Source organism: Alistipes sp. cv1 (assembly GCF_900240235.1).
Classification (GTDB): domain Bacteria; phylum Bacteroidota; class Bacteroidia; order Bacteroidales; family Rikenellaceae; genus Alistipes_A; species Alistipes_A hominis.
This window is the reverse complement of record NZ_OEPW01000006.1, coordinates 1-115,343: the sequence shown is the minus strand read 5'-3', so window position 1 is coordinate 115,343 and position 115,343 is coordinate 1. Positions and strand designations below refer to the sequence as shown.

General features: G+C 55.0%; 88 protein-coding genes and 3 tRNA genes (1 of these 91 running past the window's edge). 42 read left to right on the top strand and 49 right to left on the bottom strand.

Annotated features, from left to right (window positions below):
- From C1A08_RS10365 to C1A08_RS10355, 3 genes are all read left to right on the top strand, one after another.
- Window positions 1-1,412, top strand: the 3' portion of a protein-coding gene (locus tag C1A08_RS10365; protein WP_101573303.1) for a glutamine synthetase III family protein. The gene continues 781 nt to the left of window position 1, outside the view; the window shows 1,412 of its 2,193 coding nt (coding positions 782-2,193); its start codon lies off the left edge, out of view; the stop codon is at window positions 1,410-1,412.
- 64 nt (window positions 1,413-1,476) lie between these two features.
- Window positions 1,477-6,003: a glutamate synthase large subunit gene (gene gltB / locus C1A08_RS10360; protein ID WP_101573302.1), complete on the top strand. Its 4,527-nt coding sequence runs from the start codon at window positions 1,477-1,479 to the stop codon at window positions 6,001-6,003.
- Between the two features lie 21 nt (window positions 6,004-6,024).
- Window positions 6,025-7,446: a glutamate synthase subunit beta gene (locus tag C1A08_RS10355; protein WP_055205976.1), complete on the top strand. Its 1,422-nt coding sequence runs from the start codon at window positions 6,025-6,027 to the stop codon at window positions 7,444-7,446.
- Between the two features lie 116 nt (window positions 7,447-7,562).
- Here C1A08_RS10355 and C1A08_RS10350 read toward each other — a convergent pair whose 3' ends face one another.
- The 11 genes from C1A08_RS10350 to C1A08_RS10300 form a co-directional block, all read right to left on the bottom strand.
- Window positions 7,563-9,458: a glycoside hydrolase family 127 protein gene (locus tag C1A08_RS10350; protein WP_101573300.1), complete on the bottom strand. Its 1,896-nt coding sequence runs from the start codon at window positions 9,456-9,458 to the stop codon at window positions 7,563-7,565.
- A 108-nt stretch (window positions 9,459-9,566) separates the two neighbouring features.
- Complete coding sequence (locus tag C1A08_RS10345; RefSeq protein ID WP_101573298.1) at window positions 9,567-10,568, bottom strand: malate dehydrogenase; 1,002 nt, start codon at window positions 10,566-10,568, stop codon at window positions 9,567-9,569.
- A 209-nt stretch (window positions 10,569-10,777) separates the two neighbouring features.
- Entirely contained in the window at window positions 10,778-11,458 is a 681-nt protein-coding gene (locus tag C1A08_RS10340; RefSeq protein ID WP_101573296.1) for an ABC transporter ATP-binding protein, read from the bottom strand.
- 49 nt (window positions 11,459-11,507) lie between these two features.
- The gene (locus C1A08_RS10335) at window positions 11,508-13,865 is read right to left on the bottom strand and encodes an ABC transporter permease (protein ID WP_101573294.1); all 2,358 of its coding nucleotides are present in this window, start codon (window positions 13,863-13,865) and stop codon (window positions 11,508-11,510) included.
- A gap of 24 nt (window positions 13,866-13,889) precedes the next feature.
- A complete protein-coding gene (locus tag C1A08_RS10330) occupies window positions 13,890-16,241 on the bottom strand; it encodes an ABC transporter permease (protein WP_101573292.1) in 2,352 nt (783 codons plus the stop codon).
- 17 nt (window positions 16,242-16,258) lie between these two features.
- Entirely contained in the window at window positions 16,259-18,613 is a 2,355-nt protein-coding gene (locus tag C1A08_RS10325) for an ABC transporter permease (RefSeq protein ID WP_101573290.1), read from the bottom strand.
- A gap of 23 nt (window positions 18,614-18,636) precedes the next feature.
- Entirely contained in the window at window positions 18,637-20,961 is a 2,325-nt protein-coding gene (locus C1A08_RS10320) for an FtsX-like permease family protein (RefSeq protein WP_101573288.1), read from the bottom strand.
- 22 nt (window positions 20,962-20,983) lie between these two features.
- The gene (locus C1A08_RS10315; RefSeq protein WP_101573285.1) at window positions 20,984-23,326 is read right to left on the bottom strand and encodes an ABC transporter permease; all 2,343 of its coding nucleotides are present in this window, start codon (window positions 23,324-23,326) and stop codon (window positions 20,984-20,986) included.
- 14 nt (window positions 23,327-23,340) lie between these two features.
- A complete protein-coding gene (locus C1A08_RS10310; protein ID WP_101573283.1) occupies window positions 23,341-25,668 on the bottom strand; it encodes an ABC transporter permease in 2,328 nt (775 codons plus the stop codon).
- Window positions 25,669-25,710: 42 nt separating this feature from the next.
- Complete coding sequence (locus C1A08_RS10305) at window positions 25,711-26,958, bottom strand: efflux RND transporter periplasmic adaptor subunit (protein WP_101573281.1); 1,248 nt, start codon at window positions 26,956-26,958, stop codon at window positions 25,711-25,713.
- A gap of 42 nt (window positions 26,959-27,000) precedes the next feature.
- Window positions 27,001-28,326, bottom strand: a complete 1,326-nt coding sequence (locus C1A08_RS10300; RefSeq protein ID WP_101573279.1) for a TolC family protein — start codon at window positions 28,324-28,326, stop codon at window positions 27,001-27,003.
- A 211-nt stretch (window positions 28,327-28,537) separates the two neighbouring features.
- Between C1A08_RS10300 and C1A08_RS10295 the strand changes: the two genes are divergently transcribed.
- Window positions 28,538-29,893 carry a sigma-54-dependent transcriptional regulator gene (locus C1A08_RS10295; RefSeq protein WP_101573277.1) on the top strand — a complete coding sequence of 452 codons (1,356 nt, stop codon included), beginning with the start codon at window positions 28,538-28,540 and terminating at the stop codon, window positions 29,891-29,893.
- A gap of 4 nt (window positions 29,894-29,897) precedes the next feature.
- Complete coding sequence (locus C1A08_RS10290; RefSeq protein ID WP_101573275.1) at window positions 29,898-31,208, top strand: sensor histidine kinase; 1,311 nt, start codon at window positions 29,898-29,900, stop codon at window positions 31,206-31,208.
- Between the two features lie 2 nt (window positions 31,209-31,210).
- Here C1A08_RS10290 and C1A08_RS10285 read toward each other — a convergent pair whose 3' ends face one another.
- The 3 genes from C1A08_RS10285 to C1A08_RS10275 all read right to left on the bottom strand — a co-directional run bounded on the left by C1A08_RS10285 (window position 31,211) and on the right by C1A08_RS10275 (window position 33,680).
- Window positions 31,211-31,726: a DUF4251 domain-containing protein gene (locus C1A08_RS10285; RefSeq protein WP_101573273.1), complete on the bottom strand. Its 516-nt coding sequence runs from the start codon at window positions 31,724-31,726 to the stop codon at window positions 31,211-31,213.
- A gap of 246 nt (window positions 31,727-31,972) precedes the next feature.
- Window positions 31,973-32,467: a DUF4251 domain-containing protein gene (locus C1A08_RS10280; protein WP_101573271.1), complete on the bottom strand. Its 495-nt coding sequence runs from the start codon at window positions 32,465-32,467 to the stop codon at window positions 31,973-31,975.
- Window positions 32,468-32,597: 130 nt separating this feature from the next.
- Window positions 32,598-33,680: a Wzz/FepE/Etk N-terminal domain-containing protein gene (locus tag C1A08_RS10275; protein ID WP_101573269.1), complete on the bottom strand. Its 1,083-nt coding sequence runs from the start codon at window positions 33,678-33,680 to the stop codon at window positions 32,598-32,600.
- Between the two features lie 111 nt (window positions 33,681-33,791).
- Between C1A08_RS10275 and purT the strand changes: the two genes are divergently transcribed.
- Window positions 33,792-34,985 (top strand): formate-dependent phosphoribosylglycinamide formyltransferase, encoded by a 1,194-nt coding sequence (purT, locus tag C1A08_RS10270; protein WP_101573267.1) that lies wholly within the window; start codon window positions 33,792-33,794, stop codon window positions 34,983-34,985.
- Window positions 34,986-35,054: 69 nt separating this feature from the next.
- On the opposite strand, the gene purU is transcribed toward purT, so the two are convergent.
- Entirely contained in the window at window positions 35,055-35,915 is an 861-nt protein-coding gene (purU, locus tag C1A08_RS10265; protein ID WP_055205943.1) for a formyltetrahydrofolate deformylase, read from the bottom strand.
- 174 nt (window positions 35,916-36,089) lie between these two features.
- Between purU and C1A08_RS10260 the strand changes: the two genes are divergently transcribed.
- The 3 genes from C1A08_RS10260 (at window position 36,090) to C1A08_RS10250 (ending at window position 43,860) form a co-directional block, all read left to right on the top strand.
- Window positions 36,090-40,835, top strand: coding sequence for a translocation/assembly module TamB domain-containing protein (locus tag C1A08_RS10260; protein WP_101573265.1), 4,746 nt, complete (start codon window positions 36,090-36,092; stop codon window positions 40,833-40,835).
- The gene (gene tamL / locus C1A08_RS10255; protein WP_101573263.1) at window positions 40,828-43,131 is read left to right on the top strand and encodes a translocation and assembly module lipoprotein TamL; all 2,304 of its coding nucleotides are present in this window, start codon (window positions 40,828-40,830) and stop codon (window positions 43,129-43,131) included. Before C1A08_RS10260 ends, tamL begins: the two co-directional genes overlap by 8 nt.
- A 78-nt stretch (window positions 43,132-43,209) precedes the next feature.
- Entirely contained in the window at window positions 43,210-43,860 is a 651-nt protein-coding gene (locus C1A08_RS10250) for an HAD family hydrolase (RefSeq protein WP_055205939.1), read from the top strand.
- Between the two features lie 182 nt (window positions 43,861-44,042).
- Here the strand turns inward: C1A08_RS10250 and trpA are convergent, their stop codons facing one another.
- From trpA to trpB, 7 genes are read right to left on the bottom strand one after another with little or no spacing between them, the layout of a single operon-like run.
- Window positions 44,043-44,816 carry a tryptophan synthase subunit alpha gene (gene trpA / locus C1A08_RS10245; protein WP_055205937.1) on the bottom strand — a complete coding sequence of 258 codons (774 nt, stop codon included), beginning with the start codon at window positions 44,814-44,816 and terminating at the stop codon, window positions 44,043-44,045.
- 6 nt (window positions 44,817-44,822) lie between these two features.
- Window positions 44,823-45,437, bottom strand: coding sequence for a phosphoribosylanthranilate isomerase (locus C1A08_RS10240; RefSeq protein ID WP_101573261.1), 615 nt, complete (start codon window positions 45,435-45,437; stop codon window positions 44,823-44,825).
- 4 nt (window positions 45,438-45,441) lie between these two features.
- Window positions 45,442-46,227, bottom strand: a complete 786-nt coding sequence (trpC, locus tag C1A08_RS10235) for an indole-3-glycerol phosphate synthase TrpC (RefSeq protein ID WP_101573259.1) — start codon at window positions 46,225-46,227, stop codon at window positions 45,442-45,444.
- Between the two features lie 4 nt (window positions 46,228-46,231).
- Window positions 46,232-47,227, bottom strand: a complete 996-nt coding sequence (gene trpD, locus C1A08_RS10230; protein ID WP_055205930.1) for an anthranilate phosphoribosyltransferase — start codon at window positions 47,225-47,227, stop codon at window positions 46,232-46,234.
- A 17-nt stretch (window positions 47,228-47,244) separates the two neighbouring features.
- Window positions 47,245-47,808 carry an anthranilate synthase component II gene (locus C1A08_RS10225; protein ID WP_055205929.1) on the bottom strand — a complete coding sequence of 188 codons (564 nt, stop codon included), beginning with the start codon at window positions 47,806-47,808 and terminating at the stop codon, window positions 47,245-47,247.
- 4 nt (window positions 47,809-47,812) lie between these two features.
- Window positions 47,813-49,219: an anthranilate synthase component I family protein gene (locus C1A08_RS10220; protein WP_101573257.1), complete on the bottom strand. Its 1,407-nt coding sequence runs from the start codon at window positions 49,217-49,219 to the stop codon at window positions 47,813-47,815.
- Window positions 49,200-50,402 (bottom strand): tryptophan synthase subunit beta, encoded by a 1,203-nt coding sequence (trpB, locus tag C1A08_RS10215; RefSeq protein ID WP_101573255.1) that lies wholly within the window; start codon window positions 50,400-50,402, stop codon window positions 49,200-49,202. Before trpB ends, C1A08_RS10220 begins: the two co-directional genes overlap by 20 nt.
- A 338-nt stretch (window positions 50,403-50,740) precedes the next feature.
- Here trpB and C1A08_RS10210 point away from each other — a divergent pair, with 338 nt between their 5' ends.
- Window positions 50,741-51,265 (top strand): HdeD family acid-resistance protein, encoded by a 525-nt coding sequence (locus tag C1A08_RS10210; protein ID WP_101573253.1) that lies wholly within the window; start codon window positions 50,741-50,743, stop codon window positions 51,263-51,265.
- Here the strand turns inward: C1A08_RS10210 and C1A08_RS10205 are convergent, their stop codons facing one another.
- From C1A08_RS10205 to C1A08_RS10190, 4 genes are all read right to left on the bottom strand, one after another.
- On the bottom strand, window positions 51,266-51,925 hold the full coding sequence (locus tag C1A08_RS10205) for a DUF3575 domain-containing protein (RefSeq protein ID WP_101573251.1): 660 nt from the start codon (window positions 51,923-51,925) through the stop codon (window positions 51,266-51,268). It lies immediately after the preceding gene.
- A 156-nt stretch (window positions 51,926-52,081) separates the two neighbouring features.
- Entirely contained in the window at window positions 52,082-52,618 is a 537-nt protein-coding gene (locus C1A08_RS10200) for a D-glycero-alpha-D-manno-heptose-1,7-bisphosphate 7-phosphatase (RefSeq protein WP_055205918.1), read from the bottom strand.
- A complete protein-coding gene (locus tag C1A08_RS10195; RefSeq protein ID WP_228385777.1) occupies window positions 52,615-53,340 on the bottom strand; it encodes a nucleotidyltransferase family protein in 726 nt (241 codons plus the stop codon). The genes C1A08_RS10200 and C1A08_RS10195 overlap by 4 nt, the downstream gene beginning before the upstream one ends.
- Entirely contained in the window at window positions 53,328-54,347 is a 1,020-nt protein-coding gene (locus tag C1A08_RS10190) for a GHMP family kinase ATP-binding protein (protein ID WP_101573249.1), read from the bottom strand. Before C1A08_RS10190 ends, C1A08_RS10195 begins: the two co-directional genes overlap by 13 nt.
- A 296-nt stretch (window positions 54,348-54,643) precedes the next feature.
- On the opposite strand from C1A08_RS10190, the gene C1A08_RS10185 reads away from it, so the two are divergent.
- The 5 genes from C1A08_RS10185 to C1A08_RS10165 all read left to right on the top strand — a co-directional run bounded on the left by C1A08_RS10185 (window position 54,644) and on the right by C1A08_RS10165 (window position 58,211).
- Window positions 54,644-54,726: transfer RNA gene (locus tag C1A08_RS10185), tRNA-Tyr, on the top strand.
- Between the two features lie 31 nt (window positions 54,727-54,757).
- Window positions 54,758-54,830 (top strand) — tRNA-Gly (locus tag C1A08_RS10180).
- A gap of 68 nt (window positions 54,831-54,898) precedes the next feature.
- A complete protein-coding gene (locus C1A08_RS10175; protein ID WP_101573247.1) occupies window positions 54,899-56,599 on the top strand; it encodes a DUF4621 domain-containing protein in 1,701 nt (566 codons plus the stop codon).
- A 36-nt stretch (window positions 56,600-56,635) separates the two neighbouring features.
- Window positions 56,636-58,027, top strand: coding sequence for a DUF5723 family protein (locus C1A08_RS10170; RefSeq protein ID WP_257937104.1), 1,392 nt, complete (start codon window positions 56,636-56,638; stop codon window positions 58,025-58,027).
- Between the two features lie 112 nt (window positions 58,028-58,139).
- Window positions 58,140-58,211, top strand: a tRNA-Thr gene (locus tag C1A08_RS10165).
- A 100-nt stretch (window positions 58,212-58,311) separates the two neighbouring features.
- Here C1A08_RS10165 and C1A08_RS13275 read toward each other — a convergent pair.
- The gene (locus tag C1A08_RS13275) at window positions 58,312-58,464 is read right to left on the bottom strand and encodes a hypothetical protein (protein ID WP_180951570.1); all 153 of its coding nucleotides are present in this window, start codon (window positions 58,462-58,464) and stop codon (window positions 58,312-58,314) included.
- Window positions 58,465-58,887: 423 nt separating this feature from the next.
- On the opposite strand from C1A08_RS13275, the gene C1A08_RS10155 reads away from it, so the two are divergent.
- On the top strand, window positions 58,888-61,209 hold the full coding sequence (locus tag C1A08_RS10155; protein ID WP_101573243.1) for a GH92 family glycosyl hydrolase: 2,322 nt from the start codon (window positions 58,888-58,890) through the stop codon (window positions 61,207-61,209).
- A 473-nt stretch (window positions 61,210-61,682) separates the two neighbouring features.
- Window positions 61,683-61,955: a hypothetical protein gene (locus tag C1A08_RS13270; protein WP_101573241.1), complete on the top strand. Its 273-nt coding sequence runs from the start codon at window positions 61,683-61,685 to the stop codon at window positions 61,953-61,955.
- Between the two features lie 25 nt (window positions 61,956-61,980).
- On the opposite strand, the gene C1A08_RS10145 is transcribed toward C1A08_RS13270, so the two are convergent.
- Complete coding sequence (locus C1A08_RS10145) at window positions 61,981-62,823, bottom strand: CvfB family protein (RefSeq protein ID WP_101573239.1); 843 nt, start codon at window positions 62,821-62,823, stop codon at window positions 61,981-61,983.
- 167 nt (window positions 62,824-62,990) lie between these two features.
- Here C1A08_RS10145 and C1A08_RS10140 point away from each other — a divergent pair, with 167 nt between their 5' ends.
- Entirely contained in the window at window positions 62,991-63,893 is a 903-nt protein-coding gene (locus tag C1A08_RS10140) for a lytic transglycosylase domain-containing protein (protein ID WP_101573237.1), read from the top strand.
- Window positions 63,894-63,921: 28 nt separating this feature from the next.
- Window positions 63,922-66,747: an excinuclease ABC subunit UvrA gene (gene uvrA / locus C1A08_RS10135; RefSeq protein WP_101573235.1), complete on the top strand. Its 2,826-nt coding sequence runs from the start codon at window positions 63,922-63,924 to the stop codon at window positions 66,745-66,747.
- Window positions 66,748-66,931: 184 nt separating this feature from the next.
- Here uvrA and C1A08_RS10130 read toward each other — a convergent pair whose 3' ends face one another.
- The 5 genes from C1A08_RS10130 to C1A08_RS10110 form a co-directional block, all read right to left on the bottom strand.
- On the bottom strand, window positions 66,932-67,744 hold the full coding sequence (locus C1A08_RS10130; RefSeq protein ID WP_101573233.1) for an SDR family oxidoreductase: 813 nt from the start codon (window positions 67,742-67,744) through the stop codon (window positions 66,932-66,934).
- A gap of 57 nt (window positions 67,745-67,801) precedes the next feature.
- Window positions 67,802-69,913: a B12-binding domain-containing radical SAM protein gene (locus C1A08_RS10125; RefSeq protein WP_101573231.1), complete on the bottom strand. Its 2,112-nt coding sequence runs from the start codon at window positions 69,911-69,913 to the stop codon at window positions 67,802-67,804.
- A gap of 4 nt (window positions 69,914-69,917) precedes the next feature.
- Window positions 69,918-70,691, bottom strand: a complete 774-nt coding sequence (locus tag C1A08_RS10120) for an MBL fold metallo-hydrolase (RefSeq protein WP_153498401.1) — start codon at window positions 70,689-70,691, stop codon at window positions 69,918-69,920.
- A gap of 127 nt (window positions 70,692-70,818) precedes the next feature.
- Complete coding sequence (locus tag C1A08_RS10115) at window positions 70,819-72,129, bottom strand: acetylxylan esterase (protein WP_180951569.1); 1,311 nt, start codon at window positions 72,127-72,129, stop codon at window positions 70,819-70,821.
- A 43-nt stretch (window positions 72,130-72,172) separates the two neighbouring features.
- Window positions 72,173-73,696, bottom strand: coding sequence for a peptide MFS transporter (locus C1A08_RS10110; protein WP_055206335.1), 1,524 nt, complete (start codon window positions 73,694-73,696; stop codon window positions 72,173-72,175).
- Window positions 73,697-73,842: 146 nt separating this feature from the next.
- Here C1A08_RS10110 and C1A08_RS10105 point away from each other — a divergent pair, with 146 nt between their 5' ends.
- The 3 genes from C1A08_RS10105 to C1A08_RS10095 are packed head-to-tail and all read left to right on the top strand — an operon-like array spanning window position 73,843 to window position 76,693.
- Window positions 73,843-75,885, top strand: coding sequence for an alpha-amylase family glycosyl hydrolase (locus tag C1A08_RS10105; RefSeq protein ID WP_101573227.1), 2,043 nt, complete (start codon window positions 73,843-73,845; stop codon window positions 75,883-75,885).
- 13 nt (window positions 75,886-75,898) lie between these two features.
- Window positions 75,899-76,222, top strand: coding sequence for a cupin domain-containing protein (locus tag C1A08_RS10100; RefSeq protein WP_101573225.1), 324 nt, complete (start codon window positions 75,899-75,901; stop codon window positions 76,220-76,222).
- 18 nt (window positions 76,223-76,240) lie between these two features.
- The gene (locus C1A08_RS10095) at window positions 76,241-76,693 is read left to right on the top strand and encodes a GNAT family N-acetyltransferase (RefSeq protein ID WP_101573223.1); all 453 of its coding nucleotides are present in this window, start codon (window positions 76,241-76,243) and stop codon (window positions 76,691-76,693) included.
- Between the two features lie 59 nt (window positions 76,694-76,752).
- Here C1A08_RS10095 and C1A08_RS10090 read toward each other — a convergent pair whose 3' ends face one another.
- The 3 genes from C1A08_RS10090 to C1A08_RS10080 all read right to left on the bottom strand — a co-directional run bounded on the left by C1A08_RS10090 (window position 76,753) and on the right by C1A08_RS10080 (window position 80,438).
- A complete protein-coding gene (locus tag C1A08_RS10090) occupies window positions 76,753-78,609 on the bottom strand; it encodes a heparinase II/III domain-containing protein (protein ID WP_101573221.1) in 1,857 nt (618 codons plus the stop codon).
- A gap of 18 nt (window positions 78,610-78,627) precedes the next feature.
- On the bottom strand, window positions 78,628-79,059 hold the full coding sequence (locus C1A08_RS10085; protein WP_101573219.1) for a hypothetical protein: 432 nt from the start codon (window positions 79,057-79,059) through the stop codon (window positions 78,628-78,630).
- 149 nt (window positions 79,060-79,208) lie between these two features.
- Window positions 79,209-80,438, bottom strand: coding sequence for a glycoside hydrolase family 88 protein (locus C1A08_RS10080; RefSeq protein WP_101573217.1), 1,230 nt, complete (start codon window positions 80,436-80,438; stop codon window positions 79,209-79,211).
- Window positions 80,439-80,618: 180 nt separating this feature from the next.
- Here C1A08_RS10080 and C1A08_RS10075 point away from each other — a divergent pair, with 180 nt between their 5' ends.
- The 5 genes from C1A08_RS10075 to C1A08_RS10055 all read left to right on the top strand — a co-directional run bounded on the left by C1A08_RS10075 (window position 80,619) and on the right by C1A08_RS10055 (window position 85,834).
- Window positions 80,619-81,689: a LacI family DNA-binding transcriptional regulator gene (locus tag C1A08_RS10075; RefSeq protein WP_228385776.1), complete on the top strand. Its 1,071-nt coding sequence runs from the start codon at window positions 80,619-80,621 to the stop codon at window positions 81,687-81,689.
- A gap of 24 nt (window positions 81,690-81,713) precedes the next feature.
- Window positions 81,714-82,550, top strand: coding sequence for a 5-dehydro-4-deoxy-D-glucuronate isomerase (kduI, locus tag C1A08_RS10070; RefSeq protein ID WP_055206364.1), 837 nt, complete (start codon window positions 81,714-81,716; stop codon window positions 82,548-82,550).
- A 7-nt stretch (window positions 82,551-82,557) separates the two neighbouring features.
- Window positions 82,558-83,352: a gluconate 5-dehydrogenase gene (locus C1A08_RS10065; RefSeq protein WP_101573215.1), complete on the top strand. Its 795-nt coding sequence runs from the start codon at window positions 82,558-82,560 to the stop codon at window positions 83,350-83,352.
- Between the two features lie 13 nt (window positions 83,353-83,365).
- Window positions 83,366-84,463: a DUF4861 family protein gene (locus tag C1A08_RS10060; RefSeq protein ID WP_172970814.1), complete on the top strand. Its 1,098-nt coding sequence runs from the start codon at window positions 83,366-83,368 to the stop codon at window positions 84,461-84,463.
- Window positions 84,464-84,598: 135 nt separating this feature from the next.
- Window positions 84,599-85,834 carry a cellulase family glycosylhydrolase gene (locus C1A08_RS10055; protein ID WP_101573210.1) on the top strand — a complete coding sequence of 412 codons (1,236 nt, stop codon included), beginning with the start codon at window positions 84,599-84,601 and terminating at the stop codon, window positions 85,832-85,834.
- 71 nt (window positions 85,835-85,905) lie between these two features.
- Here C1A08_RS10055 and C1A08_RS10050 read toward each other — a convergent pair whose 3' ends face one another.
- Window positions 85,906-86,343, bottom strand: a complete 438-nt coding sequence (locus C1A08_RS10050; protein ID WP_101573208.1) for a DUF5606 family protein — start codon at window positions 86,341-86,343, stop codon at window positions 85,906-85,908.
- 406 nt (window positions 86,344-86,749) lie between these two features.
- On the opposite strand from C1A08_RS10050, the gene thrA reads away from it, so the two are divergent.
- Genes thrA through thrC form a run of 6 tightly spaced genes read left to right on the top strand, consistent with a single transcriptional unit; the run spans window position 86,750 to window position 95,212 of the window.
- On the top strand, window positions 86,750-89,185 hold the full coding sequence (gene thrA, locus C1A08_RS10045; RefSeq protein ID WP_055206317.1) for a bifunctional aspartate kinase/homoserine dehydrogenase I: 2,436 nt from the start codon (window positions 86,750-86,752) through the stop codon (window positions 89,183-89,185).
- A 12-nt stretch (window positions 89,186-89,197) separates the two neighbouring features.
- The gene (locus C1A08_RS10040; protein ID WP_101573206.1) at window positions 89,198-90,493 is read left to right on the top strand and encodes a hypothetical protein; all 1,296 of its coding nucleotides are present in this window, start codon (window positions 89,198-89,200) and stop codon (window positions 90,491-90,493) included.
- 16 nt (window positions 90,494-90,509) lie between these two features.
- A complete protein-coding gene (rhaD, locus tag C1A08_RS10035; protein WP_101573204.1) occupies window positions 90,510-91,358 on the top strand; it encodes a rhamnulose-1-phosphate aldolase in 849 nt (282 codons plus the stop codon).
- A gap of 26 nt (window positions 91,359-91,384) precedes the next feature.
- The gene (locus tag C1A08_RS10030; protein ID WP_101573202.1) at window positions 91,385-92,632 is read left to right on the top strand and encodes an alpha/beta hydrolase family protein; all 1,248 of its coding nucleotides are present in this window, start codon (window positions 91,385-91,387) and stop codon (window positions 92,630-92,632) included.
- 23 nt (window positions 92,633-92,655) lie between these two features.
- Window positions 92,656-93,867, top strand: a complete 1,212-nt coding sequence (locus C1A08_RS10025; RefSeq protein WP_101573200.1) for a cofactor-independent phosphoglycerate mutase — start codon at window positions 92,656-92,658, stop codon at window positions 93,865-93,867.
- Window positions 93,868-93,910: 43 nt separating this feature from the next.
- Entirely contained in the window at window positions 93,911-95,212 is a 1,302-nt protein-coding gene (gene thrC / locus C1A08_RS10020; protein WP_101573198.1) for a threonine synthase, read from the top strand.
- A 135-nt stretch (window positions 95,213-95,347) separates the two neighbouring features.
- On the opposite strand, the gene secA is transcribed toward thrC, so the two are convergent.
- From secA to C1A08_RS09985, 7 genes are all read right to left on the bottom strand, one after another.
- Window positions 95,348-98,644, bottom strand: a complete 3,297-nt coding sequence (gene secA / locus C1A08_RS10015; RefSeq protein ID WP_055206305.1) for a preprotein translocase subunit SecA — start codon at window positions 98,642-98,644, stop codon at window positions 95,348-95,350.
- A gap of 54 nt (window positions 98,645-98,698) precedes the next feature.
- The gene (locus tag C1A08_RS10010; protein ID WP_101573196.1) at window positions 98,699-99,973 is read right to left on the bottom strand and encodes a DUF2851 family protein; all 1,275 of its coding nucleotides are present in this window, start codon (window positions 99,971-99,973) and stop codon (window positions 98,699-98,701) included.
- A gap of 9 nt (window positions 99,974-99,982) precedes the next feature.
- Window positions 99,983-100,306: an iron-sulfur cluster assembly protein gene (locus C1A08_RS10005; RefSeq protein WP_055206301.1), complete on the bottom strand. Its 324-nt coding sequence runs from the start codon at window positions 100,304-100,306 to the stop codon at window positions 99,983-99,985.
- 10 nt (window positions 100,307-100,316) lie between these two features.
- Window positions 100,317-100,739 carry a SufE family protein gene (locus tag C1A08_RS10000; protein ID WP_101573194.1) on the bottom strand — a complete coding sequence of 141 codons (423 nt, stop codon included), beginning with the start codon at window positions 100,737-100,739 and terminating at the stop codon, window positions 100,317-100,319.
- A gap of 9 nt (window positions 100,740-100,748) precedes the next feature.
- On the bottom strand, window positions 100,749-102,377 hold the full coding sequence (locus tag C1A08_RS09995) for an alkaline phosphatase family protein (RefSeq protein WP_101573192.1): 1,629 nt from the start codon (window positions 102,375-102,377) through the stop codon (window positions 100,749-100,751).
- A gap of 79 nt (window positions 102,378-102,456) precedes the next feature.
- Window positions 102,457-102,816, bottom strand: a complete 360-nt coding sequence (locus C1A08_RS09990; RefSeq protein WP_055206295.1) for a hypothetical protein — start codon at window positions 102,814-102,816, stop codon at window positions 102,457-102,459.
- Entirely contained in the window at window positions 102,813-103,778 is a 966-nt protein-coding gene (locus C1A08_RS09985; RefSeq protein WP_101573190.1) for a GSCFA domain-containing protein, read from the bottom strand. Before C1A08_RS09985 ends, C1A08_RS09990 begins: the two co-directional genes overlap by 4 nt.
- A 107-nt stretch (window positions 103,779-103,885) precedes the next feature.
- Here C1A08_RS09985 and ispE point away from each other — a divergent pair, with 107 nt between their 5' ends.
- The 3 genes from ispE to C1A08_RS09970 all read left to right on the top strand — a co-directional run bounded on the left by ispE (window position 103,886) and on the right by C1A08_RS09970 (window position 106,704).
- A complete protein-coding gene (gene ispE, locus C1A08_RS09980) occupies window positions 103,886-104,704 on the top strand; it encodes a 4-(cytidine 5'-diphospho)-2-C-methyl-D-erythritol kinase (RefSeq protein WP_101573188.1) in 819 nt (272 codons plus the stop codon).
- A gap of 125 nt (window positions 104,705-104,829) precedes the next feature.
- Window positions 104,830-106,377 (top strand): acyl-CoA carboxylase subunit beta, encoded by a 1,548-nt coding sequence (locus C1A08_RS09975; RefSeq protein WP_055206289.1) that lies wholly within the window; start codon window positions 104,830-104,832, stop codon window positions 106,375-106,377.
- Window positions 106,378-106,389: 12 nt separating this feature from the next.
- The gene (locus C1A08_RS09970) at window positions 106,390-106,704 is read left to right on the top strand and encodes a biotin/lipoyl-containing protein (RefSeq protein ID WP_055206287.1); all 315 of its coding nucleotides are present in this window, start codon (window positions 106,390-106,392) and stop codon (window positions 106,702-106,704) included.
- A gap of 178 nt (window positions 106,705-106,882) precedes the next feature.
- Here C1A08_RS09970 and yajC read toward each other — a convergent pair whose 3' ends face one another.
- From yajC to C1A08_RS09955, 3 genes are all read right to left on the bottom strand, one after another.
- A complete protein-coding gene (gene yajC, locus C1A08_RS09965; RefSeq protein ID WP_055206285.1) occupies window positions 106,883-107,203 on the bottom strand; it encodes a preprotein translocase subunit YajC in 321 nt (106 codons plus the stop codon).
- Window positions 107,204-107,298: 95 nt separating this feature from the next.
- Window positions 107,299-107,727 carry a DUF1573 domain-containing protein gene (locus C1A08_RS09960; RefSeq protein WP_055206283.1) on the bottom strand — a complete coding sequence of 143 codons (429 nt, stop codon included), beginning with the start codon at window positions 107,725-107,727 and terminating at the stop codon, window positions 107,299-107,301.
- 32 nt (window positions 107,728-107,759) lie between these two features.
- A complete protein-coding gene (locus C1A08_RS09955) occupies window positions 107,760-108,704 on the bottom strand; it encodes a transcription antitermination protein NusB (RefSeq protein ID WP_101573186.1) in 945 nt (314 codons plus the stop codon).
- 80 nt (window positions 108,705-108,784) lie between these two features.
- Here C1A08_RS09955 and C1A08_RS09950 point away from each other — a divergent pair, with 80 nt between their 5' ends.
- The 4 genes from C1A08_RS09950 to C1A08_RS09935 are packed head-to-tail and all read left to right on the top strand — an operon-like array spanning window position 108,785 to window position 111,456.
- Window positions 108,785-110,059 (top strand): NAD(P)/FAD-dependent oxidoreductase, encoded by a 1,275-nt coding sequence (locus tag C1A08_RS09950; RefSeq protein ID WP_101573429.1) that lies wholly within the window; start codon window positions 108,785-108,787, stop codon window positions 110,057-110,059.
- A gap of 5 nt (window positions 110,060-110,064) precedes the next feature.
- Window positions 110,065-110,598 carry a histidine kinase gene (locus C1A08_RS09945; RefSeq protein ID WP_101573184.1) on the top strand — a complete coding sequence of 178 codons (534 nt, stop codon included), beginning with the start codon at window positions 110,065-110,067 and terminating at the stop codon, window positions 110,596-110,598.
- 20 nt (window positions 110,599-110,618) lie between these two features.
- Window positions 110,619-111,176 carry a cob(I)yrinic acid a,c-diamide adenosyltransferase gene (locus C1A08_RS09940; RefSeq protein ID WP_101573182.1) on the top strand — a complete coding sequence of 186 codons (558 nt, stop codon included), beginning with the start codon at window positions 110,619-110,621 and terminating at the stop codon, window positions 111,174-111,176.
- A 58-nt stretch (window positions 111,177-111,234) separates the two neighbouring features.
- Window positions 111,235-111,456, top strand: a complete 222-nt coding sequence (locus C1A08_RS09935) for a DUF2795 domain-containing protein (RefSeq protein WP_055206276.1) — start codon at window positions 111,235-111,237, stop codon at window positions 111,454-111,456.
- Window positions 111,457-111,531: 75 nt separating this feature from the next.
- Here the strand turns inward: C1A08_RS09935 and C1A08_RS09930 are convergent, their stop codons facing one another.
- On the bottom strand, window positions 111,532-112,266 hold the full coding sequence (locus tag C1A08_RS09930) for a response regulator transcription factor (protein WP_101573180.1): 735 nt from the start codon (window positions 112,264-112,266) through the stop codon (window positions 111,532-111,534).
- 5 nt (window positions 112,267-112,271) lie between these two features.
- On the bottom strand, window positions 112,272-113,213 hold the full coding sequence (locus C1A08_RS09925) for a sensor histidine kinase (protein WP_180951568.1): 942 nt from the start codon (window positions 113,211-113,213) through the stop codon (window positions 112,272-112,274).
- A gap of 536 nt (window positions 113,214-113,749) precedes the next feature.
- On the opposite strand from C1A08_RS09925, the gene C1A08_RS09920 reads away from it, so the two are divergent.
- Together C1A08_RS09920 and C1A08_RS09915 are read left to right on the top strand one after the other, a co-directional pair.
- Entirely contained in the window at window positions 113,750-113,992 is a 243-nt protein-coding gene (locus C1A08_RS09920; protein ID WP_101573176.1) for an NVEALA domain-containing protein, read from the top strand.
- A gap of 107 nt (window positions 113,993-114,099) precedes the next feature.
- Window positions 114,100-115,032 carry a BF3164 family lipoprotein gene (locus tag C1A08_RS09915; RefSeq protein ID WP_180951567.1) on the top strand — a complete coding sequence of 311 codons (933 nt, stop codon included), beginning with the start codon at window positions 114,100-114,102 and terminating at the stop codon, window positions 115,030-115,032.
- Window positions 115,033-115,343 lie beyond the last annotated feature (311 nt).

Genomic DNA, 115,343 nt, shown 5'->3' with positions numbered 1-115,343 from the left:
GGGTGATGGCGTTTATGAAAGATCTCGAATACGAGTGCTGGAAACTCGGCATTCCGGCCAAAACGCGTCACAACGAGGTGGCTCCGAACCAGTTCGAGCTTGCCCCGATTTTCGAAGAGACCAACCTGGCCAACGACCATAACCTGCTGCTGATGTCGATTATGAAAAAGGTGGCGCGCCGCCACTGTTTCCGGGTGATCCTGCACGAAAAGCCGTTTAAAGGAATCAACGGTTCGGGCAAACACAACAACTGGTCGCTCGGAACCGATACCGGCGTCAACCTGCTCTCCCCGGGCAAAACGCCGCAGGATAACCTGCAGTTCATCACGTTTCTGGTCAATGTGATGATGGCCGTTTACAAGCGGAACGGATTACTGAAGGCCAGTATCGCGAGCGCGACGAATGCCCACCGGCTGGGTGCGAACGAAGCGCCCCCGGCGATCATTTCGGTGTTCCTCGGCCGCCAGATTTCGGCGGTGCTTGACAAACTGGCCTCCAGTTCGTGCGACGATACGATCGAATTCGACGACAAGTGCGGTTTCCGGATGGGAGGAATCGATCATATTCCGGAATTGCTGATCGACAATACCGACCGCAACCGGACGTCTCCGTTCGCCTTTACGGGCAACCGTTTCGAGTTCCGCGCCGTAGGCTCTTCGGATAACTGCGGCGGCGCGATGACCGTATTGAATACCGCCGTAGCCGATCAGTTGGCCGAATTCAAGGAGGCCGTCGACACCCGTGTCGGCAAAGGCGAACCCAAAGAGCAGGCGATTCTGTCCGTGCTGAAGGCTTACGTCAGGGAGTCCGCCGCGGTTCATTTCGACGGCAACGGTTATACCGACGAGTGGAAAGAGGAAGCTCTGAGGCGCGGTCTGGACTGCGCGGTTTCCGTTCCGGAGATCATCGACCAGTTCGTTGCGCCGACCCATGCCGAGATGTTCGTTCGGATGGGGGTGCTTTCGTCGAAAGAGTTGCATGCGCGCGCCGAGGTGAAGTGGGAGACCTATACGAAAAAGATCCAGATCGAAGCCCGCGTGTTGGGCGATCTGGTGATGAATCATATTCTGCCGGTCGCTTCGCGCTACCAGGGAATGCTGCTGGACAAGGCTTTTAAAATGAAAGAGTTGTTCGGCGCCGATAAATTCGGAAGCGTGGCCGGCCAGGACATGGCGCTGATCGAGAAGATCTCCGTTCACATGGAGAAGATCCAGACGTTGACCGAAAAGATGATCGAAGCTCGCAAAGTGGCCAACAAAATCGCCAGCGAACGGAAAAAGGCGATTGCCTATCACGATACGGTGGCTGTGGCATTCGATGAGATCCGTTACCACGCCGACAAACTCGAAGAGGTGGTCGACAACGAAATGTGGCCGCTGCCGAAATACAGGGAGTTGCTATTCGTACGCTAGTGGTTTTTAATCCGCGCTGCGGTGGTTGCGAAAAAACGCTGCGGCGCAATTACAGACAAAAGGCATGAAACAGAATCGAAAAATAAACGTTGCGCCCCGCCGACAGGGGTTATACGATCCCGATAACGAACGCGACGCGTGCGGCGTCGGACTGGTTGTCAATATCAAGGGGAATAAGACCCACGACATTGTCGAAAACGGTCTCCAGGTACTCGAACACATGATGCACCGCGGAGCCGAAGGGGCCGATAACAAAACCGGCGACGGAGCCGGCATCCTGGTGCAGATTCCCCATGAATTTATTCTCTTGCAGGGCATTCCGGTTCCCGAAAAGGGGCATTACGGAACCGGACTCGTTTTCTTACCGCGCGACAAAGCCGGTCAGACGGCGGCTCTGGGGATCGTCAAACGAAACGTACAGGCCGAGGGACTTAACCTGATGCACGTGCGCGACGTTCCGGTGAACGACGACGTGCTGGGCCGGGCGGCCCGCGACACGGAACCTGTGATTAAACAGATCTTCGTAACGGGCGATCCGGGCGCGTCGACCCTGGAGCGCAAGCTCTATATCGTCCGCAAAAAGATCGAGAAAGAGTGGCTCGAAAGCGACCTGGAACAGAAGGAGGCGTGCTATGTGGTCAGCCTGTCTACCCGTACGCTGGTCTACAAAGGGATGTTGTCGTCGGTACAGTTACGCTATTATTTCCCCGATCTGGTCAATCCGTATTTTACCAGCGGCCTGGCTTTGGTGCATTCGCGTTTTTCGACCAATACGTTTCCGACCTGGAGTCTCGCGCAGCCGTTTCGCCTGTTGGGGCACAACGGCGAGATCAATACGATCCGCGGTAACCGGAGCTGGATGGAGAGCCGCGAGGGCGTGCTGCATCCCGACCTGCTCTGTCCGCTCGAAGAGCTGGGGCCCGTCGTGCAGCGGGGAATGAGCGACAGCGCTTCGTTGGACAACGTACTGGAATTTTTCGTTCAGAGCGGCATGACGTTACCCCATGCGCTGGCGATGTTGATTCCGGAAAGCTATAACGATAAAAATCCGATATCCGCCGAACTGAAGGCTTTTTACGAATACCACAGTATTTTCATGGAGCCTTGGGACGGCCCGGCGACGTTGCTTTTTTCGGACGGCCGTTATGCCGGCGGTATGCTCGACCGTAACGGCCTGCGCCCGGCCCGTTACTTTATTACCAAGAACGACATGATGGTGGTCGCCTCGGAGACCGGGACGTTTGCCGTCGAAGCTTCGGAGATCCGCGAAAAGGGTCGTTTGCGTCCCGGTAAAATCCTGATGATCGACACCGAGAAGGGCGAAATCCGCTACGATCCGGAAATCAAGGAACAGCTCGCCGCCGAACATCCGTACAAAGAGTGGCTCGGACGGAACCGGGTCGTGCTGAACCAGATTACTTCGGGCCGGCAGGTGAAACATTCGGTCGAACAGTACGACCGGATGCTGCGCGTGTTCGGGTACAACCGGGAGGACGTCGAGAAGCTTATCAAGCCGATGGGCGAAAACGGTTTCGAACCGCTCGGTTCGATGGGCAACGACACGCCGCTGGCCATTCTGTCGGCCAAACCGCAGCGGTTGTTCAACTATTTCCGGCAGCAGTTCGCGCAGGTGACCAATCCGCCGATCGATCCGATCCGCGAAGAACTGGTCATGTCGATCGCCAGTTACATCGGCGCGGTCGGCGGAAATATCTTGCACCCGTCGGCCGAACACTGCAAAGTGGTCAAACTGCCGAGTCCGATCCTGACCAATGCCGAACTGGATATTTTGAATAATCTGCGTTACAAAGGATTTCGGACGCTGACCTTGCCGATGCTGTTCGGCCCGGCAGACGGCGGACAGGGGCTTGCGGACGCGGTTGACCGACTTTGCGGAATGGCGGAAAAAGCGGTCGACGACGGTTACAATTATGTGATTCTGAGCGATCGGGGCGTCGACGTCGAACATGCTCCGATCCCGTCGCTGCTGGCTCTGTCGGCCGTGCACCACTACCTGAACGACCGGCGCAAGCGGGCTCAGATCGCGCTGATCGTCGAAACCGCCGAGGCGCGCGAAGTGATGCATATGGCGTTGCTGATCGGATTCGGGGCCAGCGCCGTCAATCCGTATATGGCTTTCGCCGTGCTCGACCGGCTGGTTGCCCAAGGCGATATTCAGTTGGACTACGAAACGGCCGAAAAACATTACGTCAAAGCGTTAAATAAAGGATTACTGAAAATTATCTCCAAGATGGGGATTTCGACGATCCGCAGTTACCGCGGCGCGGAGATCTTCGAAGCGGTGGGACTGTCGGACGGATTGCTGAAACGGTATTTCCGGGGGATGACTTCGAAGATCGGCGGGGCCGATTTGGAAGACCTCGCTGTCGATACGCTGGCCGCTCATGCGCACGGTTTCGGGGAGCTGTACGACGAGGATGCGCCGCTGGAGAATTTCGGCAATTACGCCTATCGTAAGGACGGCGAGCGGCATGCGTGGAATCCGGAGACGATCTCTACGCTGCAACTGGCCACGCGGCTGGGCAGTTACAAGAAATTCAAGGAGTATACGCGACTTGTCAACGAAAAACCGTCGCCGATGTTTCTGCGCGATTTGATGGAATTGAAACGCAATCCGATCGACCTGTCGCTCGTGGAGCCGGCGACGGAGATCATGAAGCGTTTCGTAACCGGTGCGATGTCGTTCGGTTCGCTCAGCCGCGAGGCGCACGAGGCGATCGCGATCGCGATGAATAAGATCGGAGGCAAAAGCAATACCGGCGAAGGCGGCGAGGACGCGCGGCGTTACCGTCCCAATACGGACGGTACGATCGCCCGCAGCGCGATCAAACAGGTGGCTTCGGGACGTTTCGGCGTCCATGCCGAATACCTGGTCAATGCCGACGAGATCCAGATCAAGGTCGCCCAGGGGGCCAAGCCCGGCGAGGGCGGACAACTCCCCGGTTACAAAGTCGACGAGATGATCGCCCGGACGCGGCATTCGATCCCCGGCATTTCGCTGATCTCGCCGCCTCCGCACCACGATATTTATTCGATCGAGGACCTGGCGCAATTGATTTTCGACCTGAAGAATGTCAATCCGCGCGCGCGGATCAGCGTGAAATTGGTTTCCGAAAGCGGAATCGGCACCATTGCGGCCGGAGTCGCTAAAGCGAAAGCCGATATGATCCTGGTCAGCGGCGGCGAAGGCGGTACCGGAGCCAGTCCGGTCAGCTCGGTGAAACATGCCGGCCTGCCGACCGAAATCGGCTTGGCCGACGTACAGCAAACCCTCGTGCTGAACGGTCTGCGCGGTAAAGTCACGCTGCAGACCGACGGCCAGTTGAAAACCGGCCGCGACGTGGTGATCGCCGCGCTGCTCGGGGCCGAGGAGTTCGGATTCGCTACGAGCGCGTTGATCGTACTGGGGTGCGTGATGATGCGCAAGTGCCATATGAACACTTGTCCGGTCGGCGTGGCTACGCAGGACGAACGGCTGCGGGAACATTTCCGCGGGCGTTACGAGTACCTGGTCAATTTCTTTAACTTTCTGGCCGAAGATGTCCGCGAAACGTTGGCCGAACTCGGATACGCGCGGTTGGACGACATTATCGGTCGCACCGACCTGATCGAGCCGAAAAAGTTCGAACCGGGAACCAAAATTTCGAAAGTGGATTTGTCGAGGATCCTGTACCGTCCGGCCGAAGCCGGAACGAACGACGTCCGTCGGACGACCGTGCAGGATCATAAGATCGAAAAGGTCAAGGACCGTTCGATCATCGGGATGGCGTCTCCGGCCATCGATTCGAAAATGCCGGTGCACCTGAGTTTCCCGATTTACAATACGGACCGTTCGGTCGGAGCGATGCTTTCGGGACAGATCACTTCGAAATACGGCAGCGAAGCGTTGCCCGAGAATACGGTCAGCGTGACTTTCCGCGGTTCTGCCGGGCAGAGTTTCGGAGCGTTCCTGTGCCGGGGCGTGACGTTTCGGTTGGAGGGAGACGCCAACGACTACCTCGGCAAAGGGCTTTCCGGCGGAAAAATCGTTTTGGTGCCGCCGAAAAACTCGACTTTCCTGCCCCACGAGAACATCATTGCCGGCAATACGCTGCTCTACGGCGCGACGGCGGGCGAAGTGTATATCAACGGGCAGGTCGGCGAGCGTTTCTGCGTCCGTAACAGCGGCGCGACGGCCGTTGTCGAAGGGGTGGGAGATCACTGTTGCGAATACATGACCGGCGGCCGCGCCGTAGTGCTCGGTACGACCGGACGAAACTTTGCGGCGGGCATGAGCGGCGGAATCGCTTACGTGTGGAACCGTCTCGGCAATTTCGACTTCTTCTGCAACATGGAGATGGTCGAATTGTCGTTGATCGAAGAGACGGCCGACAGCAAGGAATTGCATGCGCTGATCAGTTCGCACTATTACCATACGGGCAGCCCGCTCGCCAAAACGATGATCGACGACTGGAGCGAATACGTCGGCCAGTTTATCAAGGTGATGCCGATCGAATACAAAAAAGTGCTCCATGCGCAGCGCATGGCCGCGCTCGACCGCAAGATCGCCGAGATGGAAAAAGATTATTAAACCGCTGAAAAACGAACAATCATGGGAAATCCGAAAGCATTTTTGACCATAGGTCGTAAAGAGGCGGGGTACCGCCCGTTGCACGACCGGATATACGATTATGCCGAAGTCGAGCAGACGCTCAATATCGAAGACCGCCGCCTGCAGGCTTCGCGCTGCATGGACTGCGGGGTGCCGTTTTGCCACTGGGCCTGTCCGCTGGGTAACCGCCAGGGCGAATGGCAGGATCTGGCCTGGCGCGGTCGCTGGGAGGAGGCTTACCGTTCGCTGGCCGAGACGGACGACTTCCCTGAGTTTACCGGGCGCGTGTGTCCGGCGTTGTGCGAAAAATCCTGCGTACTGAAACTGCACGACGCACCGGTGACTATCCGGGAAAATGAAGTGTCGATCGTGGAACGTGCTTTTGCCGAAGGGTACGTTACGGCGCGCCCGCCGCGCAGGCGTACCGGAAAGCGGGTGGCGGTCGTCGGATCGGGACCTTCGGGACTGGCTTGCGCGAACAGGCTGAACCGGCGCGGGCACCGTGTAACGGTGTTCGAAAAAAATGAGTTTATCGGCGGACTGTTGCGGTTGGGGATTCCGGACTTCAAACTCGGTAAGAAAATTATCGACCGGAGATTGAAGCTGCTGGCTGAGGAGGGGATCGAGTTTAAACCTTCTGTTTGTGTAGGTAAAGATTTTAAAACTAAAGAATTACTCGAAAAGTTCGATGCCGTTTGCGTGACGATCGGCGCCGGGGTGCCGCGAGATCTTCCGGTGGAGGGGCGCGACCTGAAAGGGGTGTATTTCGCGCTGGAGCTGTTGCAACAGCAAAATCGGGTGAATGCCGGCGCACAGATTCCGCAGAACGAGCGGATTTCCGCACAGGGAAAACGGGTATTGGTGATCGGCGGCGGCGATACCGGATCGGATTGTGTCGGCACGTCCATCCGTCAAGGCGCCGTCGGGGTTACCCAGATCGAGATCATGCCCAAGCCGCCGGTAGGCAGCAATCCGGATACTCCGTGGCCGATGTATCCGCAGGTGTTGAAAACCTCCTCGTCGCATGAGGAAGGCTGCGAACGCCGTTGGAACCTCGCAACGAACCGCTTTATCGGGAAAGACGGCGTGCTGATCGGCGTCGAGACCGAACGCGTCGAATGGGAAAAGGACGATGCGGGAAAGATGACGCTGAAACATACCGGGGAAACGGAGGTCATAGAGGCCGATATCGTATTGCTGGCGATGGGATTCGTTCATCCCGAACTCGACGGGCTGGTCGGCGATCTGGGAGTCGGGCTCGATGCGCGCAAGAACATTGCGGTCGACGATGCGAACAGAACTACGGTCGGAAAAGTTTTTGCCGCCGGGGATGCCTCTATGGGCGCATCGTTGGTTGTCCGCGCGATCGCGTCGGGGCGCAGGGCCGCCGAAAACATCGACCGATTCCTGAAAGGACAGTAATCTTGTGCAGTGTCCGCAATAAAAAACCGGCCGGGATACGGTCGGTTTTTTATTTTCGGTTGACGGGACTCCGGTCGTAGCGAAGTCTCCTGCAGTCAAAAGCGCGGCCGAAGGGTTTACTGTTGCGGAGCCAGAATGACGTTATACGTTTTTTTTAGCCATACGCGGTAACGAATCCGTCTGTCCCAGGTGTTGCCGGCCGAAGCGAAATCGCAGAACCGGATCTGCCTGGGTTTATAAAAATCGCCTTCCAGGTCGGTACCCAGCACCAGCGGGGCCGTATAGACCATCCACATCTTTTCGGGTTTGTCCGCTTCCGTTACGGGCATCAGTTCCACATAGCCGTCTGCATTGGCTTGGATGACGGAGGCTTCGTCCACGAATCCGTCGTCGAACCGGGAATCCCGCGCCAGAACGATCGGCCCGCGCTCGATAGCCTGATAACCGTTCAGTTCGACGAGCCGTCCGCGCATATCCAGATTTACGGAAATCTTGTCGCCCGGTTCCCAGCGTCTTCTGACGGTGACGTAGGTTCCGGGCCGGACGTCTCCGATCGATTCGCCGTTCACGGCGACCCGGCTGACCTTGCTCCAGGCGGGAATTCGCACGGCGACTGCGAATTCGAGGTTCCTCGGCGCGTTCACGGCGATTTCGATGTCGCCATCTTCGGGATAGGCGGTCGTCTGTTCCAGCGAGATTTCGTTTTTACCCAACGAAGCTTTGGTGGTCGACGGACCGTACAGGTTGACGAACAGACTGTCGTTGCTGGAAAGGACGGCAGCGGTCGGGATCATCGCGAATGCCCGCGGACCGTTCGAATTGCAGCAGTTCACATGCATGCCGCACTGATGTTCGCCGGCCGAACGCACGCCTTCGAGCGGACTGTATTTGGCGATTTGCCCGGCGTCCTCTTTCAGCGCTGCGAGCAGCGCGTTGTACGTCGTTTTTTCGATTTGGTCGGCATAAAGCGGATTTTTGGTCAAATCGAGCAGGTTTTGGCAGAGCTTCATCCATGTCATCGTAACGCAGGTTTCCATCGTATGGTAAGCCGGGTCGGTCTGCAGCCGTTTCCCGTGATAGAAACATTCGAATGCGCTGCCCGAGCCGGCGATATTGATCTCCTCGTCGATGATGTTCCGCACGGTCGCCTCGACGGCCTCCAGGTAGTCGGGATTTTTCGTGATCTTGTACAGTTCGAGCAGACCGTCGTAACAAGACATCATTTCATAGGCTTTTTGCCCGTTGTCCCACGAACACCAGGTTTCCCAGCCGCTTTTGAACGGGAAGCGCTCCGCCACCGGAACCCCGGCCAGCGCTTTGCCGATCAACTGCGGACCTTTGTCGGTTTCCCAACGGCCGACGATGTATTTGGCGAAGTCGAGGTACTTGCCGTTCCCCGTACGGTTATATAGATAGACGATCGGTTCGAGGATCGAGCTGGGCGGCAGTCCCCGGTAGATGCCGGCCATCTCGATCTCTTTTTTCGCCGGAATCACGGTCATCAGGCGGTCGGCCAGCTTGCAGGCTCCTTCGATCGCTTTTTTGTCTCCGGTCAGGTCGTAATAGGCAAGCAGACCGAGCAACGTGTATTTCTGCCCCCATACGTCCCAGTTGGTCAGTTGCGCTTCCGGCGCGTAATTGCCGATGTATCCGTCCTCGGACTGGGTCGAGAGCAGACCGCTCACGCCGTTGCCGATCTTCTGCAACAACTGCGGGTCGCGGTTGTATCGGTAGGCTCCGATGGCGCCGAGCGTCCATTTGCCCCAGAATTCGGATTGCCAGCGGTTAGTCTCGTTCCGTTGCCGGAACGGGGCGACCAGTAGGTTTTCGTCCTCGCTCATCACGCGGACGCGGATGCAGGCGTCGATGCGTCCGCCGAGGTAGCCGTCGACGTGGGTCTGAACGGTCGGCTCCGGCGCTCTTTTGAAAGTCGCGGAGGGCTTGCGCGCCGCAGCGGTTTCCCCGACGATCAGCAGGGATAATAGCGCGGCGGATATCACTTTACGTTTCATATCGTTAAGTTTTGGGTTTGAATTGATTTGATAAAGGTATGAAAAAAAAACGATACCGGACGGTGCCGGTATCGTTTTCGGGTATATGCGCGGCGTTTCGTACCGGATTTATCGAAGGTGCGGGTTGAGATTTCCCCATTCGGATACCGGCGGCAGAATACCCATGCCGATCACCTCGTCGCGCAGCTTGACCAAGTGCAGATAGCTGGCGTGCAGCGATTCGGTCTCCCCGGCTGTGCCGTGCGGGACTTTATAGCGCACGCCGTCGCGGTCGATCGTGGTCTCCATCGCCATCATGACCGGCCCCTGATCGCCGTCCGGGACGTAGACGCCGGCCGGCCAACGGAACGGAGTTCCGCCCATGGCCGCGCGGATCATTTCGATCGACAGGTAGGCGGGACTTTGGAACGAAGAACGTCCGCGCAGTTCGATGATACGCTTGCCGCCCTGAATCACGTGCTGCCGCAGGGCGGCCCATTGTTCGTCGGTCAGCGCCGCCGTGCCGATCAGTTCGGTCAGCGGTTTGCCGTCCACTTTCGCGGTGGAAGCGAATACGGCCATCTGTTCGCCGTGTCCTCCGTAAGTGCGCGAACCGGTTACCCGGTCTTGCGCGATGCCGAAATGCTGCGCCAGCGCGATTTGCAGCCGCGTGCTGTCCAGTGCGGCCAGCGTGCTGACCTGCGAAGGCTTCAAGCCGGAGTAGAGCAGCGTAATCAGTCCGGTAATGTCGGCCGGATTAAACACCACGACCACATGCTTCACGTCGGGACAATAGTTGCGGAGGTCTTTGCCGAACTGCGCGGCGATCTCGGCGTTGCCTTTCAGCAGGTCTTCGCGCGTCATGCCCGCTTTGCGGGCGGCCCCGCCCGAAGAAACGACGTATCCCGCTCCGTCGAGCGCTTTGCGGATATCGCTGGTATAGGTTAGGTTGACGCCCTCGAATCCGCAGTGGTACATCTCTTCGGCGACTCCTTCCAATGCCGGGGCATAGGGGTCGTAGGCGCAGATGTTCGGGGTCAGTCCCATCATGATCGCGGTTTGCACCATGTTCGAGCCGATCATCCCGGCCGCTCCGACGATGGTCAGTTTTTCGTTTGTCAGAAATTTCATATCGATTCGGTTTTAGAGTTTCATAACATAAAAGTAGTTTTTTCAGCGGATCAATAGTCATGCAAAATTCTTATTTCCGATAACGAATCGGAATGGTTGTTATGTAAGTATCTGCATTCCAAAGCTTTGTATAGCGAAAAAAGTTGCCGAACCATGTCGGCAACTTCGCTTATTATCTAACCGGAACGGTCGTTTTGCCTGCGGAGGGATTACAGGAAGGCTTTCACGTCGGTTACGATCTCGCCGTCGAACAGGTCGATCGTGCGCGATGCGTAGGAGGAGTCGTGCTGCGAGTGGGTTACCATTACGACGGTCGTGCCCTCCTTGTTCAGTTCGGTCAGCAGATCCATGACCTCTTTGCCGTTCTTCGAGTCGAGGTTGCCGGTGGGCTCATCGGCGAGGATCAGCTTCGGGTTCGAAACGACGGCGCGGGCGATGGCGACGCGCTGCTGCTGACCTCCGGAAAGCTGTTGGGGAAAGTGGCGGGCGCGGTGGCTGATATTCATCCGGTCGAGGATCTCGTTGACCATTTTTTTGCGCTGGGCGGCTTTGACGCGCAGGTAGATCAAAGGCAGCTCGACGTTCTCGTAGACGTTCAGTTCGTCGATCAGGTTGAAACTTTGGAAAACGAAACCGATTTTGCCTTTGCGGTACAGCGTGCGATCTTTTTCCTTCAGGGTTCCGACTTCCTTTCCGAGCAGGTAGTATTTGCCCGACGTAGGGTTGTCCAGCAGCCCGAGGATGTTCAACAGCGTCGATTTGCCGCAACCGGACGGCCCCATGACCGCAATGAATTCGCCTTCGGTGACTTCGAACGAAACCTTGTTCAGAGCGATGGTTTCGATCTCTTCCGTACGGAAGCTCTTGCTCAGTTCTTCAACTTTCAACATAGCAGTAATTTTTAAAAAGAATGAATGATTATGAATGTTCGGAAAATAATTAATGTTTTTTCAACGACCGGGCGGGATTGTCCGTGGCGGCCCGGTACGTCTGGATCAGTACGGTGGCGACGGTGGTTCCCAGCACGATCGCCAGCGCCGCGAAATAAATCCAGATTTCGACCGGAGCTTTGTAGGCGAAGTTTTCGAGCCACCGGTCGACGATGCAGTAAGCTATCGGTACGGCGACAACGAAACACGCCAGTACGATGCGCACGTAAATTTTGTTGAACATCCGGAGGATCTCGCCGACAGTCGCGCCGTGGATCTTCCGAATCCCGATCTCTTTGCGACGGTACTGGGTTTCGAACAGCACGAGGCCGAATACCCCTACGATCGAGATCAAGATCGACAGCAGGCTGAACAAGGTGAGTAAATTCGACAGTTTTTGTTCTTTGTAGTATTGATTTCCGATCTCTTCGTCCATGAATCTAATGTCGAGCTGGCTGTCCGGAACCAGCTCTTTGACGGATTTCCTGATGAAATCCGCGACGGCGGGAATATCCGTTCCGTTGGTCTTGACGAACAGATAGCGCAGCGGAGTCCACGCGCCCCATTCGGTTGTCCCGAACGCGACGAATGCGAACGGATTGATGCCGTATTGCAGCGGTTGAAAATTGAAATCTCTGGCGATGCCTACGATATTTGTTCCGTCCTCCATCTTTTCGCCGACTGTGATGCTGTCTTTCCGCTGAGACGTTTCGTTGAATATTTGAGATATTTCCGGTTTTAAATCATCGTTTTCGTTGAAATCGCGTCCGTCCGTAATCCGGATTCCCATGAAACGTAAAAAATTCGAAGCTACCGGATAGGCGTCATAAGTAATGCCTTTTCCTTTGTAACTACGTCCCCAGCGCATCCGTCCTTTTGCGACAAACGGTCCGGCGGCGAAAGTCACGTCCGTGATGGCGGGATTGCTCGTCAGCTTGTCGGCCAGGGTTTTTCTTTTGTCGGCTATTTCACGGGGCACCCATGTGGTCAGGATATTTTCACGTTGGAACCCCATATCGGATTTTTGCATGTAACGGTTTTGTCTGTGTATCGACAGTGTGACGATGATCAATGTGATCGATATCGCGTACTGTACCGATATCAGTACCGTGCGCAAACGGCGTCCTTTCGGGGTAAGCCCGAAAACGCCTTTCACTACGAGCGCCGGAGCGAACGAGGTGCTGTAAAAAGCCGGGTATATTCCGGACAGGATTCCGGTCGCGACGGCGATAAGCGCCGTGCCCCACAGAATCGGCATATCGGCTCCGACGTCGCACGGGGCGCTGATGTCGGATGCCAGCGGCGTTCCGGAGAATGCATGAACGATCAGCAGCGCAACGAAAAACGAGACGACCGCGAGTCCCGCCGATTCCGCAATCATGTTCCGTCGGATGGCGGCGTTCGATCCGCCCAGCACTTTCTGGACGTTGATGCTGCGGATACGGGTCGGAATAAGCGAAGTGGAGAAATTGACGAAGTTGATCATAGCGATCAGGATAATCAGAACGCCGATACTCATCAGGGAGTAGACCGTCGCGCGGTTGCCCGTATCCGTCGGACTGTAGCTGACGCTTTGTGTAAAATGGGTTTCGGTGATCGGAGTGAGCCGGAAAAAGTTGTCCGGAACCGAATTTCCCGTACCGACGAACTCCTGATACTTTTTGTTCATGGCCTGCATGACTTGCTCGGCATTTTCCCTTGCGTTCAGCCGGATGTAATAGACGTAATTCCAGTTGTTGCCGTTGCCGGCATTTTCCTGGCCGATAAACCGGACGATGCTGTTGGATCTTATCGTCGCGTTTTGCGGAAAGTTTTTATAAACTCCGACGATCTCTACCGGGTGCTCCGTGTCCTTGTCGAAAATAAGGCTGCGTCCGACCGGGTTTTGGTCGCCGTAAATCGCTGTGGCGACCTGTTCCGAGATCAATACCGTCCCGGATTCCGAAAAACGCTGCGGACTGCCGTGAACGAATTCGAATTCCAATATATCCAGCGCGTCGGGTTCGGCGGTATAAAAGTGGAAAGGGCCCTGACGGGAGTCTTTCCCGAGACTCTGGTCGTAGATGTCGAGCTGTTGATAACTTTGGATCAGTCCCGTTTTTTCGATTTCGGGTTCTGCTGCGAACACCTTTTCCGCCACCAGGCGGGAGGTGTTGGCGCTATACTTTCCGTTTTCGGTCATTGCCTGATTTTCGACCCGGAATATCCGATCCGCATTTTTGTAATGCCGGTCGAACGACAGATCGTATTTTACCTGCGTCATGATAATCATGAACGAGGCGAATGCGATACTCAACCCAATGACGTTGAGCAGCGAAGCGATTTTGTATTTTTTCAGTACGTGGAAGAAATTTTTCAAAGGTGTCATGATTGGCAAGCGTTTGTAGTTTGGTTATTCGGTTTTAATCGATTTTATAGGATTGTCCGTCGCTGTTTTGTAGCAGCGAAGCGTGATGATCGCGACGACGACGCTTAGTACGACGACCAGCGCGGCGAGGAAGATCCAACTATGGATCGGCGTTCGGTAAGCGAAATTTTCGAGCCATCGTTTTACTCCGTAATAAGCGACCGGTGTCGCGACAACGAAGCAGGCCAGTACGATCCGGACATAAGTGCCGTTAAATATTCGGAGGATTTCGCCGACGGTCGCGCCGTGGATTTTCCGGATGCCGATCTCCTTACGCCGGTACTGTGTTTCGAACAGCACGAGACCGAATACGCCGACGACCGAGATCAGCATCGACAGTAGGCTGAACAGCAAAATCAGGGTCGAGAGGTTCCGTTCTTTCTGATACAGTTGTCCGATTGAATCGTCCAGAAATACGAGATTTTCTTCCGCATCCGGATCGAATTCTTGTATGGTTTCCCGGATAAACTTCAAGGTGGCGGAAAGATTCGCCGGGTTGACTTTAACGTACAGGGTGCCTGTCTGCCAGCTCTTCGCAATCGGATGGTCGCCGAATACGGCGAAAGCGATCGGTTCGATACCGTATTGCAGCGGCTTGAAGTTGAAATCCCGGGCGATGCCTGCTATGTCCCACTCTCCGAATCGTTCTCCGACTGTCAGTCCGTACTGGCGTTGGGCCGTTTGGTTGAATATGACGGTAAAGTTGGATTTCCGGTTGTCGTCCGCAATAAAGTCGCGTCCTTCCGTAATTCCGATTCCCATGAACGACAGGAAGTTCGGCGCTACCGGAAAAATATTCGGGGCAATCAGTTCCCCTTTATACGTTTGACCCCAGCGGGATTTGTTGAGATCCACGATTTTTCCGCTGGAGAACGTAACGTCGACGATTGCCGGATTGCTTTTCAGCTTGTCGGCGAACGCATCCTTTTGCGAGGCTATCCTGCTTCCGATCCACTGCTGGATCAAGATGTTGTCGCGCTCGAATCCCATATTGAACCGTTGCATGTAGCGGTTTTGAACGTAGATCGAAATGGAGAAAACAATCAGGACGATCGAAATGACGAATTGGAACGCGATGAGCAGCGTCCGCACGCGCTTTCCTTTCGGCGAAAGAGCAAAAGAGCCTTTGATCGCCAGGATTGGGGGCCGCGAAGTCGCGTAAAATGCAGGATAAATGCCCGATAGCAGACCGGTAACGATGGCGACGACGGCCGTTATCGCCAGGATTTGCAGATCGGATCCGATTTTTGTGCAACTCTCGATGAACGAGGCGTATGCGGAGCCAGCGAAGAGCTTTACGACGATCAGCGACAGAAGCAGCGAAAGGAGGGCGATCCCCATGACTTCCCCGATCAGGTTGCAGCGGATGGCTCCGTTGGTATTGCCAAACACTTTCTGTGTATTGATGCTGCGCAGGCGAACCGGCGTGAGCGCGATGGAAAAATTGACGAAATTGACGATGGCGATCCCGATGATCAGCACGGCGATGGCCAGTAACGACCAGACCGTTGTGCGACTACTTTTAGGAGTAGGATCGAACCGGACGTTTTTCAAATAATGGATTTCGGAGATCGGGCTCAGTCGGAAAACGGTCGAATCTTCTTTAATCTGTTTGAAGATATCGGAATGTTTGTTGACGTTCCACAGTTCCGCTTCGACTTTTCCCCTGTTTTGCGGAGCATTCAGCCGGATATAATAGACGTAGCTTTCGTTGTTGGCGTTAATATCCGCATCCCCGATAAAACGGACGATGCTGCCGGTTTCCACCGATCCGTTTTTCGGGAAATCTTTGTAGACTCCGATGATCTCCTGCGGGGCTTCGGTATCCAGCGCGAGGATCAGACTGCGCCCTACGGGATCTTCCGTTCCGTAGAGGGCGGTGGCGACCGTTTCGGAGATCAATACCGTGTTCGGTTCGCGAAAACGTTGCGCATTTCCCCGGACGTATTCGAATTCCAGTACGTCCAGCGCGCCGGGCTCGGCGGAATAGATGCGGAAAGGACCTTGCTGCGCGTTTTTTCCGGCATTTTTATCATAAACGGCAAGCTCCGGGCCGCCGGTGAACAAGCCTTGTCGTTCCACTTCGGGAATCGAACCCAACGGTTTTGCCATCGGCCGGCTTACCACCGCGTTATGGGCATTGCCGTCGAAAGAACGGGTTTCGAGCCTGAAAATCCGGTCTTTGTTTTTGTAATGCCGGTCGAACGAAAAGTCGTACTTCACCTGTGTCGTAATGATCGTGAACGAGGCGAAAGCTACCGATAGTCCGATGATGTTGAGTATGGCGGCGACTTTGTACTTTTTAAATGGCAAAATCAGGTTTTTCAGCGTATGCATAGCTTATTCGTTTTTCGTTATTCGGTTCGGATCGATTTTATAGGATTGTCCGTCGCGGTTTTGTAGCAGCGCAGCGTGATGACGGCGACGACGATAATCAGCACGATAGCCGGCGCCATGAGGAAGATCCAACTAGGGATCGGCGTTTTATAGGTGAAGCTTTCGAGCCATCGTTTTACGACGATATAGGCCGCAGGCGCCGCGACCGCAAAGCATATCAATACGATGCGGATGTAGGTTTTGTTAAACATCCGAAGAATTTCGCCGGTTTGGGAACCGTACACTTTGCGTAGAGCGATCTCCTTGCGCCGGCTGGAGGTTTCGAAATGGATGACTCCGAAAACCCCGGTGATCGCAAGCGATACCGACACCAGGCTGAACAGGAAAATCATTTCCGAAAGGTTTCGTTCCTTCTGATATAGGTTGCCCAGTTGTTCTTCCATGAATTTTACGTCGGGAACCTGCCTCTGCGGACTGAGTGTCCGGTAGGCTTCCCTGATGAAAGCGATAGCCGGTCCGGGATCGGGATTGTTTATTTTGACGTACATGCAGTACAACGGCGACGAACGATCGTATACGATCAGAGCTATCGGTTCGATGGAGTAATGCAACGGTTTATCGTGGTAATCTTCGACGATGCCGACGATTTCTCCGGAATGTTCCAGCCAGTCGGGGACGGTTATGTCATAAAGTTTTTTTGCCGTTCGGTTGAAAATAAGGGCGGGAGCGTCCCTCTGCTGGTCGGTCTCCGTGAAATCCCGTCCTTCGACCAGGTGCATTCCCATGAAAGAACAAAAATTCGGCGCAACCCCCATGAGTCGGAAACCGATTTCATCGTTTTTATAAAGGCGGTTGCAAAACGTTCCGCCTTTGCTGACGATAAAAGTGCGGCTGAGGGTTACGTCGGCGATGTCCGGATTGCTTTTCAGCTTATGGATCAACGGGTCGGCCGATCTGCCCGCTAACGGGCCCAGATCGAACGTTACGATATTTTCGCGCGGCAACCCGATGTCGAATTGTCGAATATAGCGGTTTTGAATATGAACCGCCAGCGCAACGATAATTAGTATCATCGAGATGGAGAACTGAACCGCAATAAGGACGACGCGTAGTTTTTTACCCGGCCGGGAGACGGAGAACGTCCCCTTCAGCGCCAGGGCGGGTTGCAAGGATGTAATGTAAAAAGCGGGATAGATTCCTGCGATAAAACCGGTCAGCAGTGCGATTCCCGCAGAAATCGAGATCAGGCCGGGATAGTCGCCGGGCGAGATTCCTCCGGTAATCAGCGAAGATAGATTCGTTTCTTCCAGTGCGTGAACGGTGAGTACGGCCAGCAGGAACGAGACTGCCGTCAGGCAGACCGCTTCGGCGATCAGATTGATCCGCAACTGCCGGGAGCGGCATCCGAATACTTTTTGCGTATTGATACTGCGCATGCGCGCCGGAGCCTGTGCGATCGTGAAATTAATGAAGTTGATAACCGCGATCAGCAGGATCAGCAGGGCAACCGTCAGCAGCGAATAGGTGGTGTTGCGGTTTCCCCCTTCCTGGGAGATCGTTTCGTTGAAGAAATAGAGGTCGTTCAATCCGACGAGCCGTAGCCGTTGGCTTCTTGTCGAGTCTTCGTCATACGTTTTCGCATAATTCCATACGAGGGGTAGCAGATCCTGTTCGATTCGGCGGATGTCGGCATTCTGTTTTACCCGGACGAAATAAGGGGTCGAACAGTTGTTGAAATCTTGGAGCAGCCGCTCCTTCAGGTCGGTATAGACATCGTTTTTCAACGAGGCGTTTTTCGGAAAATCACGGTATACGGCGACGATCGTAAATTGGGCGGCCTCCCGGTATCCTTCCGACTTGGCAATGGTTTGCCCGACCGGGTTTTCGCTGCCGAAAAGCTTTACGGCCAGCGAATGGGGAATAATCGCCGCGTTGGGTTCGGAAAAGGCGTTTAGGTCGCCGGAAAGCGTTTCGAATCCGAAGACATCCAACCAGGATCGCGAAACGAGCGAAAAACCGGCGGCGATAGCCGACTCCGGCCCTCGTTCGGGCCGAAAGAACGGAACGTTGGGATCTCCGTGTTGATACGATAGGCATCCGCCCGTTTCGATTCCGGCTGATGACCGGAGCAGTTTTTCGGCCAGCGGCCGGGGCAGCACGGTGCCCAGATCGCCGGATTGCGGTACTTGAAAACAGAGCCCGTATATCCGGTTGGCATTCGGGTAGCATCGGTCGTATCCGAGTTCATACCATACCTGCATCATGATGAGCATGAACGAAGCGAACGCAACGGTAAGTCCGGCTATGTTCAGCAGGGCGGCTGTTTTGTTCCGGGTGAACAGGTTGACTAAGTTTCGTAACAAGATTTTCATGACTTTGTATCGTTTTGTGATAATTATTCTTTCCGGATCGAGTCGGCCGGGTTTTCACGGGCGGTACGGTAGCACAATAGCGAAATGGTCGCGACGGTAATCGACAGCACGAGCGATAGGGCCGTGCCGAATATCCACGGATCGATCGGAGTCCGGTAAGCGAACCGTTCCAGCCACTTGTCGCCCGCGTACCACGTTATCGGCGTCGCGACGGCGAAACAGATCAGAATTATCCGTATGTATCCGGCATTGAACATGCGCAGGATTTCTCCTGAGGTGGCGCCGTGTACTTTCCGCAGCCCGATCTCTTTGCGGCGGTACTGCATGTCGAACAGCACGAGGCCGAAGACTCCGACGACCGATATGAGGATCGACAGCAGGCTGAACAGGGCGATCTGTTTCGAAAAAAGGGCTTCTTTCCGATACAGGTTGCCGATCGCTTGATCCATGAAAACGATGTCCTGAGCCCGGTTTCGGATGTCGAATTTCCCGCCCGTTTCCCGGATGTGCCCGATGACGGCCGCCAGATCGCCTCCGTTGACTTTCACGTAAACGACGTTCAGCGGAATGCAGTCATTGATTCCGAACAGGCAAAAGGCGGCCGGTTCGATCGCGTATTGCAACGGCTGGTAGTTGAAGTCCCGGACAATCCCTGCGATGTCGTCCCAGGCGGTGAAACCGTGGATCGTGCTGTTCGGTTCTATGCCGTATTTTCTTTCGGCCGTTTGATTGAAAATGAACGTATTGTTTTCTTTCAGACGGTCGGTTTCCCGGAAGTCGCGCCCTTCGGCAATCTCCATTCCCATGAACGACAAGAAATTGGACGCTACGCAATAGACGCAGAATTTGCTTGTTCGATTTTTGTAAACGGACGAAAGCCGCATCGGAGGGGTGCGGTCGACGAGTTGGCCGAACGAGAAGGTGACGTCAGCGATGGCGGGATGGCTTTTCAGCATGCCGGCGTATGCGTCCGGTTGTTCGCTCGTTTTCGACGATACGGTCGTTATCAGGATGTTTTGTTGCCGGAAGCCGAGATCGTGGCTTTTCAGAAACCTGTCTTGCCGGTGAATGAGCAGGGCCGCTGCGATAAAGCCGATAGTGACCATGAACTGTGTTGCAATCAGCACGGTGCGCAGCCGTTTCCCGGTACGGGTATTTCCGAAATTTCCCTGGATCGCGAGGGCCGGATTGAACGAGGTGCTGTAAAAAGCCGGGTAAAGTCCCGAAAGTATCCCGGTTGTCGAAGCGGCGGCCAGCGAGATCCAGATCGCAGCCGGATTCTCGCTCGGCGAAGCGATTCCGTTCAGCAGATTCGCCGACAGCGGAGACAGCCATTGTACGATGCACAGCGCCAGTAAAAATGCAACCAGCGTTGTCCCGACAGTTTCGGCGATCAGATTGCGCCGTAATACGGAAGTTTTGCATCCGAAAATCTTACGAGCGTTCAGGCTTCGTACGCGGGTCGGTATCAGTGCGATCGCGAAATTGACCGAATTGATGGCGGCGATCCCGAGAATCAGAATGGCGGCGGCGATCAGCGACAAGGTGGTCGCGCGACTGCCTTTTTCGTGGGAGTCGCTGATGCAGTCCGTCGCATAATATACGTCGTGCAGGTTATGGAGCCGGATACGTTTCGTCGAATCGCCGTCGGTCTCCCGGATTTTCCGGGTCAGATCGGCCTCTATTTTCGCTTTGTGTCCGGCATCGTTCGCCACGATATAATACATGATGTCGGAGATGGTAGTTTCGAGCGGACGAACCGTGTAGACATCGTTTTTTACGGATGAATTCTTCGGAAAATCCCGGTAAACGGCGACGATTTGTAGCGGTTTTTCGTAATTTTCCGGAATCAGCGTTTTGCCGACGGCGTCGCCGTCCGGAAAGGCCGTTTTTGCAAAACTTTCCGGAACGACGGCTGTGCCCGGTTCGGAAAGCCTGTCCGGATCTCCCCCGACATACCGGAAACCGAATACCTCCGGCCAGTTTTCCGTGACCTGTATGCACCGGATCGGAAACCGTGTCTCCGACTCGTCGAAAACATTGTTTGAAAACCATCTCAGTCCGCCTTCCCCTGCGATGTCCGGAACGGATGCGGTCATTTGTTCGACGGTCGAAAAGTCGTTGCCGATCCAGGGTGAAAAGACGGTGGCGTTGTCCGCTGCCGAACTGCGTTCGATCCGGAAAATCCGGTCGGCGTTTTCGTACTGCCGGTCATAGCCCAGGTCGTAGTCGACCTGCATGATGATTAGCATGAACGAGGCGAGCGCGACGGTCAGTCCTGCGAGGTTCAGCAGGGCGGCCGCTTTGTGATGCCGTAGCAGGTAGAGAAAGTTTTTAAAAAAAATCATCGGGTGATCTATTTGTGAAAGGTTACTCTTTTTTGATCGAATTGACCGGGTTTTCGTTGGCCGTTTTGCGGACTTTCAGGACGACGATCAGGTAAATTGCCCCGGCGATGCACGCTCCGCAGACGACGTAAATCCACAACGGGAGCGAAACTTTGTACGGGAACCGTTCCAGCCAGTTCCGGCTTTCCCAGTAGGCGAGTCCGAGCCCTGCGACGACGGCGCTGCAAACCGGATATTTCAAGTCGGAGACTATCAGGCGGCAAATGCTTGCCGCGGTCGCTCCGTTGACTTTACGGATCGCGATTTCTTTGCTGCGCCGGAGCACTTCGTCGTTGATGAAGCTGAACAGACCGATTGTCGTGATCAGCAGCGTGATGATCACTCCCACGCCGACCATGTTCCGAAAGAGCCTTTCGTCGTCGTAGGCCGACCGGATCACTTCGTCGTAAGCCGTTACGTGCACGTCTTTGTCGGGATGCAACGCTTTCAGCTTATCGGTCACGGCGGCGAGATGCTCCTGCGACAGGTCGGTCAGGCGGATATTGAGGAACGGCATCCCGCACCAGGTTTCGTCGCTGGCCGGGATAACCGGATGCAGCAACAACGGCCGGATCGTTTCGTGCAGCGACATGAAGTGAAAATCGGGGGTTACCCCGATGATTTCGGCCGGACTGCCGTAACCGCTGTAAAACGTTTTGCCGACCGGATTCCCGGTCAGGCCCAATTGCCGGACGAATTCTTCGTTGACGATCGCCCGGCTCCAGGTGTCGCCGTCGGCGAAATTCCGGCCGTATTTGAGCGGGATGCGCATCAGCGGCAGGTAGCCCGGATCGATCTCTTCCTCCCGGGTGAAAAACAGCGTGCTGTCGCCGCCGGCTTCCAACCGGACACCGGTGCCGGAACCGGGGCCGATCAAAGGATTTATGCCGAGTCCGACATGCTCTGCGAACGGCAGCGATAGCAACTCTGTTTTTGTCGTTTCGTATTGCTGTGCGCTCATTTCCTGCACGACGGCGCTGCATACCGTATTCGTTACGTCATACCCGGTTTCCATACGGGTCAGCATCCGATATTGGCGGACGACCGTGACGAGCAGCGCGAGCATAAGCGTTACGCCTGCGAACTGGACGAATAGCAGCAATTGTTTCCACAGCCGGTTGCTGGCGCGGTAACTCCCGAACGATACGGTGACCGGGATGCCCGAGAAAATATTGGCGGGCAGTATCCCGGCCAGCAGGAATACGGCGAGGATCGGCGGAGCCACTCGCAGCAGGTTGTACGTCGAGAATATCATTCCGGACGTCGGGCCGGTCATGTCCCGGATCGGATCTTGCAGCGCCAACAACAAGCAGACGGTCAGCAGGACGGATATGCCCAGCAACAATGCCGTTTCGCCGGATACGATGCCGAAAATATCACGGCGCTGCGCTCCGCAGCATTTGTGCATGGCCATCGTGCGCGCCCGGACCGGAAGCGAAGAGAAGTAAGTCAGCACGTAGTTCATCGCCGAAACGAACAGTACGGCGAATGCGAGCAGCGTCAGCGTGTTGAGCGTGTTCTGAACGTTCGGTTCGCCGACGTAAATCCGGGTCAGCGGGTTCAGAAAATAGTCGATTTTATACCCTCGTTCCGCAGAGGCTTTGTAATCGTAATATTTTTTGAGCGTTTCGGGGATCTTCCGCGCGACCGAATCGGCATCGGTACCCGAAACCAGCCTGACGTAACCGTGAAAACTGTCCCCGCCGCCCCAACCGAAGTAGTAATCCAATTTTTTGATATTTTCCAGGGCGAAAACGGCATCGTATTTCAGGTGCGTGTTTCGGGGCAGGTCTTCGAATACTCCGGCTATCCGGTACGTGTCGCCCCGTCCGGTTACGACTTGTCCTACCGGGTCGGTATTCCCGAAGATCAGCCGTGCGGTTTTACGGGACAGGAAAATATTGCCGGGATCCCGCAGCGCTTCCGACGGTACGCCGGACAGCACCGGAATCCGGAAGACGTTGAAGAACCCCGTATCCGCATAGGCCATTTCGAGCGGATAGGTCTGTTCGTTGCGGACAAAGGTCATTTTGATGGTTTCGCCCACGACTACCGTGCCTGCTGCGATTTCGGGGAGTTCGGCTTTCAGCGCCGGAATAACCGGGGCCCATATCAGCGTGGACACCCCTTTTTCGTCGTTGACACGGCTCTCCAGTCGGTAGACGTTTTCTCCTTCCGGAATGAAATTGTTGTAGGATTTTACGTAAACGACCTGTGTCAGGAAAATCGAACTGACGAAAAGTCCCAGCGTGATGGACGCCGTTTTGGCGAGGTTGTTCCCCCTGATTTTGAGCAGGTATTTGAAGGCATATAAAAATGTTTTCATGGAGAGGTTTTTTGTTATTCTTTTTTGATTGATCGGGCGGGATTTTCATTGGCTGCACGCCAGGTTCTGGCGGTGATCGTTGTTGCGATAATCAGGCATACGGCCGCTCCGCCGACAAAAAATATCCAAGCACTGAGAGGGGTCTTTACCGCGAATCGCTGTAACCAGCCGTTGCCGAGCCAGTAAGCCGTCGCCAGGCCGGTAATCAGTGCCAGAAGGGTCGTAACTTGTAGATCCCGCGTAATGAGCCGGATGATTTCGACCGCCGTGGCGCCGTTTACTTTTCGGATTGCAATCTCTTTGCTGCGGCGAGATATTTCGTCTTTCGTATAGCTGATAAGCCCGATCAGTGCGATCAGCAGCGTTATGATCACCCCGAGGATCACCGTGTTGCGCAGGCGTACTTCGTCGTTGTACCAGGCGCGGATCATTTCCCGGTACACGATTGGCGAAATATCGCTGCCGGGAAGTAGTTCCTGTAGCTTCCGCTCGACAGCGGACAGATTATCCCGGGTCAGTTCCGTGAATTTGATGGTCAGTACGTTTCCGGTCGAAGCCGGAAAAAGTACGATCGGCATCACGGCTCCCGATTCGCTGAGGGAATTGACATAGAAGTTTCGGGTAATGCCAGCGATCGTGTGCGGCGTGTTTAAGATTCCAGTGCCGGTCACTGTCTTGCCGACCGGGTTTCCGGTCAGTCTCGACTGCCTGACGAACTCTTCGTTGACGATGATCTGGTCGGCGGTAGAGAATTCGGTAAAATTCTTGCCGAATTTCATTTCGATCTCCATAGCGGGGATCAATTCCGGATCGATTTCCATCCAGCGGGTATGGAACAGGGTAAGCCGGGTCGAATCGTCGATTACCGCTTCTCCGGACATTCCTCTGAACGGCAGGCCCGAGCTGAAACAAAACGATTCGATTTCCGGGATCTGTCCGAGCCGCTGTTTCAGCAGAGCGGTTTTGCCCGGATCGGATTCTGAAAACGAAATGCATACCAGGTTTTTGTATTCGTATCCGAGATCTTTATTTAGCAGAGTGTTGTACTGTCGAATAACGATCAGCAGCAAAGCTATCAGCAAGGTCGTGCCGGCGAACTGAATAAACAACAACGTTTGTTTCCAGACGCGTTTGTTCAGTATATAATTGCGGAATGCCGCGGCGACTGGAATGCCCGAATAGATACGTGCCGTCACCATGTCTGCGAGCAGAAATAGTATCAATACGACAATCAGTGATTTAGATAGGTTTTCGAACGTAAACAACACGTTGAACGGAGTGACAACGATCTGCTGTATCGGTTGATGGAAAGCGAGAATCAGCAGGGCGGCCAGACCCGCTGAGACAAACAACAGCATGCCTGTTTCTCCGAGCATCATCCGGAAAACACCGGATGTGGTGCAGCCGTTGCATTTATGCATGGCCATCGTGCGCGCCCGTGTCGACAGCGATGAAATGGAAGCCAATGTGTAGTTCATTGCTGCGACGAACAGGATGATCAGGGCCAGCAGGGTTTTAAGGTAAAGTTGATGTTTGAGCTTCGGATTGTTCAGATGGATTTGCGTGATCGGGTAAAGGACGAATGTGACCGTCTCGCCGTCTTCGTCGATTTCGCCGGCATGTTGGATATATAGTTTTTTTATTTTCGCTCCGATAGCTACCGGATCTGTTCCGTCATTTATTTTTACATAATTGAGATAACGGGAGCCTCCGTTCCATCCGATGAAATACCCGCGTTCGGGGGCATTGCCGATCGGCATGACGGCGTCGAACGCGATTTCGCTGTTGCTTGGGAAATCCTCGAATACCCCGACAACCGTACAAGGGTCGGATTTTTTGTAGAAAATCGTCTGCCCGACCGGATCATCCCCTCCGAAAAGTTTTTCTGCACAGCTTTTCGAAATAAAGATATTGCCGTTTGAGGCGAAGCCGGTTGTCGGGTCGCCCTGCAACAGCCTGACGTTGAAGAAATCGAAAAAAAGAGAGTCTGCGAATATCATATTCGGAAATGTATATTGCCGCTCCCTGTAATGGAAAGGACTTGCACCGAGGTTGCAGAACATCGTTCCCGAAACGATTTCTGCAACTTCGTCGCGTACGGCGGGCAGCAGCGGATAGACCTGCGCCCGGTCTTGATCCTCTTCCCCGTTATATGCGTAGTGTGTGTAAATCTGGTAAATGCGGTCGGCATCCGGATAAAAACGGTCGAAAGAGGTGTCGAAAGCTACCTGCGACAGCAGAATAGCGCCTACGACCAGCCCGAGCGTCATGGACAGGATACGGATCAGGTTGTTGCCCCGGTTTCGGGTCAGGTACCGGAAAGTGTAGATCAGTCGCTTCATGCGGATTCTTCGGTTTGACAGTTTCTGTGTAATATGACGGGGCTATCGAAGGATCAGCACGTCGTTGTCGCCATAGGTTTCGTAACTCGAAACGATTACCTTTTCGTCCGGGTCGAGCCCTTCGGTCACTTCGTAGAACTGCGGATTTTGCCGTCCGATCTTGATTTTGCGTCGGAAAGCTTTTTTACCGTCTGCCGACAGGACGAATATCCAACTGCCTCCGGTGCTCTGGTAGAATGCCCCGCGCGGGATCAGCAGCGCTTGGACGGGTTGTCCGAGTTCGAGGTTGATGTAATAGGTCTGTCCCGACCAGATGTTGTCGGGGCGCTCGCCTTCGAAATGGAAATCGATCTTGAATTGTCCGCCCTGCACTTCCGGGTAGACCTTCGAGACTTTCAGACCGAATTCGACTCCCTGCCGTTCGAATTTGGCGTCCAGGCCGGGATGCACTTTATCGAGGTAGTGCTCGTCGGGCGTCGCTTGGATTTTAAAGTCGGAAAGGTCGTTGATTTGCCCGACTTTTTGACCCGCGCCGATCGACTGTCCCAGTTCGACGTTCAGTTGCACCAGTTCGCCGTCGATCGGAGACTTTACTTTCAGGTTTTCCACCCGCTGGCGGATCAACTCCATGTTTTTGTTCATGTTCTCAACGTTTTCTTTCAGGTGATCGATCTGTACGGTACGGGCCAGCGAATCCTGTTTCTGGCGTTCGATAATCAGTTCTCGACTGCGCTCGACCAGCTCGTAGTCTTCTTTGGCTTGCAGGTATTCCTCCCTGGCGATCAGCTTTTCGTTGTACAGCTTTTCTTTTTGTTGGTACTGCCGTTTTTTTCGCTGGATGTCGAGGTCGGTCGCGAATTGCTCTTTTTGCTGGTTCAGCCGATCCTGTTCCATCTGGATCTGTGCGTTCCGCAGGGCGTTCACCCGGTCGGCCAACTGGGACTCGCTTTCCAGTACCGAAGCGCTCAGGTTTTGGTTGCTCAGCGTCAGGATCACGTCTCCCTCTTTGACCGTGTTGCCCTCTTCGATGTTCCGCTTTTCGACCACGCCGCCCTCCAGCGGGGAGAGTTGCAGGATCGTGATCGGCTGCACGGTGCCGTTGACCCGGATATAATCGTTGAAAAGGTCGTTTCTGGCCGTCCCGACGGTGATCGTGCGGCTGTCGATCACCAGCGTCGAAGAGTGGTCGCCGAGAATCAGCCACAGGATGAAGAGGAGCAATACTCCTCCCAGGATGTAGGGAATATGTTTTTTCTTGAGACCTTTTTTTTGCTTGAGTTGGATGTCCATAGATGATTGTCGTTTTTATTGATTTTCGATTTCGGAGCGTGTTTAGTGAACCTGTTCGATCAGCGGGATTCCCTGGTAATAGCGGATCAGCCGGTATTGGATGACGTACTGCAGTTTGACGTCCAGCAGGTAGGATTTTGCCTGCTGCACCTGCGTGGCGCTGGTTTGCAGTTCGAGCGAACTGAGCAGCCCTTCGTCGTATTTACGCTGGACGGCCCGGTGCGCCAGCGTGGTCGCGCTGACCTGTTTGGCGGCTTGCAGGTACTCCTTGGCGAGTCCGTTGCAGCGGTCTACGGCTTGCTTGATCGAACTTTGCAGCGCACGCAGCGTTTCCGCGTTGTTTTGTTCGGTGATGCGAAGATTGTTCAGGTTCCGGTTGACGTTGGTACGCCGCGCCAGACCGTTGAAAATGGGGATGCTCAGCGTCGCCGAAATGTATCCGCCTCTTTTGTTTCGGAACTGGTAGCTGAACGGCGCCGGAGTGGACTGTTTATCGCTATAATAATTGGTATGGTACTCGGCCGACAGGCTGACCGACGGCAAGAGGCGTCCCCGGCTCATGGCATAGTTCAGCTTACTTTGCCGGAGTTGATAGTCCGCTATCCGGATCGACGGATGCAGAGTTCGCGCCGTGGCGAACACTTCGCTTGCGGATTCCTGCGGAACGTCGTCGATCATGTTGATCGCCGTGTCGATTCGTAGCGAGTCTTCCAGGGGGTAGTTCATGACGTTTTTCAGCAATGTCCATGCGTTGGTCAGGTTATTCTGCTGGTTGATCAGGTTGGCGTCGTTCGTGGCTACCTGCGCTTCGACCTGCGCTACGTCGGCGCTGCTTCGCAGTCCGAGCTTTTCGAGTTCGCGCGCTTTGAACAGGTTTTGGCCGCTCTCCTGCAGTTGTTCTTCCGCAATGGTGACCAGTCCCATGTAAAGAATCACGTTGAAATAGCGTTCCATCACCGACAGCGAGATATCGTCGTGTACCTGTTGTTGATACTCCTTGCCCAGTAGCCGTCCGATCTTGCTCGACCGGACGGCGTTGATCGTGGCGAATCCGTTGAAGATCGGCATCGACGCCGAGAGCGAATAGGCATTGTTAAACGAAGAGTTGTTGACGTAGACGTTGTCGTCGTTGATCGAACGGCCGAAATTGGGCGTAGCGCTCACGCTGCCGCTGATCGACGGCAGCATGTTCGCAATGGCGTTGATATAGTCCTGTTTGTAATTGTCGTTGCTGTATTGCTGCCGTTTGGCGCTCGGGCTGTTCGCGATGGCATATTGCATGCAGCGCTCCAGCGACCATGTTTCTCCCTGCGCGAACGAATATGTAAAGAAAACAGACAGTATAATGGTAAAAAGCGATTTTTTCATCGGCCGTTTGGTTTGTGTGTTTTATTATATAATAAAATACCAAAATCGTACCTTTCCCCGAAACCGTTTGTTTGTCAGGTTTTTGTCCGGTGTCTACTTTTGTTTGTGTGTCTATTTATTTTACACGGATGTCTTTTTTCTTGACAAATCCTGTCGGAAACCGGAAATATTGCTTTATCTTTAGAGATCGATTAAAAAAAATCCGTATTTCATGGTTAAGCAGGGGACGGTATTGGTCGTCGACGATAACAAAGGCATACTGAAGGCGCTCGGATTATTGCTCGATAAGTATTTTGACAAGGTAATCCTGATTTCCTCGCCGAATCGGATCGCCGGGACGTTGTGGAACGAACGCGTGGACGTGGTGCTGCTGGATATGAATTTCTCGGCCGGAATCAATACCGGGAACGAAGGGATCTACTGGTTGTCGCAGATCAAAAAGGCGGATGCCAACATCCAAGTCGTCGTGTTTACGGCTTACGCCGATATCGACCTGGCTGTCCGTGCAATCAAGGAAGGCGCTGCCGATTTTGTCGTAAAGCCCTGGGAAAACGACAAGCTGATCGCCACGCTGCTTTCGGCCTACAACCTCGGAAAATCGAAAAAAGAAGTCAAATTTCTGAAAGGAATGCGGCAGGAACTCTCTTCCGCAGCATCGATGTTCTGGGGCGCTTCGCAGTCTATGCGACAGGTTCGCCTGCTGGTGGACAAAGTGGCGGCGACCGATGCCAATGTCCTGATAACCGGGGAGAACGGGACCGGGAAAGAGGTGTTGGCGCGTGAAATACACCGCCTCTCCTCGCGGGCCGCCGAATTGATGGTCACGGTCGATATGGGCGCGCTGACCGAATCGCTGTTCGAAAGCGAGTTGTTCGGTCATGTCAAAGGCGCTTTTACCGACGCCCGCACCGATCGGATCGGCAAATTCGAAATTGCGCGGGGCGGAACGCTGTTTCTGGACGAGATCGGCAACCTGTCGTACCATTTGCAGGCGAAACTGTTGTCGGCCATCCAGAGTCGCAGCATCGTCCGGGTCGGAAGCAACCTGTCTGTCCCGACCGACATCCGCCTGATCTGCGCGACGAATCGAAACCTGCCGGAAATGGTGACGCAGAAGCAGTTCCGCGAAGACCTGTTGTACCGAATCAATACGATTCATATCGAGATCCCGTCGCTGCGCGAACGAAAAGAAGATATCCTGCCGCTCGCCGAAATGTTTCTGTCGAGGTATGCGGCGAAATATCACAAACAGGGGCTCGGAATCGACACCGGCGCCCAGAAGAAACTGAGGGACTATCCATGGCCCGGAAATATCCGAGAATTGCAGCATACCGTCGAAAAAGCGGTGATCGTCTGCGAAACGGAAAATATCGCGGAGGACAATCTGCTGATGGCATCGCCGCAGGTTTCGGCCGCTCAGCCTGCCGTTTCGACTCTGGAGCAGATGGAACGGGACATGATCGTCCGGGCCATCCGGATAAACGACGGCAACATGTCCGCCGTCGCGGCTCAGTTGGGGATTACCCGCCAGACGCTATACAACAAGATTAAGAAATACGAACTGTAACGGTATGTTCAAAGGCTCGGTTTATAAACTCTGCGGATTGTTGGTACTGCTGTTGGGATCGGCCGCGCTGATTACCCTGGGCATTCTGTCCGGGAAATTTTTCATGCTGTTGCTGGGCTTCGCGTTGTTGGTTTGGGGAATCGCCGGACTGTTCCGTTTTCATTTTCAGAGTATCCGTAAAATGACCTTCATGTTCAATTCCATCGAAAACGGCGACTATGCCTTTAAGTTTACCGAGTACGAAGGGCCGGTCAGCGACAACTTGCTGAACCTTTCGCTGAACCGGATCAAGAATATTCTGGTGAAGGCCCGCACGCAGGCCGTCGAACAGGAAAAGTACTACGAGCTGATAATGAACAGCATTCATACGGGGGTGATCGTTATTAACGATGCGGGGAACGTTTATCAGATCAATCAGGCCGCTTTACAGTTGTTCGGATTGCCGCGACTGAACCACGTTAACCGGCTGGCGGTGATCGACGGTTCGCTACGCGATCTGTTTTTCAACCTGAAAGCCGGGGAGAAAAAACAAACTTCTTTTTCCAACGAACGCGGCGTCGTCCATCTTGCGATCAACGTCTCGGCGATGAAGGTGCGTGATATGTCGCTTCGGATCGTGGCGGTCAACGACATCAACAACGAACTGGACGAAAAAGAGACCGAATCGTGGATACGGCTGATCCGGGTGCTGACCCACGAAATCATGAATTCCATTACGCCGATCACCTCCTTGAGCGATACGTTGCTGAAAATGGAAGGTTCGATGAACGAGAAGGTGCGGGAAGGGATCGAAGCGATCGGTTCAACCGGCAAAGGATTGATCGGGTTCGTGGAGTCTTATCGGCGTGTGACTCGGATTCCGGCGCCGCGGCTCCGGTCGTTTTACGTCCTGCCTTTTTTGGAACGCATCGTTACGCTGATCCGCCATGATACGGCCGACCGGGCACTCGATATACGTATCGGGGTAGAGCCTGAAGAGCTGCTGTTGTATGCCGACGAGGATATGATCGGGCAGGTCGTGCTGAACCTGCTGAAAAATGCGGTTCACGCTTTGCAAGGCCGGACGGACGGGGCGATCCGGATTGCGGCGACGGGCAGCGAATCCGGCGAAATCACGCTTTCGGTGACGGACAACGGATGCGGTATCCCGCCCGAAGTCGCGGCCAACATTTTCATGCCGTTCTTTACGACGAAAGCAAACGGGTCGGGGATCGGTTTGAGCGTGTCGCGACAGATCATGCGCCTGCACAACGGGAGCATCTCGTTGAAATGCTCCCGTCCCGGCGAAACGACCTTTAAATTGTTATTCAGTTAGTTTCAGTTGTTTTCAGGCGTCTCGTTTCCCTGAATATAACCGGAAAATTGCATGGTCGAACGGCTGATCTGATTGACGATCAGCTTGGCGTTGATACCTTGGCCTACGACGATCGTAAAGGTGAGCCGATCCGACCCGTGAGGCGATTTCACGTCCATCGTAATGATGCGGTCGCCCCGCTTGTTGCTTTGCAGGTCGTAGGTGAAATCTTTGGAAGTGAAACTCAACGGATTTTTGTTGTTCCCGAAATCGGAGGAGGTGAAAGCCTGTCCGACGTAAGGCAACCGGACGACTACCGAATCTTTGGTTACCTGCAACGTGTTCATATGCGTCAGGAAAGACGCTTGGTTCGCAGCGTTGGAAGACAGAATCTTGTTGGCGTGAAATGTGAAGGCTTTCGTGCTGATCAGTTGGTTGATGGCCTGCATGATTTTGACGTCTTCCGCCGACTGCTTTTTCTGTGCGGAAAGACCTGCGGCCCAAAACGAGAGGGCGAGTAACAGGAATAGTTTTTTCATAGCCGGTTGATTTTAAGTCGTTAAAATTAAAACAGTTTTGGATTTTGTTTTATTTCTCGTTGTAAAGTAAAACATTTTGCCGGTAAGTTGAATAAGCGGAACCCATCAAACCGTAATCGGGGTAGGTCTTCCCGTAATTCGGGTAACGTCGCTATGAAAAGAGAGTCGAAAGATCTGTCGCAGTCAGTAAAAAACGGGGGCATTTTCCGAATGCCCCCGTCGTTGTGTGGATGCGGAACCGACGGGCTATTCCCCGACCATGGTTCCCGGCTCTTGAATGTATCCCGAAAAATTCATCGGAGAACGCGACGAACTCGTTATCGTCAGTTTGGCCATGATGCCTTTGCTGATCGTCAACATGAACGTGAACCGGTCGCTTCCGGGCGATTTCACCTCCATCGTAATGATTTTATCCTTCTTTTTGGTCACCTCTACTTTGTAGGTAAAATCCGTAGTCGTGAATTGCAGCGGATTGCCGCCCGTATTGCCGCTCGATCCTTCTTTGCCGATATAGGGTAGAGAAACGGTCAGCGAATCCTTGTTTACGGTCATGGAGTTCAATTGAGTCAGCATGGATTGGTTGCCTCCCGAGGTCAGGATTCGGTTCGCTACGAAAGTGATTGTTTTTCTACTGATAAGTTGGTTTACAGCCTGTTCTACCATCAGATCGTCGGCCGATTGTGCGAACGCCCCCGGCGCGCACAGCAACAACATGAGAGATAATGCAAAAAAACGTTTCATAAGATCGGATTTTAAATTTCTGTATTATACTGCAAGTTATAATAAATTTTGACGATTTAAAAGTAAAATCCCGGAAAAATAAAAAACTCCGGCAAGTTCGTGCCGGAGTTTTCGTAGTCGGGAAGAATAATTATGCCTGCGTCGTCTTTTTTAGGAAAAGATCTTTGACAAGAATTTTTCCGATCCCCGCACAGGCTCCCAGAAATACGAATGCGATCAGAATGATTACCTTGCTGGTGTTCGATTTTTTCACCGGAACGGTCGCCGGTTCGATGATCGTTACGCAGGGGGTTTGCTCTTGCACCTTGATTTTGGCCGTTTCGAGTTGCTGGGCCAGTTGGTTGTAAACGCCGAAAGCCAGTTGTTGTTCGTTCTGTAAACGATCGAGTTCCACCTGTGCCGTCTGTTTGGCGATGTGTTTGTTGGCGTCGGCCGCAATCGCGTATTTGCGCTGCGCGTCGTAATATTTCTGTTTCGCCTCGTCGAAAAGGTTTCGGGTGAAGGCGAGGTCGCGCACGGCTTTTTCGGTGCGGTACGTCAGGATGTATTCCTGTAGTTTGTTGACCATCGAGTCGGCGACGGCGGCTGTCACCAACGGATCCTGCATGGTCGCCGAAGCGGTTATGACCCCCGTTTTTTTGTCGACCGAAATATTGATCCGCTCATTCTGTTTTTTCAGCACTTCGCTTTGCTGTTGGGTGAGCGCGTAGGGATTTATGCCGTTTGCTTCTTCTTCTTTTTCCGCAAAAGAAATCCATCCGATGATTTTTCCCGGTACGGCCAACAGGTACTTCCACCAGGGCGAAGATAATTGGGTGTCGACGTAATCGTAGAGCGACATCGTTGCCGGCATTTTCTTTCCCTGTACGGGAATCTGACTCAGATCCACCATAAAAGGGGTGCTGTTGACGACGTCGGGATACAGCATCAGGTTGATCCCCTCCACATTGTTGCCGCTTCCGGAACTCAGGTCGAAACCGGCCAGAGCTGCCAAATCCGCCATCCCCCCGCCTTTGGTCGCGTTGATTCCTTCGGGGGCCATTTTTACGGTCGTCGTGTACTCTTTCGGGATGCTGAATGCGATAATCAGTCCTGCGATCGCGCCGATGCCGGCGGCCTTCAGGACGAATATCCGCCGAGCCCAGATTTTTTTCATCAAATCGAGCAGGTCGATCTCTTCCGCGGTCGTACCGGATGATTGTGTTTCTTCCATAAATTAGATTGAATCGATTCCGAATGCAAATATAAGAATTATATCGGTATCCGAAATCCGCCGATTCGTTTCGAAGGTATTTTATTACCTTTGCTCCCAAAAAGGAATGACATGGTAAGTATTGGAACGACGTTGTCGCCGATCGGTAAAAAAGCGTTGCTTTGCGGGTCGGGAGAACTGGGCAAAGAGGTTGCCGTCGAACTGCAACGTTACGGGGTGGAAGTCGTGGCGCTTGATCGCTATCCGGACGCGCCGGCCATGCAGGTCGCGCACCGGTCGTACGTGGTTTCGATGCTGGACGGGGCCCGGTTGCGGGAGATCGTCGAGCGAGAGAAGCCGGATTATATCATTCCGGAGATCGAAGCCGTTGCGACCGACGTGCTGCTCGAATTGGAAAAGGAAGGCTACCGCGTGGTGCCCACCGCGCGGGCCGCGATGCTGACGATGGACCGGGAGGGGATTCGCCGGCTTGCCGCCGAGACCCTGCGGTTGCCGACTTCGCCGTATCGTTTCGCGGCGACCCGCGAAGAGTTCGCGCAGGCTGTCGGCGAGATCGGCTTTCCGTGCGTGGTCAAGCCGATCATGAGTTCGTCCGGACACGGGCAGAGCGTCGTCCGCAGCGAAGAGGATATCGATTGCGGTTGGCGCAATGCGCAGCGGGGCGGCCGGGCGGGAGCCGGGAAAGTGATCGTCGAGGGATTCGTAAAGTTCGATTACGAGATTACGCTGCTGACGGTGCGCCATTGCGGGGGAACTTCTTTTCTCGAGCCGATCGGGCACTATCAACAGGACGGCGACTACCGAGAGTCGTGGCAGCCGCAGCCGATGACGGCCGCCGTAAGGAAGCAGGCCGAAGAGATCGCCCGCCGGATTACCGACGCATTGGGCGGACGGGGCCTTTTCGGCGTGGAACTTTTCGTGCAGGGCGACCGGGTGATCTTCAGCGAAGTATCGCCCCGGCCGCACGATACGGGAATGGTAACGATGATTTCGCAGGATCTCTCCGAGTTTGCGCTGCATGTACGGGCGATCCTGGGGCTTCCCGTGCCGAATATCGCGTTTCACGGTCCGTCGGCTTCCCGTGCCGTCGTAGTCGAGGGAGATAGCAACCGGATGGAGTTTGCGAACCTCGAAAACGTGCTGTCGGAACCTGACACCCAGATGCGTATTTTCGGCAAATCCGAAATCGACGGGCGCCGGCGCATGGCGGTGTTGCTGGCGCGGGGCAAAACCGTTGAGGAAGCGCGCGAAAAAACGGCCCGTGCCTATGCCAAACTGCAAATCAACGTATTCGACAGGGAATAATTCAAAGAGAAGACGATAAAAAAGCGGCGTATCCGAAAGGATGCGCCGCTTTTCGTCGGTCGGAACCGATCAGTTGAATATAACGGTTTTATTTTTGTAGACCAGCACTTTGCGTTCGATGTGCTTTTGGACGGCCCTCGACAGGACGATCTTTTCGAGATCTTTCCCTTTGTTGACCAGATCGGCGATCGTATCCTTGTGCGTGATGCGAACGATCTCCTGTTCGATGATCGGGCCGGCGTCCAGTTCGGTAGTGACATAGTGGCTGGTCGCCCCGATGATCTTTACGCCGCGTTCGAAAGCCGCATGATACGGTTTCGCCCCGATAAACGCAGGCAGAAACGAATGGTGGATATTGATGATCCGGTTCGGGAAGGCTTCGATCATCCGTTCCGAAATGATCTGCATGTAACGCGCCAGCACGATGAAGTTGACCTGATGTTTGGCCAGCAGCTCCATTTCGGCGCGTTCCTGCTCCTCCTTGTTCTCCTTGTTGATCGGGAAAACGTAGAACGGGATATCGAAACGTCGGCCGATGTGTTCCAGTTCGGGGTGATTGCTGATAATCAGCGGGATCTCTACGTTCCACTCTCCGGCCGTGTAGCGGGCGAGCATATCGTACAGGCAGTGCGACATTTTCGAAACGAAGATCGCCATCTTCGGCTTCGTGCCCGAAAAATAGAGCCGGAAGGTCATCTGGTATTTTTGCGCATAGAGCGTATTAAAATAGTCCTCGATCTTCTCTTTCGGAATCAGAAAACCGTCCAGATCCCAGCTTATACGCATGAAAAACACGTTTTCGGCATGGTCTACGTATTGGTCGAGGTAAATGATATTGCCTTTGTTTACCGTGATAAAGTCCGTAACTTCTGCCAAAATACCCTGTTTGTCAGGGCAATACAGTAGTAGTTGGGCTGCTTCCTCTTTCATGGTCGTCTTCTCTTCGTTGATTTAGCGTCCAAAATTAGCGATTTTTTCATGAAATCCGGCATTGTCGGGCCGAATTGCCGCGGGTCGTACGCTTTCCCGCAAAAATTTTGTAGTTTTGGTTCCGGATTGGCTAAATTATTGTTAGTTAAGGAGCACCTGTTTCCGCCGTATAAGATGTTTAAAAAGATTATAAAATATACGTTCCGTGTCGTTTTATGCGGACTGGTTCTGCTGATCGTCCTGCCTTTTCTGCTTTATATTCCCGGCATCCAGAATTTTATCCGTCGGCAGGCCGAGTCTTACGTGGCCCGGAATACCGAAATGCGCCTGTCCGTACGCCAGATACGCCTGTCGTTTCCGCTGCGGTTGGTCGTCGACGACGTGATGGTGTCTACCCCGGTGTTGGATACGATGGCCTACTGTACCCGCCTCGAAGCGGACGTCGCCCTGTGGCCGTTGCTGCGCGGCGAAGTCGTCGTACATCGTTTCGGGTTCGACGGGACGACGGTGAATTATGCCGATTCGCTGGCGCAGTTCGGTCTGTACGCCCGTGTCGGGCATTTCAGTCTGGCTGCCGACCGGATCGATCTGAAAGGCTCCGTAGCGGATATCTCCGGAATCGAATTGGAAAAAGGAACCGTCCGGCTGTCGATCGGAGAGGGCCCGCCGGATACCTCGGCGACGGCTGAAGGAAAGCCGGTTGCCTGGAAAATACGGGTAAGTAAACTCGCGCTGGACGACATCGCTTTTTCGATGGAAACGAAGCCCCGTATTACCGAACTCGACGTATTGCTGAAACAGGGAAATCTGGCCGACTGCCTGGTGGATTTGTCGCGGCAGCAGGTGGCTGTAACGGAAATCGTATTGGACGGGGGGAGTTATTCCTTTCTGACCGATACGACGAAAATCGCGGCGGTGCAGGACACCGACCGCACGACCGCGACAGATTCGGTTACGGAACCGTGGACGATCGCGGTGGATCGGTTGCGGTTATCCGACAATGCCGTGACGTACGGCGACTTGCAGGGTGCGCCGAAAGAAGGCCTGGATTTCGACCACATCGTCCTGACGCAGTTGAATCTGTCGGCCGACTCGGTTTATAACCGGGGCGCTGCGGTACGGATCGGGATCGGCCGTTTTTCGGCCGTCGAACGGAGCGGATTGCAGGTAGCCGATTTGAGCGGCGCTTTTTCGATGGACAGCACGCAGGTCGCTCTGTCGGATTTCAGCTTGACGACCGGACAGTCGTCGTTGCATGTCGATCTGCGGGCCGACGCTTCGGCGCTGGCGCTCGCTCCGGACGCGAGCGTAAACCTGCGGTTGGAGGCAAAGGTGGCGTTGCGCGAGTTACAGGCGGTCTTGCCCGTTGCGGATAAGAATATACGACAGATGTTGTCGACGCGTTCGCTCGAACTGTCCGGCGATTTCGCGGGAACCCTCGGACGCTTGCGCGCAGACAGCCGGATCGCGGTTCCCGGGAACGTGCTGCTTACCCTGAATGCCGACGTCGCTTCGGCGACCGATCCGTCCCGCATCGAAGGGCTGTGCCGTTTCAAGGGAAGTTTCAGCCGACTGGAGTTTCTGACGGATCTGCTGCCCGACACCGCGCTGCGCCGCCGGCTCCGGATTCCGGAACAGATGGCGCTGGAAGGTTCGCTGCGGATGCGGCAGGGAACGTTTTATCCGGTAGCGGCGTTTGCGATAGGTTCGGGAACGGCGACCGTAAAGGGGGAATTCAACGGTAAAAAGCAGCTTTATAATGCCGAACTGATCTGCGACAGTTTCCCGGTCGGCCGTTTTCTGCCGAACGATTCGCTGGGCGTACTGACGATGCGGGTGGCGGCCGACGGTTCGGGTTTCGATCCGTTGCATACATCGACCGTAGCCGAAGCCGCCGTGCGGATCGACCGTTTTATTTACCGAAGTTACGATTACGGCGGCATCGCGCTGGATGCTTCGCTGCGGGATCACCGTTTGATAGGCCGTCTGACCGGCGAGAGCGAGGCGCTGAAATTCGGACTGGATATCGAAGGCCTGCTGACGCAGACGCAGCAGGCCGTAACGGTGCGGGGTACGGTCGATACCTGCAACCTGTACCGAATGAACCTTTCGCCGGAAAAGACGGCGATATCCGTGGCCCTCGATCTGGCCGCTTCGTCCGATTCGGCCCGGACGCGCAGGGTCGAAGCGACCGCCGACCAAATCGTGCTGTGGGACAAATGGCGCGAAAACCGTATTCGCAAAACGTCGGTTTCGGCGGAAATAGCTGCCGAAAAGGTAGCGGCGGCGGTGCAGTCGGGCGATTTCCGGCTCGATTTCGCAGCTCCGGTTCCGGTCGATTCGCTGGCGGAGCAGGCGGGACGTGCGGTTGCGTTGATTTCGGAGCAGCTTCGGCTGGGGAGTCTCGATATGGAGCTGGTCGCACGGCAGCTGCCGCCGTTCCGGCTGACCGGCAGCGCCGGCGCGAACAATGTCGTGAACGGCTTTTTGAAGATGCGGGGCATGAGTTTTTCCGGGATGTCGCTGAACGTCGCGTCCGGCGACAGCACGCCGTTTACGACCCGGCTGCGCGTCGACCGGTTCGCGTCGGGCGATCTGCTGCTGGATACGCTGACGTTCGGCGTGATGCAGCGGGGCAGGCAGTTGAACTACCTGCTGCGGATGGCGAACAATCCCGGACGGATGGACGACGCGGCGATGATCGCCGTTTACGGCAATATTCTGGATAACGTGGCGCTGGTAAAATTCCTGCAGAAAAACAGGGAGGGGAAAAGCGGGTTCGATTTCGGGCTGAAGGCGTCGCTCGAAGACAGTACGATCGCCGTGCGGATGCTCGAAAATCCGGTGCTCGGTTTCAACCGTTGGCAGGTCAATCCGGACAATTACATCGCTTACCGGCTGAACCGGGAACTGTTCGCCGATTTTTCGCTGACGCGCGACGGACAGCAGTTCGCCGTTCGGTCGGATGCCGGCACGGAGCCGGGGGCCGTAACGTTGCATGTCGCGGGGATCGACATCGCATCGACGCTGAAACTGTTCCTCGGAGCCCCTCCCTTCAGCGGGACGTTCGGAGCGGATCTGTCGCTGCGCGTCGGCAGCGGTGCGGTCGGAGCGAACGGCTCCGTTTCGCTGGCCGAATTGGGGTATGAAAACCAACGGATCGGAAACGCCGAGCTGGCCTTCCGTTACGGACAGGGAGAACAGCGACAGCAGCAACTCTCCGCGAAACTCTCGTTGGACGGCGCCGAAGCGCTGAGCGTGGACGGCGTGTACCGCGGCGGGGATACGGAGAATCCGCTCGGACTGACCGTGTCGATTCCCGGCCTGCCGCTCGCTCCGGCCAATGCGTTCCTGCCGCCAGACGCCGTGCGTCTTTCCGGTGCGCTGCAAGGCAAACTGACCCTGGCCGGGACTTCCGCAAAACCCAAGATCGACGGGGCGCTTCACTTCGCCGGAACACAGGTGCAGGTGCCTATGATCGGTACGACTTTCGGGTTGGGAACGGAAAAAATTGTGATCGACAGCAGCCGGGTGCGTTTTACGGGTTACCGGATCATCGCCCCGAATAAAAAACCGCTGACGATCGACGGCGAAGTGGACATTGCGGATTTCGCCGACATTACGACGGATTTGCGGATCGCTGCGACCGATTTCCAGTTTATCAACGTCGCGAAGAACAGAGGGTCGATGGTATACGGGCAGGGTTATATGGATATGGAGGCCACGGTGAAAGGGGAAATCGACGACCTGATGATCCGGGGCAGCGTCGACCTGCTGCGCGGAACGGAGGTCAATTACGTCATGCAGGATGCGCCGCCCGAACTGAAAAACCGCGCCCAGAACATGGTTACGTTCGTTTCGTTCAGCGATACCGTGTCTCAACGGCAGGACAGGCCGGTGCCCGTGCTCGATATCGCCGGAATGGACGTCCTGATGAATGTCAATGTCGACAATTCGGTGCGGATGGCCGTCAACCTTTCGGCGGACGGGGAGAATCGTGTCGACCTGCAGGGAGGCGGAAACCTGACCTATTCGATGAACCGTCTCGGCGACAGCCGTTTTTCGGGGAAATACGTAGTGACCGGCGGAACCGTCCGTTACAATCCGCCCGTGATCTCCCAGAAAATTTTCAAGATTACGCAGGGCAGTTACGTCGAGTGGATCGGCCAGATCGCCGACCCGACATTGAACATCACGGCCGTCGAAACGGTACGCACCAGCGTTACGGCCGACGACGGACAGGGTTCCAGTCGTCCGGTCAATTTCAACATCAGCATCAATATCCGCAATACGCTCGAAAACCTTTCCGTGACGTTCGACCTGTCGGCTCCGGAAGACCTGACGATCCAGAACCAGCTTTCGTCGCTGACCGCCGAACAACGGGCTACGCAGGCGATGAGTCTGTTGGTGTACAATACGTATTCCGGCCCCGGCACGACGGCTAAGGTCAATTCGGCGAATCCGCTGAATTCGTTCATCGAAAAGGAACTGAACCAGTGGGCCTCGAACAGCCTGAAGGGAGTCGACCTGAGTTTCGGAATCGATACCTACGACGACGCGGCCTCCGGCGGCGTCAATTCCCGGACGGATTACTCGTACCAGCTTTCGAAAAGTCTGTTCAACAACCGCGTGAAGGCGGTGATCGGCGGCAAGTTCAGCACCGACGCCGATCCGACCGAGAACCTGAAAGAGAACCTGATCGACGACGTGGCGCTGGAGTACCAGTTGACCAAACGCGACAACATGTTCCTGAAAATATTCAGGCATACCGGGTACGAAAGTATTCTGGAAGGCGAGATCACCGAAACCGGCGTGGGCTTTGTCATCCGAAAGAAGATGCTCAAACTCGGCGACCTGTTCCGCATCATGCGCAATAAAGTTCAGCCGCAAACCCCTCCAAAACAGTCGCCCCATGAATAGAATCGTTCGTTACGGAATCATCGGGATCGCCGTCGCGCTTTCGGCCGCCGGTTGTTCGACGACCAGTCGGCTGGGGCAGGACGAGGTGTTGTACACCGGCGTCAAGAAGATAGCGATCCGTCCCGATTCGGGCGTAGAGCTCTCTTCGACCGTAGAATCGGCCATTAAAGCTCCGCTTTCGGTAAAACCGAACAATCCGTTATACTCCCCGTATATACGCACTCCGCTCCCGGTCGGTTTATGGGCTTACAACCATCTTTACACGCCCAAAGAGAAGGGGTTTAAATATTGGTTGTACCGGAAGCTCTCGAAACAGCCTGTGCTGGTTTCGAAAGTGCAGCCCGAAATCCGGACGAAATATGTCGACGACGTGCTGGGCAATTACGGCTATTTCGATGCGGACGCGGGTTACGAACTGCTGCCGCGCCGTAATCCGAAAAAGGCGAAAATCAGCTATTCGATCCGGGTCGGACAGCCTTCGGTCTACATGGAAATTCGCTATCCGCAGGTACAGGAAGGGATGGCTCGTTTGGTCGACAGCCTCGAAAGCACCTCGCTGCTACGCGTAGGCGCGCAGTACAATACCGATACGCTGTCGGCCGAACGAACCCGGATTACGAACGTGTTGCGAAATCGCGGTTATTATTATTTCCGACCGGAATACATCGATTATCAAGCCGATACGACGCAACAGAAAAACCGCGTCGATCTGCGGATGAGGCTGACTCCCGGGATTCCGGCCCCGGCGCTGGTTCCGTACCGGGTGGGACGCATCACCGTATCGCTGCAAAATATCCGCGGCGGAGCGCCCGATACGCTGCACCTGCCCGGCCAGACGGTCGTTTACCAGAAACCGCTGAAGATCCGGCCGAAGTTGCTGGCGAAATCCATTACGATGAAAACGGGCGACCTGTTTACGGTGAACGCTCAGAATACGACGTTGTCCAACCTGAATAAACTCGGCATTTTCCGTTCGGTGAACCTCGGCGTCACGCCGCTGGACTCGCTGGACGGCAAAGATACGCTGAACGTCTATTTGTCTGCCGGATTCGATTATCCGCTCGAAGCGGAACTGGAGATGAACGTCACTTCGAAGTCGAACAGCTTCCTGGGCCCAGGACTGGCCTTCAAAGTCAGCAACAACAACCTGTTCCGGGGCGGCGAGATACTCTCGTTGCGGCTGAACGGCAACTACGAATGGGAAACCGGCAATAAAAACTCGGGCGGCGCCAAAACGTCGTTGCTCAATTCGTACGAATTCGGCCTGAACGCTACGCTGAATGTGCAACGGTTGCTGCTGCCGCGGTTTATCACCAAAGGCAGCCGCTATCCGTCCAGCACATCTTTCCAGTTGGGCGTCGATTTGATGAACCGGCCGAAGTTCTTCCAGTTGATCTCTTTCAGCGGGTCGATAGGTTATAATTTCCAGACTTCGCCGTACAGCTACCACTCCCTTTCGCTGCTGAAGCTCTCGTACAACAACCTGCTCCATACGACCGAATCGTTCGACCAGACGATGGACGAGAACCCGGCCATCGCATTGAGTTTCAGAGATCAGTTTATTCCGGCGATGAGCTATTCCTACACGTACGACCGGACGTACCGGCGCAACCGTTTTTTCTGGCAGAACACCGTCACCTCGGCGGGCAACCTGCTGTACGCGATTTGGGAAGCCTGCGGTCAGCACGGAACCAAACGGCTGTTCAATAACCAGTTCTCGCAGTTTATCAAAGATGTGAACGAGGTGAAGTTTTACCAGAAGCTCGGCGATAAGAACAACTGGCTCGCTTACCGTTTTCTGGTCGGAGCCGGGTATGCCTACGGCAATTCGAGCGTCATGCCGTACAGCGAACAATTTTATATCGGCGGGGCCAACAGCATCCGGGCGTTTACGATCCGTTCGATCGGCCCCGGCAGTTATCATCCGGCCCAGAACGACCGCAACAGTTATCTCGACCAGACCGGCGATTTCAAGCTGGAAGCCAATGTGGAATTCCGTTTCGGGATTATGGGGCGGCTGGGCGGAGCCGTATTTCTGGATGCCGGGAATATCTGGCTGCTCAAAAACGATCCGAACCGTCCGGGCGGCGTGCTCAAATGGCGCGGTTTCTTCAACGAGATCGCGCTCGGAACCGGGTTCGGGCTCCGTTACGACATCAGCTACCTGGTATTGCGCGCCGATCTCGGCATTGCGCTGCACACCCCTTATCCGAATCCCGACAAGCCGGGGTATTACAACATTTCGAAATTCAAGGACGGACTCGGATTCCACGTGGCGATCGGGTATCCGTTCTGATCCGGAAGGCTGTTTTTCGCCGGATCGTTAGGATAGCTCTCTGCAAAAGGCTACTTTTGCAGGATAAATCTGATTTTCATGGATACCAAACTGGTTATATTCGACCTTGACGGGACGCTGCTCGATACGATCGACGATCTGGCTGCCGCTACGAACCATGCGCTGCAACAGAACGGCTATCCGGCGCATGAACGTTCGGCATACCGTTATTTCGTCGGCAACGGCATTACCCGGCTGGTCGAACGCGCCCTGCCCGAAGCGGCGCGAGACGAAGAGACCGTCATGCGGGTCCGGCGGGATTTCGTGGACTATTACTCGGAACACAATACCGATCGTACCCGGCCCTATCCGGGGATCGAATCGCTGGTGGGGAAAATCGCGGAACGGGGCGTCCGTATGGCCGTCGCGTCGAACAAATATCAGGCGGCCACCGCCAAACTGATCGACCGTTATTTCCCGGCGGGTACGTTTTGCGTCGTGCTTGGCCAACGGGAAGGAATCGAGCCGAAACCCGACCCGACCATCGTGTTCGACATTCTTTGCGAAACGGGCTGCAAAAAAACGGAAACCCTTTATGTGGGCGATTCCAAAGTCGATATGTTGACCGCGGCCAACAGCGGACTGCGTTCGGTCGGCGTTACGTGGGGATTCCGTCCGCGCGCGGAACTTGAGGAACACGGCGCGAAATACATCATCGACGAGCCGGATCGGTTGCTCGAAATCCTTTAGAACAGTGTTTCCGCTGCGTCGAAAACAGTGCCTATTACGCCCGTGGCATTTGCAGCGTTGGATGCACTGACGGAGCACGTGTTCGCCCGTACGGAGATCGCGCACCTGTACGAACGGGTAAAACGATCGGCCGCGCGAACAAAAGTTCCGTCGCACGGCTGATCGTTCGCTTCCCGGATCGTTTATTTTTCGAGTGTTTCCAGCAGGCGTTCGATCGCTTGCTCCGGCGTATTCGTCTCGCCGAGCAGCGAAACGAATTTACTGCCGACAATGGCGCCGGACGCATGGTCGTAAGCGGCTTGCAGCGTCGCACGGTTCGAAATTCCGAATCCGATCATCCGCGGGTTACGCAGCCGCATTGCGTCGATCCGGCGGAAATAATCCTGTTTCCGGGCGTCGAAGTCCTGTTGCGCTCCGGTCGTGGCGCTCGATGAAACCATGTAGATGAAGCCGTCCGTATTGCTGTCGATCAGCCGGATACGTTCGTCGCTGGTCTCCGGTGTGATCAACATGATCACTTTGAGGCCGTAGCGTTCGGCGATGCTGCGGTAATGCTGCTGATACTCCTGGAACGGCAGGTCGGGGATGATGCATCCGTCGATGCCGCATTCGACGCATTTCCGGCAAAAGTTTTCGAACCCGAACCGAAGCACCGGGTTCAGATAACCCATCAGGATCAACGGGATTTCGACGGTTTTCCGGATGTCCGAAAGCTGCCCGAACAATCGTTTCAGGCTCATGCCGTTCCGAAGAGCCTGCGTGGCTGCGTGCTGGATCACTTCTCCGTCGGCCATCGGATCGCTGAACGGGATGCCGATTTCGATCAGGTCGATTCCCCTGTTTTCGAGGGCGCGGATAATCCCGGCGGTGCTGTCGGCGGTAGGGTAGCCGGCGCAAAAATAGACGGATAACAGTTTTTTATCCGCATGGCTGAAAAGTCGATTGATTCTGTTCATGTTTTCTTATTTTTTACATTTCATATCCTGAATAAATCGCGTTATTTTTTCGACGTCTTTGATACCCGGAGCCTGTTCGAATCGGCTGTTTAGGTCGTATCCGACCAGCCGGTCGTGACGGAACGCCTTCAAAGCCCGGACGTGTTCCGGGCCGATGCCGCCGCTGAGCAGGAACGGCGTTTGGCCGCGGTAAGCGTCGAGTACCGTCCAGTCGAAAGTTTTTCCGGAACCGCCGTAGGCCGGGGTTTTCGTATCGAAAAGGAAGTAGGAACAGGCGGCTTCGTAAGCGGCGGTCGCTTCGAGGTCGCCCGCCGTCCCGATCCGGAACGCTTTGATAACACGGAGTCCCCGATCTTGCAGTCGGAGGCAGTCGTCGGGCGATTCCGAACCGTGCAGTTGCAGGTAATCCAGTCCGAACTCCTTTGCGCGTACCTGAATATTTTCCACGGGCTCGTCAACGAAAACTCCGACCCGCCGGGCGTATTCCGGCATGAATGCGGGCAGGCTTTCCACCCGACGCGGCGACGGGGGATAAAAAACGAATCCCATCCAGTCGGCCCCGCTTAGGTCGATCCGCCGGATATTTTCCGGATCGCGCATTCCGCACACCTTAAAGATCATGGTTTTATAGATTTAAAGTTTTAATAAATGTGTCGAGTCCGTATCCGGGGTCGGCAGTTTTCATGAAATTCTCGCCGATCAGGAAGCCCCGGAAACCCGCTTCGCGCAGTTTCTTCACGGTTTCCGGATCCGAAATTCCGCTTTCGGACACCAACAGCCGGTCTTGCGGTAGCTGTCCTGCCAGCCGGAACGAGTTCCCGACGCGAGTGTCGAACGTACCTAAATTGCGGTTGTTGACGCCGATCATATCGACTTCGTCCGAGATGTAATCCAGCTCCTTTTCACTGTGTATCTCAAGTAATACTTCCAGTCCTAGCCGATGCGCTGTCGCCGCCAGTTCCCGGCAACGGGCGAGCGGTAGCGCCGCTGCGATCAGCAATACCGCGTCGGCCCCGATCGCCCGGCTCTCGTAAAGCTGAAATTCGTCGATCGTAAAATCCTTACGCAGAATCGGAATGTCGATCTGCGGACGGGCTGCGATCAGGTCTTCGGCCGAACCTCCGAAATAGGGCGTATCGGTTAGGATCGACAGGGCGGCGGCTCCGTTGGCCTGGTAATCGGACGCGACCGTGCGGACATCGGCCTCCCGGTTAATCCATCCTTTCGACGGGGACCGCCGTTTGAATTCGGCGATGATGCCCGAGGTCGATGCCGCGAGCGCTTCGCGCATCGACCTGTGCGAACGGTTCTCGTCTATTTTACGTTCCAATGCGCTCCGGTCGGCCGTCCGTTTGAGTTGTTCCACGGCAATCCGTTTGGCTGCAATAATCTCCTGTAAGATGTCTTTCATCGTATTAGCTGTTCAGTTCGACGAATTTTTCGAATGTATGCAGGGCTTTTCCCGCCGCGAGCGACTCGCGGGCTTCGGCTATGCAGGTATCGATCGACTTTTCGGGACGCATTACCCGGATCGCGAAGGCCGCGTTTGCAATTACGCAATTGGACTGCGCCGGCGTAGCCGTGCCCTGTAATACCCGATCGAAAATGGCGGCGGCTTCTTCCGGAGTGTCGCCGCCGTACAGGTCGGCTTCCCGACAGCGCGCGAATCCGAGTTCTTCGGGCGAATAGAGCTTTTCGCTGTCCGGCATGGCCACTTTGAAATCCGACGTCAGCGAAATCTCGTCGTATCCGTCAAGGCTGTGCACGACGGCGAATTGCGTCCCGCTCTCCTGATACGTGTAATTGTACAGGCGCAGCAACGGCAGGTTGTAGACTCCGAGCAACTGGTATGTCGGCATCACCGGGTTGACCAACGGGCCCAGCATGTTGAAAAAGGTGCGGACGCCGAGCGCCTTGCGGATCGGGGCGACGGCTTTCAGCGCCCGGTTGAACAGCGGGGCGTGCAGGTAAGCGATGTTGCACCGTTCGAGCGACCGACGCAGGGAATCGTTGTCGGCCGTAAATTTCACGCCGTGCTGTTCCATCACGTTGCTCGCTCCGCTGACCGACGTCGCGCCGTAATTGCCGTGTTTGACGACCGGATAGCCGGCTCCCGCCACGACGAAACAGGCGCAGGTCGAAACGTTGAACGTGTTCTTGCCGTCGCCGCCGGTTCCGACGATATCGATCGGCCCGAATTCGTTCAGGTCGACCGGAATCCGCATTTCCAGCAACGCTTCGCGGAATCCGATCAGTTCCTCGACCGAAATACTGCGCATTAGAAATACCGTAATCAACGAGGCGATCTGCGCGTCGTTGTATTTGCCCTGCGTGATTCCCTGCAGGATCTCCCGCGCTTCTTTTCGTCCCAGATACTGGTGTTCGAAAAGTTTATATAGGATCTCTTTCATGACTTTATATCAGATGATTAATGACGAATGAAATTTTCGATAATCGCACAGCCCCGCGGCGTAAGCACCGATTCGGGGTGAAACTGCACGCCGTGCACGTCGTAGCGTGTGTGGCGCAATCCCATGATCCGTCCGTCGGCGTCTTCGGCCGTCACTTCGAGACAGTCCGGCAGCGTGTCGCGTCGTACGACCCACGAGTGGTAGCGTCCTACCTGCATTTCCGATTCCAGTCCGTCGAAGATATAATCGGCGGCCAGCAGCCTGATCGGGGTCTGCACTCCGTGATAGACGTTTTCGAGGTTTTCGAGCGTCCCGCCGAATGCCTGGCCGATCGCCTGCTCGCCGAGGCAGACCCCGAGAATGCTTTTTTCGGCGGCATAACGTTCGATCAGCGGCAGCAGGATGCCGGCCTCCTGCGGAATGCCGGGTCCCGGCGACAGGATGATCTTGTCGAATCGCGCGACCTCATCGAGCGTAATCCGGTCGTTGCGGAAAACCTCCGTGTCCGCGCCGAACTCTTTCAGGATATGCAACAGGTTGTAAGTAAACGAGTCGTAATTGTCGAACAAAAGTATTTTCATGGCATTAGTTTTTAAGGTTGACGGCGATATCGATCGCATTTTTCAGCGCGCGGAGTTTGTTGTTCACCTCCTGCAGCTCGTTTTCCGGGATACTCTGTGCGACGATCCCGGCTCCGGCCTGATACCATAGTTCGTTGTTGCGGCTGACCAACGTGCGGATCGTGATCGCCTGGTTCAAGTTGCCGTCCAGCCCGATAAATCCGATGCAGCCGCCGTAGGCGCCCCGGCTGTGCGGTTCGATCTCGGAGATCAACTGCATGGCGCGGACTTTCGGCGCGCCGCTCAGCGTGCCGGCGGGGAAGGTGTCGACGAATGTTTGAACCGGGTTGCTGTCCGGTTCGATCACGCCGCTGACGCGCGAAACCAGATGGATCACGTGGCTGTAATATTGCGGCTCCTTATAGAAATCTACTTTCACGTTTACGGCGTTGCGGCTCAGGTCGTTGCGGGCGAGATCGACGAGCATCACGTGTTCGGCGTTCTCCTTCGGATCCCGCAGCAGCGCGTCGGCCAGTTGCTTGTCTTTCAGCGCGTCGCCGGTGCGCCGGGTCGTACCGGCGATCGGATCGATACTGGCGCGGCCGTTCTGCACTTTGCAGTGGGTTTCCGGCGACGATCCGAAAATGCGAAACCCTCCGAAATTGAAATAGAAAAGGTAGGGCGACGGGTTGACGCTGCGCAGCGCGCGGTAGACTTTGAAGTCGTCCCCGGCATACGGCTGCACGAATCGCCGCGACAGTACGATCTGGAAAACGTCTCCGCGGCGGCAGTGGGCGACTCCCCTACGAACGAATTCCCGGTATTGCTCGTCGGTGATCGTGCTGTATTCTTTCCCTCGCAACGAGAAGTCGTAGGAAGCGAAATTGCGGTTGCCGATCACGCTTTCGATTTCGTGCAGACGCGTATTTTCGCCGTCCGATAGTAGCTCGATCAACGTCAATTCATTCTTGAAATGATTGAATACTAATAAGTATTTATAAAGGATATACATTATGTCCGGCGCATCGTTCTGCGCGTCGTGGCTTTCGATCACCGGGATCTTCTCGAAGTATTTGACGGCGTCGAATGCCGTGTATCCGAACAGGCCGCAGCGTTCGGCCTGTTCGCCTTCGATCCGGAATTTTTTCAGGAATGCGTTCAGCGCGTCGGTCACGGAGAACGATTCGCCGACCGGCTCGCGGAATACCGTGCGGTCGGGGAAAGACATCGTACAAACATCGCCGTTCACGTCGAAGCTGGCCAGCGGACACAGCGCGATATAAGAGAGCGAATTTTCGCCGGCATGGAAATCGGAACTCTCCAGCAGGGCCGACTGCGGATAGATGTCGCGGACTTTCAGGTAGATGCTTACCGGCGTATGCAGATCCCCCAGAACCTGCTTGCAGGCGGTTTTATAACGAAATATTTTCATCGTTTTTCATTTGTTTGATATAGGTTTCGATATCTTTGTCGCCCCGGCCGGATACGGTCAACACGACGACGTCTTCCGGTTTGAAATGCATTTTCGGCAGCGCGCCCAGCGCGTGGGCCGATTCCAGGGCCGGGATGATACCTTCCAGACGCGTCAGTTCGAATGCGGCATACAGCGCTTCGTCGTCGTCGACAGCCAGCACGGTCGCCCGCTTTTGCGCGGCGAGGTTCGCGTGAACCGGACCGATGCCCGGATAATCCAATCCGGCCGAGATCGAGTAGGGCTCTTCGATCTGTCCGTCCTCGTTCTGCATGACCAGTGTTCTGGCCCCATGAATAATACCCTCTTCGCCTAAATGAATGGTTGCAGCCGACAATCCCGAGTCGACGCCTTTTCCACCGGCCTCGGCCAGTACGATCTTCACGCGCCGGTCGTCGATGTAGTGGTAAATCGTTCCGGCCGCATTGCTGCCGCCGCCGACACAGGCTATCAGGTAGTCCGGATAGTCGCGGCATTCCTGCTGCTGCAGTTGTTTGCGGATCTCCTCGCTGATGACCGATTGTAGCCGGGCCACCATATCGGGGTAAGGGTGAGGGCCGACCGTCGAGCCGATGATGTAGTGCGTGTCGGTCGGGTGACAGCACCAGTCGCGGATTGCCTCGTTCGTGGCGTCCTTCAGCGTCATGTTGCCCGAAGTGACCGGGCGCACTTCGGCGCCCAGCATTTTCATTTTCTGCACATTCGTGTGCTGACGTTCTACGTCGGTCTTGCCCATGTAGACGATGCACCGCATGTTTTTCAGCGCGCAGACCGTAGCGGTAGCCACACCGTGCTGCCCTGCGCCCGTTTCGGCGATGATACGGGTTTTGCCCATCTGTTGCGCGATCAGAATCTGTCCGATCGTATTGTTGATCTTGTGCGCTCCGGTATGGTTCAGGTCTTCGCGTTTGAGGTAGATCCTGCAGCCGTACCGTTCGGACAGGCGCCGTGCGAAATAGAGCGGGGAAGGGCGACCGACATAGTCGCGCAGCAGTTGATCGAATTCGCGGCGGAACGCTTCCGACTGCATAACGGTCAGGTAGTTGTCTTGCAGGTTTTTTACGCATCGGTAAAGAATTTCGGGAACGTAAGCCCCGCCGAACCTGCCGTAATAGCCGTTTTCGTCTACTTGAAATGTTTTCATCGGTTTCGTTTTTATGATTTTGTTTTAGTCGTCATACGGAAAGAGCCCTGTCGTAAGTACGACAGGGCTCTTTGTTATCTTTGGTTTCGTTTTGAACAGATACGCGAGTCCGCAACCTTACGACTGAGGAAGTTGTAGGATGCACCACCACCAATTATTCAAACGGAATGCTTTCATTTTCGTTTCTGTTTACGGTTCAAAGGTAGGAATAGTTTTAAAAAATCAAAAACATTTTTGTAAAAAACCGATCTATTGATACGAAAAACCGACCGATCCCTTGATTATCTCCATGATTGGCAGTATATTCGTTTCAACAATCTGATAAAACCGAAAAAATTATGAAAGTCGTCAATAATCCGGCCTTGCGGAGTGTCTTCGCCATCGTGCTGGGACTGATTCTGGTTTTGTGGCCGGCCGCCACGATCAATTATCTGGTCATCGTAATCGGCGTGCTGTTCCTGGTGCCGGGCCTGATCGCGATGATCGGTTATCTGATGCGCGATAAAGAACGTTATCCCGATGCGGCGTTCCCGATCGAAGGCGCCGGAAGCGCGCTGTTCGGACTGTGGCTGATCGTGATGCCCGCCTTTTTCGTCAACATCCTGATGTATGTGCTCGGAGCGCTGCTGGTGATAGCCGGGATTCAGCAAATCGCATCGCTGGCTTCGGCCCGCCGGTGGACGCAGGTGCCCGGTTTCTTCTACGTGGTGCCGGTACTGATCCTGATCTGCGGAATCGTCATCCTGTTCGACCCGTTCAGCGTCGCCGAAACGGCGTTCATTCTGTTCGGCATTACCAGCATGGTTTACGGGATATCCGGTTTGATCAACGGATTCCGGTTCAGAAAGCCGAAAACGGAATAACTATCTTACGGCGCAGGAACTTCCCGTGCGTCCCCGGCGCGCCGGGTTGAAGATCATGAATCCGATCGACACCCCGATCTTGTTCGGCAGCCACTCGTGCGAGCCATTGAACGGATCGGGCTTTTCGAGTTGTACGGGACGGTGGGGATACAGGTCGATCGTGCCGTCGAGGCTATAACCGTTGTACCAGCTTAGCATGTATGACCATCCGAAATAGGCGTCCAGCAGCCAACGGTCGGCGAACTGGTATTCGAAGCCGCCGCAGATACCGATCATCATCCCGTACCCTTTGCTGTACCGGTTTTCGAGGAACCAGCCGTCCGAAAACTGCGGTTTCGACATTTTGAATCCCATCATACCCATGTTGGCGCCGAGATACCAGCCCCGGTTGTGTTGCTTGAAATAGCGGCGGTATTCGGTCATGAGAATTCCGAATTTCATCGGCTTGTCGACACCGTGGTCGTTGACGTATTTCCAGGGAGAAAAAACGATTTCGGTCTGGAAAGTCGATTTCGGAGAAACGGTGAATTCCACGGCCGGATTGATAACGCCCACCAGGGCGTAAAGGCCGTTCAGTTTCGCGTAGATCTGAGCGTCGAGCCGCTGCGTCGGCAGCGATAACGCGAACAGGATCAAAAGAGTCTTCAGGATCGGTTTCATGCAAAGGGTCTGTTATGGATCGGATTCGTTTACGGAACAAATGTACGCATAAGATCCGGATCGACAATGTTTTTGCTCGTTCGGAATATCTGCTTCTCCGTAATTCGACCGCAGGAGAGATTCGGCTGCGGTATGATCCGAGCGGTTTCGCGTTTTTTAAGCTCCAGAACCGTGTTCTTCGCAGTACCGCAGCGAAAAATCGTACAAGGATCCGAACGCCGCGGAGGGATCGTCCGGATGTATCAGCACCGTTCGGGCTCCGATTCTCCGGCCGAACTCCATGTCGCTGCCGCTGTCGCCGACCAGTATGGTCTTCGAAAAATCGATGTCCGGAAAGTCCCTGCGGGCTTGCAGGGCCATACCGGTATTCGGCTTCCGGTTCGGGCTGTCTTCGTTCCGGTCGGCACAGTAGTAAACGGCGTCGATCCGGCCTCCGCCGGCGGCGACCGCTTCGATCATTCTCCGGTGGATCGTCCGCAGGGCCTCTTCGGTCATCACTCCTTTCCCGACGCCGCGCTGATTGGTGACGACGACGATATGCCGGAAAAGCGGACTCAGCATCCTCAGCGCTTCGATCGCTCCATCGGTAAATTCGAATTCGTCCCACGATTTGACGTAATCGTGCGGACGCAGTACGTTGATGACCCCGTCCCTATCCAGAAACAGCGTGTCGAAAGCGGTTTGCACGGTCATCGCGGAAACAGCGTTTTGAAATCCGTATCGGCTTTTTCGTAATCTTCAGGAATGCCGATGTCGATGAAATAACCGTCGCTCGCATATCCGGTGAGCAGACAATCCCGCACTCGTTGCTGCAAAATATCCGTTTCGAACGAGAACCGTTCGGACGGGAAGTCCAGCAGTCCCGATTTTTTGTCGACCAGGTAGACGCCGCCGTTGATCTGTCCGCGCGGGCAGTATTTTTTTTCGCGGAACGCGACGATCCTCCCCTGCGGAGCGGTTTCGACTACGCCGTAACGCGAGAAATCGGTCATCGGTTTCAGCGCGATCGTCGCGGCGGCTCCGCTCGCCCGGTGTACGCGGGCCATTTCGTCCGTATCGACGTCGAAGAACGTGTCCCCGTTCAGGATATAGACTTCGTCTCCGTCCGTCCGGCTCAGCGCCTGCCGGACGGCTCCGCCCGTTCCCAGAGGAGTTTCCTCCAGCGAGCAGCGTATCTCAAAATCCCATTTTTCGCCGGCGAGCCACCGCTGTACCGATTCGTGCATGTAGCCGAGGGCGAGTACCACGCGCGTAAAGCGCCGGACTTCCATATATTTTAACAAATAGTATAAAAACGGACGTCCTGCCACGGGCGCCATGCATTTGGGCAGATCGCTGACCACGCTGCGCAGGCGCGTTCCGAGGCCTCCCGCCAGTACGATTCCTTCGCGTTGTTCCATACTCATATACTCCATGTAAATAAACCGTCGTTTACGAATTGATAAGTTTTGAAAATCCCGTTGAACGGGGCGAGCGACTGCATGACCTGGTAGCGCTTGAAATCCGGGCAATAGAAGACCATGAACCCGCCGCCGCCGGCTCCGAGTACCTTGCCGCCCAGCGCGCCGGCTTCGAGCGCCGTTTCGTAGATCCGGTCGATCAGCGGGTTCGATATCGAAGAGGCCATCTTTTTTTTGTAGACGAACCCTTCGTGCAGCAACTCCCCGATCCGGTCGATCCGTCCGGTCAGCAGCGCTTCCTTCATTTCGGTCGCCTGCTCTTTGATGACATGCATCGCCCCGACGGAGTCCCTGTCGTTGTTCGTCACGTTGCGCTGCTGCTCTTCGATGATTCTGGCGGAGATCCTGCTTTGCGATGTGTAAAAAAGTAACAGATTGTTCTCCAGTTCGTTCGTGCAAGCCTTGTCCACCCGGAGCGGATTGACGATCACTTTATCGTCCTTGAAAAATTCCATGTAATTGAAGCCTCCGAACGTGGCGGCGTACTGATCCTGCTTTCCGCCGGCCATCCCCAGTTCGCCCCGTTCGATCCGGTAGGCCAGACTGGCGATATCGTAACTGCCCAACGGCAGCCTGAGCCACTCTACGAATGCACCGGCAATGGCTACCGCCAGCGTCGACGACGATCCGAGTCCCGATCCGGCCGGAGCGTCCACATAGGTGCACAAGCGGAATCCCCCGTCGATCCGGTGACGGCTGCGGAAATGATTGCAGACGGCTTTCAGCAGATCCATATTTCCGTCGATCGGCAGATCCCCGTGCAGGCCGTATTCAGAGGCGAGTCCCTGATCGAGCGTCTGCAAGACGATTTTCCGTTCGGACAGCGGTTCGATGCTGGCGCGAGCATAGAGGGAGATCGTCGCGTTCAGGACGGCTCCGCCGTAAATATCCGAATAGGGACTGACATCCGTTCCTCCGCCGGCGAAGCCGATTCGTAGCGGGGCCTTGCTTCGATAAATCATGTCTGCGATTTTTGACAGGTACAAATATAACGCATTTATCGACACGACCTCCGGAATCCGGAAATCCGCTTCGGCGCGGATTTCCGGATTTCATTTTGTCCGGGAATGCGATTAGGTGCCTAAATGGCTTATTGCAAGATTTATAGATGCGGCGAAACGTGCTGCGAAACGATAAAATACGTATAAAAGTTCGATAAACAGCGTATGGTCGTTGCAGAATTCAAAAATCGTTTTTACTTTTGTGCCCGCCGGGCCGGGAAAACGGCGGCGGTTTTTCGAAACGGTTCTTATAAAACGGGCGGATACCAGAGTGGCCAAATGGGGCAGACTGTAAATCTGCTGTCTTTCGACTTCGGTGGTTCGAATCCATCTCCGCCCACACGTAATCCGGTGTATACCGGCATGATTTTGCGGAAGTAGCTCAGTCGGTAGAGCATTAGCCTTCCAAGCTAAGGGTCGCGGGTTCGAATCTCGTCTTCCGCTCTGATTTCACAGGGCCGCTCATAGAGCGGTTTTTTTGTATCCTGTTACATACGCTAATCCCGAACGACATGGTAAATATACTACGAGGAGCCTGCAGAATTGCTGTTCTTGCAATTTTCGCGGGGCAGTATTCGTGTATCGACAAGCAATACGATCTGTCCGATCTGGATACGGACGATATTACGATCGGAAACGACCTGACCCTGCCGCTCGGGACGGGAGTCATTTCTGCGGGAGATATTATCAACGTCGGGGATAACGACGAGATCACGATCGACGACGCCGGAAATTACGTGGCGCGGTATTCCGGCGGGATCGACGTGGATATGCCCGGCGGAGTGGGCTTCGGGGATTCCGAATTTCCGGAATCCCGGCTCGACATTCCGCTCGTCCCGGGAGAACATCCCCACGATTATCCGGAGGATGCCGAGATCGAACTCGGCGAATCCGCCGTCGAACTCAACCTGACGACGGACGATATCGCCCGGCTCGATTCCGTTCTGTTCGATAACCGCAACGGGGCGTCGCGCCTCGGACTGGAACTTTCCGTCGACAACCTTCGGCTCGACGGCGGAGATGCCGAAGTGGTGTTCCGCGCATCTTTCCCGGAAGGATACCGCCTGGCTGCCGAAACCGGGCAGGATGGCAGTTTCACCGGTTCCGAATATACTTGTACGATCCCGATGCGGGAACTGGCCGGCAGCCAGAAAACGGTACGCCTCCTGTTGCAAAAAGCGGTCGTCGGCGCGGACGACCGGATCGCGTATAACGCTTCGCTCCGGATCAAAAAGGGTTCTTCGCTGTCCGTTTCGGGGAGTCCCGGGCTCCGAATTTCAGGGGGGATCTCGTCGCCCGACTTCCGGGTGATTTACGGATTGATCGACGATAATTTTACGGCGGGACAGGTTGACATCGCGACCGAAGGACTCGACGACCTGTTCGACGGCGACGACAACGTGCTGAGCTTTGCCGATCCGCGCATCCGACTGACGGCGCAGAGCAACATCGGAATCCCGCTACGGGCATCGTTCGCGATGACTTCGGTCAACGATCGCTCCGGCGCTACGGAGTCGGTTACGGTCGACCGCATCACGATGAATGCTCCCGGCGCTTACGGACAAACCGCCGTCAGCAATATCTGGCTCGGCGCTTCCGACCGTGACGTTCCGGCGGAATATACGTTTGCGGCATGTCCGGTCAACGATCTGATCCGGATCTCTCCGGACGATATAGCGATTCGTACGGAGGTACGCACGGATACCGACTTGACCGATTCGCGCGCCTGCTTCTATCCGAAAGACGCTTTCGCCCGGATCGCCTACACGGCCGAGATTCCGCTCGCTCCCGCCGCCGATTTCCGAGGACAGACCGATCAGACGGTCGACGAAGTATTCGACGCGGATCTGATCGATTACCTGTTTTCCGGCGGCTCGGCCGAAATTTACGGTCGTGTGACCAACTCCCTGCCGCTGAATTTCGATATGAACCTGATCGTTACGGATGCGGCGGACGTTCCGGTCGGAATCGATTTCGAGCCGCAAAAGGTCAAGGGCGGCGGTCTGGGAACCGACGGCGAAGTCAGCGATGTATCGTTCGTCATTACAGAAGCGGACATGCCTAAAATGAAAAATGCCCGTAACCTCCGCATCCGGCTCGAAGCTTATTGCGACGACGCGCTGGCCGGACGGCACCTGCGACCGGATCAGCAGGCCAAGCTGACGCTGAAACTTCGCAAGAGCGGAGGAATCAATATCACCACCAACGAATAAGACAACCGAAAGAGGTTATAAACTCCCGACCCGATTATGAAGAAATTCCTATTGCTCGCCTGCTTGTCGTGCGGTTTTCTGACGGCTGCGGCACAGCAACTGCGCACCGCATATTTTATGGACAAGGCTACGCTGAGAACCTCGATGAATCCGGCCTTCCGTCCGGTCCGGGGATTCGTTGCCATCCCGGCCGCGGGTTCCGTTTCGGCGATGTACGCCTCGAACGGCATGGCTCTGGGCGATCTGTTTTACCGGACAGACGGACGCCTGGTGACTTTTATGGACCCGTCGGTTCCTGCTGAATCTTTCCTGCGCAGACTTAAGACGAACAACCAGTTGAATGCCGACATAGCGACCGAGATCGTTTCGGCCGGCTGGTTTTCCGGGCACGGTTTCTGGACGATCGGTATCGGAGTCAAGGGAACCGTCAGCGGCAACGTTCCCAAATCGCTGTTCGAATTCATGAAATACGGCTCGGGGCCGGAAGGAACGACTTACGATATCAAGAAACTGCACGTATATGCCGACTTTTACGTAGACGTATCGGTCGGATACTCGCACCCGCTGAACGGTCGTTGGACGATCGGCGGAAAATATAAGTTCTTGGTCGGAGCCGGCAATGCGGACGTCTATTTCAATAATCTGCACGCCGTTATGAACGGGGACGCATGGCGGATTACTTCGGAAGGGTATATGTCCGCTTCGGTACAGGGGCTGCGCCCGAAATTCAGCACCGACAAGAACGACCGGGAATACATCGACGGGTTCGACTATCATTCGCCCGGAGCGGCCGGTTACGGAAGCGCCATCGATTTCGGAGCGACCTTTAAAGTACTGGACAATTTTACGGTTTCCGGAGCGGTGATCGATTTCGGATTCATTACGTGGAGCAAACGCTCGACGGTCAACGGCGCGGCAAAGGGCGATTTCGATTTCGACGGTTTCGACCTGCCGATCGGAGACGATCAGCCGGACAACTCGATGAGCGACCAGATGGACGACCTGACCGGCAACCTGCAAAACCTGTTTCATTTTTCGGAGACCCCTTCGCGGAGTCGCACTACATTGCTGCGCAGTACGATCAACGTGGGCGCCGAGTATTCCGTAGCGCAGAACCGGGTCGGCTTCGGCCTGCTTTCCAGCACCCGCATCTACAAGCCGAAAATCTATACCGAACTGACCGCTTCGGTCAATTATCGTCCGATCGACTGGTTCGCCGCGACGGTCAGCTATTCGTTCGTTCACAGCGCTTTCAAGACGTTCGGTTTCGCGCTTAACTTCAGCCCGTCGTGGATCAACTTCTTTGTCGGCAGCGATTATATGTTTACCAAGGTGAATCCGCAGTTCATTCCGATCAAAGCTTCCGCGGCCAATCTGTACTTCGGGCTCAGCGTTCCGCTCCGGAAAGAACGGCAATGTCGGCGGTAATCGAATTTCTTCGTACATAATTCGGGCTAAGTTTTGGTATTTTAAAAATAAATATTACTTTTGTCCCCGCAAAACCAAAGGTGCCGCACCCGAGGTTTCGATATGAAATATTGCTGTTTTAGCTCAGTGGTAGAGCACTTCCTTGGTAAGGAAGAGGTCACGAGTTCAAGTCTCGTAAACAGCTCACGGTCATAAAAAGGACGCTTTTCAGCGTCCTTTTTACGTATTCCGTTCGACGGACGATTTTAGATTCGCTTCGTTTGCGAAAGGGCGATTCGGTAACATTATTTTTCAATCGACCGTTCCAGTTTTTTCGCCGGAACCGCCCAGGCGGTCGCTACGACGACGTAGCAGCCGATCGAGACCGCGATATGGACGAAGATCGCCGCGATACTGAGTTGGTAGAGCGCTTTTTTCCTGCCGTTGTTCAGCGTCACGGCGACCGGATCAGGGCGCGTTCCCGCATCCGGAAGGCAACGGCGCTCGCAAACAGCACCCCGCCGCTAAACGCTTCCTGTCTTCCTTTTTGCATCGAGTCGTTTTCGGTACGCCTGTGCAAATTATGTTCCGTACCGGCCGAATCCGCGATCCGTTTTCGTTTTTAAAGGGCGTAAAACGAGCCGTTCCGTAAAAAGGCGGAAAAATTCCGAACGACAGTCGGCCGTGTTCGATTGTGTTATTTCGGAAAAATATCCTATATTTGATACCGGCAGCAGACCGGAGTACGTAGCGCTCCGGTACGAAAAAGAAACTATCGTGCGCGAAGCGAATGCCGACGGCGTATTCAAAGACGAGATTGATGAGCCGGACGGACTGCGCCACGGCGACGTTTTCCGTGCCGGACAAAAAGTAATAACGATATGAAGATAACGAAGATATTGTGCCTCACGGCGACGGCCGTGCTTGTTACGATGCACACCCGTGGCGAGGAGCGCGCTTTCGATCCGGTAGAATACGCCAATCCGCTGATCGGAACGCAGTCTACTTACGAACTGTCGACCGGCAATACCTATCCGGCGATCGCCAGGCCGTGGGGCATGAACTTCTGGACGCCCCAGACCGGCAAAATGGGAAACGGCTGGATTTATGTTTACACGGCCGATAAGATCCGGGGATTCAAACAGACGCACCAGCCCAGTCCGTGGATCAACGATTACGGACAGTTCTCGCTGATGCCCCTGACCGGCCGCCCCGAATTCGATGAGAACAAACGGGCAAGCTGGTTTTCGCACAAAGCCGAAACGGCCAAGCCGTACTATTATAGCGTTTATCTGGCGGATTACGACGTAACGACGGAAATCACCCCGACCGACCGGGCCGCCATGTTCCGTTTTACGTTTCCGAAAGGGGACTCGTACGTAGTCGTCGATGCTTTCGACCGGGGTTCCTTCGTGCGCGTCATTCCCGAGGAGAACAAGATCATCGGCTATACGACCCGCAACAGCGGCGGCGTTCCGAAAAATTTCAAGAACTACTTTGTTATCGTTTTCGACAAGCCTTTCACGTTCTGCAAAACGGTCGTCAACGGTTCGATGACCGATGCTTCGGAGCAAACCGGCGATCATACGGGAGCCGTCATCGGATTCGGCACCCGGCGCGGAGAGGTCGTGCATGCGCGGGTAGCCTCTTCTTTTATCAGTTTCGAGCAAGCGCAGCTGAACCTGCAGGAACTCGGCCGTAACTCGTTCGACCGGATCGTCGCGCAGGGGAAATCGGCCTGGAACGAAGCGATGAGCCGCATATACGTAGAGGGCGGCAGCGACGACCAACTGAGCACGTTCTATTCCTGCCTGTACCGGTCGCTGCTGTTTCCGCGGAAATTTTACGAGATCGACGCGCGGGGAACGGTCGTTCATTACAGTCCGTACAACGGGAAGGTGTTGCCCGGCTACCTGTACACGGATACCGGTTTTTGGGATACGTTCCGCAGCCTGTTTCCGCTGCTGAACCTGATGTATCCGTCGCAGAGCCGGGAGATGCAGGAAGGATTGCTGAACACCTACCGCGAGAGCGGTTTTTTCCCGGAGTGGGCGAGTCCCGGTCACCGCGGCTGCATGGTGGGGAACAATTCGGCTTCCGTACTAACGGACGCTTACCTCAAAGGCGTGAAGGTCGGGGATGCGGAAATGCTGTACGAAGGGTTGGTGCATGGCACGCAGGCCGTTCATCCGAAAGTGTCTTCTACCGGACGCCTCGGATACGAATATTACAACCGCCTGGGATACGTTCCCTACGATGTCAAAATCAATGAAAGCGCCGCGCGCACGCTTGAATATGCTTACGACGACTGGTGCATTTCGCGACTGGCCGCAGCATTGGGAAAGCCCCGGTCAGAAGTCGAGTTGTACGAGAAGCGGGCGATGAATTACCGGAACCTGTTCGATCCGGAGACCCGTCTGATGCGCGGCCGCAACCGCAACGGGGCGTTTATGAGCCCGTTCTCGCCGCTGAAGTGGGGCGACGCTTTCACGGAAGGGAACAGTTGGCACTATACCTGGAGCGTTTTTCACGACCCGCAGGGGTTGGTCGATCTGATGGGCGGTCCGGACGGTTTCGTGCAGATGCTGGATTCGGTATTCAACGTTCCGCCGCTGTTCGACGACAGCTATTACGGCGGAATTATCCACGAGATCCGGGAGATGCAGGTGATGAATATGGGAAACTACGCTCACGGCAATCAGCCGGTGCAGCACATGATCTACCTGTACGATTATGCCGGCCAGCCGTGGAAGGCGCAGTACTGGCTCCGCGAGGTGATGAACCGTTTGTACAACAGCCGGGCGGACGGCTACTGCGGAGACGAGGATAACGGGCAAACTTCGGCTTGGTATGTCTTTTCCGCCCTCGGTTTTTATCCGGTCTGTCCGGGTACCGACCAGTATGTAATGGGAGCGCCGTTGTTCCGCAAGGCGGTGCTCCGATTCGAAAACGGGAAGTTGTTCACGATCGAGGCGCCGGAGAACGGCCCCGGGAACCGTTACATCCGCTCCGCGTCGCTGAACGGAGAAAAATATACGAAAAATTACCTTACCCACGGCAATCTGCTGCGGGGAGGTAAATTGCAGGTGAAGATGGATCGCGTTCCGAATAAAAAGCGGGGAATCGCCCCGGAAGATTTTCCGTATTCGTTTTCGACGGAAAGGAAGCATCCGGTATCGCCCGGGCAACCGGCTGACAAATAATACAATGAGGCCGTTGACTGGCGGGAAGAGCCGTTTCGGGAAAATCGAGGATTCAGTTTAACAAAATATCGGACAATATTTATTTAATTTACAATGATCTTATAAATATAAAATAGCGGATTTTTCGAAAGATTGTGCTATTTTTATTATAGCAACAGCCCAAAAAAAGGAATTTTGCACGGAGTGTTTGAAAAAAATGTTAATTTTGTCTCGTTGCTTTCGGGCGACGAGCTTGTTTGAACACGGAAAGTGTTAGGCTTTATTCTCGTTGATAGAATCTGGTAAATTCAAAAGAATGGAGAATAAGCAAAATTCTCTCACGTCCTATACTGTTAAGTATAGCGTGGGCTGTTGCTTATTTAACATTCGCAGGTTTGCCAGAACCTTATCAGCTTGAATAAGTCTACAGGCCCACGCTTTTCTTTTGTTGCAAAAAACCGGAGGGGCGCCGGTTGTAAATCGGTTTTGCGGTTATGGAAAGATATGTCATTTTGGAAATTTATCATTTGCCGTCCGGTAATGACATGGCGAGCGCCGTTATAGTCCGGGATGACGATCGCACGCTGAAGTACAACGTACTGCTGCAGTCTAAGCCGAATCCCGGAAACGACGGAAAAAAGCCTGTTATGGTGTGCAAATTCAACAAGGCGTGCAACAGCATCGAGACCCAGTTCATTTGTCATGCCTCCGACAATTCCGAATTATCCAAATGGACTAAAAATACCGTTATAATTAACGATTTTTAAAATAGATTTATTGTAAACCCGCCCGTCAGTCGGATTCGGTCAGACGGATCTGTTGTCCGTCCATGGCGATCTTCCCCTGTTTCATCAGGTAACCGGCGCTGCGCTTGAACGTTTTTTTGCTCATCCGAGTAAGTTGCCGGATCTTTTCGGGTTTACTGTCGTCATTCACCGGCAGCGCATTTCCGTTTTTACGCAGGATCTCCAACAGCCGCTCGGCCGATTTTTTAACTTCGTCGTACCCCTGGCCCTGCAAGGCGAGGTCAACCCGATTGTCGTCGGTAATGCGAACGATGTAAGCTTTCATTCGATCGCCGACCGCTACGGGCTGGAAAATCTGGTTGCGGTAGATCATACCCCAATGCCGGTCGTTGATCACGACGCGGAATCCGATCGGAGTCTCGGTGGCTATCAGGATATCGACTTCCTCGCGCGGGGATACCGTCAGCTCGACGTTGTTGATAAATCCTTTCAGGTAAGTCGTCGCAACGACGCGTCCGGTAATGTTGTCCGTATAGAGGTAGACCGGATACTTTTTCCCGATATCCAGGCGCGACGACTGATTCCGGTTGGGCAGGAACAGGTCTTTGGCCGGGAGCCCCCAGTCCAGAAATGCTCCGTGAACCGTTTTATCGACCACTTTCAGGCAGGCCGTCTGGCCGACCGTCGCCAGCGGGCGTTCGGTCGTAGCCACCAACCGGTCTTCCGAATCGTGGTAAACGAAAACTTCCAGCGAAATCCCGGGTTTGTAATCGACGGATACGTAACGATTCGGCAACAGCACTTCGTTCCCGTCTTCGTCCGCGAGATAGAGTCCGTAGTCCGAAATCCGATTGACTTTGAGCGTATAATAATGACCTGCTACCAACATGATGGAAATTATTTTTCGTAAAAATAAGTTATTTCCGGCACATATCATCTTTTTTAGCTCAATAAACTTGCCGGCGTTACCGTTAAATCGGGATTGCGCGGCTTCGCCGGGGCTTCCGGTAGCGAATATTTTCGTATCTTTGTACGTTAATCAGAAATCGAACACCTATGAAATACGTTATCTGTACGCTCCTGCTGACGGTTTCCGTCGCGGCTTGCGCCCAACCTCCGCTGATGCCTGCGACGACCGATCCGTGCGCTCCGGTCGTCGTTCCGTCGCTTCCCCGCGAATTGAATTTTGCCGGCGAGCCGGTGCCGCTCGGAAATTACGATACCCGTGAGAGCCTGCTGCGCGAAGTGCTGACGACGATGTACCTGCACTCGCGGACGACGCAAACGCTGCTGGCGACGACGCGCTACTTTCCGGTGATCGAACCGATCCTGAAAAAATACGGTATCCCGGACGATTTCAAATACCTCTGCATGGCCGAAAGCGGACTGGATCCGGATGTCCGTTCCGGAGCCGGGGCCGCCGGACTGTGGCAATTGATGCCTCCTTATGCCAAATCGGCCGGACTGTTCATGTCCGGCGGCGTCGACGAACGTTACCATATCGAACGGGCGACCGAAGCCGCCTGCAAGTATTTGGCGGATGCGAAAGCCCGTCTCGGCAGTTGGACGCTGGCGGCGGCATCGTTCAACGCGGGGATAGCCGGCGTCTCCAGGCGTCTCGAAAAACAGGGCGTGAATTCCTATTACGACCTGTTTCTGCCCGACGAGACCATGCGGTATGTTTTCCGGGTACTCGCTTTCAAACTGATCGCTTCCGACCCGGAAACCTACGGATACCGGATCGCACGGGAGGACTATTATCAACCGTTGACCGATTACCACGAGGTCACCGTGGACAATGCGGCCATCGACTGGTCCGCCGTAGCGCGCAGCAACGGGACGACCTACAAGATGTTGCGGGAACTGAACCACTGGATACGCGATTACGATTACGATAATAAAGCGCGCCGCAGTTTCGTTATCAAGGTGCCCAACGGAGGATTCCGTACCGACGATTAATCCGGACGCGGGGCGTGAAGAAAATACAATGTCTGAGAACAATACGATAAAAATATACGGAGCGCGGGTACACAACCTGAAAAACGTGGATGTGGAGATTCCCCGCGATTCGCTGACCGTCATAACGGGGCTTTCGGGCTCAGGGAAATCGTCGCTGGCTTTCGATACGATCTATGCCGAAGGACAGCGCCGCTATCTGGAAACGCTGTCGACCTATGCGCGGCAGTTCGTCGGAACGATGGAGCGTCCCGATGTGGACAAGATCACCGGGCTGAGTCCCGTGATCTCCATCGAGCAAAAGACTACGAACAAAAATCCGCGTTCGACGGTCGGAACGGTAACCGAAATCAACGACTTCCTACGGCTGCTGTTCGCCCGCGCGTCGGATGCCTATTCTCCGGTAACGGGCGAAAAGATGGTACACCATACCGACGATCAGATCGGCAATCTGATCCTTCGGAACTTCGACGGTCGGAAAATCGCCTTGTTGACTCCGCTGGTGCGCGGTCGCAAAGGACATTACCGGGAATTGTTCGAAGGATTGGCTAAAAAAGGCTATCTGTATGCCCGGGTCGACGGCGAAATCCGAGAAATTTTCGCGGGGTTGCGACTCGATCGTTATAAGATCCACTACATTGAACTGGTCGTCGACCGGCTCGTCGTGAAACCGGATGTCCGCAGCCGTTTGCTGAAAAGCTTGCAGGAGGCGATGCGGCAAGGGAAGGGCACGATGATGGTGTACGATTACGACGACGACAACGTCCGGTTTTACAGCCGGCACCTGATGTGTCCCACCAGCGGAATCGCGTTCAACGAGCCGGCTCCGCACTCTTTTTCGTTCAATTCGCCTCAAGGGGCCTGCCCGCACTGCAACGGGCTGGGCGAAGAGGCCGTGTTCGATATGGAGCGGATCGTTCCCGACGGCGGCAAATCGATCCGCGACGGCGGGGTCGAACCGTTGGGGCGCTACCGCAACAACCTGCTTTTCGCCGAATTGGAAGCCCTGGGACGGAAATACGACTTTACGATCGACGATCCGATCGAATCGCTGAACGAGGAGGCGCTGAATGCCGTGTTGTACGGAGACAGCGAACCGTTGCGAATCGATGCGCGCGAATTGGGCGGTACGGGCAATTACATGGTTTCGTGGGAAGGCGTAGCGGATTATATAGAGAAGCAGCGCGACGATTCTGCGTCCAGCAAAGGGGACAAATGGAAGGAACAATTCGTCGTCCGGCGCGTATGCAGCGTCTGCGGAGGCAGCCGGCTACGCAAGGAAGCGCTCTATTTCAAAATCGACGGAAAAAACATCGCCGAATTGTCGGCGCTCAGTATCGAGGAATTCGCCCTCTGGATGGAAGGCATCGAAAAACGCCTTTCGAAAAAACAGGAGCAGATCGCACACGAAATCCTGAAAGAGATCCGCGAACGACTTCGTTTTCTGCTGGACGTCGGACTGGGCTACCTGTCGCTGAACCGCAGTTCGCGTTCGCTGTCCGGCGGGGAGAGCCAGCGGATCCGACTGGCGACTCAGATCGGGTCGAAACTGGTCAACGTGCTTTACATCCTCGACGAACCGAGCATCGGATTGCATCAGCGCGACAATATCAAACTGATCAACAGTCTGAAGGCATTGCGCGACGCGGGGAATTCGGTAATTGTCGTGGAACACGACGAAGACATGATCCGCAATGCCGACTGGGTCGTGGACGTAGGGCCGCGAGCCGGTGTCCGCGGCGGAGAGGTCGTGGTATCCGGAACGTTGCAGCAGGTTATGGAGTCCGGCGGAATCACGGCCGATTACCTGACCGGCCGCCGGCGGATCGAACTGCCCGAAAAACGCCGCACGGGGAATGGAAAACACATCGTGGTGCACGGGGCGAGGGGAAATAACCTGAAAAATATAACCGTCGATTTTCCGCTCGGCGAAATGATCTGCGTGACGGGGGTCAGCGGCAGCGGCAAATCCTCGCTGGTAAACGCCACGCTGCGGTATGCCATTGCCCGTGAACTCTACAACTCCTATGAACAGCCGCTCGAACACGACCGGATCGAGGGTATTGAGCACATCGACAAACTGATCGTCGTCGACCAATCGCCGATCGGGCGGACGCCGCGCAGCAATCCGGCGACCTATTCGAACGTCTTCGGCGATATCCGCAAATTGTTCGAATCGACTCCCGACGCCCAGATCCGCGGATTCAAAGCCGGACGTTTCTCGTTCAACGTGAAAGGGGGCCGTTGCGAAGCCTGCCGAGGAGCCGGCGTACAAACGATCGAGATGAATTTTCTGCCCGACGTCTACGTCAAGTGCAACGTCTGCGGCGGACACCGCTACAACCGCGAGACGCTCGAAGTAAAATATAAAGGGAAGAACATCGACGACGTGCTGAACATGACGATCAACCAGGCGGCCGCATTTTTCGAAGCGATCCCGTCGATTCACATGAAACTGAAAGCAATCCAGGACGTGGGCCTCGGATACCTGCGGCTCGGCCAGCCCTGTACGACGCTGTCCGGCGGCGAAAGCCAGCGGATCAAGCTGTCGACCGAACTGGCCAAACGCGATACCGGCCGGACGCTCTACATTCTGGACGAGCCGACTACCGGGCTTCATTTCGAAGATGTGCGCGTATTGCTGGACGTACTGAACAAGCTGGTAGACAAAGGGAACACCGTGATTGTGATCGAACATAACCTGGATGTGGTCAAGGTCTCGGACTACCTGATCGACATCGGCCAGGAGGGCGGTTCCGGAGGCGGGCGCCTGATCGCAACCGGAACGCCGGAACAGGTCGCCTCCGTTAAGAAAAGCTATACGGGACAATTCCTGAAACCGTTATTGAAACGTTAACCTTCTGTCGCTGTTGCGGACAATGCGATTCGCGGCTGTCCGCGATCCTATTCTCATTGTTGAAAACAAGTTGACAAACTATAAACAAAAGAGCGCTTTATGTTTATAAGCGCTCTTTTGTTGTTTGTAGTTTTATCGAAATCGGTCGACAGAATGTTTACAACCTGTCGATAACTACCGTCCGTCATTTGAACGGAGAGTCCGGCTCTTTGGCCATGTGGTTGTAATAGAGCTTATCCAGCAATCCGGGCGCAAATTTTTTAATCAACATCGTAGCCCTTCCGTTGAATTCCATCAACAGGGTGCGTTTGCGACGGCTGATTCCCCGAACGATCCGGTGCGCGACTTCGGCCGCGCTCATCATCTTCTCTTCCTCGCGCGGAGATTCGCCCTGAACCGATCCGTCGGCCGTCAATGCCGAGAAGCGGACATTCGACGCCGTGAAGCCGGGGGCCGCGATCATTACGTGCACGCCTCTTTTCAGGTTTTCAATACGGATAGTCTCCATAAATCCCGTCATCGCGTATTTCGAAGCCGAATAGCCCGTGCGTCCCGGCAAACCGTGGATACCGGCCACCGACGATACGCCGACGATCGATCCCTTCGAGGCTTGCAGATAGGGTAGGGCATATTTGGTGCAGTAAACGGCTCCCCAAAAATTGACGTCCATCAGCTGACGAAGTACATCCAGGTCGACGTCGTCGAACAACGCGCGCATCGAGATCCCCGCATTACAGATCAAAATGTCGATCCGGCCGAATCGTTCGACCGTCCGTTCGATCAGCCGTCTGCAATCCGCTTCCCGGGTCACGTCGGTCGCCTCATAAACGGCTTCCGTTCCGCGCGTCTCCAAATCTTCGGCGATCCGGGCCAACTTCCCTTCCGATCTCGCTCCGAGCGCGATTTTTGCGCCGTGCGAAGCGAATTCATAAACCAGCGCATATCCGATTCCGGACGACGCCCCGGTAATAATTACTACTTTATCTTTAAAATTCATCGTATTAATCTATTTTACATAAACAAATTCTTTATATAAAAAAATGCCGTTTGCAATCTACACCTGAAGCAGTCCGAACGAGCGCAATATATCCCACTTTTTCGACAGGTAGAATGCGACGAACGATTCGTCGCTATACGTACCGAAAAGTTTGGAGGCCTGTCCGAACGTAACGGTCTGCGACAGATCTGCAGCAAGCGACATGATTCGCAACAGAAAAGCGGTCTCGTGCGGTTTGAACCGGACGACTTTGGCACCGGAGGCTCCGTACAGCGCAATCCCTTCTTCGCTGCGTTCCGGCGGCAGGCCGATCCAGATTATCCGCGCTTTTTCGTTGTATAGTCTGGCGGCGTCGGGTTTAATCAGTTGGTCGGCGACCAGGGTCGCGTCCACCGTCGCGGGAGGCACTTTCCCGGCAAACCATTTGTGCACCGGCCGGTCGATGCCGCTGCCGTACATGTAATTCGCCAACGCTTCATTCAGCGCTTCTCCTACCTGGCGGATGTTGTATCCCCGGTTTTCGACGAACGCCACTTCGTTATTGGCAAACAGATGCACATGGGCGTTGCGCCGTTTGACTCCGTACTCTTCGGGATTCCGCCCGCTCGGGCTGTGGACGGTCATCGCATAACGGTGCCAAAATGCCGAATGCACCAGTTCGGCGCGAAACAACTGCCGCACGACTTCCAGCGAATCGACGCTTTCCTGCAGTGTCTCGGTCGGGAAGCCGTACATCAGGTACGTGTGCACCAGGATTCCTGCGTCGCATAAATTCCGCATGGCAAGGGTCGCCTGTTCGATATCGACGCCTTTGTTCATCATCTTCAGCAAACGGTTCGAAGCGACCTCCAGGCCGCCCGACACCGCGATGCAACCCGCTGCGGCCATCAGTTGGCACAGATCGCCGGTAAAACTCTTCTCGAAGCGCACGTTCGTCCACCAGACGACGTTCAGCCGCCTGCGCAGGATTTCGATCGAAATCTCTTTCAGCAACCGGGGCGGGGCGGCTTCGTCGACGAAATGGAAGCCGCGACTGCCCGTCTGAGCGATTACCTGCTCCATCCAGTCCACGAAACATTCGGCCGGAACGCTGTCGTACCGGCGGATATAATCGAGCGAAGTATCGCAGAACGCACATTTCCCCCAATAACAACCGTGCGCGATCATCATTTTGTTCCAGCGGCCGTCGCTCCACAGACGATGCATCGGATTGGTCACCTCCAACAGCGACAGGTAACGGTCGTGCGGCAGGTCGGCAAAATCGGGACAACCGCGTTGCAGGTGCGTAATCGTTTCGTCTCCTTCGTGATACCCTTCTCTCGTATAAGTATGCAACAGCTCTCCGGAAACGAGGATTCTTTCGAGCGCCGCTTCCCCGTCGTCCAGAATCACATAATCGACGTAGTCGAAAATCTTTTTGTCGCTCATACTGCGCAGTTCGGTCGTCGGATATCCTCCGCCGACGATAATCCGGATCCCGGGATAGCGGTTGCGGATAAATTGGGCGCAGCGCAACGTGGCGAGCAGGCAACCTGGAAACGGCACCGTGAATCCGACGAAAGACGGTCGCAGGACTTCGATCCTCTCGCCTAATAATTCGTTCATCCGTTCTTCGATCGGATTCGGCGGAAGCGCCAGTTCGGCCTCCAATTGCGCGAACGATTCGATTGCCAGCGAAATCCGTTCGCCGTAACGGACGATCTCAAAATTTCCGGTAACCGTCGCGCGGATGAAGTCGCTGATATCCTGCATGTAAAGCGTACAAAGAAACCGGGCGCATTCGGTCGTGCCGAGCGTTCCGAAATAATCGCCGAGGTCCTCGACGGCCCCAAACCGGGCGGCTTGCGGCAGATACTCTCCGGTACAGATCCGGGTGGCCAGCGTGCCGTCCTTTCCCCGCAGAAAATCCGTTACGGCGTCCACGGTCGCCGTGTAGCGCTCCCGCATCCGGTAAATCAGCCGAATATTTTCGTCCTCGCTGCCGGGATAACGATCGAAAAGCCGTTGCAGGAATTCTTTCGTGAAGATCGCGCCGATCAGTTCGATCGACAGGTCGAACTGATCGACCGGGAAACCTTTCCGTTCCAGGTATCCTTTCAGGTAAGCCGTTGCCGGATAGGGACAGTTGACCTGGGTAAACGGCGGCGTAATCAATAACAGTCTTTCCATGCGGTTAATCGGGTATCTCGACCGTCAGTCCGTCGTAGGCGAAATGCACCCCTTCCGGCAATGCCCTTTCCTCGGTCGCATGACGGCCCATTTGGTGGGAAATATGGGTCAGGTAGGCGGCACGGGGCGACACCCGATAACAGATATGCAACGCTTCGTCCAGCGTGAAATGCGACAGGTGATGTTCTTTTCGCAGGGCGTTGATAACCAGCGTATCCACTCCTTCGATCTTTTTGAGCTCGCGGTCGTCGATGCGGTTCATGTCGGTCAGGTAGGCGAGCCGGCCGATCCGGAATCCGAAAACGGGCAACTTATAATGTATGCCGCGGATCGGAACGATTTCGGCGTCGCCGATCCGAAACGGAGCGTCCGGCAGAATCGTATGCAGCCGGATCTCGGGAACCCCCGGGTAGGGATTTTCGGAAAACGCATAGTCGAAATCCTGTTTCACCCGCCGTTGCACCCGCTCTTCGGCATAAATATCGACTGGCTTGCCGGTAACGTAATTGAAAGCGCGCACGTCGTCCAGCCCGGCTATATGATCTTTGTGTTCGTGTGTCAGCAGGATGCCGTCGAGCTTACCGACCGATTCGCGGAGCATCTGCTGCCGGAAATCCGGCCCAGCATCGATTAGCAGGGTAGTCCGGCCGGTTTCCACGAGGGCCGATGTTCTCAACCGTTTGTCGCGGCTGTCGTCGGAACGGCAGACCCAGCAGCCGCACGAAATAACCGGCACGCCCTGAGAAGTCCCCGTTCCTAAAAAAGTAAGTCTGATCATAAATCGTCTCGCAAATTTAACTTCAAAGATAGCAAAAAATTATCCCCGTCGAACGGGCGGCCGGCAAAACGGAAAAAGGCGCGGAGAATTTCCGTGCCTTTCCGATCGGTTTACAGTGACCGCATCCTTATTCGCGCTTCCTGCGGAGGAATTCCTGCATCGCCCTGCGCGAATTGTTCTCGCCCTCTCCGGATTGAACGTGTCCCAGAGGCAACTGCTGAATATGCCTGTCGCACGGCAGTTGGTTGAACATCGCATAAACCGTCGTCGGCGGACACACCGAATCGATCATGCCTACCGTCACGTACGTGGGAACCTTTACGTGACGAGCGAAGTTGACAAGGTCGTAATAGCGCGCCGCTTCCAGTCGTTTCGGATCGGGTTTCCCGTTCGGAGTATTCGTAACCAGCTTCGGCCAGCAACTGACCCGGCCGACCAGCATACCGGTATGGTCGCACATCCCCGGAATTTCAGAACAAACCAGGTCTACCCGGGGATCGAGGGCTCCGGCGATGATCGCCTGCGCTCCGCCCTGGCTGCAACCCTGCACGATCAGGTTCTCGCCGTCCCACTGCGGTTGGACGGTGATTACGTCGATGGCTCGCAGCAGACGCATGATCATTTCGTGGAAAAACATCGTATTGCGGTCGTCGCGTCCGAACAAAAAATAGTTATGCAATTCGCCGTCTTCCAATTGGCGGTAATAGGAGTCCGGCCGACCGTTCGGCAGCCCGTGCACGTTAAAGTCGAGGACGCACAACCCGTCCTTAGCCCAGTAGGCCGCCCAGTACAGCCGCGAGCTTTTCACTCCGGCCCCGTTCAGCGTGACCAGCGCGGGCAGGGATTTGTCCGCAGCCCCTTTCGGGTAAGCATAGCAGGCGGAAAAGTTTCCAGCCTGGCAGTCGGCCTGAATGTCGAACATTTCGACCGACGGATCCTCCGGATACGGCACCCGGGTCACCCGGATGTTCATCGGTATTTTGGCTTGCTTCTTTATCTCGCGTTTCCAATAGCTCATAAAATCCTTAGGCTCCGGCATACTGGGCGCGATCTGCTCCGGATCGACGGCCGCGCCGGCCATCGCATGCAGTTCGGTTCCCTGAGGCGTCGCGTAACGCGCCATGCACTGGAAAAAACCGGGTTCATGCAATACGTTGCCGCCCAGCACCGCTTTCCCGTCCCGCATCGCCACTTGTCCTTCGGTTTTCGGATCCCAGGTGTCTTTGGTGACGCACCACGCCACCCGGTCGCCGCTAACGGGAGCGCCGTCCTTTTCGAGCGTGACGATGAAACGGATCTCATCCCCCCGGGCATACAAGGCATCCGGGCGGTCGGTGACAACAATCAGCCGGTAACCGTCCGCCTCGTTCAGTTCCCATTGCGCGCAAAGCGGCGCTGTCGGCAGAATGCCGAGCAGCAGCGACAAATACTTTGTCATTTTCATGAGTTCGTAGCTTTATGGTTATTCGGAAGTTTAAACTCTATTGTTTGGTGATCCGGTTCAGCCATTTCAGCATCGAGAACATCACGATCATCGAGATCAGGCAAACGACCACGAACATTCCCCAGGTGAGCCAGATCGGGATCGTCTGGTAAAGAACGGCCCCGATAAACAGCAGTTGATTGCCTATGGCCGTGGCACCGAGCCACCCGCCCTGCATCAATCCCTGGTATTGCGGCGGAGCCACCTTCGACACGAACGATATGCCGAGCGGACTGATGAATAGTTCGGCGATCGTCAGTATCAGGTAAGTGCCGATCAGCAGAAACGGGGTGACGCTTTCCGAATCGGGCAGTCCTCCCATCGCTTCGACCTCGGCCGCCGACGGAAGATTCAGCGAGCCGAGCATCATGACCAGGTAGGCCGTTGCGGCGATTCCCATCCCGATGGCGATCTTAGCCGGCGTGGACGGTTCCCGGCCGTTGGCCCGCATCCATCCGAAAAACGCCAGCACCGCAGGCGTCAGAAATACGACGAAAAACGGATTCATCGACTGAAATATCTCTGCGGAAAGATCGAGCGAACCGATTTTCAGCAGCGTGTAATCTTTTGCGAAAAAAGTAAGCGTCAGCCCGTTCTGGTGAAAAGAGAACCAGAAGAAAATAACGACCGCATAAACGGCGATCAAAGCCCATATCCGTTTTTTCACTTCGGCGGCGGCCATACGCACCGTATGCGGGTCGGAAGTCGCTCCGGAAGCGGTCAATTTGCGGGGGTCGGGCAGCTTCCGTTTGTTGGCCAGGTAAATGACCAGCGAAATCAACATGGCGAAAATAGCGATCCCGAAAGCAAAATGGAATCCGGTGGCGAAAGCGCCCAGATACCCGTCGGCAAATGCGGTCATGTCGGTCGGAGCGCCGTTTTTGCTGACCGTTGCGGCGAGCTCCTGAAACCGCGCCGTAGCTTCCGGCGAAAGCGAGTTTCTCAGGAAACCGTGGCACAACTCCGGCAGATCCGGGTCGTACAGGAATCCCTGCGAGGACAACCAGCCGTTTCTCATGCCCACGGCGGCGAGCGGCGCGAAAATAGCTCCGACGTTGATAAACATGTAGAACAGCGAAAACCCCGAATCCCGCATTTTTTCGTATTTCTCGTTATCGTACATCTGTCCTACCAGAGCCTGTAAGTTGCCTTTGAACAGACCGTTGCCGAAGGCGATCGTAAACAGGCCGACACAGGTGACGGTCAGGAACAACGGTACGTTCCGGACCGGAGTCGGCGTAGGGACGGCGATCAGCAGGTATCCCAGCGCCATAACGATCAGCCCGACCAGAATGGTTCCCTTGTAATTCCGGGTCTTATCGGCGATCAGCCCGCCGACGAAGGCGAGAATGTAGATCGAAAAATAGAATACCGAGTAGATCAGTCCGGCATTGGTTTTGTCGAGTCCGAATTTGGACATCAAAAACAGCGTGAGGATCGCCATCATGGTATAAAATCCGAAGCGCTCGCCCATATTGGCCAGCGCAGCGGGAAGCAATCCCTTAGGGTGGTTTTTAAACATAATACATCAGTGGTTTAGGTTGGCGCCGGCAGCCCTGCCGGTCTCCGGAGCCGTATGTCCGGATACGCAAAGATAGGGCAAATTTTTCGTTTGATTTGCCCTTCGTCGGATTTTGATTAACTTTAACGTGGAAACAGACCGTAATTATGAAGACTGAAACCATAGCGCAATTACCGATCGTGAAAAAGGATCCGTGGCTTGAGCCCAATGCGGAGGATATGCTGCGGCGTTACGACCGTTACCGGGAGCGGCTGTCCGCCATCGGGAAGGAATGCGGTTCGCTGACCGAGTATGCCAACGGCTATTTTTATTTCGGATTTCAGTATGACGACGCGCTGCGGGGCTGGTGGTTCCGCGAATGGCTGCCCGGCGCGAAGGATGTGTACCTGTTCGGCGACTTCAACGGCTGGCAGCGCACGCAGTTACCGCTGAAAAAGGACGGCTGCGGCGTGTGGAGCGTCTTTTTGCCGGACGAGACCTATGGGGAACGCCTGGTACACGGTTCGAAGGTCAAAATGCTGGTGCATGGCGACAACGGCTGGCTCGAACGCATTCCGTCGTACATCCGGCGGGTCGTGCAGGACGAACATACCAAAGATTACACGGGGCAATTATGGGCTCCCGCCGAGCCGTTCGACTGGCGCGGCGATTCGTTCGATATCGCCTCCGTAGGCAGTCTGCTGATTTACGAGTGCCATGTCGGGATGGCCCAGGAAAAGGAAGGAGTCGGCACATACTGCGAATTTATCAAAACGATCCTGCCGCATATCAAAAAAGCGGGCTACAACACGATTCAATTGATGGCGGTCGCCGAACACCCCTATTACGGCAGTTTCGGATACCATGTCAGCAATTTTTTCGCCCCGTCGTCGCGCTTCGGCACTCCGGAAGAACTGAAAGCCCTGGTGCGCAAGGCGCATACGATGGGGTTGGCGGTGATTATGGATCTGGTACATTCGCATTACGTGAAAAATATCAACGAAGGGCTAAACGAGCTCGACGGCACGGATCACCTCTATTCGCCGGCCGGCAAAGCCGGCGATCATCCGTACTGGGATTCGAAGCTGTTCGATTACGGCAAGGAGCAAGTGCGTCATTTCCTGCTCTCCAACATCAAATACTGGCTGACGGAGTTTCATTTCGACGGGTTCCGTTTCGACGGGGTCACGTCGATGATCTATTATCACCACGGTTATACGGAGTTCGACAGCCGCGAGAAATATTTCAGCCCGGAGGTCAACGAAGAGGCGCTATGTTACCTGACGCTGGCCAACCGGTTGATCCACGACCTGTATCCGCACGCCGTCACGATTGCCGAGGACGTCAGCGGTATGCCCGGCATGTGCGCCGCGGCCGAAGAGGGCGGGGTAGGGTTCAACTACCGGCTCGGCATGGCCGTGCCCGACTTCTGGATCAAACTGCTGAAAGAAGTGCCTGACGAACAGTGGGACATCTGGCAGATGTGGAACATGATGACCGACCGGCTGCCTTATGTCAAAACGGTGGCCTACTGCGAGTCGCACGACCAGGCATTGGTCGGCGACCAGACCATTGCGTTCCGGCTGATGAACAAGCAGATGTACACCGATATGAACCGCGCCGCACAGAACGTCGTGATCGACCGCGGCATGGCGCTGCACAAGATGATCCGGCTTTTTACGATCTCGCTGGCGGGACAGGCCTATTTGAATTTTATGGGCAACGAATTCGGACATCCCGAATGGATCGATTTCCCGCGTGAAGGGAACGGCTGGAGCTATGCTCACGCGCGGCGTCTGTGGAGTCTTGCCGAGAACGGATTTTTGCGTTACAGTTACTTGGGCGCTTTCGACCGGGCCATGCTGAAACTGGTGCGGAAATACGACATCCTCGGCAGCGGGTACGCTTATAACCACCTAATGGATACGGCGAACCAAACACTCGCATTCAGTCACGGGACAACGGTTTTCGTATTCAACTGGCACCCTCGGAACAGTATTCCCGACTATGCGATCCCGGTTCCGGAACCGGGCCGTTACCGGATCGTACTGACTTCCGACGCTCCCGAATTCGGCGGTTACGGCCGGATCGACCCGGCTGTGAAAGCGTTCAGTTTTTCGCAGACCGACAGCGACGGCAGTACGCGGCCATACATCCGCATCTACAACCTGTGCCGGTCGGCCCTCGTGCTGACCAGAATGAATCGTTAAATGAATCGAACTGATGGATTTCAATGATTTAAAAGATTTTATCACTCCTGCCGACCACCTTCTTTTCCGGGCGAAAAAACTGTTCGGCAGGGAAGGGAAAATAATCGACGCCGCGATCGCTTACCTCGAACCGGGCGGCGGAGGCCCCGTTGAAATGCATACTCATCGGCACGACCATCTGTTTATCGTAACCAGCGGTCAAGTCCGCATCCGATTGGGCGATTCCGAACGGATTCTGAATCCAACCGAATCGTGTCGGGTACCGGGCTGCATTGCGCACGCCGTCTGGAATCATACCGATCAAACGACCGTAATGATCGGCATTTCAGTCGAATAATCCAAACCGCATCTTCCGATGGATCCGACATTTTTTCGTCCCGCCGCCACCGATTTCGACGCCTTGACAGCACTCTGGGAAGCATCGGTGCGCGCTACGCATCACTTTTTGGACGAGGCGTATATCCGCTACCTGAAACCGCTGATCCGGAACGAATACCTGAAAAGCGTCGAACTGTACGGCTTGCGCGGGAACGACGGCGCGATCGTGGCTTTCATGGGGGTATCCGAACGTAAAATCGAAATGCTGTTCGTCGATCCCGCCTTCCGGGAGATGGGCCTGGGTCGGCATTTGGTAGAATATGCAATCGACCGCCTGCACGTTACCCGTGTGGACGTCAACGAGCAGAACGAACAGGCGGCGGGTTTTTACGCCCGCCTGGGATTCCGATACGTTTCCCGTAGCGAAACCGACGGTTCCGGCAGACCCTATCCGATCCTGCATCTGGAATTGCCGCATTCCGGAATGTAGTTGCGCCGCCTAACGTATCGGATTCGTTCAGATTGGATACAATGCTTATTTTCAGTAAACTATAAGACAGAAGTATATGCCGTCTCCTTCATTTCGCCGGGCATCAGAAACACGCATATCCGCTGTGCTTGCCGCAATGTCAGATCCGTATCGAATGCGACGATCGTAACGCCCGGATTCGGAGAATCGTAAGTATTTTCCGAAACGGCCGGGCGGATTATCCACCGGACGGGCGTCTGCGAAGCGATCCGCACGTAGCACCGCTTCCCCTCCTTTTCCAGCAACAGAACGCTGTCCGACAAAATCCGGGGCGTGGCTTCCGTGACGAGCGTCCAGCGCATCCGGGTATAATAGAGTCCCGGCTCCACTCGGTCTTCGATAACCGCATAAGAGTCGTCCACCATCGCTACGGCCCGCTCCGCATACCGCACCTGACCTTCGTAAACCGGAGTCAGATCCATCGCAACGTAACGGAGCCGAGCCGAATCGCGCCAATCCTTTATCTGCACTTTTCCTTTAATCGACTGCGGTTTATCATTAAACGTAAGCGTATTATGCGCTTTATTATTATATCTAAAAACTTCCCATCGCTGCGACCCTTGCGCTCCGTTCCACAGATCCACCCCGCGTTTTTCGAGCCGGTCGTAATCCTCTCCGCCCATATCGATCGCCCAGCGCACCCCGTCGGCCTCGAAAATAAAACTGCCGACATCCATGTGGGCATGACTGGCTCCCGGCGTTCCCATTTTAACCCCCACATACAGAGCGTCCGGATCGTTCCAGCCGGAACGCATTAAGAAAACGGGATTATCGCCGCCGCCTTTCCAATATAGGGTTTCCGGCACGGTCGGTTTGTCGAGCGACGCTCCCTGCCCCCAGACGAACAGCAACGGGAGCAGCCGGTCTTGCAGGTGATTTTTGCGGCTGTCCGCCTGTAATAACCAGCCCTGATTGCAAAGAATCGATGCGTCTCCCGTTTTTCGGTAAAACCAAAACAGAGCCGGGAGCAATCCTGCGTCGGTGCTGCAATCGGAATAACAGAACGAACGCAACTGCGGAGTGACCATGTGCAGCATGAATTTCCCGGACTCCAGAAAACCGGGAGCATCGCACAACCCGAAGTCCGTCCCGAAAGCATTCTCCATAGCGCTGATGAGCAATACATTGAAAGAAGTTCCGTATTCCCAGTAAGCGTATCCTTCCGGATAAGCCCCGTCCGGCGCGTAATGGCGCATCGGGATACGTACTTTTTCGACAGCGCGTTCGATCGTCCGCCGGGCCAGGTCGGGTTCCGTCTCGGCGACCGCCAGCGCCCCGTAAGCCATGCCGCAATGGCACACCTGATTCCAATTGGTCGGCGCGTTCAGGATCGCGTCGTGCTCTTTCCCGAACGAAGGTTTCAGTCCCTTTTCGAGAATTGCGGTACGGATCGTTCGCCGCGATGTTTCGGACAGTTTCGGATAGAGCCAGTCGTAACCGATCGCCAGGGCGGCGGTCATTTCGGCCACATCCAGAAAGTGGGACGGATTCCAGTCCGAGAATGAAGCCGCTTTCAGCATTTCGGCCTCGGCCCGGTCGGAATACCTCTTTTCACCGGTCATCCGGTAGGCAAATCCGAGGAAAAGGATGCGCCGCAGGTTTTCACGGGAGGTTGCCAGCAAACGCCGTCCCACGACGACCCGTTCGTTGACGGGAAGCCCGAGCATCGTATCGCATGCCTGCAAAATGGATTCGTACAACCCGTTCCATACCGGCAGTTTCGCTTGTTTTTTCAAAGCTTTCTCGGCCCCTTTGCATAACAGAATGCGCGGATGCGGAGGAAGTTTCCCGATATCTATCGAAACTTTATTATCGGCGCCGGATAACGTTGCAAAGAAAGAAATTACGACTACAAGTACGATACCTTTCGCATTCATTTTGGACGATTTTGAATTTTAACGAATTTTATAGAGCACCAACTCCGAAGGCAGCGGAATCGCCGCAGGCTTGCGGTCGTTGTTTGTCGGCGACGTCTCCCAGCGCAATAGGTGATTGTCGCGCAGAAGCGTATGTACCCGCATACCCGGGAACGAAGACGCGACGGCACGAAGTTGCGCCGAAACCCGATCCGAAACCTCCCGGGTTCCGACCGGCTGCAGGCTTTTCCCGTCGATCAGCACCCGGCTTTTCCTTTCCCGGATATGATCGTATCCGAAAGCGATTTTTCTGTCTTCGGCAACCTTCGGGGTGCCGATGCCCAGTTCGGTCGGCCTGGAATCCCAGCCCTGAATGTGCCAACGGCAATTCCAGCGGATCAGTCGCATCCGTTTCCAAACGCCGCCTTCGAACCGGGCAATAAAAAGTTGATTGTTACCGTCGTATTTCATGGTATCCGATCACAGGCCGGCGGTCGCTGCGATCGCGACGAACCACGCCAGCCATCGAGATTTTTTATTCATTAATTCCTGTTGTTTGTGTACCGGAACCGAATCTTCCGTAGGCGGAAAACCTGTCCCTAAACATTTACAAATGTCAATTATTTCCCCAAAGCAGGTAGGCGCCCGTCCCATAAATGCTTTTTCAACTTCTTGAACTGCCGGTGTCGGTAAATCGCTTCAAGATAATAATAATCAGCATAAACGATCGGAACATCTACCTCCGAATTTGCCGGTTTGCTACCCACCGAATGCATCAGGATAAAATTTCCGTTTTCCCCGACAGGGGCCGTATAACTGTCCGATGAGAGCGAAGCCAGCATCCGGTCGGCCGCGTCGGCATACTTCGGGTCGCTGTACAAAGCGAGTTCGTACAGAGCCGAAGCGGCGATGGCTCCGGCCGAAGCGTCGCGCGGTTCGTCCGGAATGTTCGGAGCGTCGAAATCCCAATAGGGGATCATGTCTTCCGGCAGGCGCGGATGATTCAGAATAAAGTCGGCAATCGCTTCTGCCTGCTGTAAATAACGTTCGTCTCCGGTGAACCGGTAGCAGGTCACGAATCCGTACAGTCCCCATGCCTGTCCGCGCGCCCAGGCCGAACCGTCGGCGTATCCCTGCGCCGTATTTTTCATCCGCACGGCTCCCGTCTGCGGATCGTAGTCGACGACGTGAAAAGAGCTGTGGTCGGCACGGTAGTGGTTTTCGAGCGTTTTATCGGCATGCGACACCGCAATTTTATAGAAACTCGAATCGCCGCTGTAAATCGCAGCGTTGAACAGCAGTTCGAGATTCATCATGTTATCGATGATAACCGGGCATTTCCAGCGTTTGTTCGGGTTCCACGACATAATCACGCCGGCCTCGGGTTGAAACCGCGTCGCCAGCGAACGCGCCGACTGAATCAGCACGTCCCGGTATGCCGGATCGCCGGTGATTCGGTAACCGTTGCCGTAACTGCATCCCATTCGGAATCCGATGTCGTGATCCGAAGTCAGGTTTTTGATCCGTTCGAGTCGTTCGGTCTGTTCCGACGCGCGCGTTTTCCACTGCGGATCACCGGTCAGCTCGTACAGAAACCACAGCGAACCGGGGAAGAAACCGCTGATCCACCCTTCGTAAGCGCAGTAACGGTTCACCCCGTTCTGGAAATTTTGCGGGGATTTGCGTTCGCCGGTAGCCATCAGTTTGTCATACAGTCCGGCCGTTTGCCGCGCCGCCGATTCCGTATATTTTTTCACATCGATTCGCGGCGATTTGCTTTTGCAGCATGCGCCATTCACCGACAGCAGAGCCGCGATGCCGAGCAGCGGCACCCATTTGTTCTTTTTCATAGTTTCAGGTCAGATTTTCGGTTTTACAACTGTTCGGCCGCCAATGCAACCGTTTGCACAAATGTAAAGCGTTTTTTCCGGAAAAGCAAACCGTTCCGGTGGGAAATATCGGGAAAGCATAGTAACAACAAAGCGTGTAGCGCAAATAAATTCGGGGAAAGATACGATCTGTAAAAAGGAATGATTATATTTGCAATCGGTTGCACGAAAGAAGCGAAGAAACCGTTTATGAAGACGAAAAAAATATCGATTTACGACATCGCGCGGAAGCTGGGGGTTTCGACTTCCACGGTATCGAGGGCGCTGCAGGATAACCCCGCGATCAGCGTCGAAATGCGCGACCGGATCCGGAAAACGGCCGAAGAAATGGGCTACAAACCCAATGTATTCGCCGTCAACTTGCAGCGGGGCAGCACCCGAACGATCGGGGTCGTGGTGCCGATGGTCAGCCGAAATTTTTTCTCCGTGGCGATCGACGGCATCGAGGAAGCCGCTTCGCAGCGGGGATACGACGTGATGATCTACCAGTCCCGGAACGATCCGGAACGGGAAGTGCGGATACTGAACAGTTTTCTGCACGGCAAGGTGGACGGCGTGATCGCCTCGTTGGCATCGGGCGCCGGGGATTATACGCATTACCGGGCATTATCCCGTTACGGTATGCCGCTGGTGCTTTTCGACCGTTACGCTCCCGGGCTGGACGCGGGCACCGTTTTGCTGGACGATTACAAAGGGGCCTTCGATACGGTCGAGCACTTGATCGGACAGGGATACCGCCGGATTTATCACTATGCCGGATCGCAACGCGTCAGCATTTGGAAAAACCGGAGGACGGGTTACGAGGACGCGCTGCGCCGTCACGGAATCGAACCGCTCTCCGACTGGATCGCCGAAGGTGCGACGACCGAAGAAGGAGGCTATAAAGCGATGGAACGACTGTTTGCCGCCGGGGAGACGCTGCCCGAAGCCGTCTTCTTCGCCGGCGATTATGCAGCTCTCGGGGCCTACCGGTCGCTGCGCGAACACGGACTCCGCGTCCCGGACGACATGGCGCTGGCCGGATTTGCCAACGAACCGTTCTGCGAGCTGATCACCCCCAGTTTCACTTCGGTCGAACAATTCGGTTACCGGATGGGAAGCGCCGCCGCGCAGATGCTGCTGGATAAACTCGACGGAGGGCCTTACATGGACATCGTGATTCCCCCTAAACTGATCGTCCGCGAATCCTCGCAACGGAAAAGAACCGAATAACAAATTTATTATTTGAAAAACGATATGCAATACGAAGAACGCTATGCCGCACACCCGGACGATGCGAAGGGGTACGACACCGACAGGCTCCGCAGGGAATTCCTGATCGAAAAACTGTTCGAACCGGACGATATCCGGCTCGTCTATTCGGCTTACGACCGACTGATCGTCGGAGGGATCATGCCAGTCGGCCGACCGCTCGAACTGACGCCGATCGACCCGCTGAAAGCTCCCTTTTTCCTGCATCGCCGTGAACTCGGGATCATCAACGTCGGCGGAAAAGGCACGGTACAAGCCGGCGACAACACGTTCGAACTGAATTACAAGGAGGCTCTCTACCTCGGCAGCGGCGACCGGACGGTAACGTTTCGTTCTGCGGACGCTTCCGCACCGGCCCTGTTCTACATCAATTCCGCACCGGCCCACCGGAACTATCCCGATCGGAAAGTAACCAAGTCCGACGCGGTCGTCGCCAAAATGGGCTCGCTCGAAGATTCGAACGCGCGTACGATCAATAAACTGATTGTCAAACAGGTGCTTCCGACCTGTCAGTTGCAAATGGGAATGACCGAACTCGAACCGGGCAGCGTGTGGAACACGATGCCGGCCCATACGCACAACCGGCGCATGGAAGCCTATTTTTATTTCGAACTTCCGGCGGACGCGGCCGTATGCCATTTTATGGGGCAGCCGCAACAGACCCGCCACATCTGGATGCGGAAGCACCAGGCGGTGATCTCCCCGGCCTGGTCGATCCATTCGGCCTGCGCGACCCATAACTATACGTTCATTTGGGGCATGGCCGGCGAAAACCTCGATTACGGGGATATGGACACCTGCGCCGTAACCGATCTAAAATAACGAAGCGATGGATATACGAAAACTTTTCTCCCTGGAAGGACGTGTGGCGCTGGTAACCGGAGCCACACACGGTCTTGGCATGGCAGTGGCGACGGCGCTGGCAGGAGCCGGGGCTACGCTGGCGGTCAACGGACATTCGGCCGACCGGCTCGACAAGGCGCTGAAAACATATGAGAACAAAGGAATCGACGCAAAAGGCTATTTGTTCGACGTGACCGACGAGCAGGCCGTCGCCGAAGGTGTCGCCCGGATCGAACGGGAAGCGGGCCCGATCGATATCCTGGTCAACAATGCGGGGATTATCAAGCGGATTCCGGCGCTGGAAATGACGTTGCCGGAGTGGAACGAGGTAATTGCGACCGACCTGACGTCGCCTTTTCTGATGTCGCGGGCGGTCGCCGCCGGAATGATCCGCCGCGGACACGGCAAGATCGTCAACATGTGTTCGATGATGAGCGAGGTCGGGCGCAGCAGCGTAACGGCTTACGCCGCGGCCAAAGGAGGATTGAAAATGCTGACGAAAAATCTGGCAACCGAATGGGCGAAACACAACATCCAGGTCAACGGCATCGGCCCCGGCTATTTCGCGACCGAACAGACGGCGCCGATCCGCGTGAACGGTAATCCGTTCAACGAATTCATCGTCAGCCGCACCCCGGCATCGCGCTGGGGCGATCCGGAGGACCTGGCCGGAGCGGCCGTGTTCCTCGCATCGCGGGCGTCGGATTTTGTAAACGGACACATTCTGTATGTCGACGGCGGTATCCTGGCTTCGCTGGGGCGGGCCGCCAATGAAAACTAAAATGATATCGCATATGAAACTGATTTTATTGGCTGTCGCATCGTGCGCGCTGACATGGGCGTCGTGCACGCGGGAATTGGTCGTCGAGGTAACGAATCCGACCGGTCTGGAACGAATTTACGAAACGGTGGAAATTCCCTGGGCAAAAGTCGAATCCGCGCTGCCGGGCGTCGCGCCGCAGGAAGTCGTGGTACTGACGCCCGACGGGGATACGCTGCCGTGCCAGGCCGTGACGCTCGGCGAAGAAACGCCGCAGAGCCTGATTTTCCAGATATCTCTGATCGGCGACGCTTCGGAAAAATACCAGATCCGCAAAGGTCGTCCGGCTCCGCCGACACCGCAGGTATTCGGGCGACTGGTGCCCGAACGAATGGACGATTTCGCCTGGGAAAACAACCTGATCGGTTTCCGTATGTACGGTCCGGCCCTGCAGGCAACCGGCGAGATCAGCAACGGGATCGACATCTGGCAAAAACGCACGCGCGACCTGGTCGTGGATAAATGGTATAAAAACGGCGATTACCACACCGACCACGGAGAAGGGCTCGACTGCTACAAAGTAGGCCGGACGCTCGGCGCCGGAGCGATGGCTCCTTACCTGAACGATACGGTCTGGCTCGGAAACAATTTCGTCGAATCCAGGATTCTGGACAACGGCCCGATCCGGATCACGTTCGAACTGACCTACGCTCCGTACCGGGTCGGCGACCGGCCGGTAACCGAAAAGCGGATCATCTCGCTGGATGCCAACACCCGCTTCAACCGGGTGACCGAGATCTACGACCGGTCGATGGAAGCGGCAGCGGGCATCGTACTGCGGGACGGAGGCGAACGGATGCAGGACGGACATTGCATCGCCTATTGGGAACCGGCGGCCGGTAACGACGGAAATACCGGCATCGGCGTAGTATTTCCCGAGGGCATCGCGCAGAGCGTCGAGAACTGCGGTCACTTGCTGGCGCTTACGTCCGTAAAAGCGAACGAACCGTTCACCTATTACACCGGCGCAGGCTGGAGCAAAGCCGGTACGGAAGATGCGAAAGCGTGGTTCGAAGAGGTGAAAAACGAATCCGCCAGACTCGCCGCTCCGCTGGTCGTCGACATCCGGTAACCGACCGGGATCATTCCGGACAAAACGTAAAGGCCGACGGTGCGAACCGCCGGCCTTTACCGGTAAAATACGGGTTAAATTTTTTATTTTCCGACCGGGATATTACTTTTGCCGGTGCAATCCAAACCCGAATTTATGAAACGATTTTTTCGATCCGCCCTACTGCTGCTGTCCGTACTGTCGACCGCAGGCTGCAATCGTCCGTCCGACAAGGGAGCCGGTATTTCCGACCTGCAAACCCGTTACTGGAACAACGAAAGCGTCCGCAAAGGACTCTATGTAAAAAATGTGCCCGCAACGGGCGTAAATGCCGTTTCGGAAGCGGTCATTTGCCTGGCCGGCCGGGAATACCATGCTACCGGAGTGAACTGCTACGGCCTTTTTTCGTATTGCCTGAAAGACGGCGGAATCGACCTTACCGACGCCTACGCTTCGCTGGATATACTGAAAGAACAGGGCGTCGGCGTCGTCCGTTTCAATTGCGGCGTCTTTTACAGCGAGGAACTCCCCGCCTATACGGATCACCGGGACGACTACCTGGCTGCGCTTCGCAAAGTCGCCGCTTATGCCCAGCAGTGCGAAATCGGCCTGATCCCGAGCTTTTTCTGGAACTACTCGGCCGTTTCGCTCTACTACGGCGAACCTTACCGCTGCTGGGGAAAAGCAGGTAGCCGGACAGTCGGTTTCCTCATGCGGTACACCGAGGACGTCGTAACGGCTCTGCGGGAATACAAGAGTATTTTCGGTTGGGAATTCGGCAACGAACTGAATTTGCAGGCCGACCTGCCGAACTGGCAGGAGCGGTTCGATACGGAAGATCCCGCCAATTGGACGAAAGGGGACGACATTCATTTCGCATTCCGTACTTTCGCCGATATCGTCCGGGCGAAGGATCCCGACTCGCGGATGATCCTGTCGGGCAACGCGACCCTCAGGCCTTCCCAGTACCATCAGTACGTCGAAAACTCCTGGGATACGGACGATACCGGACAGTACCGTGCGATTACGAACCTGTTCAATCCGTATCCGATCAATACCGTAACCGAACACGTTTACGAAACCGGCCGAAAATTTTCCGACTGCGGAAAGGTGTCGCTCGACCGGCAGCTCCGGGAAGCGATGTATGCCGCACGAACGCTCAACAAAGCATATGTGGTCGGCGAATTCGCAGGCGTGTTGCAGTCCGAAGAGGCTTACCGCAAGTATTACGACGCTTTCCTGGACGCGGGAGTACAACTCACCCTGCTGTGGAATTTCGCGTTGAGAGGAGATGTCGAACATAGTTTCACGGCGACGGAGCCTCGGGGACAGTACCTATTCGGCCTGATCCGGGAATACAACGAAAAATATGCCCGAGAAACGGGGAAGTGAACACTCGACAAAAAACGAAAACGGATCTCGACGAGATCCGTTTTCGTTTTATAACATCCGGGTGTGCCGCGTTACGATTGTTGGCCGTTTTCGCCGGATTCTTCTTGAGACTCTTCGTTCCCGGTTTTGAATTCGGTCATTCCCGAAGCGACCAGCAGGTTATACCACGTCGCCATTTTTTTCATGTCGGAAACATGAACCCGGCTGCGATCGTATTCGGGCAGCACTTCGGCAAAATATTTTTTCAGCGCTTCGGCGGGAGACTTGGGATCGATCGTCTGCTTACCTTCGCATTTCTCATAAATCTTTTGGAAAACCTCGGCCAACGGCATGTCTTCCCCGTCGGTGAAAATAGCGATCTCTCCGAGCGAGCTGACCCTTGCGGTCGCCGGGGCGCAGGTGCGCGTTCCGTCGGCCAGCGATTCGACGATGATGCCGTTGCGGCTCTGCGCCACGAACTTGAACAATCCTCCCTGACCCGAGATGGCCAGAACATCTTTCAACTTCATAAAACTTGTTTTTGGTTTTGCGGTTCCAAAAGTACAATAAAAAACCGAAAATGCATTGCTTTTCGGAAATGTCGCACAAATTAAATATTCCGGTAACATCCGCTCGCTATAATTTGCATACCGGTTCGCAGCGACGGCTCCCGAGGCTTTCCCGGGGAACGCCGTTTCGTTGCGGAGCTGTCGCTGCAAACCGGAGCCCCAGTAAACGAGCCTTCGGCACACGAAACAAACCGATAAAATGCCCCCGGATCGGTGTCGAAATTAGGTTTTTGCGGTTTTTTTCCCTATTATTGCAGGTTGAAAAGCGCGGAGAAATTTTCCGCGCCGGAAGGCTCGCCGAACGGCAAAAAGGCGGATCGTCCGGTTGGTGCCGAAAGACTAAACGTAATTTATGAAAAATAAACCGATGAAAGTATTGAAATTTGGCGGGACTTCGGTCGGTTCCGAAAAAGGGCTATCGCAAGTAAAGAAAATCGTGGAATCCTGTTCCGAGGATGTGATCGTAGTGGTATCGGCCTTGGGAGGCATAACGGATCAACTGTTGCTTACGGCTCGTCTGGCTGCTGCCGGCGACGAAGCTTATATGCCCCAGTGTACGGCCATGATCGCCCGCCACAACGAACTCGTCGAAAAGATCGTGCTGCCCGAAAACCGGCCGGGAGTTCAAAACCGGCTGGATGAACTGCTGGACGAACTGAGCAATATTTTCAAAGGGGTTTACCTGATCCGGGATCTCTCCCCGAAAACGACCGACATGATCCTCAGCTACGGAGAACGGCTTTCGTCGGAGATCGTATGCGGCGCGGTTGCCGGTTCGGTTCGGTACGACGCGCGGGAATTCATCAAAACCAAACCGCTGTTCAACCGCCATGTGGTCGATTTCGCATCCACCGAAAAATTGATCGAACGCCGTTTCGAAAAGATGCCTCACGTGGCGATCGTCCCCGGTTTCATCGCAACCGACCTGGCCAACGGCGACGCGACGAATCTCGGCCGAGGCGGATCGGACTATACGGCGGCCATCCTCGCATCGACGCTGAAAGCGTCCGCGCTGGAGATATGGACGGACGTGGACGGCTTTATGACCGCCGACCCGAAGGTTATCAACGATGCGTACGTGATCGAACACCTGAGTTACGTCGAAGCGATGGAGCTATGCAATTTCGGAGCGAAGGTGATCTATCCGCCGACGATCTTCCCGGCTTACCACAAAAATATTCCGATCGTGATCCGCAATACGTTCAACCTGGATTCGAAAGGCACGGCCATTTCTCGGGAGTCGTCGGGGGATGCCAGCCGGGCGATCAAAGGAATCTCGTCGATCAACGACACCTGCCTGATCACGATCCAGGGCTTGGGCATGGTCGGCGTTATCGGCGTCAACTACCGGATTTTCAAAACGCTCGCCAAATCGGGAATCAGCGTATTCCTCGTCTCGCAGGCGGCGTCCGAAAATACGACCTCGATCGGCGTGCGCAACGACGACGCGGATCTCGCGATGGAAGTGCTGACTGAAGAGTTCGCGCAGGAAATCGCGCTGGGGGAAATCAATAAGATCAAAAAAGAACCGAATCTCGCCACGATCGCGATCGTCGGCGAAAATATGAAACACACGCCGGGTATCGCCGGAAAACTGTTCGGCACGCTCGGCCGTAGCGGGATCAATGTGATCGCCTGCGCGCAGGGGGCTTCGGAAACCAACATTTCGTTCGTGGTGTCGCTCGACAGCCTGCGCAAGACGTTGAACGTGCTTCACGATTCGTTCTTCCTGTCCGATTACCAGGTGTTGAATATCTTTATCGCCGGAGTGGGGCTGATCGGAAGCAACTTGCTGGAACAGATCCGCCTGCAGCAGGCCAAGCTGATGAAGGAAAATTCCTTGCAGATCCGGGTGGTCGGCGCGACCAACTCCAAACGGTATATCGTCGACCGCGACGGTCTCGACCTGAAGACCTATCGCGACGAACTCCGGCGTTCGGAAAACGTCTCGACGCCGGCGGCATTCCGGGATGCGATCCTGTCGATGAATATTTTCAACTCCGTTTTCGTGGACTGCACGGCCAGCGCCGAGGTTGCGGATATCTACAAGGATCTGCTGGAGCACAACGTTTCGGTCGTGGCCGCCAACAAGACCGCGGCGTCGTCCGAATACGACCGTTACCACGAACTCAAATCGATTGCCCGTAAACGGGGAGTCAAGTTCCTATTCGAAACGAATGTCGGAGCGGGCCTGCCGATCATCAATACGATCAGCGATCTGATCAACAGCGGCGACCGCATCCTGAAAATCGAAGCGGTGGTTTCCGGAACGCTAAATTATATTTTCAACGAGATGAGCGCGACCGTGCCGATGAGCAAAGCGATCAAAATGGCACAGGAAGCCGGTTATGCCGAACCCGACCCGCGGATCGACCTGAGCGGCATGGACGTAATCCGCAAACTGGTGATTCTCTCCCGCGAAGCCGGGTACCGAGTCGAACAAGCCGACGTGAAAAAGCACCTGTTCATCCCCGAAAAATATTTCGAAGGATCGGTCGAGGATTTCTGGCGTAAAATTCCCGAGATCGACGCCGAATTCGAACAGCGCCGCAAAAAGCTCGAAGCGAGCGGTAAGCGCTGGCGTTTCATCGCCACAATGGAAAACGGCAAGACCGAAGTGGGATTGCGCGAGGTAGACAGCGAAAGCCCGTTCTACCACCTGGCCGGCAGCAACAACGTAATCCTGCTGACAACCGAACGCTATAAGGAGTATCCGATGCAGATCAAAGGATACGGAGCCGGAGCCGGAGTGACTGCCGCAGGCGTCTTCGCGGACATTATCAGCATTGCGAATATCCGGTAAACAGAGCAACAGATGATGAGTAATTTCCGTTTTCTTTTATTCGTATGGGCGCTGATGCCGGGCGTTTCGTTCGGGCAGCATGCGGTGGCCACTTACCGGATGCCTATCGACGACCGGGGAATCCTTATTTCGCCGAGCGAGCCCGGCGAGCGGTATTACGAATCGGACGGTCGGGGTATGCGCGAACCCAATATCTACAAGGTCGGGGACACCTATTACCTGTTTTACGATGGGGCCGCTACGCACGAGGGACATCAGCCGGGCGATACGGATGCGGAGAATCACCTGTGGCGTACCCACCTGGCCAAAAGCAAGGATCTGAAAAACTGGGAACGGCTGGGGCCGAAACTCAAATGCGGCGTCGACGACGATCCGCAAGGCGCCGAAAAGGGCTACAAGGACTTTTGGAGCGCATCGAGCGCATGGCTCTATTACGACCGGGACACGAAGTATTGGTACGCCTACTACCTGGGGGCGGACGGAGCCGCCCCGATCGGGGACGACGTAGGGACGCCGGCCGTCTATTATTCGAGTTGTCTGGCGAAAGCCGAAACCAAAGGCCCGAAAGGAATCGAAGGCGAATGGAAACAAATCAACCGGGAACCGGGGAAAGAGAAATCGGTGCTTTTCTACAAAGGCACTAACGGCTCTTTCCCGCAGGGGATCACCGTTCCGGGCCCCGTGATCGTAAACCCGAAATGGCAGGGCAAAAAAGATACGGTCAACCTGAAATACATGATGTTCGCGACCTGCGGGGCCAACATTGCGATTGTCCGTTCGAACGACCTCGAAGCAGTGCAGGATTGGGACGGCGATCCGAATCCGCAAGGATGGCGGGTCGACAAGCCGATACTGGGACCCCTGATCGAGATCCCGGGCGGATTCGCCGGCGTGCCGGCGAGCTGGGAAAGGATTCCCAACGACCGTCAGAACAAGACGGCCCCCGAAAATGCGAATTACTATTTCGACCCCGTTTCGGGTTACCATTTTCTGTTCACCAACCAATTCAACCAGCAGTACAACGCGACCGATTGCAACGTCGTGTACTGGACGAAAGACGTCGATCACTGGGATGACCGCAACAGTACCGTAGTCGTGGATGCGAAGTGCACCAAAGACGGATGGGCGACCGGAGCGATCGGTTTCCCTTCGGTGCTCAGGGTCGACGACGAAACCCTACTGCTGGTTTACGACGCCATCAAAGGAAATTCGATCGGGCATACGCCCCGGCACATCGGATACGGATACTGGAAAATACCGAAGTTCGACGAAACGGGCAAACCGGTTTCCGCAGTACTGAATAAATAGAAATACGAAGAATGATATGAAGACGACGAATGATCCGATATTCATAAAGGAAGCGATAAAAACCAGTTCCGACATGTGGTTTCTGGGCTGGTGCGAAGCCAACGGCGGCAATATCAGTCAGCGTCTGGAACCCGACAAGATGGCGGGCCTACCACTCGCGGTCAAATCGGACTGGACCCCGGCGCGCGTTTCGCTGCCGAACCTGGCCGGCGAAAAATTCATGTTTTCGGGGACTACCCGTTTTTTGAGGAATATCAGCATCGCTCCCGAAAAAAACCTGGGCGTGATCGAAATGGATTCCAAGGGGGAGAACTACCGGGTACTGTGGGGATTCGAACCGGAAGGACGGCCCACCAGCGAACTGCCAGCCCACTTGAAATCGCACAGCGTAGCCAAAGAGGTCTCGGAGGGAGCGGATCACGTCGTGATCCATACTCACACGCCGAACCTGATCGCGCTCACTTACCTGCATGAGCTGACGACCCCGTTGCTCAGCAAACTGCTTTGGCAGTCGCATGTGGAGTGCGTCGTCGGATTTCCGCAGGGCATCGAATTCATCCCGTGGATGATGGCCGGCGGCGACGAAATCGCCGACGCTACGGCCGCAGCCTTCCGCAAACGGTCGATGGCCATGTGGCAGCATCACGGGGTATTCGCCCGGGGACGCAACCTGGACGCGGCGTTCGGCCTGATCCACATGGCCGACAAGGCGGCGGGTATCTACCTGAAGGCAATGGCCGCCGGCGGTATGCGCTGCGCGCCGTCTACGGATGTGGTGTGCCGGATCGCCGCCAATTTCCATGTAACTCCCGCCCCCGATTGCATCGATGCCGATACGTCGGCGTTAATGATACGCCGGGATTAAAACGATCACGAAAACGACGAGCCGACATGAAAGCGTTTTTTACCATATTGCTGCTGGGGTGCTTGAGCACGGGCCTTGCGGGAGGGAAAACGGTTCCTGTTATCGACAACGAACCGGTGGGCGAGGTTAACCGGCTGTGGGACCTCGCCCTGTTGAGTCGGGTTCCGCAAGTCGAGTGGCTGGACGATGCGCCCGGCGACGGGGTGCGTTCGTTGCTGTTGCGCAGCGTCGATTATCAGGGCAAACCGACCCGGGTTTTCGCTTATTACTCCGACCCCGATTTACTAGCGAACCGCCCGCACGGGAAAAAGAAGTATGCGGGCGTCGTACTGCTTCACGGAGGCGCCGGATGGGCTTTCCGACAATGGGTCGAAAAATGGGCGGCCGAAGGGTATGCCGCCATTGCGATCGATCTGTGCGGCAACGGGCCGGAGATCCGGCCGCTGCCCGACGGAGGGCCGAATCTCGGCGACGACGAAGCCGTATTCATGCAGGCAGAAAACGGAGACATGAAACGTTCGTGGACTTATCACGCCGTCTCGTCCGCAATTCTGGCGCACTCGCTGCTACTTTCCATGAAACAGGTGGACGCGGACAAGACGTGCCTGACGGGCATCAGTTGGGGCGGTTACCTGACCTGTATCGTCGCCGCGCTCGATAACCGCTTCAAAGCCGCGGCGCCGGTGTACGGATGCGGATACATGGACGAACTGAAATTCTTCGACTACGGCATGGGCAAGCTGTCGGCCGACGGAAAAGCACGGTGGATGCGCGATCTGGACCCGTCCGTGTATCTCCCGTACGTCGGCATCCCGATGCTGATGGTCAACGGAAACACCGATACCGCTTTCGATGTGCCCCAGTACCAGAAAAGCTGCCGCCTGATTCCGCAGCGTTTCCGCGAAGTTTGCATCCGTCCCGGTATGCGGCACGGACATTACGAAGGGTGGGAACCGGCCGAAATCCGGTGTTTTTTCGAAAGCGCGGTCGGCGATGGATATCCGCCGATCCGGATAACGGACGTAAGCCTGGACGACAGTCTGCGGGTTTCGTTCCGCACAGGCATATTTCCCTATTCGGCCGAGTTTTACTATACGAACGATACGCTGTCGGACAACGCGCACCGGGTATGGCACACGGTCGGGGGGACGTTGAACCGCGAAAAGGGGACTTTCACGGCACCGCTGCCGCAGGAAGGGTTCCGGTTCGGATTCGTAACGCTGAAAGACGTCCGGTTGATGTCCGTTTCGACGGAGTTCATTAGCCCCGAATGATTTGAAATTTTAAAATACGACATATGAAATACATCATTGTCTTGGGCGACGGCATGGCCGACGAGCCGATCGAAGCCCTGGAAAACAAAACTCCGCTGCAAGCGGTTTCCAAACCGGCCATCGATTGGGTGGCGGCGCACGGTCGCAGCGGAATGCTCGCTACGGTTCCTGCCGGATTCGCTCCGGGCAGCGAAATCGCCAATTTGTCGGTACTCGGCTACGACGTTCCGAAAGTTTTCGAGGGACGCGGCTCGCTGGAAGCCGCCAGTATGGGAGTCAAGATCGAAGACGGGGAGATGGCCATGCGCTGCAACCTGATTACGATCGAGGACGGAAAAATCAAAAACCATTCGGCCGGACACATCTCGAATGCGGAAGCCGCCGAACTGATCGCCTTCCTGCAAAAAGAACTCGGCGGCGAGGACGTCAACTTCTTTCCGGGAGTTTCATATCGGCACCTGCTGAAAATCAAGGGAGGAAGCAAACGCATCGTTACGACGCCTCCGCACGACGTGCCGGGCACTCCTTACAAAGACGTTTTGGTCAGGGCCGCCGACACCGACGGAGAGCCGACCGCTCGGCAGTTGAACGAACTGATCGAACGTTCGATGACATTGCTGGAAAACCATCCGGTCAACCTGGCCCGCAAAGCGGCCGGAAAAGATCCGGCGAACAGCATCTGGCCATGGTCGCCGGGCTATCGCCCGCAGATGCAGACGCTGATGCAGCGTTACGGAATCGGCAGCGGCGTAGTGATTTCGGCGGTAGACCTGATTAAAGGAATCGGCGTCTATGCCGGCCTCGAATCGATCGATGTCGAAGGCGCTACGGGGCTTTACAATACGAATTACGAGGGGAAAGCGCAAGCTGCCATCGAAGCGCTCCGCACGCACGATTTCGTATTTTTGCACATCGAAGCCAGCGACGAAGCGGGGCACGAGGGCGATGTCGCGCTGAAGATGAAAACGATCGAATACCTCGACCGGCGCATCGTCAAACCGATCCTCGACGCCGTTTCGACCTGGGACGAGCCGGTTTCGATCGCCATCCTGCCGGATCACCCGACTCCGTGCGCGCTCCGCACCCACACGTCGAAACCGATCCCGTTCACGATCTACCGGACGAACGAACCGGGCGACGAGGTGCAGGCGTTCGACGAATTCGCAGCCCGGAAAGGCAGTTATGGCGACCTTTCGGGCGATCAGTTCATGGAACGATTCATTTTAAGAAAATAGTACGAAAAGCGGCCAGCGGGCCGTCGGTAAAAGCAAAAAAACGATGAAATATTACAGCACGAACCATACGGCGCCGGAAGTTACGCTCGGCGAAGCGGTCGTCCGAGGCCTGGCTCCCGACAAGGGACTCTACATGCCCGAACGAATTGAAAAACTGCCCCGTTCGTTTTACGATGGAATCGCATCCATGTCGTTCCACGAGATCGCCTGCCGTGTAGCGGAGGCGTTTTTCGGAGACGACATCGAGCATGAAACGCTGCGAAAGATCGTCTGCGATACGTTGAGTTTCGAAACGCCGGTCGTCCGGGTCGAACCTGGAATTTATTCGCTCGAACTGTTTCACGGGCCGACTCTGGCATTCAAAGACGTCGGAGCCCGTTTCATGGCCCGAATGCTGTCCCACTTTATCGGTCGCGACAACGGTCGGGTGAGCGTGCTGGTCGCCACGTCGGGCGATACCGGCAGCGCCGTGGCCAACGGTTTCCTCGGCGTGGAGGGCATCGACGTCGTGGTGCTCTACCCGAAAGGCAAGGTCAGCGAGATCCAGGAAAAACAGTTTACGACGCTCGGCCGGAACATTACGGCCCTTGAGATCGACGGCACGTTCGACGACTGCCAACGGCTGGTCAAAAGCGCTTTCCTCGATCGGGAACTGAACGAACGTTTCCGGCTGACTTCGGCCAATTCGATCAACGTAGCCCGCTTCCTGCCGCAGGCATTCTACTACTTCAACGCTTACGCGCAGATGCGCAGGGCAGGGGAGAACGGGGAGATCGTAGTCAGCGTTCCGAGCGGTAATTTCGGCAACATCACGGCCGGCCTGTTCGCCAAACGGATGGGGTTGCCGGTAAAACGTTTCATCGCGGCCAACAACAGCAACGACATTTTCCTGCAATACCTGATTACGGGCGTTTACACGCCGCGGCCGTCGGTCGCTACGCTGGCCAATGCGATGGACGTGGGCGATCCGAGTAATTTCGTGCGCGTGCTGGATCTGTACGGCCAGTCGATCGACGCGATCCGGGCCGACATCAGCGGCGCACGGTACAGCGACGACCGGATCCGTTCGATCCTGGCCGACACGCTGAAACGAACCGGATACCTGCTCGACCCGCACGGAGCCTGCGGTTATCAGGCATTGAAAGAGGGACTGCAAGCGGGCGAAACGGGCGTCTTCCTCGAAACGGCGCATCCGGCCAAATTCAAAGATACGGTAGAGCCGATCATCGGGCAGCCTGTTGCCGTTCCGCAGCGGCTGGCCGAATTCATGAAAGGGCAGAAACTATCGGTAAGACTTCCGTCCGACTTCGATACGTTCAAACGATTTTTATCGGACAGGCAATAACGAAACATACTTCGAAAACGGGCGGCACTTTACAAAAGGGGCCGCCCGTTTTGCGGGAAAACTTCCCGATTCGGCCATATAAAAGCAGAGACGACCCCAAAGGGGATCGTCTCTGTTCGTAATAAGGAAGCGCGCTTAGGCTTCCATCTTGCCGTGGCAGTGTTTGTATTTCTTCCCGCTGCCGCAGGGGCACGGATCGTTTCGTCCCACCTTCTTCTCGACATGCACGGGAGCAGGCTTGCTTTTCTCCCTGGAACCGGCGGCTGCGGCCGCCTCGTTCCGCGAGGTCTGCAACTGAGACAGATCCGTTTTGGGCTGCGGCATTTGCTGCTTGGTCACGTCCGGATTTTCCTTGACGGGAACGAAAGCTTTGAACAACGTCGAAAGAATTTCGCGATTCCCTTTTTCCAGCATCTTGCTGAACAAGTTGTAAGACTCGAACTTGTAGATCAACAACGGGTCTTTCTGCTCGTACGAAGCATTCCGGACGCTCTGGCGCAGATCGTCCATTTCGCGTAGGTGCTCTTTCCAGTCTTCGTCGATGATGACCAGCATGATCACCTTGCTGAAATGCTTGAATACCTCCTTGCCTTCGCTGTCATAAGCTTTTTTAAGGTCTACCGGCACATTGAACACACGACGTCCGTCGGACACCGGAACGTAGATATTCTCGTACTGAGCGGCGTTCTTTTCGTACACGTTCTTGATAACCGGATAGGTAGTCGCCGCAATGCTCGCCATGCGACGGGCATAGGCGTCCTGGAAATCCTTAACGACCATACCGGCCAACACCTCGCGCTTTTTCTTGGCCTCTTCGAACTCGTTCTCGTTGAACGAAGGCTGCACGGCCACCTGGCGGATCATCTCGAACTTGAAGTCCTCGTATTCGCCGTCGCCGTACGTCTCGACGAAACTTTCGGCGAAATCGACCATGATGTTGTTCAGATCGACCTCGATCCGCTCGCCGTAAACGGCATGGCGGCGGCGGGTATAAATCACTTCGCGCTGGGCGTTCATCACATCATCGTATTCGAGCAGGTGCTTACGGATACCGAAGTTGTTCTCCTCTACCTTACGTTGCGCGCGTTCGATCGCCCGCGACATCATACCGGCTTGGATCACTTCGCCTTCCTTCAATCCCATTCTGTCCATCAGTCCGGCGATCCGTTCCGAACCGAACAGCCGCATCAGGTTATCTTCCAGCGATACGAAGAACAGCGACGAACCGGGGTCTCCCTGACGTCCGGCACGTCCGCGCAACTGACGGTCGACCCGGCGTGACTCGTGCCGTTCGGTACCGATGATTGCCAGACCGCCGGCGGCCTTCACTTCGTCGGTCAGCTTGATGTCGGTACCGCGACCGGCCATGTTGGTGGCGATGGTCACCTGTCCTTTGCGTCCGGCTTCGGCCACAACCTGCGCCTCAAGCTGGTGCTGCTTGGCATTTAGAACATTGTGCTTGATCCCGCGCAGTTTCAGCATACGGCTCAGCAACTCGGAAATCTCGACCGAAGTAGTGCCTACCAGCACCGGACGTCCGGCCTCGACCAATTTGGCTATCTCTTCGATAACGGCGGCATATTTCTCCCGCTTGGTTTTATAGATTACGTCGTCCTTGTCGTCGCGGATCACCGGACGGTTGGTCGGAATGACGATGACATCCAGCTTGTAGATATTCCAGAGTTCGCTGGCTTCGGTTTCGGCCGTACCGGTCATACCGGCCAACTTGTGGTACATACGGAAATAATTCTGCAACGTAACGGTCGCGAACGTCTGCGTGGCAGCTTCGACCTTCACGCGCTCTTTCGCTTCGATAGCTTGGTGCAGCCCGTCCGAATAACGGCGGCCTTCCATGATACGCCCCGTCTGTTCGTCGACGATCTTCACCTTGTTGTCGATCACCACGTATTCGACATCCTTTTCGAACATGCTGTAAGCCTTCAACAACTGACTGACCGTATGAAGACGTTCCGAACGGATCGCATAGTCGTTCAGCACCTCGTCCTTTTTCGCCGCCTTTTCTTCGGGGCTCATATCGCTTTTCTCGATGTCGGCGACGATGGAACCCATATCGGGCAGCACGAAGAATTTCTCCTCGTTGACGCTTTTCGACAGCACTTCCTGCCCCTTATCCTGCAGCTCGACCGAATTGAGTTTTTCGTCGATCACGAAAAACAAGTCGTCGACGATTTCCGGCATACGCCGGTTATTATCCTGCATGTAAATATTTTCAGTCTTCTGCATCAGCGCCTTGATACCGTGTTCGCTGAGGTATTTGATCAGCGGCTTGTACTTCGGCAGCGCTTTATGGGCCCGGTAAAGCAGAATACCCCCTTCTTCGGTTTTACCCTCCGCAATCAGCTTCTTCGCATCGGCGACGAGCTGAGTCACCTGATTCCGTTGCAGATTGAACAGGTTCTCGACCGCCCCGCGGTATTGCTCGAACATCTGGTCGTCTCCTTTGGGAACCGGCCCAGAAATGATCAGCGGCGTCCGCGCATCGTCGATCAACACCGAGTCGACCTCATCGACGATCGCATAGTGGTGCTTGCGCTGCACCAGGTCGTCCGGCGAGAACGCCATGTTGTCGCGCAGGTAGTCGAAACCGAACTCGTTGTTCGTCCCGAACGTAATATCGGACATATAAGCCTTGCGGCGCGCTTTCGAATTGGGCTGATGTCGGTCGATGCAATCCACCGACAATCCGTGGAACTGATACAGCGGCCCCATCCATTCGGAGTCGCGGCGCGCCAGGTAATCGTTGACGGTCACCACGTGCACGCCCTTCCCGGCCAGCGCGTTCAAGAACACGGGCAGCGTCGCCACCAGCGTCTTACCTTCGCCGGTCGCCATTTCGGCGATATTTCCTTTATGCAGCACGACGCCGCCGAAAAGCTGGCAATCGTAATGCACCATATCCCACACGATCTTGTTCCCTCCGGCTACCCACGAATTGCTGTAAACGGCCTTGTCGCCGTCGATCCGGATGAAATCCTTGCCGGCGGCGGCCAGCTCCCGGTCGAAATCGGTCGCCGTCACGACGATCTCCTCGTTCTCTTTGAACCGGCGGGCGGTCTCCTTCATGATGGAGAAAGCCTCCGGCATGATTTCGTCGAGTTTCTCCTCGATCTTGCGGTCGATCTCTTCGGTCAGCGTATCGATCTGCTTCGAGATGCGCTCCTTGTCGTCCAAAGAGGTGTCCAGGTTCTCAAGCTGCACTTTCAGTTCGGCGATCTGCTGTTCCTCTGCGCTGATATATTCGGCGATGGCGGCTTTCAGGCCGGCGCTTCTCGCTCGCAATTCATCGACGGTAAGTTGTTCGATGGACGGATATATCGCTTTGATCTTGTCTACATAGGGTTGAATCGCCTTGCGGTCTTTCTCGCTCTTCGTTCCGAAAAACAATTTAATTAATCCGGTTACTACACTCATATTCCTTTCTTATTGATTAAGACGTTGAAAAATAACGCGTAAATTTAATGTTTTTTATTGAGAACACAGCACGATTCTCCCGATATTACAGTACGCGCAACGTTTTTTCTCGCAATATTCCCGGGTCAGTTCGAGCAACCCCTGCGAGAAAAAAGCGTTGTCGGCGGCGACGCCGTGCGTTTTCCACTCCCTGACGATCCGGATATGGTTTTCTGCGCGGATCTCCTCCAGAATCCCGATCGCCCTCTCTTTCAGCTCTTCGTTTCCGGTGATTTTGCCGTATGCGAAAATCATCGGGACGACCAGATTGATGCCGAGGTTATCCAGCATCATATCGCCGAACCGTTTCACACTGCGTCCCGAAGGCTGCCCGAAACAGTAATGAGTCGTCCAGTATTCCGAAGCGGAGGCCGAAAAGACCTGCCGGATGTCGCGCTGCGTTTTGCAATTGACCAAACGGGAGAAAAAAAACTCGCCGGAAACCAGCAGCGCGGCCAGTTCGGCAATACGCAACACCGGTTTCTGATCGGGACGTCCCGAGCGGAGGTTCCATGCGTTGCGGTGCATCGGAACGATCCCGAAACGCCGGCTCAGATGTTTGAATTCGTATCGCAGTTTATCGGAATAGTCGTCCGAAGGCTCCGCCTCCAGCAATCCGGCCGCACCCAACAACAGGGCTTCGGCCGACGCGACGGACTCCCGCACCCGACAGATTTGCGTAAAAGATACCGTTCGCGCCAGTCGCTCATAGGATTCGCGGTTGGACCCGGCCCCGACCGCCCTGAACAGCGAAACGTAAAACGCTTCGTTCCAGTTGTTATCCGCCTGCCGGTAACGTTGCAGAAACTCGTCGTATTTACGCTCGAGACGCTCGCAGGTCAATTCCGTAAGCAGGTTGTACCGCTTTACCTCCGGCATTCCGGCCAACAAGGCGCCGCACCTGTATGAACCGCTTTCGCCAAGCAACCGTTCGTAGCGTTCGGCCAGTTCCCGCGGGAAAACGATCGCCGCGTTGGGAATCACCGAACCGTCGGCGCGACAGATAACTGCGTCGTCGTGAACGACCAGGTTCAACACGCAGTGATCGTAACCGGGGTCTTCGTGATGGGCATGCTTATACCAGTCCGAAGCGTATTCATGGATCGCTGCGGGACCACGATAAACCGTTCCGTCCAATTCGAACCGAACGTCCAGCAACTCCATCCCTTCGCCGGGATTGGCCCTGCCGTGCCCGATGACGCCGAACGCAGGCCCCCCGACGCCGGTGTAGAGCTGCCTGCACCAGACCAATCGGATCAGTTCTTCGATTTTGCCTGCGGACGATGCCATAACGCCGGTTTACATTAAGCCCAGATCGAGCAGGGTTTCTTCCGACATCATGCTACGATCCCAAGGCGGATCGAACGTCAGAATGACGTTGACGGAAGTGATTCCTTCCACTTTGGCGACATTTTCATTGACCTCTTCGAGCAACTGATCCGCCATCGGACAGTTCGGAGCCGTCAGCGTCATTCGGATATTAGCCGTTCCGTCCGGCTCGACGTCGATTTCGTAAACCAGCCCCAAGTCGTAAATGTTGACCGGGATTTCCGGATCGTAAATATTTTTCAGCGTCAGAACGATATCCTGTTCCATCCGCATGATATCCTGAGGTGTCGTCATAACGGTTGACTTACATTTTGCTTTTGTACGCCAGCGCGTACAGTTTCATCTGCTTTATCATCGCCAGCAACCCGTTCGCCCGGGTAGGGGACAGGTTCTCGCGCAACCCGATCCGGTCGATGAAATAAAGATCCGCGTCGATGATCTCATCCGGCGTCCGGCCGTTCATCACCCGGATCAGCAGCGCGATGATCCCTTTGGTAATGATCGCGTCGCTGTCGGCGGTGAAATAGATCCGTCCGTCGTCTTTCAACTCGGCGTCGACCCACACCCTGGATTGACATCCTTTTATCAGATACTGTTCGACCCGGTGCTTCTCGTCGATCGCCGGCAGCTCCCGACTCAATTCGATCAGGTACTCGTATTTGTCGAGCCACTCGTCGAATACGGAAAACTCTTCAACGATCTCGTCCTGCATTTCGTTAATCGTCATCTCTTCAAACTATTTAACAACTTCTTCGAGCACTTTTCCCGTTACGGCGTCCGGAAGCGGGATTTGCATGATGCGTGCCAGGGTAGGCGCGACGTCGGACAACTCCACATCCCGTTCCACAGCCGCCGCCGGAACGCCGCTACCCAGAAACAGCAACGGAATGTGCGTATCGTATTCATAAAGCGATCCGGACAACGATACGGCGTGCTCGCGCTGTTCGATCCAGCCCGGCATCAAGTTGATCACAACGTCGCCCGACCGCTTCGGGTAGAAACTGTTCTGAATTTTTTCGCCGTATCCTCTCCCGAACGCGCCGCTCTGCAGATCGGTCGAGGTCAGCGCGCCGGATACGCCCCGGAACTGCAGGGCGAACGCTGCCGCGCGCGCCTGGACTTCCGCCAGATTGAATCCGTACTTATAGATCATTTCTCGATTCAGGTACAACTGCCTGCTGCTGTATCCGAGAATCCAGTTGCCCGGTTCGTACTGAGCGCTGAGGAAACCGTTCATGATCAGCTTGAACTGATCGACGTTGAACTGTCCCCCGGGGATCCGGCTCTGCTCCCGGTAAGTATTGCTGCTCCCGTGGTCGGAAGTGAGCACCAGCACGACCTCTCCCGGCTTGAACTGCGCCTGTACGAAGCCCGTCAGCTCGCCGATTTCCCGGTCGAGCTTGTAATACATATCCTCCACTTCGATGGACTGCGGTCCGAAATACTCGCATATCAACCGGGGCGAATCGTAGCAAACGGTCAGCAGATCGGTATGGTCGTCCTTGCCCAGTTCTTCCAGGATGATCGCTTCGCGCGCGAAATCGGTCACCAACATGTTGCCGAACGGCGTATAGAGCAGCGAGGCCAGATCGTACTTTTCGGGTTCTTTTTTAAATATCTTCAAGATGCTGCGGAAGAAATTCTTGAAACCGGACGGCCGGGCGCTGAAATTGAGCACGGTCGTATCGGTATTCTTATATGCGGCGAACGATTTGTCGGGCACCCACTCCCGGTCGAGCAGGCTCGACGCGAAACGTTTTTCGTTGTATTTCTTGACCCAGAAAGGCAGGTTCTCGAAATAATAGCTGCTCGACACCCATTGCCCCTTTCCCGGATCGAGCCAGAAAGCGCTCCCGGTCGAACCGCCGCTGATTACGGCCGAATAAGGATCTTCGGCAACGGCCACGACTTTCGATTTCGGATCGCTTTCATGCAGGCGGTCTCCCAACGTGGCGGCAGTCAGGTTCAACGGAGAAAAGCGGTTTTCGCCCTCTTCGCAATCCAATCCCTTCACTTTGTCGTCCGCAATCAGGTTAATGCTGTCGTTGGTCGTATAGTTGTACCAACTTTCCGACGCGACTCCGTGCCCGGCCGGATTGGTGCCCGTCGAAAGCGTGGCGAGTCCGGCGACCGTATTGGTCTGCATGTAATTGCAACGGGCATTGGTGAAGTTGACCCCGCTGTCGAGGTAGGTGCGGAAGCCGTTTTCCGAGAAATTATCGCGGAAACGTTCCAGGTATTCGTACCGCATCTGGCTGATAACGATATTGATCACTAATTTGGGTTTTCCGACGCTCTGGGCGGCGGCACCGGTATGAACCAACAGGATCAGGCAGGCGGGAATAAAAAATCGGTTTAATTTCATCTCCGGAAAATCGTTTAGACTCACAAAAGTATAAAAAGTTTCCGAATCGGATACGCTGTCTTACGCACGAATGCGGCGTTTATTCGAAGCCGGACGCTTCGGAAGCATCAACACTCTGTTTTTCAATCGATTTAATCCTTCTTTTTATTTTGCGGATCATATATGCGCGGCGCAGGTGAAATGCGATAAAAATCCACAACGGAATCAGCAGCAGCGCGAAAAAAATCATTGAATAGATGCTGAATACGTATACCATCAGTTGTACGAGCGCCATGCTCAGGCTCAGCGAAACCGCCGACAGGATAGCGCCCGTCTTGTAACCGGTCTTGAACGGCAACCGGCACTGCCGGCAACGGAAAATTCCTTCGATCCCGATCGCCCAGAACCAGGGTATGCGCACCCTGGCGCCGCACTGCGGACATGTCAGGCTGCGTTTCATGATTCGAAAAAGTTTAATTCGCGGGAAAAATCGAGATCCGGATACGCCTGCTGCAATGCGCGGACTTCCGCGGCTTTCTGATGCCGGAAGGCTCGATAGGCCGGGCTTTCCGGGTTCAAGGGACGGTGTGCGAGCGCTCGATTCAGCGCATCGATCTTCCGGAACACCCCCGTGCAGGAAGGATCGAGCGCCGCGCAGCAGAACTGTTCCCAGATATAATCGACCGCTACTTCCGAAGGGTGGGCCATGTCCTTTTCATAAAAACGATAATCCCGCAGGTCGTCCGTCATGATTTCGAAAGCCGGAAAATAACAACACTGCGGATAACGTTCGATCAACCGGTGAATGGCCACGATCAGCGTCGATTTGCTCAGCGCGTTCTCAGGCAGGCCGTCTCCCAGATGACGCACCGGGCTGACCGTCCAGATTACCGGCTTGTCTTTCAAAGGCCCTTCCAGCAACGGGACGAACCCCCCGACCACTTCGTCGACCGACAATCGCCGCCGTAAAAATTCGCCGGACGGTCGTTTGTGACAGTTGCAAACGATTTCTCCGGTCTCCCGAAGTTGGTAAACCCATGCCGTACCCAACGTCAGGATCAGATATCCCGCCTCGCGCAGCGCCCGGGCGCCGGACTGTACCGCCTGATTGATCGTTTTCAACGCTTCGTCCCGGTCGACCGAAGCCAGCGAACCGTGATGATCGAAACTGACCCACAGGTCGCCGCTTCGGGTCAGGTCGTTCGCTTCGTAAAGCTTCCCCGAATCGAGACGGGTCAGCGTCCGGGCCACGGAAGCCGGATTGAACAGGATTCCGAACGGATTGAAGACGACGGGCAACTTATAACGTTTCATCCGCATCCCGATATTTTCCGCAAAACAGGAGCCGAGCAACAATCCCCGCTGCGCATACCCGATTCGGAAACCGCACGGCGTTATATTTATAGGTGTACGAAACTGCATAGTACGACAATCGTGTTACAAAGATAGCAAAATTCCGTAGGAAAAACGGCGGACGAAATGCCCGTTTCCGGATACTTTTCCCTATTTTTACCCCAAAATGTCTGGATATGCTACTTTTTCCGAACTGTAAGATCAACATCGGCCTGCGCGTCGTTGCGAAACGGACCGACGGCTATCACGATATCGAAACCGTCATGTACCCGGTGCGAGGACTGTGCGACGCCCTCGAAATACTGCCGGATGCGACGGACGACATTTCGTTCACTTCGTCGGGACTGGAAACGGGCGTCGATCCCGAACGCAATATCTGCGTCCGGGCTTACCGGGCATTCCGCGAAGCCTGTCCGATCGGCGGCGTGCGAATGCACCTACACAAGACGATCCCGATGGGAGCGGGTCTCGGCGGAGGTTCGGCCGACGCCGCTCTTACGATCAAAGGGCTGGCCGAACTGTTCGGCGTTCCGCTGACGGCCGAACAGATGATCCGTTTGGCGGCGCAGGTGGGAAGCGACGTTCCGTTCTTTATCGACGGCCGGCCGACGCTCGTTACCGGCCGGGGAGAAATCCTCGCTCCCGTAGCGGGTTCGCCGATCGGACACAGGCTGGTCATCGTCAAACCGGACGAATCGGTCAGTACGGCCGAAGCCTACGCAGGCGTCGCGCCCGCACGGCCCGAAAGCCGGCTCGGCGATTTGTTCGGGCTGCCGCTCCGGCAATGGAAAGGACGCATCGTCAACGACTTCGAGACATCCGTTTTCCGCATTCATCCGACGATCGCGGCGATCAAAGAAGAACTCTATCGGGCGGGGGCTCTTTATGCTTCCATGTCCGGTTCGGGATCTGCCGTCTACGGAATTTTCGAAGAGCGGACGCCGGATCTACCGGCATTCGAAGGAATGTTTGTATATCAGGAAGATATGATCTGAGCGAATGCGAAAAGCGGGGATAAGTTTTCGATTTGGGAAAAAAATTCGTAAACTTGCCACGCCCAAACATACGAATTGGTTTATTTTGAAAGAGACTTTACAGTATTAACCTAATCAATTATTCTATGTCAGTAGAGGATGAAAAAGTTCTCGAACTCCAGCATCGGAAAGAGAAAATTTTTTATGGCGGCGGAGCCAAAGCCATAGAAAAGCAAAAGGCGATGGGAAAACTCACCGCGCGTGAGCGTATCATCGCATTGCTGGACGAGGGATCGTTCCATGAATACGACATTTTCGTGGAACACGACGGCCGGGATTTCGGTATGCAGGACAAATCGCTTCCGGGTGACGGCGTGATTATCGGCACCGGAATGATCTGCGGCCAACCGATCGCCATATTCGCACAAGACTTTACGGTTGCCGGCGGTTCGCTCGGCTTCATGCATGCACGTAAGATCACCAAAATCATGGACTATGCCCTGAACATGCGCATTCCGTTGATCGGAATCAACGACTCCGGCGGAGCGCGTATTCAGGAAGGGGTCAACGCGTTGGCCGGCTACGGGGAGATTTTCTTCCGCAATACGCTGTCCAGCGGCGTGATCCCGCAGATTTCGGTGATCCTGGGTCCCTGCGCCGGCGGCGCCGTTTATTCGCCCGCGCTGACCGACTTCGTATTCGTGGTCGAAAATATTTCGAAAATGTTTATCACCGGCCCCGAAGTAATCAAAACCGTGCTCGGCGAAGAGATCTCGATGGAGGAACTCGGCGGCGCGCGCGTACACAGCGAAATGACCGGCAACGCTCATTTTTTCGCCACGAGCGAGGAAGAGTGCTTCGTCCAGATCCGCAAGCTGATCTCGATGATCCCGATGAACAACACGACCAAAGCCGAAAAGATCGCTCCGGCGGCTCCGCTGCCGCAGTACGACATCACGTCGATCGTTCCGAACGACCCGACCGTACCGTACGACGTGCGCGACGTAATCAAGGCGTTGGTCGACGAGAGCGAATTCCTCGAAGTGATGGAACTGTTCGCAGCCAACATCGTGGTCGGTTTCGGACGCGTCGCCGGCGAAACGGTCGGTTTCATCGCAAACCAGCCGCTGGTGATGGCCGGCGTGCTCGACTGCGACTCTTCGGACAAGGCCGCCCGCTTTATCCGTTTCTGCGACTGCTTCAACATTCCGATCGTAACGCTCGAAGACCTGCCGGGCTACCTGCCGGGTGTGGACCAGGAGCATGCCGGCGTAATCCGCCACGGCGCCAAGATGCTGTACGCGTACAGCGAGGCGACCGTTCCGTCGATCACCGTCGTGCTGCGTAAAGCCTACGGCGGCGGTTATATCGCCATGGGGTCGCGCCACCTGCGCGCCGACTTCGTATTCGCATGGCCGCTGGCCGAAATCGCCGTGATGGGTCCCGAAGGCGCCGCCAACATCATCTTCAAGAAAGACATCGTCGGCGCCGAAAATCCGGCCGAAATGCGTAAACTGAAAATTCAGGAATATAAGGAGAAATTCGCCAATCCGTACGTTGCGGCGGCAAAGGGCTACATCGACTCGGTGATCGCCCCGGCCGAAACCCGCATGTTCATCGAACACGCGTTGAAGGTATCGGCTCATAAGAACCGTTCGCAGCCCAACAAAAAGCACGGCAATCCTCCGTTCTAAACCCCGGTAAGTATGGAAAAAAATCATTACGATACGTTGGAAACCATGCACGGAACGTTCCAGACGACGCTTACCAAAAAGCATCTGGCACGTAAGCCGTGGGAGCCGGAGAACCCGAAGCACATCAAATCCTCCATCCCGGGAACGGTCGTGAAGGTATGCGTAGCCGAGGGACAGGCAGTGAAAGTCGGCGATCTGCTGATCGTTTTCAAAGCAATGAAAATGAACAACAACATCAAAGCCACTTTCGCCGGCAAAGTGAAAAAGATCGACGTGAAGGAAGGAGACAATATTCCGAATCACGCGCTGATGATCGAAATGGAATAGGATTTCGAAATCTGCTTTTCAGGGAGGCAACGAACGGTTGCCTCCCTGTTTTTATTGGCTGGACAACGGCAGGCGATCGCATGAAACGCCCCTTCGCAAGAATTACGGTTCCGTCATCGCTCTTTACAAAAAAAGCAGGGAATCCCCTGCTTTTTTGTATTTTATACGGAAAACCCGCTTATTTGCCCTGCTGAGCCAGATCGGCCGGATCGCGCATCACCATATTTTTGTCGACGCGAATCGTCACGTTGTTGTCGACTTCGACCAACACATATACGTCTTTCACCTCCTTGACCGTACCGTAGATTCCGCCGGCGGTGATGATTTTTTGTCCTTTTTCGAGTGCGTTACGGAATTTCACCAGCTCTTTCTGCCGTTTCTGCTGCGGACGTATCATGAAAAAATACATCACCGCAAAAATCAGCACCATCATAATCAGCAGAGACGCGCCCGATCCTCCGGCAGCCGGAGCCTGGAGCATAATTGTTGTCAAATTCATAATAATCAATATTAAAAGTTTTCTGCAAAGTTAACGGATTCTCGGAATTTCGCAACCTTATTCCGGAACAAATTCAGCTTTATTTATCCGGGAAATCATTCGACTTCCCCGATGACGACCAGCGTAAAAGGCTGTTTGGACAGCGTGGTACGCAGGGTGATGTGTTTGAGCTGATATCCGGAGAAGCCTTTGCTGTCGAATTCGAAAACGAATCCCGCCTCCGCGCCGGGCTGCACCGGTTCCCGTTCGAAATCAACCGTCGTGCATCCGCAGTTGGTCGCCGCCGATAGAATGATCATCGGACGATCGCTCCCGTTACGCAGCGACAAATCCCTGCGGATAACTTCCCCGGCGTGAATCCGCCCCAAATCGACCGTATCCGTTCTTACGGAATCGGTCAACGCGATCACAGTCGCACCGGCTTTGTCCGGGACGACCTTCTTGCCGCCCGTTCCGCAGGAACAAGCGAAGCATAACAAACCTATGATCAAAAACTGTTTTTCCACGACGATCGGTTTCCGCATGAGAACGGAAGCAATATGAGTGCCATTCACGGCTAATTGTCCAGCAATCCGCGTCCCGTCTTTTGGATGCGCTTTTCGGCCGTAAGCGCTTCGACCACCTTGTCCAGCACGCCGTTGATGAACGTACTGCTACCCGGCGTACTGTAATATTTGGCTATTTCGATGAATTCGTCCAGGGTAACCTTTACGGGAATCGACGGGAAAGCGATCAGCTCGGACATCGCGGCCACCATGATCACGTTGTCCATGAATGCGATCCGCTCCACTTCCCAATTGCTGGTATAACGGCCGATGTATTCGGCGTATTCCCTGAAGTGCACCAGCGCATGTCGGAAAAGCTCCCGGACGTACTCCCTGTCGTCGTCGCTCTTATACTGGGGTAGCAACGGCAGTTCCTGCCGGCCCTCCCGCATGTCCGACAACGTGCGCAGCACCATGATCGTCGCAAAATCGACATCGTCCGTCCAGAAAATAGATTGCTCCTCGATCACCTCTTCCAGCGCCTCGCACTCGCAAACGATCCGGGTATAAAACTTTTCGACCAGAGCGGCGTCTCCTTTGAAAGACCCCGTCGAACCGTTCATGTACTGTCGGTAGAAATCGCTGTCGATCAACAGTATATAGAGCTTCTTGATCAGTTCGGGATACTGCACCCATCCCAGCTTTTTACGTTGCAGGTAATCGGTCAGCTCTTCGCTGTCCCGGATCGCCGCGATCACGCGGTTATCGACGAATCGGGTATTCGGATTCAATTCTTCGGGGGTAGGCAGTTTTTTGCGGCGCCCGAGTTCGATCCGGTTTTCGGCGTAATTCGCCACGTCTACGACGAGCCACAGCAACTGATGGTAAAGCTCGTAGGTCTTATCGATGCTGAACAGCAGATTTTTTTCCGAAACGATCAGGGAGTCCGACTCCGACTTAAAATGCGAATAAAGAGCTTTGACAATCTTAATCCTTAATAATCTTCTGCTTAACATCTTCCTTAGAGCTATTGGGGATCGCAAATCTACGGATTTTTTCGGGAACCGGAAAGAAACACTCCGAAATTTTTATCTTTGTGGAAAATTTTACGGAATTGAGGAATTTCGACCTTATCATAGCGGGCGGAGGGGCCGCCGGGATCATGGCTGCGGGGATAGCCGCACAGGCCGGATTCAGCGTCCTGGTCTGCGAAAAGATGGAAAAGCCGCAGCGGAAAGTCCGGATCACCGGCAAAGGCCGCTGCAACCTGACCAACATGCGGCGGCCGGAGGAATTCCTGCAAAAAGTCCGCAGCTCTTCCGACTTTTTCGCCCCTGCGCTGGCACGGTTCGGCAACCGGGAAACGGTCTCTTTTTTCGAACGGATCGGCGTTCCGCTGACCATCGAACGCGGAGAACGGGTTTTCCCCGCCAGCGGACGCGCCTGGGACATTGCCGACGCCCATGTGCGGTGGAGCAGGGAACAGGGAGCGCAGATCGTATGCCATACCCGGGTGACCGAAGTGCACACCGCGGGAGGCCGGGTTTCGGGAGTTACGCTAAGCACGGCCCGAAACGACTCGGAACGGGTGACGGCCTCCTGCGTATTGCTCGCCACGGGAGGCGCTTCTTATCCGGCTACCGGCTCCACGGGCGACGGCTACCTGCTGGCGCACCGGCTCGGCCACGCCATCGTCGAAATCCGGCCGTCGCTGACTCCGCTCGAAACGTCGCTCCCGTTTGCGGAGAGTCTGAAAGGTTTGCGCCTGAAAAACATATCCGCCCGCCTGGCGATCGACGACCGCTACGTTCAACAGGAATTCGGCGAACTCGAATTCACCCCTTTCGTCAGCGGCCCTGTGACCCTGCGGATGAGCCGTCAGGCCGTGGACGCGCTAATCGACGGACAGCGAGTCGCCGTCGACCTCGATCTGAAACCGGCGCTGAACCCGACCCAGTTGAGAGAACGGATCGCCCGGGAAGCCGAAACACTCGGCCCGCAGGCGCCGCTGAGCAGTCTGTTGCGCAAATTGCTTCCCGCACAATTGATCCGTCCGTTCGCAGCCAGTCTGCAAATACCCGAACGGCTGCCGCTAAATGCCGTAAAAGCTCCGGAACTCGATAAAATCGTCGGGCAACTGAAACTTTTCCGGCTGCCGATCAGCGACTATCGCCCGTTCGAGGAGGCCATTGTCACCGCCGGCGGCGTCTCGACCGCAGAGGTCGATCCGCAAACGATGCAATCGCGTCTGGTAAAAGGGCTCTATTTCGCGGGCGAATTACTCGACATCGACGCCGATACGGGCGGATACAACCTGCAGATCGCCTATTCGACCGGACATCTGGCCGGACAGATGCTCGGAAATAAATAAAGGCTATGAACGGTATTAAAAAGATAAAACAACGCCTTTTCAGAGGCTACTTCCGGGTCAGGGCGCACATCCATGTCCGCCATTGGCGAGGACACGGCATCCATTCGCCGTTCATGTACGGCATTGTCCGGAACGTATTTATGAAAGACCGGATTACCGGTTGCGATACTACGCTTTACGACGCGCTGCGCAGCAAGCGGGTAGGGCACCGGCACGCGGTGAAAATCCAGAACCTTTACACGCATTGCCGGCTGGACAGTTTTACGCTGATCCCGAACGTAGGCCCTCCGAAACCGGCATCCGGGCGCAACCTTTGCATACTGCTTCCGGACGTGACGTTGGAAACCATCGCGGCGACGGCGCACCGGGTCTCGGAAGACAAAGGTTGCATGATCATCCTGTCTCCGCACCGGAGCGCGCGCCACTGGCGCTTCGCGCAACAGATTTGGCAGCATTACCCGTGCGTCAGCGTAGACCGGCGCGTCATGACGATTTACTTTTTCAACCCCAAACTTCCGCCCCAACACTACCGCATATAACCTATTAAACATTCCGAACGATGAAAGTGTACACGAAAAAAGGAGACAAAGGAACCACTTCCTTGGTCGGAGGCCAGCGGGTTCCCAAAAACCACCCCCGCCTCGAGGCATACGGCACCGTGGACGAACTGATGTCCTTTACCGCCTACCTGCGCGACAATCTGGACGACACGCCCCGCCTGTCGCCTTACCGGGACGACCTGCTGGCGGTGCTCGACCATCTGATGCGGGCTGCCTCTCACCTGGCGACCGAAGGCGAAGCGCCTAAATACCTGCCGGAATTCGGCCCCGAAAAAGCGCTGTTTCTCGAAAACCGGATCGACGCCATGCAGTCTACGCTGCCGGCGATCGCGAAATTCACGCTGCCCGGCGGACACCCGGCCGTATCGCTGTGCCACATTTGCCGCACGATTTGCCGCCGAACGGAACGGATCGTCCTGACCCTGTCTGAACAATACACTGTGAACGAATACATTAGACAGTATATCAATCGTTTATCGGACTACTTTTACGTCCTCGGCCGCAGGCTCACCGAAGATTTTAACGTAAAAGAAATACTCTGGGTGTACGATAAATGAATTTTTTTTTAATTTTGCAAACTAAAATCCGAATATATAACCAAAAACTCATACGATCATGTACTGGACATTAGAATTGGCGTCGAAACTGGAAGATGCTCCGTGGCCTGCCACTAAAGACGAATTGATCGATTACGCTACGCGTTCGGGTGCCCCGCTGGAAGTCATCGAAAATCTCGAAGAGATCGAGGACGAAGGCGAGATCTACGAAAGCATCGAAGATATCTGGCCCGATTACCCGAGCAAAGACGACTTTTTCTTCAACGAAGAGGAATATTAAACCGAACGATTCGAAATAAACGATACGGACGACCGCGCGGTCGTCCGTATCGTTTATTTTATATCCGCAGACCGATTATTCCTGTAGACAACCTTCCTGCTTTTCCTCCGTCTCTTCGGAATCCTTGATGCAGAACATCACGCCGGCCCGGTTGTAAGTAATTATCTGGATCGCATCGTCGCGGCGCAAAATCCCGCGGACGCTCGAAATGCATTTATTCAGGTAATTGTTTCCGTTCGTATTTCCCGGCCACAGCAGATCTTCCAACGCCGGTCTTTCGTGAATCACGTTCATGTGATGGCAGAAGTGGTAAATCAACTCGTATTCTTTCTGCGTCAGCTTGTGAACGGCGCCGTCGATGGTAATCTCGTGACTGATCGTATTGAGCGTCGTGCGCGGTGTGATATCGAGAATCCGTTTCAACTTCGGACGCTGGTTCCGCAGTTTCGAAATCAGACGGGCTTTCAATTCCTCCACCGCAACGCTCTTGCGGATGTAATCGTCTGCGCCGACGCTCAATCCCTTGATCGCATCTTTCGGATCGGACAGAACGGTCAGGAACAAAATCGGCACTCCGGGGTCTTCCTTCCGGATTTCCTTGGCGACCTCGTATCCGTCCAGTCCGGGCATTCGTATGTCGAGCAAAATGATGTCGGGATGCAACCGTCTGTATTTGGCCAGCGCATCGAAACCGTCGTGAGCATAGATCACTTCATACCCGTCCTTTTGCAAACTGGCGATAATCGGTTCCGCCAACCATTGGTCGTCTTCCGCATACAATAACGAATAACTGGCAATTTGAGAATCCATAATCCTTATCTATTTTTGGGTATCGATAGCGTAAAGGTACTACCTTTTTTGTAAATACTGCTGACCGTGATCTTACCTTTGTGGGCTTTGGCAATCATCTTAATGTAGCTCAGGCCGATACCGAATCCGGTGCACCGTACCGTCTTGCCTTTCGGGATGCGGAACTCGCGCCGGAAGATCCGTTTGAGGTATTTCTTCGGAATGCCGACGCCGTGATCGGTCACCGAAACGCACAAGTAATCGCCGGCCGTGAAGCACCGCACGAATATGTCGGGAGCTCCCGACGAATACTTGATCGCATTGTCCACCAGATTGACGATCGCGTTCAGAAAACACAGTTTGTCGGCAGTGATCAACTCCTGCGTCGTCTCGTACTCCAACTTGATTTTGCCGGTCGGTTCCAGCATCAGTTCGTACTGCATCATCACGTTGTCGAGCAACTGCCGGACGCTGAACTCTTCGGGATGTATGTCGATTCTCGCTTTCTTGATCGTCAACAACTTATCGAGCATTAGATTGGCCAGCGTGATTTTGAATTCGCCGACCTTCACGAGCCTGCTCCGCCGCTGGGCATCGGGCAGCGAATCCAGCACCCGCTGTAAGAACGCGATCGGATTCCTCATCTCGTGCGACATGTTCTTGAGTTGTTCGGACACCCGTTTCTGATAAAATATCGTATAGATCAAGAAGTACAGGATCAGAATGAGAATTACGACGATCTCGATGGACGACACCAGAAAACGCTGCATATGGCGGAACATCGCCGAATACGAATTGTCGAAACGGACGACCAGCGCGGCCTTGCCGTCGATCCCCAACGGCAGCGAATCGGTCACGAGCCCGTAATTCTTGCTGACCTCCCGACTGACAGTCGCCCCGATAGGCTTCTGCGTCGCACAGTCTATCTTTTCGATAACATACGGCAGTTTGATATCGTACTTTGCCAAATGTTTTGCATAGGCAGAATCCAATCGAGAAAGGTTCATTCCGCTGAAATGGTATCTGGCTAAACTCCATCTTTGAGTGCGAAAAAACTCATCTTTTGATTCAAATTTCTTTTCAATTGTAGGTAATCCTTCTTGAATTACTTTTATACTATGTTCTTCATAGTCAAAAGAGACCAAATTACGCGGTGGATTTATACCTTTATTAAAGTACCGTTTCTGCCATTCAAGACTACTCATTATAAGTTCACCACCTAATGCAATATCCAATTCTGAGAATGCAACAGTTTGAATACGCTTTTGTTCGGCCAGATATAACTTTTGAACCCAAACATATTGCAGGTACAGCAATCCCGCAACGGCCATAATAGCCACAACCAAACTTATTCCTAATCTTATTTTCATATATTTAAGTTATTAGATAGTATCTGTGGAGACAAATGTAATAATATAAATTCTGAATGGCATAAAAAAGGAACAAAAAAGGAATAAAAAAGATCAGATTATAAGGCACTTTTGTGATGCAATCTTTATAAAAAATGAAAAAAACTTGGTATTTAGCTCTCGCTAGTTTGTGCTTAGTAGTATCCGTTGTATCTTATTGCATTTTTGCATCGAACGATAACGCGGAAACATTTAATCTGCTCCATAAAAATATAGAAGCTTTGGCCGATTCGGAAGGAGGGGATTCGGGTGGATGTGAAAACGTATCCGGTGTTTGTGTAATATTCGGAGTTGGGGGAGAGCCGGATACTGTTATTGATGGCATGCGAAACAAATGATCACCCTGCGTACCCTCGTCTGCGCCGGTCTGTGCGCATCCTTATTTTCCGCCTGTCAAAACGATAAAAGGCTTCCGGGAAGCCCCGTCGAGTATTTCGGTTCCGTCATGCCGATTACAGGAACCGAAGTGCTCGATTTGGATAGCTGCGAGGCTTTCCTGCCGAAAGCCATCGCCGTACGGGATTCGGTGGTTTTCGTACAGTGTCAGGGGTCGAAGGACGTCGTTATTTCGGTCGATCTGAGGGACAACACTCGGAAAGTGCTGCTGCGGAAAGGCAACGGGCCGGGCGAAGTACTGCAAATGTCGGCTTTCTCTCCATCCGGAGACGGGAAAATTACGGCCGTCGAAAGCAACAAGCGTTATGTGATCGAAATCTCGTCAAACGGAGATTCCGTCCAGCGTTTTTTCCCTGCTCCGAAAGAATACGGTCCCTATATTTCAGCCGTCGGGGGCGACCGGTGCGTTATCTTCACGGGATGTGTCGACGGCGGAATGTACCTGTATTATAATACGGCCGACAGCAGCGTCCGGTTTTTCGGCGAATACCCGGTGCGGGAAGAGTACCGGAAACTGGACAACCACATCAAAAGCAGGATCTGTCTCAGCGGTCGGCTCGCCATCAGCCCCGACCACCGGCGTCTCGTCTACGTCAACTACAACGGCGGGCTGATCGACATCAGCGCGATCCGCAACGACTCGATCGTCAACGTATGCAGCCTCGATTTCCATTATGCGGACGTCGTGATCGAAGGCGAGGTAGTCAGCATACGCCGCACCAACAAAAACGGATTTTACGACGTATCGGCGGGGAACGACCGTTTCTGCGCCATCTATTCGGGTAAATCCATTGAGAAACACCGGGCCGGCGTCGACGACTGCGACTACCTGATGGTCTTCGACTGGAACGGCAATCCGGTCGCCTGCTACGAATCGGACAAACCGTTGACCAAAATCTATTATCAAGAAGACGAGAATGTCGTCTACGTCGTCAGCATCGCCGACGACGGCGCAAAACTCTACAAATTCCAACTGCTTTAACCCGGCTTATAACGTCCGCCGATAGTTTATCTGTTCGGGAACAGGGCCTGCATGTGCGATTCATGCAGGCTTTTTTTGTTTATACAGTACCCTCGTGTCGAAATACGCAATTTAATAGAAGCGCTTTGCAATATTCGGTAATATTAATTAACTTCACTATGAATATAAAAATAATTATGCGAAATATGAAAACAACTCTCCGATCTTTCTTAATTTTATTATCGATTCTTTCGTCGATCCCGTTGCGGGCCGCCGATCCGACAGAGATTCCGTTTCGTATCGTCGATTTTCTCCAGGCGGAGCGTGCCCGC

Excerpts from the sequence above, each read along its gene's own strand:
- gltB (WP_101573302.1), top strand. The coding sequence starts at position 1,477 with ATGAAACAGAATCGAAAAATAAACGTTGCGCCCCGCCGACAGGGGTTA.
- C1A08_RS10355 (WP_055205976.1), top strand. The coding sequence starts at position 6,025 with ATGGGAAATCCGAAAGCATTTTTGACCATAGGTCGTAAAGAGGCGGGG.
- C1A08_RS10350 (WP_101573300.1), bottom strand. The coding sequence starts at position 9,458 with ATGAAACGTAAAGTGATATCCGCCGCGCTATTATCCCTGCTGATCGTC.
- C1A08_RS10345 (WP_101573298.1), bottom strand. The coding sequence starts at position 10,568 with ATGAAATTTCTGACAAACGAAAAACTGACCATCGTCGGAGCGGCCGGG.
- C1A08_RS10340 (WP_101573296.1), bottom strand. The coding sequence starts at position 11,458 with ATGTTGAAAGTTGAAGAACTGAGCAAGAGCTTCCGTACGGAAGAGATC.
- C1A08_RS10335 (WP_101573294.1), bottom strand. The coding sequence starts at position 13,865 with ATGACACCTTTGAAAAATTTCTTCCACGTACTGAAAAAATACAAAATC.
- C1A08_RS10330 (WP_101573292.1), bottom strand. The coding sequence starts at position 16,241 with ATGCATACGCTGAAAAACCTGATTTTGCCATTTAAAAAGTACAAAGTC.
- C1A08_RS10325 (WP_101573290.1), bottom strand. The coding sequence starts at position 18,613 with ATGAAAATCTTGTTACGAAACTTAGTCAACCTGTTCACCCGGAACAAA.
- C1A08_RS10320 (WP_101573288.1), bottom strand. The coding sequence starts at position 20,961 with ATGATTTTTTTTAAAAACTTTCTCTACCTGCTACGGCATCACAAAGCG.
- C1A08_RS10315 (WP_101573285.1), bottom strand. The coding sequence starts at position 23,326 with ATGAAAACATTTTTATATGCCTTCAAATACCTGCTCAAAATCAGGGGG.
- C1A08_RS10310 (WP_101573283.1), bottom strand. The coding sequence starts at position 25,668 with ATGAAGCGACTGATCTACACTTTCCGGTACCTGACCCGAAACCGGGGC.
- C1A08_RS10305 (WP_101573281.1), bottom strand. The coding sequence starts at position 26,958 with ATGGACATCCAACTCAAGCAAAAAAAAGGTCTCAAGAAAAAACATATT.
- C1A08_RS10300 (WP_101573279.1), bottom strand. The coding sequence starts at position 28,326 with ATGAAAAAATCGCTTTTTACCATTATACTGTCTGTTTTCTTTACATAT.
- C1A08_RS10295 (WP_101573277.1), top strand. The coding sequence starts at position 28,538 with ATGGTTAAGCAGGGGACGGTATTGGTCGTCGACGATAACAAAGGCATA.
- C1A08_RS10290 (WP_101573275.1), top strand. The coding sequence starts at position 29,898 with ATGTTCAAAGGCTCGGTTTATAAACTCTGCGGATTGTTGGTACTGCTG.
- C1A08_RS10285 (WP_101573273.1), bottom strand. The coding sequence starts at position 31,726 with ATGAAAAAACTATTCCTGTTACTCGCCCTCTCGTTTTGGGCCGCAGGT.
- C1A08_RS10280 (WP_101573271.1), bottom strand. The coding sequence starts at position 32,467 with ATGAAACGTTTTTTTGCATTATCTCTCATGTTGTTGCTGTGCGCGCCG.
- C1A08_RS10275 (WP_101573269.1), bottom strand. The coding sequence starts at position 33,680 with ATGGAAGAAACACAATCATCCGGTACGACCGCGGAAGAGATCGACCTG.
- purT (WP_101573267.1), top strand. The coding sequence starts at position 33,792 with ATGGTAAGTATTGGAACGACGTTGTCGCCGATCGGTAAAAAAGCGTTG.
- purU (WP_055205943.1), bottom strand. The coding sequence starts at position 35,915 with ATGAAAGAGGAAGCAGCCCAACTACTACTGTATTGCCCTGACAAACAG.
- C1A08_RS10260 (WP_101573265.1), top strand. The coding sequence starts at position 36,090 with ATGTTTAAAAAGATTATAAAATATACGTTCCGTGTCGTTTTATGCGGA.
- tamL (WP_101573263.1), top strand. The coding sequence starts at position 40,828 with ATGAATAGAATCGTTCGTTACGGAATCATCGGGATCGCCGTCGCGCTT.
- C1A08_RS10250 (WP_055205939.1), top strand. The coding sequence starts at position 43,210 with ATGGATACCAAACTGGTTATATTCGACCTTGACGGGACGCTGCTCGAT.
- trpA (WP_055205937.1), bottom strand. The coding sequence starts at position 44,816 with ATGAACAGAATCAATCGACTTTTCAGCCATGCGGATAAAAAACTGTTA.
- C1A08_RS10240 (WP_101573261.1), bottom strand. The coding sequence starts at position 45,437 with ATGATCTTTAAGGTGTGCGGAATGCGCGATCCGGAAAATATCCGGCGG.
- trpC (WP_101573259.1), bottom strand. The coding sequence starts at position 46,227 with ATGAAAGACATCTTACAGGAGATTATTGCAGCCAAACGGATTGCCGTG.
- trpD (WP_055205930.1), bottom strand. The coding sequence starts at position 47,227 with ATGAAAGAGATCCTATATAAACTTTTCGAACACCAGTATCTGGGACGA.
- C1A08_RS10225 (WP_055205929.1), bottom strand. The coding sequence starts at position 47,808 with ATGAAAATACTTTTGTTCGACAATTACGACTCGTTTACTTACAACCTG.
- C1A08_RS10220 (WP_101573257.1), bottom strand. The coding sequence starts at position 49,219 with ATGAAAATATTTCGTTATAAAACCGCCTGCAAGCAGGTTCTGGGGGAT.
- trpB (WP_101573255.1), bottom strand. The coding sequence starts at position 50,402 with ATGAAAACATTTCAAGTAGACGAAAACGGCTATTACGGCAGGTTCGGC.
- C1A08_RS10210 (WP_101573253.1), top strand. The coding sequence starts at position 50,741 with ATGAAAGTCGTCAATAATCCGGCCTTGCGGAGTGTCTTCGCCATCGTG.
- C1A08_RS10205 (WP_101573251.1), bottom strand. The coding sequence starts at position 51,925 with ATGAAACCGATCCTGAAGACTCTTTTGATCCTGTTCGCGTTATCGCTG.
- C1A08_RS10200 (WP_055205918.1), bottom strand. The coding sequence starts at position 52,618 with ATGACCGTGCAAACCGCTTTCGACACGCTGTTTCTGGATAGGGACGGG.
- C1A08_RS10195 (WP_228385777.1), bottom strand. The coding sequence starts at position 53,340 with ATGGAGTATATGAGTATGGAACAACGCGAAGGAATCGTACTGGCGGGA.
- C1A08_RS10190 (WP_101573249.1), bottom strand. The coding sequence starts at position 54,347 with ATGATTTATCGAAGCAAGGCCCCGCTACGAATCGGCTTCGCCGGCGGA.
- C1A08_RS10175 (WP_101573247.1), top strand. The coding sequence starts at position 54,899 with ATGGTAAATATACTACGAGGAGCCTGCAGAATTGCTGTTCTTGCAATT.
- C1A08_RS10170 (WP_257937104.1), top strand. The coding sequence starts at position 56,636 with ATGAAGAAATTCCTATTGCTCGCCTGCTTGTCGTGCGGTTTTCTGACG.
- C1A08_RS10155 (WP_101573243.1), top strand. The coding sequence starts at position 58,888 with ATGAAGATAACGAAGATATTGTGCCTCACGGCGACGGCCGTGCTTGTT.
- C1A08_RS13270 (WP_101573241.1), top strand. The coding sequence starts at position 61,683 with ATGGAAAGATATGTCATTTTGGAAATTTATCATTTGCCGTCCGGTAAT.
- C1A08_RS10145 (WP_101573239.1), bottom strand. The coding sequence starts at position 62,823 with ATGTTGGTAGCAGGTCATTATTATACGCTCAAAGTCAATCGGATTTCG.
- C1A08_RS10140 (WP_101573237.1), top strand. The coding sequence starts at position 62,991 with ATGAAATACGTTATCTGTACGCTCCTGCTGACGGTTTCCGTCGCGGCT.
- uvrA (WP_101573235.1), top strand. The coding sequence starts at position 63,922 with ATGTCTGAGAACAATACGATAAAAATATACGGAGCGCGGGTACACAAC.
- C1A08_RS10130 (WP_101573233.1), bottom strand. The coding sequence starts at position 67,744 with ATGAATTTTAAAGATAAAGTAGTAATTATTACCGGGGCGTCGTCCGGA.
- C1A08_RS10125 (WP_101573231.1), bottom strand. The coding sequence starts at position 69,913 with ATGGAAAGACTGTTATTGATTACGCCGCCGTTTACCCAGGTCAACTGT.
- C1A08_RS10120 (WP_153498401.1), bottom strand. The coding sequence starts at position 70,691 with ATGATCAGACTTACTTTTTTAGGAACGGGGACTTCTCAGGGCGTGCCG.
- C1A08_RS10115 (WP_180951569.1), bottom strand. The coding sequence starts at position 72,129 with ATGACAAAGTATTTGTCGCTGCTGCTCGGCATTCTGCCGACAGCGCCG.
- C1A08_RS10110 (WP_055206335.1), bottom strand. The coding sequence starts at position 73,696 with ATGTTTAAAAACCACCCTAAGGGATTGCTTCCCGCTGCGCTGGCCAAT.
- C1A08_RS10105 (WP_101573227.1), top strand. The coding sequence starts at position 73,843 with ATGAAGACTGAAACCATAGCGCAATTACCGATCGTGAAAAAGGATCCG.
- C1A08_RS10100 (WP_101573225.1), top strand. The coding sequence starts at position 75,899 with ATGGATTTCAATGATTTAAAAGATTTTATCACTCCTGCCGACCACCTT.
- C1A08_RS10095 (WP_101573223.1), top strand. The coding sequence starts at position 76,241 with ATGGATCCGACATTTTTTCGTCCCGCCGCCACCGATTTCGACGCCTTG.
- C1A08_RS10090 (WP_101573221.1), bottom strand. The coding sequence starts at position 78,609 with ATGAATGCGAAAGGTATCGTACTTGTAGTCGTAATTTCTTTCTTTGCA.
- C1A08_RS10085 (WP_101573219.1), bottom strand. The coding sequence starts at position 79,059 with ATGAAATACGACGGTAACAATCAACTTTTTATTGCCCGGTTCGAAGGC.
- C1A08_RS10080 (WP_101573217.1), bottom strand. The coding sequence starts at position 80,438 with ATGAAAAAGAACAAATGGGTGCCGCTGCTCGGCATCGCGGCTCTGCTG.
- C1A08_RS10075 (WP_228385776.1), top strand. The coding sequence starts at position 80,619 with ATGATTATATTTGCAATCGGTTGCACGAAAGAAGCGAAGAAACCGTTT.
- kduI (WP_055206364.1), top strand. The coding sequence starts at position 81,714 with ATGCAATACGAAGAACGCTATGCCGCACACCCGGACGATGCGAAGGGG.
- C1A08_RS10065 (WP_101573215.1), top strand. The coding sequence starts at position 82,558 with ATGGATATACGAAAACTTTTCTCCCTGGAAGGACGTGTGGCGCTGGTA.
- C1A08_RS10060 (WP_172970814.1), top strand. The coding sequence starts at position 83,366 with ATGAAACTGATTTTATTGGCTGTCGCATCGTGCGCGCTGACATGGGCG.
- C1A08_RS10055 (WP_101573210.1), top strand. The coding sequence starts at position 84,599 with ATGAAACGATTTTTTCGATCCGCCCTACTGCTGCTGTCCGTACTGTCG.
- C1A08_RS10050 (WP_101573208.1), bottom strand. The coding sequence starts at position 86,343 with ATGAAGTTGAAAGATGTTCTGGCCATCTCGGGTCAGGGAGGATTGTTC.
- thrA (WP_055206317.1), top strand. The coding sequence starts at position 86,750 with ATGAAAGTATTGAAATTTGGCGGGACTTCGGTCGGTTCCGAAAAAGGG.
- C1A08_RS10040 (WP_101573206.1), top strand. The coding sequence starts at position 89,198 with ATGATGAGTAATTTCCGTTTTCTTTTATTCGTATGGGCGCTGATGCCG.
- rhaD (WP_101573204.1), top strand. The coding sequence starts at position 90,510 with ATGAAGACGACGAATGATCCGATATTCATAAAGGAAGCGATAAAAACC.
- C1A08_RS10030 (WP_101573202.1), top strand. The coding sequence starts at position 91,385 with ATGAAAGCGTTTTTTACCATATTGCTGCTGGGGTGCTTGAGCACGGGC.
- C1A08_RS10025 (WP_101573200.1), top strand. The coding sequence starts at position 92,656 with ATGAAATACATCATTGTCTTGGGCGACGGCATGGCCGACGAGCCGATC.
- thrC (WP_101573198.1), top strand. The coding sequence starts at position 93,911 with ATGAAATATTACAGCACGAACCATACGGCGCCGGAAGTTACGCTCGGC.
- secA (WP_055206305.1), bottom strand. The coding sequence starts at position 98,644 with ATGAGTGTAGTAACCGGATTAATTAAATTGTTTTTCGGAACGAAGAGC.
- C1A08_RS10010 (WP_101573196.1), bottom strand. The coding sequence starts at position 99,973 with ATGGCATCGTCCGCAGGCAAAATCGAAGAACTGATCCGATTGGTCTGG.
- C1A08_RS10005 (WP_055206301.1), bottom strand. The coding sequence starts at position 100,306 with ATGACGACACCTCAGGATATCATGCGGATGGAACAGGATATCGTTCTG.
- C1A08_RS10000 (WP_101573194.1), bottom strand. The coding sequence starts at position 100,739 with ATGACGATTAACGAAATGCAGGACGAGATCGTTGAAGAGTTTTCCGTA.
- C1A08_RS09995 (WP_101573192.1), bottom strand. The coding sequence starts at position 102,377 with ATGAAATTAAACCGATTTTTTATTCCCGCCTGCCTGATCCTGTTGGTT.
- C1A08_RS09990 (WP_055206295.1), bottom strand. The coding sequence starts at position 102,816 with ATGAAACGCAGCCTGACATGTCCGCAGTGCGGCGCCAGGGTGCGCATA.
- C1A08_RS09985 (WP_101573190.1), bottom strand. The coding sequence starts at position 103,778 with ATGCAGTTTCGTACACCTATAAATATAACGCCGTGCGGTTTCCGAATC.
- ispE (WP_101573188.1), top strand. The coding sequence starts at position 103,886 with ATGCTACTTTTTCCGAACTGTAAGATCAACATCGGCCTGCGCGTCGTT.
- C1A08_RS09975 (WP_055206289.1), top strand. The coding sequence starts at position 104,830 with ATGTCAGTAGAGGATGAAAAAGTTCTCGAACTCCAGCATCGGAAAGAG.
- C1A08_RS09970 (WP_055206287.1), top strand. The coding sequence starts at position 106,390 with ATGGAAAAAAATCATTACGATACGTTGGAAACCATGCACGGAACGTTC.
- yajC (WP_055206285.1), bottom strand. The coding sequence starts at position 107,203 with ATGAATTTGACAACAATTATGCTCCAGGCTCCGGCTGCCGGAGGATCG.
- C1A08_RS09960 (WP_055206283.1), bottom strand. The coding sequence starts at position 107,727 with ATGCGGAAACCGATCGTCGTGGAAAAACAGTTTTTGATCATAGGTTTG.
- C1A08_RS09955 (WP_101573186.1), bottom strand. The coding sequence starts at position 108,704 with ATGTTAAGCAGAAGATTATTAAGGATTAAGATTGTCAAAGCTCTTTAT.
- C1A08_RS09945 (WP_101573184.1), top strand. The coding sequence starts at position 110,065 with ATGAACGGTATTAAAAAGATAAAACAACGCCTTTTCAGAGGCTACTTC.
- C1A08_RS09940 (WP_101573182.1), top strand. The coding sequence starts at position 110,619 with ATGAAAGTGTACACGAAAAAAGGAGACAAAGGAACCACTTCCTTGGTC.
- C1A08_RS09935 (WP_055206276.1), top strand. The coding sequence starts at position 111,235 with ATGTACTGGACATTAGAATTGGCGTCGAAACTGGAAGATGCTCCGTGG.
- C1A08_RS09930 (WP_101573180.1), bottom strand. The coding sequence starts at position 112,266 with ATGGATTCTCAAATTGCCAGTTATTCGTTATTGTATGCGGAAGACGAC.
- C1A08_RS09920 (WP_101573176.1), top strand. The coding sequence starts at position 113,750 with ATGAAAAAAACTTGGTATTTAGCTCTCGCTAGTTTGTGCTTAGTAGTA.
- C1A08_RS09915 (WP_180951567.1), top strand. The coding sequence starts at position 114,100 with ATGCCGATTACAGGAACCGAAGTGCTCGATTTGGATAGCTGCGAGGCT.